At 71.5% G+C, this 113,730-nt stretch carries 101 protein-coding genes, 9 pseudogenes and 1 riboswitch (2 of these 111 running past the window's edge); of the genes and pseudogenes, 43 read left to right on the plus strand and 67 right to left on the minus strand.

The features are described from left to right. The 3 genes from ACQP10_RS20975 to ACQP10_RS20985 form a co-directional block, all read left to right on the plus strand. Positions 1-338, plus strand: the 3' portion of a protein-coding gene (locus ACQP10_RS20975; RefSeq protein ID WP_433539548.1) for a TetR/AcrR family transcriptional regulator. Its footprint begins 262 nt before the window's first position; only the last 338 of its 600 coding nucleotides appear in the window; its start codon lies beyond the left edge, outside the window; the stop codon is at positions 336-338. A gap of 223 nt (positions 339-561) precedes the next feature. Then, a complete protein-coding gene (locus ACQP10_RS20980) occupies positions 562-1,419 on the plus strand; it encodes an aminoglycoside phosphotransferase family protein (protein WP_346021081.1) in 858 nt (285 codons plus the stop codon). A gap of 279 nt (positions 1,420-1,698) precedes the next feature. Then, a complete protein-coding gene (locus ACQP10_RS20985; RefSeq protein ID WP_346021080.1) occupies positions 1,699-1,917 on the plus strand; it encodes a hypothetical protein in 219 nt (72 codons plus the stop codon). 7 nt (positions 1,918-1,924) lie between these two features. On the opposite strand, the gene ACQP10_RS20990 is transcribed toward ACQP10_RS20985, so the two are convergent. Then, a complete protein-coding gene (locus ACQP10_RS20990; RefSeq protein WP_346021079.1) occupies positions 1,925-2,224 on the minus strand; it encodes a hypothetical protein in 300 nt (99 codons plus the stop codon). Positions 2,225-2,297: 73 nt separating this feature from the next. Between ACQP10_RS20990 and ACQP10_RS20995 the strand changes: the two genes are divergently transcribed. The 5 genes and pseudogenes from ACQP10_RS20995 to ACQP10_RS21015 all read left to right on the plus strand — a co-directional run bounded on the left by ACQP10_RS20995 (position 2,298) and on the right by ACQP10_RS21015 (position 6,026). Next, complete coding sequence (locus ACQP10_RS20995) at positions 2,298-2,426, plus strand: hypothetical protein (RefSeq protein ID WP_346021078.1); 129 nt, start codon at positions 2,298-2,300, stop codon at positions 2,424-2,426. Positions 2,427-2,696: 270 nt separating this feature from the next. Next, a complete protein-coding gene (locus ACQP10_RS21000; protein ID WP_433539549.1) occupies positions 2,697-3,482 on the plus strand; it encodes a DUF1963 domain-containing protein in 786 nt (261 codons plus the stop codon). Then, positions 3,483-3,762: pseudogene (locus ACQP10_RS21005) on the plus strand (flavoprotein); the annotation flags it as partial. It lies immediately after the preceding gene. 399 nt (positions 3,763-4,161) lie between these two features. Beyond that, a complete protein-coding gene (locus ACQP10_RS21010; protein WP_433539550.1) occupies positions 4,162-5,340 on the plus strand; it encodes a sensor histidine kinase in 1,179 nt (392 codons plus the stop codon). Next, positions 5,337-6,026 (plus strand): response regulator transcription factor, encoded by a 690-nt coding sequence (locus ACQP10_RS21015; RefSeq protein ID WP_346021075.1) that lies wholly within the window; start codon positions 5,337-5,339, stop codon positions 6,024-6,026. Before ACQP10_RS21010 ends, ACQP10_RS21015 begins: the two co-directional genes overlap by 4 nt. A 35-nt stretch (positions 6,027-6,061) precedes the next feature. On the opposite strand, the gene ACQP10_RS21020 is transcribed toward ACQP10_RS21015, so the two are convergent. Beyond that, positions 6,062-6,892 carry a lysostaphin resistance A-like protein gene (locus ACQP10_RS21020; RefSeq protein WP_433539551.1) on the minus strand — a complete coding sequence of 277 codons (831 nt, stop codon included), beginning with the start codon at positions 6,890-6,892 and terminating at the stop codon, positions 6,062-6,064. Between the two features lie 978 nt (positions 6,893-7,870). Then, positions 7,871-8,734, minus strand: coding sequence for a helix-turn-helix domain-containing protein (locus ACQP10_RS21025; protein ID WP_346021073.1), 864 nt, complete (start codon positions 8,732-8,734; stop codon positions 7,871-7,873). 317 nt (positions 8,735-9,051) lie between these two features. On the opposite strand from ACQP10_RS21025, the gene ACQP10_RS21030 reads away from it, so the two are divergent. Next, positions 9,052-9,651 (plus strand): hypothetical protein, encoded by a 600-nt coding sequence (locus ACQP10_RS21030; protein ID WP_346021072.1) that lies wholly within the window; start codon positions 9,052-9,054, stop codon positions 9,649-9,651. 74 nt (positions 9,652-9,725) lie between these two features. Then, positions 9,726-11,114, plus strand: coding sequence for a tetratricopeptide repeat protein (locus ACQP10_RS21035; protein ID WP_399500962.1), 1,389 nt, complete (start codon positions 9,726-9,728; stop codon positions 11,112-11,114). A gap of 168 nt (positions 11,115-11,282) precedes the next feature. On the opposite strand, the gene ACQP10_RS21040 is transcribed toward ACQP10_RS21035, so the two are convergent. The 4 genes and pseudogenes from ACQP10_RS21040 to ACQP10_RS21055 all read right to left on the minus strand — a co-directional run bounded on the left by ACQP10_RS21040 (position 11,283) and on the right by ACQP10_RS21055 (position 12,788). Then, a complete protein-coding gene (locus ACQP10_RS21040; protein WP_433541932.1) occupies positions 11,283-11,537 on the minus strand; it encodes an integrase core domain-containing protein in 255 nt (84 codons plus the stop codon). 99 nt (positions 11,538-11,636) lie between these two features. Then, positions 11,637-11,771: pseudogene (locus ACQP10_RS21045) on the minus strand (Tn3 family transposase); the annotation flags it as partial. 162 nt (positions 11,772-11,933) lie between these two features. Further along, the gene (locus ACQP10_RS21050) at positions 11,934-12,200 is read right to left on the minus strand and encodes a hypothetical protein (protein WP_433539552.1); all 267 of its coding nucleotides are present in this window, start codon (positions 12,198-12,200) and stop codon (positions 11,934-11,936) included. A 231-nt stretch (positions 12,201-12,431) separates the two neighbouring features. After that, complete coding sequence (locus ACQP10_RS21055; protein WP_433539553.1) at positions 12,432-12,788, minus strand: STAS domain-containing protein; 357 nt, start codon at positions 12,786-12,788, stop codon at positions 12,432-12,434. 230 nt (positions 12,789-13,018) lie between these two features. On the opposite strand from ACQP10_RS21055, the gene ACQP10_RS21060 reads away from it, so the two are divergent. Together ACQP10_RS21060 and ACQP10_RS21065 are read left to right on the plus strand one after the other, a co-directional pair. Beyond that, positions 13,019-13,420, plus strand: a complete 402-nt coding sequence (locus tag ACQP10_RS21060; RefSeq protein WP_433539554.1) for a helix-turn-helix transcriptional regulator — start codon at positions 13,019-13,021, stop codon at positions 13,418-13,420. A 453-nt stretch (positions 13,421-13,873) separates the two neighbouring features. Then, entirely contained in the window at positions 13,874-14,260 is a 387-nt protein-coding gene (locus ACQP10_RS21065) for an AQJ64_40280 family protein (protein WP_386149636.1), read from the plus strand. Positions 14,261-14,409: 149 nt separating this feature from the next. Here ACQP10_RS21065 and ACQP10_RS21070 read toward each other — a convergent pair whose 3' ends face one another. The 8 genes and pseudogenes from ACQP10_RS21070 to ACQP10_RS21105 form a co-directional block, all read right to left on the minus strand. Continuing rightward, positions 14,410-15,282, minus strand: coding sequence for a class I SAM-dependent methyltransferase (locus tag ACQP10_RS21070; protein WP_433539555.1), 873 nt, complete (start codon positions 15,280-15,282; stop codon positions 14,410-14,412). 128 nt (positions 15,283-15,410) lie between these two features. Beyond that, positions 15,411-15,668 (minus strand): annotated as a pseudogene (locus tag ACQP10_RS21075) (cupin domain-containing protein); the annotation flags it as partial. A gap of 563 nt (positions 15,669-16,231) precedes the next feature. Continuing rightward, on the minus strand, positions 16,232-17,047 hold the full coding sequence (locus ACQP10_RS21080) for a pyrroline-5-carboxylate reductase family protein (protein ID WP_433539556.1): 816 nt from the start codon (positions 17,045-17,047) through the stop codon (positions 16,232-16,234). 436 nt (positions 17,048-17,483) lie between these two features. Further along, positions 17,484-17,738 (minus strand): hypothetical protein, encoded by a 255-nt coding sequence (locus ACQP10_RS21085; protein WP_433539557.1) that lies wholly within the window; start codon positions 17,736-17,738, stop codon positions 17,484-17,486. After that, entirely contained in the window at positions 17,739-18,053 is a 315-nt protein-coding gene (locus ACQP10_RS21090; protein ID WP_346021062.1) for a DUF6247 family protein, read from the minus strand. Positions 18,054-18,320: 267 nt separating this feature from the next. After that, positions 18,321-19,418, minus strand: coding sequence for a winged helix DNA-binding domain-containing protein (locus tag ACQP10_RS21095; protein WP_346021061.1), 1,098 nt, complete (start codon positions 19,416-19,418; stop codon positions 18,321-18,323). Positions 19,419-19,422: 4 nt separating this feature from the next. Continuing rightward, a complete protein-coding gene (locus ACQP10_RS21100; RefSeq protein ID WP_346021060.1) occupies positions 19,423-20,451 on the minus strand; it encodes an aldo/keto reductase in 1,029 nt (342 codons plus the stop codon). 77 nt (positions 20,452-20,528) lie between these two features. Further along, entirely contained in the window at positions 20,529-20,951 is a 423-nt protein-coding gene (locus ACQP10_RS21105; protein ID WP_346021059.1) for a VOC family protein, read from the minus strand. Between the two features lie 111 nt (positions 20,952-21,062). On the opposite strand from ACQP10_RS21105, the pseudogene ACQP10_RS21110 reads away from it, so the two are divergent. Continuing rightward, a pseudogene (locus tag ACQP10_RS21110) lies at positions 21,063-21,275 on the plus strand (helix-turn-helix transcriptional regulator); the annotation flags it as partial. Positions 21,276-21,381: 106 nt separating this feature from the next. Here ACQP10_RS21110 and ACQP10_RS21115 read toward each other — a convergent pair. Further along, a complete protein-coding gene (locus tag ACQP10_RS21115) occupies positions 21,382-22,038 on the minus strand; it encodes a TetR/AcrR family transcriptional regulator (RefSeq protein ID WP_346021058.1) in 657 nt (218 codons plus the stop codon). Between the two features lie 59 nt (positions 22,039-22,097). Here ACQP10_RS21115 and ACQP10_RS21120 point away from each other — a divergent pair, with 59 nt between their 5' ends. From ACQP10_RS21120 to ACQP10_RS21135, 4 genes are all read left to right on the plus strand, one after another. After that, the gene (locus ACQP10_RS21120) at positions 22,098-23,066 is read left to right on the plus strand and encodes an NAD(P)-dependent alcohol dehydrogenase (protein ID WP_389998438.1); all 969 of its coding nucleotides are present in this window, start codon (positions 22,098-22,100) and stop codon (positions 23,064-23,066) included. 845 nt (positions 23,067-23,911) lie between these two features. Further along, positions 23,912-24,247: a hypothetical protein gene (locus ACQP10_RS21125; protein WP_346021056.1), complete on the plus strand. Its 336-nt coding sequence runs from the start codon at positions 23,912-23,914 to the stop codon at positions 24,245-24,247. A gap of 526 nt (positions 24,248-24,773) precedes the next feature. Then, positions 24,774-25,112, plus strand: a complete 339-nt coding sequence (locus ACQP10_RS21130; RefSeq protein ID WP_399500950.1) for a response regulator transcription factor — start codon at positions 24,774-24,776, stop codon at positions 25,110-25,112. 87 nt (positions 25,113-25,199) lie between these two features. Further along, positions 25,200-26,219 carry an aminotransferase class V-fold PLP-dependent enzyme gene (locus tag ACQP10_RS21135; protein WP_346021054.1) on the plus strand — a complete coding sequence of 340 codons (1,020 nt, stop codon included), beginning with the start codon at positions 25,200-25,202 and terminating at the stop codon, positions 26,217-26,219. On the opposite strand, the gene ACQP10_RS21140 is transcribed toward ACQP10_RS21135, so the two are convergent. The 7 genes and pseudogenes from ACQP10_RS21140 to ACQP10_RS21170 all read right to left on the minus strand — a co-directional run bounded on the left by ACQP10_RS21140 (position 26,171) and on the right by ACQP10_RS21170 (position 31,186). Then, the gene (locus ACQP10_RS21140; protein ID WP_346021053.1) at positions 26,171-26,452 is read right to left on the minus strand and encodes a hypothetical protein; all 282 of its coding nucleotides are present in this window, start codon (positions 26,450-26,452) and stop codon (positions 26,171-26,173) included. The two genes, ACQP10_RS21135 and ACQP10_RS21140, sit on opposite strands and share 49 nt — an antisense overlap. A gap of 224 nt (positions 26,453-26,676) precedes the next feature. Beyond that, positions 26,677-27,098, minus strand: a pseudogene (locus ACQP10_RS21145) (transposase); the annotation flags it as partial. A 279-nt stretch (positions 27,099-27,377) separates the two neighbouring features. Next, positions 27,378-27,755: pseudogene (locus tag ACQP10_RS21150) on the minus strand (ISKra4 family transposase); the annotation flags it as partial. A 437-nt stretch (positions 27,756-28,192) separates the two neighbouring features. Further along, positions 28,193-28,332 (minus strand): annotated as a pseudogene (locus ACQP10_RS21155) (IS5/IS1182 family transposase); the annotation flags it as partial. A gap of 8 nt (positions 28,333-28,340) precedes the next feature. Further along, the gene (locus ACQP10_RS21160) at positions 28,341-28,826 is read right to left on the minus strand and encodes a hypothetical protein (protein WP_346021052.1); all 486 of its coding nucleotides are present in this window, start codon (positions 28,824-28,826) and stop codon (positions 28,341-28,343) included. A 721-nt stretch (positions 28,827-29,547) separates the two neighbouring features. Then, positions 29,548-29,982, minus strand: a pseudogene (locus ACQP10_RS21165) (transposase family protein); the annotation flags it as partial. A 337-nt stretch (positions 29,983-30,319) separates the two neighbouring features. Further along, the gene (locus ACQP10_RS21170; protein WP_399500947.1) at positions 30,320-31,186 is read right to left on the minus strand and encodes a TetR/AcrR family transcriptional regulator; all 867 of its coding nucleotides are present in this window, start codon (positions 31,184-31,186) and stop codon (positions 30,320-30,322) included. 208 nt (positions 31,187-31,394) lie between these two features. On the opposite strand from ACQP10_RS21170, the gene ACQP10_RS21175 reads away from it, so the two are divergent. Beyond that, complete coding sequence (locus tag ACQP10_RS21175; RefSeq protein WP_433539558.1) at positions 31,395-32,993, plus strand: MFS transporter; 1,599 nt, start codon at positions 31,395-31,397, stop codon at positions 32,991-32,993. 9 nt (positions 32,994-33,002) lie between these two features. Here the strand turns inward: ACQP10_RS21175 and ACQP10_RS21180 are convergent, their stop codons facing one another. The 8 genes from ACQP10_RS21180 to ACQP10_RS21215 all read right to left on the minus strand — a co-directional run bounded on the left by ACQP10_RS21180 (position 33,003) and on the right by ACQP10_RS21215 (position 44,904). Next, a complete protein-coding gene (locus ACQP10_RS21180) occupies positions 33,003-33,266 on the minus strand; it encodes a hypothetical protein (protein WP_433539559.1) in 264 nt (87 codons plus the stop codon). Positions 33,267-33,517: 251 nt separating this feature from the next. After that, complete coding sequence (locus tag ACQP10_RS21185) at positions 33,518-36,022, minus strand: S8 family serine peptidase (protein WP_433539560.1); 2,505 nt, start codon at positions 36,020-36,022, stop codon at positions 33,518-33,520. A 1-nt stretch (position 36,023) separates the two neighbouring features. Next, positions 36,024-37,247 (minus strand): hypothetical protein, encoded by a 1,224-nt coding sequence (locus ACQP10_RS21190; protein WP_433539561.1) that lies wholly within the window; start codon positions 37,245-37,247, stop codon positions 36,024-36,026. Between the two features lie 10 nt (positions 37,248-37,257). After that, complete coding sequence (locus ACQP10_RS21195) at positions 37,258-38,457, minus strand: hypothetical protein (protein WP_346021046.1); 1,200 nt, start codon at positions 38,455-38,457, stop codon at positions 37,258-37,260. 14 nt (positions 38,458-38,471) lie between these two features. Then, the gene (locus tag ACQP10_RS21200) at positions 38,472-40,913 is read right to left on the minus strand and encodes a hypothetical protein (protein WP_433539562.1); all 2,442 of its coding nucleotides are present in this window, start codon (positions 40,911-40,913) and stop codon (positions 38,472-38,474) included. Between the two features lie 58 nt (positions 40,914-40,971). Continuing rightward, entirely contained in the window at positions 40,972-41,106 is a 135-nt protein-coding gene (locus tag ACQP10_RS21205) for a hypothetical protein (protein ID WP_346021044.1), read from the minus strand. Positions 41,107-41,178: 72 nt separating this feature from the next. After that, on the minus strand, positions 41,179-44,082 hold the full coding sequence (locus ACQP10_RS21210; protein WP_389998464.1) for an AAA family ATPase: 2,904 nt from the start codon (positions 44,080-44,082) through the stop codon (positions 41,179-41,181). Between the two features lie 357 nt (positions 44,083-44,439). Beyond that, on the minus strand, positions 44,440-44,904 hold the full coding sequence (locus tag ACQP10_RS21215) for an alpha/beta hydrolase fold domain-containing protein (protein WP_433539563.1): 465 nt from the start codon (positions 44,902-44,904) through the stop codon (positions 44,440-44,442). On the opposite strand from ACQP10_RS21215, the gene ACQP10_RS21220 reads away from it, so the two are divergent. Further along, positions 44,843-45,136: a recombinase family protein gene (locus tag ACQP10_RS21220; RefSeq protein ID WP_433541933.1), complete on the plus strand. Its 294-nt coding sequence runs from the start codon at positions 44,843-44,845 to the stop codon at positions 45,134-45,136. The two genes, ACQP10_RS21215 and ACQP10_RS21220, sit on opposite strands and share 62 nt — an antisense overlap. 141 nt (positions 45,137-45,277) lie before the next feature. Here the strand turns inward: ACQP10_RS21220 and ACQP10_RS21225 are convergent, their stop codons facing one another. Together ACQP10_RS21225 and ACQP10_RS21230 are read right to left on the minus strand one after the other, a co-directional pair. Further along, entirely contained in the window at positions 45,278-46,198 is a 921-nt protein-coding gene (locus ACQP10_RS21225) for a serine protein kinase RIO (RefSeq protein ID WP_346021042.1), read from the minus strand. 266 nt (positions 46,199-46,464) lie between these two features. After that, positions 46,465-46,956, minus strand: a complete 492-nt coding sequence (locus tag ACQP10_RS21230; RefSeq protein WP_139578314.1) for a winged helix-turn-helix transcriptional regulator — start codon at positions 46,954-46,956, stop codon at positions 46,465-46,467. Between the two features lie 94 nt (positions 46,957-47,050). Here ACQP10_RS21230 and ACQP10_RS21235 point away from each other — a divergent pair, with 94 nt between their 5' ends. From ACQP10_RS21235 to ACQP10_RS21245, 3 genes are all read left to right on the plus strand, one after another. Further along, positions 47,051-47,548, plus strand: a complete 498-nt coding sequence (locus tag ACQP10_RS21235) for a tautomerase family protein (protein WP_185071978.1) — start codon at positions 47,051-47,053, stop codon at positions 47,546-47,548. Positions 47,549-47,798: 250 nt separating this feature from the next. Next, the gene (locus ACQP10_RS21240; RefSeq protein ID WP_346021039.1) at positions 47,799-50,867 is read left to right on the plus strand and encodes an AfsR/SARP family transcriptional regulator; all 3,069 of its coding nucleotides are present in this window, start codon (positions 47,799-47,801) and stop codon (positions 50,865-50,867) included. 111 nt (positions 50,868-50,978) lie between these two features. Next, positions 50,979-51,518: a response regulator transcription factor gene (locus ACQP10_RS21245; RefSeq protein ID WP_346021038.1), complete on the plus strand. Its 540-nt coding sequence runs from the start codon at positions 50,979-50,981 to the stop codon at positions 51,516-51,518. A 4-nt stretch (positions 51,519-51,522) separates the two neighbouring features. Here ACQP10_RS21245 and ACQP10_RS21250 read toward each other — a convergent pair whose 3' ends face one another. From ACQP10_RS21250 to ACQP10_RS21270, 5 genes are all read right to left on the minus strand, one after another. Then, the gene (locus ACQP10_RS21250) at positions 51,523-53,112 is read right to left on the minus strand and encodes a thiopeptide-type bacteriocin biosynthesis protein (RefSeq protein ID WP_346021037.1); all 1,590 of its coding nucleotides are present in this window, start codon (positions 53,110-53,112) and stop codon (positions 51,523-51,525) included. A gap of 13 nt (positions 53,113-53,125) precedes the next feature. Next, a complete protein-coding gene (locus ACQP10_RS21255; protein WP_433539564.1) occupies positions 53,126-54,889 on the minus strand; it encodes a TOMM precursor leader peptide-binding protein in 1,764 nt (587 codons plus the stop codon). Between the two features lie 2 nt (positions 54,890-54,891). Continuing rightward, the gene (locus tag ACQP10_RS21260; protein ID WP_433539565.1) at positions 54,892-56,481 is read right to left on the minus strand and encodes a hypothetical protein; all 1,590 of its coding nucleotides are present in this window, start codon (positions 56,479-56,481) and stop codon (positions 54,892-54,894) included. After that, entirely contained in the window at positions 56,478-57,560 is a 1,083-nt protein-coding gene (locus tag ACQP10_RS21265) for a hypothetical protein (RefSeq protein ID WP_346021034.1), read from the minus strand. Before ACQP10_RS21265 ends, ACQP10_RS21260 begins: the two co-directional genes overlap by 4 nt. A gap of 80 nt (positions 57,561-57,640) precedes the next feature. After that, positions 57,641-57,826 (minus strand): thiazolylpeptide-type bacteriocin, encoded by a 186-nt coding sequence (locus ACQP10_RS21270; RefSeq protein WP_189249865.1) that lies wholly within the window; start codon positions 57,824-57,826, stop codon positions 57,641-57,643. A gap of 204 nt (positions 57,827-58,030) precedes the next feature. Here ACQP10_RS21270 and ACQP10_RS21275 point away from each other — a divergent pair, with 204 nt between their 5' ends. The 11 genes and pseudogenes from ACQP10_RS21275 to ACQP10_RS21325 form a co-directional block, all read left to right on the plus strand. Continuing rightward, positions 58,031-58,975: an ABC transporter ATP-binding protein gene (locus tag ACQP10_RS21275; RefSeq protein WP_346021033.1), complete on the plus strand. Its 945-nt coding sequence runs from the start codon at positions 58,031-58,033 to the stop codon at positions 58,973-58,975. Next, the gene (locus tag ACQP10_RS21280) at positions 58,972-59,781 is read left to right on the plus strand and encodes an ABC transporter permease (RefSeq protein ID WP_389998492.1); all 810 of its coding nucleotides are present in this window, start codon (positions 58,972-58,974) and stop codon (positions 59,779-59,781) included. The genes ACQP10_RS21275 and ACQP10_RS21280 overlap by 4 nt, the downstream gene beginning before the upstream one ends. 70 nt (positions 59,782-59,851) lie before the next feature. Further along, on the plus strand, positions 59,852-60,013 hold the full coding sequence (locus ACQP10_RS21285) for a thiazolylpeptide-type bacteriocin (RefSeq protein ID WP_346021031.1): 162 nt from the start codon (positions 59,852-59,854) through the stop codon (positions 60,011-60,013). Positions 60,014-60,023: 10 nt separating this feature from the next. Next, positions 60,024-60,170, plus strand: coding sequence for a thiazolylpeptide-type bacteriocin (locus ACQP10_RS21290; RefSeq protein ID WP_329579955.1), 147 nt, complete (start codon positions 60,024-60,026; stop codon positions 60,168-60,170). A 15-nt stretch (positions 60,171-60,185) separates the two neighbouring features. Continuing rightward, entirely contained in the window at positions 60,186-60,347 is a 162-nt protein-coding gene (locus ACQP10_RS21295) for a thiazolylpeptide-type bacteriocin (protein WP_329579958.1), read from the plus strand. A gap of 63 nt (positions 60,348-60,410) precedes the next feature. After that, complete coding sequence (locus ACQP10_RS21300; protein WP_433539566.1) at positions 60,411-62,978, plus strand: lantibiotic dehydratase; 2,568 nt, start codon at positions 60,411-60,413, stop codon at positions 62,976-62,978. Then, entirely contained in the window at positions 62,975-64,222 is a 1,248-nt protein-coding gene (locus ACQP10_RS21305) for a hypothetical protein (protein ID WP_433539567.1), read from the plus strand. Before ACQP10_RS21300 ends, ACQP10_RS21305 begins: the two co-directional genes overlap by 4 nt. Next, positions 64,219-65,958 carry a hypothetical protein gene (locus tag ACQP10_RS21310; RefSeq protein ID WP_433539568.1) on the plus strand — a complete coding sequence of 580 codons (1,740 nt, stop codon included), beginning with the start codon at positions 64,219-64,221 and terminating at the stop codon, positions 65,956-65,958. The genes ACQP10_RS21305 and ACQP10_RS21310 overlap by 4 nt, the downstream gene beginning before the upstream one ends. Continuing rightward, entirely contained in the window at positions 65,955-67,889 is a 1,935-nt protein-coding gene (locus ACQP10_RS21315) for a TOMM precursor leader peptide-binding protein (RefSeq protein WP_346021027.1), read from the plus strand. The genes ACQP10_RS21310 and ACQP10_RS21315 overlap by 4 nt, the downstream gene beginning before the upstream one ends. Positions 67,890-67,900: 11 nt before the next feature. Continuing rightward, entirely contained in the window at positions 67,901-69,121 is a 1,221-nt protein-coding gene (locus ACQP10_RS21320; RefSeq protein WP_433539569.1) for a hypothetical protein, read from the plus strand. A 149-nt stretch (positions 69,122-69,270) separates the two neighbouring features. After that, positions 69,271-69,774, plus strand: a pseudogene (locus ACQP10_RS21325) (IS701 family transposase); the annotation flags it as partial. A 21-nt stretch (positions 69,775-69,795) separates the two neighbouring features. On the opposite strand, the gene ACQP10_RS21330 reads toward ACQP10_RS21325, so the two are convergent. The 5 genes from ACQP10_RS21330 to ACQP10_RS21350 form a co-directional block, all read right to left on the minus strand. Further along, the gene (locus tag ACQP10_RS21330; protein WP_346021024.1) at positions 69,796-70,152 is read right to left on the minus strand and encodes a YdeI/OmpD-associated family protein; all 357 of its coding nucleotides are present in this window, start codon (positions 70,150-70,152) and stop codon (positions 69,796-69,798) included. A 5-nt stretch (positions 70,153-70,157) separates the two neighbouring features. Then, positions 70,158-70,571, minus strand: coding sequence for a VOC family protein (locus ACQP10_RS21335; RefSeq protein ID WP_346021023.1), 414 nt, complete (start codon positions 70,569-70,571; stop codon positions 70,158-70,160). Positions 70,572-71,149: 578 nt separating this feature from the next. Next, complete coding sequence (locus ACQP10_RS21340) at positions 71,150-71,521, minus strand: DUF4158 domain-containing protein (RefSeq protein ID WP_433539570.1); 372 nt, start codon at positions 71,519-71,521, stop codon at positions 71,150-71,152. 99 nt (positions 71,522-71,620) lie between these two features. Continuing rightward, the gene (locus tag ACQP10_RS21345; protein ID WP_346021021.1) at positions 71,621-71,935 is read right to left on the minus strand and encodes a DMT family transporter; all 315 of its coding nucleotides are present in this window, start codon (positions 71,933-71,935) and stop codon (positions 71,621-71,623) included. Positions 71,936-71,952: 17 nt separating this feature from the next. Then, positions 71,953-72,018, minus strand: a riboswitch (guanidine-III (ykkC-III) riboswitch). A 138-nt stretch (positions 72,019-72,156) separates the two neighbouring features. Then, positions 72,157-73,074 carry a TIGR03619 family F420-dependent LLM class oxidoreductase gene (locus ACQP10_RS21350; RefSeq protein WP_433539571.1) on the minus strand — a complete coding sequence of 306 codons (918 nt, stop codon included), beginning with the start codon at positions 73,072-73,074 and terminating at the stop codon, positions 72,157-72,159. A gap of 387 nt (positions 73,075-73,461) precedes the next feature. Between ACQP10_RS21350 and ACQP10_RS21355 the strand changes: the two genes are divergently transcribed. Then, complete coding sequence (locus ACQP10_RS21355; RefSeq protein ID WP_433539572.1) at positions 73,462-73,908, plus strand: MerR family transcriptional regulator; 447 nt, start codon at positions 73,462-73,464, stop codon at positions 73,906-73,908. 115 nt (positions 73,909-74,023) lie between these two features. Here ACQP10_RS21355 and ACQP10_RS21360 read toward each other — a convergent pair whose 3' ends face one another. Next, a complete protein-coding gene (locus ACQP10_RS21360) occupies positions 74,024-74,782 on the minus strand; it encodes a MerR family transcriptional regulator (RefSeq protein ID WP_392572747.1) in 759 nt (252 codons plus the stop codon). 10 nt (positions 74,783-74,792) lie between these two features. Next, positions 74,793-75,677 (minus strand): DUF2268 domain-containing protein, encoded by an 885-nt coding sequence (locus tag ACQP10_RS21365; protein ID WP_346021017.1) that lies wholly within the window; start codon positions 75,675-75,677, stop codon positions 74,793-74,795. A gap of 254 nt (positions 75,678-75,931) precedes the next feature. Between ACQP10_RS21365 and ACQP10_RS21370 the strand changes: the two genes are divergently transcribed. Further along, the gene (locus ACQP10_RS21370; protein ID WP_433539573.1) at positions 75,932-78,478 is read left to right on the plus strand and encodes a glycosyl hydrolase family 18 protein; all 2,547 of its coding nucleotides are present in this window, start codon (positions 75,932-75,934) and stop codon (positions 78,476-78,478) included. Between the two features lie 219 nt (positions 78,479-78,697). Here the strand turns inward: ACQP10_RS21370 and ACQP10_RS21375 are convergent, their stop codons facing one another. Continuing rightward, complete coding sequence (locus ACQP10_RS21375) at positions 78,698-79,435, minus strand: SDR family oxidoreductase (RefSeq protein ID WP_433539574.1); 738 nt, start codon at positions 79,433-79,435, stop codon at positions 78,698-78,700. 239 nt (positions 79,436-79,674) lie between these two features. Between ACQP10_RS21375 and ACQP10_RS21380 the strand changes: the two genes are divergently transcribed. Further along, the gene (locus tag ACQP10_RS21380; protein ID WP_346021014.1) at positions 79,675-80,820 is read left to right on the plus strand and encodes a mandelate racemase/muconate lactonizing enzyme family protein; all 1,146 of its coding nucleotides are present in this window, start codon (positions 79,675-79,677) and stop codon (positions 80,818-80,820) included. 90 nt (positions 80,821-80,910) lie between these two features. Here the strand turns inward: ACQP10_RS21380 and ACQP10_RS21385 are convergent, their stop codons facing one another. The 11 genes from ACQP10_RS21385 to ACQP10_RS21435 form a co-directional block, all read right to left on the minus strand. Continuing rightward, positions 80,911-81,918: a dihydrodipicolinate synthase family protein gene (locus tag ACQP10_RS21385; protein ID WP_346021013.1), complete on the minus strand. Its 1,008-nt coding sequence runs from the start codon at positions 81,916-81,918 to the stop codon at positions 80,911-80,913. 1 nt (position 81,919) lies between these two features. Then, positions 81,920-82,945: an NAD-dependent epimerase/dehydratase family protein gene (locus ACQP10_RS21390; protein ID WP_346021012.1), complete on the minus strand. Its 1,026-nt coding sequence runs from the start codon at positions 82,943-82,945 to the stop codon at positions 81,920-81,922. 1 nt (position 82,946) lies between these two features. Then, the gene (locus ACQP10_RS21395) at positions 82,947-84,425 is read right to left on the minus strand and encodes a beta-N-acetylhexosaminidase (RefSeq protein WP_433539575.1); all 1,479 of its coding nucleotides are present in this window, start codon (positions 84,423-84,425) and stop codon (positions 82,947-82,949) included. After that, the gene (locus tag ACQP10_RS21400) at positions 84,422-85,192 is read right to left on the minus strand and encodes a sugar phosphate isomerase/epimerase family protein (RefSeq protein WP_433539576.1); all 771 of its coding nucleotides are present in this window, start codon (positions 85,190-85,192) and stop codon (positions 84,422-84,424) included. The genes ACQP10_RS21395 and ACQP10_RS21400 overlap by 4 nt, the downstream gene beginning before the upstream one ends. Further along, positions 85,189-86,196, minus strand: a complete 1,008-nt coding sequence (locus ACQP10_RS21405; protein ID WP_346021009.1) for a Gfo/Idh/MocA family protein — start codon at positions 86,194-86,196, stop codon at positions 85,189-85,191. The genes ACQP10_RS21400 and ACQP10_RS21405 overlap by 4 nt, the downstream gene beginning before the upstream one ends. Positions 86,197-86,225: 29 nt before the next feature. After that, the gene (locus ACQP10_RS21410; RefSeq protein ID WP_346021008.1) at positions 86,226-87,038 is read right to left on the minus strand and encodes a carbohydrate ABC transporter permease; all 813 of its coding nucleotides are present in this window, start codon (positions 87,036-87,038) and stop codon (positions 86,226-86,228) included. Continuing rightward, positions 87,031-87,957: a carbohydrate ABC transporter permease gene (locus tag ACQP10_RS21415; RefSeq protein WP_433539577.1), complete on the minus strand. Its 927-nt coding sequence runs from the start codon at positions 87,955-87,957 to the stop codon at positions 87,031-87,033. The genes ACQP10_RS21410 and ACQP10_RS21415 overlap by 8 nt, the downstream gene beginning before the upstream one ends. Positions 87,958-87,959: 2 nt before the next feature. Next, entirely contained in the window at positions 87,960-89,252 is a 1,293-nt protein-coding gene (locus tag ACQP10_RS21420; RefSeq protein ID WP_346021006.1) for an extracellular solute-binding protein, read from the minus strand. A 49-nt stretch (positions 89,253-89,301) separates the two neighbouring features. Continuing rightward, positions 89,302-90,426 (minus strand): GntR family transcriptional regulator, encoded by a 1,125-nt coding sequence (locus ACQP10_RS21425; protein WP_346021005.1) that lies wholly within the window; start codon positions 90,424-90,426, stop codon positions 89,302-89,304. 160 nt (positions 90,427-90,586) lie between these two features. Continuing rightward, positions 90,587-92,767 (minus strand): hypothetical protein, encoded by a 2,181-nt coding sequence (locus ACQP10_RS21430; RefSeq protein WP_433539578.1) that lies wholly within the window; start codon positions 92,765-92,767, stop codon positions 90,587-90,589. Between the two features lie 431 nt (positions 92,768-93,198). Beyond that, complete coding sequence (locus tag ACQP10_RS21435; RefSeq protein WP_389998546.1) at positions 93,199-93,846, minus strand: winged helix-turn-helix transcriptional regulator; 648 nt, start codon at positions 93,844-93,846, stop codon at positions 93,199-93,201. 111 nt (positions 93,847-93,957) lie between these two features. On the opposite strand from ACQP10_RS21435, the gene ACQP10_RS21440 reads away from it, so the two are divergent. Genes ACQP10_RS21440 through ACQP10_RS21450 form a run of 3 tightly spaced genes read left to right on the plus strand, consistent with a single transcriptional unit; the run spans position 93,958 to position 95,608 of the window. Continuing rightward, positions 93,958-94,500, plus strand: a complete 543-nt coding sequence (locus tag ACQP10_RS21440; RefSeq protein ID WP_433539579.1) for a dihydrofolate reductase family protein — start codon at positions 93,958-93,960, stop codon at positions 94,498-94,500. Between the two features lie 32 nt (positions 94,501-94,532). Continuing rightward, entirely contained in the window at positions 94,533-95,366 is an 834-nt protein-coding gene (locus ACQP10_RS21445; RefSeq protein WP_433539580.1) for an alpha/beta fold hydrolase, read from the plus strand. A 32-nt stretch (positions 95,367-95,398) separates the two neighbouring features. Then, complete coding sequence (locus ACQP10_RS21450; protein WP_346021000.1) at positions 95,399-95,608, plus strand: DUF4287 domain-containing protein; 210 nt, start codon at positions 95,399-95,401, stop codon at positions 95,606-95,608. Positions 95,609-95,744: 136 nt separating this feature from the next. Here ACQP10_RS21450 and ACQP10_RS21455 read toward each other — a convergent pair whose 3' ends face one another. Then, the gene (locus tag ACQP10_RS21455) at positions 95,745-96,671 is read right to left on the minus strand and encodes an RNA polymerase sigma-70 factor (RefSeq protein ID WP_389998556.1); all 927 of its coding nucleotides are present in this window, start codon (positions 96,669-96,671) and stop codon (positions 95,745-95,747) included. A gap of 117 nt (positions 96,672-96,788) precedes the next feature. Next, positions 96,789-99,590, minus strand: coding sequence for a BTAD domain-containing putative transcriptional regulator (locus ACQP10_RS21460; protein ID WP_433539581.1), 2,802 nt, complete (start codon positions 99,588-99,590; stop codon positions 96,789-96,791). Between the two features lie 1,122 nt (positions 99,591-100,712). Here ACQP10_RS21460 and ACQP10_RS21465 point away from each other — a divergent pair. Continuing rightward, positions 100,713-101,186, plus strand: a complete 474-nt coding sequence (locus ACQP10_RS21465; RefSeq protein WP_346020997.1) for a carboxymuconolactone decarboxylase family protein — start codon at positions 100,713-100,715, stop codon at positions 101,184-101,186. Here ACQP10_RS21465 and sigJ read toward each other — a convergent pair. Then, a complete protein-coding gene (sigJ, locus tag ACQP10_RS21470; RefSeq protein ID WP_389998561.1) occupies positions 101,162-102,085 on the minus strand; it encodes an RNA polymerase sigma factor SigJ in 924 nt (307 codons plus the stop codon). The genes ACQP10_RS21465 and sigJ overlap by 25 nt on opposite strands. A 161-nt stretch (positions 102,086-102,246) precedes the next feature. Between sigJ and ACQP10_RS21475 the strand changes: the two genes are divergently transcribed. Then, positions 102,247-102,648, plus strand: coding sequence for a hypothetical protein (locus ACQP10_RS21475; RefSeq protein WP_346020995.1), 402 nt, complete (start codon positions 102,247-102,249; stop codon positions 102,646-102,648). Then, the gene (locus ACQP10_RS21480; RefSeq protein ID WP_389998564.1) at positions 102,645-103,574 is read left to right on the plus strand and encodes an NAD-dependent epimerase/dehydratase family protein; all 930 of its coding nucleotides are present in this window, start codon (positions 102,645-102,647) and stop codon (positions 103,572-103,574) included. Before ACQP10_RS21475 ends, ACQP10_RS21480 begins: the two co-directional genes overlap by 4 nt. A gap of 135 nt (positions 103,575-103,709) precedes the next feature. Here the strand turns inward: ACQP10_RS21480 and ACQP10_RS21485 are convergent, their stop codons facing one another. From ACQP10_RS21485 to ACQP10_RS21500, 4 genes are all read right to left on the minus strand, one after another. Next, positions 103,710-106,016 (minus strand): excinuclease ABC subunit UvrA, encoded by a 2,307-nt coding sequence (locus ACQP10_RS21485; RefSeq protein ID WP_346020993.1) that lies wholly within the window; start codon positions 106,014-106,016, stop codon positions 103,710-103,712. Between the two features lie 138 nt (positions 106,017-106,154). Continuing rightward, positions 106,155-106,565 (minus strand): VOC family protein, encoded by a 411-nt coding sequence (locus tag ACQP10_RS21490; RefSeq protein ID WP_399500924.1) that lies wholly within the window; start codon positions 106,563-106,565, stop codon positions 106,155-106,157. Between the two features lie 5 nt (positions 106,566-106,570). Next, complete coding sequence (locus ACQP10_RS21495; RefSeq protein WP_346020991.1) at positions 106,571-107,020, minus strand: helix-turn-helix transcriptional regulator; 450 nt, start codon at positions 107,018-107,020, stop codon at positions 106,571-106,573. A 238-nt stretch (positions 107,021-107,258) separates the two neighbouring features. Continuing rightward, positions 107,259-108,737: an MFS transporter gene (locus ACQP10_RS21500; protein WP_433539582.1), complete on the minus strand. Its 1,479-nt coding sequence runs from the start codon at positions 108,735-108,737 to the stop codon at positions 107,259-107,261. A gap of 65 nt (positions 108,738-108,802) precedes the next feature. Here ACQP10_RS21500 and ACQP10_RS21505 point away from each other — a divergent pair, with 65 nt between their 5' ends. Beyond that, entirely contained in the window at positions 108,803-109,810 is a 1,008-nt protein-coding gene (locus ACQP10_RS21505) for a helix-turn-helix transcriptional regulator (RefSeq protein ID WP_346020989.1), read from the plus strand. Positions 109,811-109,854: 44 nt separating this feature from the next. Here the strand turns inward: ACQP10_RS21505 and ACQP10_RS21510 are convergent, their stop codons facing one another. The 3 genes in view from ACQP10_RS21510 to ACQP10_RS21520 are tightly spaced (at most 29 nt apart) and all read right to left on the minus strand, a layout consistent with a single transcriptional unit that may run on beyond the window. Beyond that, entirely contained in the window at positions 109,855-112,455 is a 2,601-nt protein-coding gene (locus ACQP10_RS21510) for an NACHT domain-containing protein (RefSeq protein WP_433539583.1), read from the minus strand. Beyond that, the gene (locus ACQP10_RS21515; protein ID WP_389998580.1) at positions 112,455-113,105 is read right to left on the minus strand and encodes a hypothetical protein; all 651 of its coding nucleotides are present in this window, start codon (positions 113,103-113,105) and stop codon (positions 112,455-112,457) included. Before ACQP10_RS21515 ends, ACQP10_RS21510 begins: the two co-directional genes overlap by 1 nt. A gap of 29 nt (positions 113,106-113,134) precedes the next feature. Next, positions 113,135-113,730: the 3' portion of an AAA family ATPase gene (locus tag ACQP10_RS21520; protein WP_433539584.1), read on the minus strand. It continues 2,953 nt past the right edge of the window; only the last 596 of its 3,549 coding nucleotides appear in the window; its start codon lies beyond the right edge, outside the window — the gene reads right to left on this strand; it ends in the stop codon at positions 113,135-113,137.

Here is a 113,730-nt window from a genome sequence, read left to right on the forward strand (position 1 = left end):
GTCCGGCCCTGCTGGCCGCCGGCCCGAGCCCGTACGCGGCGCTGCGGCAGTGGATCGGCTTGTTCGTCGACTTCCTGGTCACCAAGCACGGGCTGGCCGCGGTGCTGCAGCCGGACAACACCGGTTTCCAGGCGCTGCACGCCTACTTCCTCGACCGCCTGGTGCCGGTGTGCGCCCACCTGCTGGAGGCCGCGGCGGCCGCCGGCGAGATCCGTCCCGATCTGGACGCCTTCGAGATCATGCGCGGCGTGGGCAACCTGTGCATCGGGGCCGAGGCCGACCCCCGCTACGACGCCCGCCGCCTGGTCGGGCTCCTCGTCGCGGGCCTGCGCTCGTGAGCCCCCCGAGAAAGGGGTGCCACCGGAATACGGCGGATTCGGGCCGCCGAGCGGCAGGGACTTCTTAGACGTAGGTTTTCGGGCAGCATTCGTACAGGTGAGCCTGTCGTCCGAGAACGTGTACGTTTCTGGACACCGCCGCCAGGGGGCTGGTGACCGGATGCTCGGCCGGGCCAAGGGCCTGCGCCGCACATCAACTCCAGCAGGGAGAGGCACCGAACACGTGAAGGACACCGAGATCCCGCGGGCGGTGGCCGCGGCCGTCGACACGGCCGCCGAGTACGGTCTGGGCGCCGACGACGCCGCTGTGCTGCACACATCGAACCGGATCGCCGTCCGGCTACGGCCCAGCGGCATCCTCGCCCGGGTCGCGCCCCTCGCGTACCGCCCCGACCTCGAGGTCGAGATCGCCCGGCGCCTCACCGGGACCGGCAGCCCGGTGGCGGGTCCCGATCCAAGGACCGAGCCCCGCGTCCATGTCCGCGACGGCTTCGCCGTCACCCTCTGGACCTACTACGAGCCCACCGCCGCACCCGGGAACCACCCACCCGCCGCCTACGCCGACGCCCTGGCCCGGCTGCACGCCGGCCTGCGCCGCATCGACTTCGCCGCACCGCACTTCACCGACCGCGTCGCCGACGCCCTCCGGGTGGTCGAGGACCCCACCGTCAGCCCGGACCTCGGCACCGCAGAACGCGCCCTGCTGACCGACACCCTCCACAAAATCAGCCGCGCGATCCTGGACCGCGGCACACGGCGACAGCTCCTGCACGGCGAACCGCACCCCGACAACCTGCTCGCCACCGCGGACGGACCGCTCTTCATCGACCTGGAGACCGCCTGCCGCGGACCCGTCGAGTTCGACCTCGCGCATGCTCCAAAGGACGTCGCCGCACACTACCCAGGCGCCGACTCCGTACTGCTCGCCGACTGCCGAATCCTCAGCCTCGCCCTCGCGGTCTCCTGGCGCTGGGACCGCGACGACCAACTCCCCGACGGGCGCAGAAGGGGCCGACAGTGGCTCGCCCAGATGCAGGCCGGCCTCGACCGCCGGGAGCACGCCACCGGTGGCGGCCACTGAGCGGCGCCCCCGCCGAACCGGCCACACCACGCCGTCTGCTCGACGACGGCGTCTCGGGCACCGAGGCCGCCCGCACCCTCAAGATCGGCCGCTCCACCGCCTACGAGGCGCCAACCCAGCGCTGACCAGCGCCTCTACCGTCCCGCGGCCCGGTTCCGCCGTATTCCGGTGGCACCCCACCAGGGCATCCAGAGCCCGCCGATCCCATCGGATCCAATGCCGGTTGATGACAGGTGGCATGGCGAGCGGGAGTCGGTCCACCACCTGAAGGGGTCCTTGATGGCGAGCCTGGTCTACAAGCGCGTCTCCACCGACCAGCAGTCCACCGCCCGGCAGAACCTCGTTCTCGCCGAAGCCGAAGGCTGGCTTGGTGAGATCGAAGGCATCGACCTCACCCTCACTTTCTTGCGTCAGAAGCGAGACCAGTCCCGTCGCCTCGCCAGAGTCACCCCGACCCACCTCGGCATGCCGGGCATGCCCGCGCCAAGTGAAACATGATTCATGATCAATGTGGCATGACGACGCCGAGCTCACGGAGCCTGGCGACCGCCGACGACAAGCACAGAGCAGCGCTGGCACCATCAGCACGCATGCCGATCTCCAACGGACCGCCACTCGCCGCGAAGGTCCAGAAGGGTCGTCCCTCCGCCAGCCTCTCGGCATCGACCCTGAGCATCGCGTTGATCCCCTGCTCACCGAGCCACTCCAAAATGAGCAGCGCCGCGTCCTCGATGCCGCCCCCCTGGATCAGTCTTCGGCCATCGGCCTTTCCGCCCGATCGCGAGAGGAACCCTGTCGACGGCATCCAGACCAGAGGACTTCGGAAGATCGCGGAGTGCTTCAACCCTCACACAGACGCGACTTGCGTAGTGCAGAGAATGGACTTGCGGCATAAGGTCGAGATCCACCAGATGACCGGCCGGATCATCGAGTGCCCGATCGACGAGATGAACCGGCCCCGCGGCCGACAGCAGGCCAAACTCCGCGTCCCGCCGACCGCCGAGTAGATCACCCGGTTGTTCACCGGATGGCGAGAGGAGTTGGCGGCCCGCCGAAAGTTCGCGCCGACCGCTCGGAACTACGCAGCCTGCCGCTTGATGGCCGAGGTCGGGCTGCGGGTGGACGCCAGGGGTGAGTGCCGACCACCACGACATGCCCGTACCGGTGACCGGGACGATGGCCGCCTGACCGCCAGCGGTCCGGCGATGACAAGACCGCTGACCACCAGGAGGCCACCGAGTCCTCCGCGAACCGGGTGACGGCCCTAGGCTCCTCCCGTGACCGACACGGAAACCATTGACGAGTCCCCGGCGGCGAGGGCCGCCCGCTTCCGCGCAGAGGCCGCCGCACGGGGGATTCCGGCCGCCGAGGTGGAGGCGTACATACGCACCGCTCGCCCGGCCGTCTACCTCGCACCGGACGGCCCAGGCCCGGTCATGGCGCTGACCGGCGGGAATCCGCCGCTGCCGGAAGGTGCCCCCGTGCCGGCGGCGGCGTTCGTCGCGGCCATCGACTGCGCGGCCCTGCCGCCCGGGGCGACGGATCTGCTGCTGCCCACCGAGGGCTGGCTGCTGTTCTTCGCCGACCCCGATCCGGGCTGCGGGGCGGTGGTCGCCGACGCCGTGCGGTACATGCCGGCCGGAACGCCGCTGGCAGAGCGTCCGGTCGACCCGGACGACGGTCCGGGCACCTACCGCCGGGCGCGGCTGGACTTCTGCTTCCACCAGTGGTCGTGGCCGTGGCGCGAGGAGGACGACGACGAGGAGTCGCAGCGGGCGGCCGAGCTGGAGTCCGCCTGGTCGCAGGTGGTCGGCTGGCGCCCTCACTGGCGCTTCCAGCTTGGCGGCGAGCCGGTCCTGTTCAACTGGGACCCGGTCGAGCTGGTCCGAGACGAAGTGCCGCTGCCCGTCGCGGACGGCGACGAGTGGACGCTGCTGGCCACCTGGCGTGGTGAGGACGACTGCGAGGAGCTGGAGGCGGGCCTGTTCCACTGGGTGATTCGCCGCGCCGACCTGGCCGCTCTCCGCTTCGACCGGGTGTACGTGTACGTCGACGCCTTCTGACGGCTCGACTTAGATCCCATCCTCGGCACCACCCGCCTGCCGGCTCCCCTGATCGACCCCAACGACCACTCCTGCGGCACCGTACGGACCCCACGGCGTGGACGAGCTGACGCACCCCGAGCCCGGCTACCACGCCATCGGGATGAAGAGCTACGGCCGTGCCCCGACCTTCCTGCTGGCCGCCGGCTACGAGCAAGCCCGCTCCGTCATCGCCGCTCTGGCCGGCGACTGGACAGCTGCACGCGACGTCCAGCTCGACCTGCCCGAGACCGGCGTCTGCTCGCTCACCCTGGCCGTGCGCGCCATCACCGACGGCGCCGCCATCGCCGTCGTCCCGGCCGGCGACCGGCGCCACACCCTGCGTCCCGGCCTGATCACCGTCGCGCTCGACGGGATCGAGCCTTGCCAGATCGTCGTAGCCACCCGGGCCGCGGACACCAACCCACTCGTCACAGAGTTCGTACGAACCGCGAAGGATCTCCTGGTCGGGCCCATCACCACCGTTACGACCCCTCCCGCCCCCTGATGGGAGGGTTCCCGGGCGTGGTGCCGCAACGGAAAGGACCGCCGTCTTGGCACGGGATACCCCGGCGAGCGCGGTGATCGTGGAGACCAGCAGTCCGCCGAGTCTGGTTTGCCAGGTCGCCGGCTACAGGCACAGGGCCGTTAGACTACATCGATGAACGTCCCCCTGTCCGTCCGCTCATGGCCGGTCCGGTGGAGAGCCCAGCAAGCCTCGGTCAAGGACGGCGCGCTCGCGGCGACGCTCACTGCGCTGGCATTCGTACCGACGCTGTCCGTCATCGGAGCGCAGCTCAGCGACCTGCCGAGGCGCCCGGCCGACGCCTTGGCGGTGGTGCTGACCGTGGCGCAGTCGGCGCCGCTGGCGCTACGCAGCCGTCTCCCGGCGGCATGCCTCGCCGTCATCGGCGCCGCCTTCGCCGTTCATCAGACTCTCTCCTATCCGCAGACGTTCGCCAGCATCGGCTTCTACCTGGCCCTGTATACGGCCGGAGCCCAACAGTCCCGGCACCGTCGCACGCTCGCGGCGGCGGTGAGCGCCGGCTACGCCGCACTCGCGATCCTCCTGAGCCAGTTGGGATCTCCCAACCGGATCCCGGACTTCCTCGCCTTCTACCTGGTTCTGGTCGTGATCTGGATGGGCGGCACCGGGATGCGCCGATGGCGGGCCGAGGAGGCCGAACGGCGGCGGCTCGGCGCGCTGGCGGCCGGCGCCGCCGAACGCGCCCGCATAGCCCATGAGTTGCACGACGTGGTCACTCATCATGTGACCGCCATAGTGGTGCAGGCCGACGCGGCGCAGTTTCTGCTAGGCACCGCACCGGAACGCGCAGGGCAAGGCCTGGCCGCCATCAGCGACACCGGCCGGCGGGCGCTGACGGAACTCCGGTATCTGCTCGGTGTGCTGGAGGCGACTGGCGACGCCGCGCTCACGGACCATACGCCGGCCTTGGGCAGGGTTGCCGACCTGGTCGAACAGGCCCGCATGTCCGGCCAGCCCGTCGAACTGACCGAGCACGGTGAGCGCCTGCCCCGGCCCATCGACGTCGAGTTGGCCGCGTACCGGGTGGTTCAGGAGGCCCTCACGAACGCCGTCAAGCACGCGACGGGCCGGCCCACCACGGTCACGGTCCACCACCGCTCCGGTCACATCGACATCGAGGTGACCACCGACGGGTCCGCTCTCGCGGAGGGCCCCGCCGTGCCGTCCGGGGGACGGGGGCTGGACGGGCTGCGCCAGCGCGTACACATGCTGAACGGTGAGCTGACCGCCGCGGCGCGGCCCGGAGGCGGGTTCAGCGTCCGGGCCTTCATCCCGTCCAGGAGCACTGCATGACCAGTACGCCGATCCGGGTGCTCATCTGCGAAGACCACGAGCTGGTGCGCACCGGCTACACCACGGTCTTCTCCGCCCAGCCCGACATGGAGGTCGTCGGGGAGGCCGCGGACGGCCGTGCGGCGATCGAGGCCGCCCGGCGGCTGCTGCCGGACGTCGTCGTGATGGACATCCGGATGCCCGTCCTGGACGGCATCGCGGCCACCAGGCGACTGGCCGGGCCCGGCGTCGCCGATCCGGTGAAGGTGCTGGTGGTGACCACGTTCAACGTCGACAAGTACGCCTACGAGGCGCTCAGGGCAGGCGCCAGCGGGTTCCTGCTCAAGGACGCGCGGCCGAAAGAACTGGTGGACGGCGTACGCACCATCGCGCGCGGTGATTCCCTGCTCGCGCCCGCCGTCACCCGTGCCCTCATCGGCCGCTTCGCCGAGCGCCTGCGCCCCACCGACTCCTCCCGGACGGCCCTGCAGGAGATCGTGCGGGCACTGACCCAGCGGGAGCTGGAAGTACTCGAACAGCTCGCTGAGGGCCTGTCCAACGCCGAGATCGCCGGACGATTGTCCATCAGCGCCGAGACCGTCAAGACGTATGTGTCGCGGATCCTGGCCAAACTCGACCTGCGGGACCGTGTACAGGCGGTCGTTCTCGCCTACCGGGTCGGACTGGTGCCCGCCGATCAGGATTGACGCGGCACCGGCTCCTGCGGTCGGCGTCGTTCCGGTCAGGCGGAGAGCCTGGTGCGGTGCGGGCGGGGCCGGATCTGGCCGGTGCGGGCGGCCCGCCGCAGCAGGAGGATCGTGGGCACCATGCAGACCAGCAGTGCGAAAAGGCTGGCCTCCGGGCCGAAGATGCCGCCGGTCAGCGCGGACGGGCCGGACAGCGTGACGTTCAGCAGGCCCTCCGGCGGTACGCCCGATCCGGAGACCGTGACACCGAAGATCCCCGCTTGGGTGAAGTTCCAGGCGAAGTGCAGGCCGATGGACAGCCACAGCGAGCGGGTGGCGACGTAGGCGGCGGCCAGCATGACTCCGCCCGTCAAGGCGATCGCGAACGCGCCCCACAGGGTGGCGTTGGCGTTGACCAGATGCATCGCACCGAACAGCAGCATGGATACGACCAAGGCGATCACAGTGCCGGTACGTTCCTCCATGATGCGGAACACCACCCCGCGGAACAGCAGTTCCTCGGCGACGGCGACGCTCGCCATCATGCCTGCGGTGCCGAGGAAGCCGCCGAGGGAACCCCAGGACACCTCCTGCCAGCCGCCGAACACCGCGATCAGCGCCATCAACCCGGTGAACAGGCCGAACCCGAGCAGCGTCCCGCGCCGCAGCCGGGACCATCGGCCCGTCTTCGCGAGTTCGGGGATGTCCCGGCGGAGCTCGACGGCCCGGCACAACCAGTGGTAACAGGCCACAGCGGTGACGGCCAGGCCGACGCCCACCGGCAGGGCGAGGATAGGGATGGGCGAGACGAGCTGGTTGATCCAGCCCGTCACCACCATCACACCGAACAACGCGACCAGCAGGATGGGGAACCGGAACCTGCGCAACCGGCCGCGGCCCTTGGTAGGGCCGGCTTGCGGGAGGGGGTTTTCCGGGTGCTCTGCGGACGCCACAATCGCGATCCTTTCGATCAAGTTCCACCAGGTTTTCGCGGCATCTTCCGCGGCTTAAAGGCTAGGGATCGGAGCCGGGCGTGCCATCCCCCTGGAACGGACATCGCGGTAGCTCTCACGGGGGATCAGAAACCGTCCAGGCTTCTGTCCCCGCGCGTCGCCGATTCTGCGCATCAGCTGCGATCGGATGAAGGCCGCCGGGCGGCGCCTCGCGGCGTCGGCGGATGTGCCTGAGGCGGCCCAGACCCTGCGCCACCTCCTGTTGGATCCAGAGAACACGGCGGTCGCCCAGGAGACGGCGGAAGCTCTCCTGCAACGAGGAGCAAGCACGTCCGCCGCGAGGTGTGCACGCATTACAACCTGCTCACCGACGACGAGTGGGCGCCGGCCCATGACGGCCCGCTGGCCCGCGAGCGCGCTTACGGCTGTGATCTGCAGCCTGGACATCCCGGTCTGCACGTGGCGCAATGTCAGGAGTCCCCCATGACGGGGCGTGGGGAGCGGCTGCGCTGGCGCCGTACGGCCAGAGGTGAGGTCGTCCGGGAGCTGGTCGAGTTGCCCTTTGCCCTACTGTCCGGTGATGGGGCGTGGCGCGGACCCTCGCGGGCTGGATGATGAGACTTGTGGGCTGCCCGTCGAGCATGCCGATGCGCACGCGGTGAACAACCGGCTTGGCGAAGTCCACCCGGGCAGAAACGCCGTTACCGGCCGGCAACGGCACAGTGCGTTCCTTCTGACCGGCGCCCGTCCCCGAGTTCGGCCCCATGACCTGCGCAAACGTTCAGAACGCGCCAGAGTGTCAGCGGACGAGCGAAAGCATGTCCGCCTTGCCCTGATCGTTGAGGTGGTCATGCAGTCCCGCTTCGTGATCATTCAGGCTGGATCGCCCAGATCACGGCGAGAGGCTTCTCATCAGGGCTGCCAATTCAACGTGGGGCTCTGGGTGCCGGTGTATTGCGGGGACCACTCCGGCGGCAGCGGGTCTGTGCCGGTCTGCGCGCTGGCGGCGGTGTAGTAGTAGCCGGCCGTCGGCGGGGTGAAGGCGTACGCGCAGGTGACGACCTTCTGATCGTCGGTCAGGGAGACCGGGCAGGTGTGCAGGCTCTTGCGGTACTTGTCTTTGGTGTCTCGATGGGTCAGCCACACGTAGGCGGTGACCTTTCCGCTCGTCCCGGAAGGCTTCATGGCTTTGATGTAGACGTTCATCCGCACCTGGCCCTCGCTCGACTCGATGCAGGGCTTAATCGCCACCCCCGCCCGGGCGACCGGTTGATAACCTCCTCGGCACGCCTCCCCAGTGATCGGCGATGCTGGGGATCCCCAAAGCTGCGCAACCCCCCAGACCCCGGCAGCCACCGGCACCACGGCGGCGGCAATGGCGACGCCCAGCCGTAAGCGACGCGGACGCGGATCGATGGGGATCTCGATGGGCTGGGTGTCTCCCGATACGCCCGCCCCTTGGTCGTCGACGGTCCCGTCAGCCGGGGCGGGGGCAGGCCCTTGTGCCGGCCACCCGCTTTCCAGGCGCCCCCGGGTCCGCAGCCACGGCTCGGCTTGCTCCTCACTCAGGCCACAGGCCCGCAGGAAGACCTCCACGGTGCGCTTGGTCGGCAGACGCTCTCCTCGCAGCATCAGCGAAAGCGTGGACTTGGAGACATCAGCCTCCTTGGCCAGCTGCCGCAACGACAGGCCCGCCCGGGACTGGATCGCCCTCAGTGCATGGGCGAATTGCTGCACTGTGACAATCTGCTCGGGGCTCAGATCGCTGACGTCCATGTAGCCCTTTCCAAAGGCACCTCCCAGGGTGCGGAATCGCCCGGACACACCCGCTGGGAGCCTCCCAAGGTCACGTTCAACGGAGTGATCATAGTGATCGCTTGCAGGCGTGTGTAGCTACAGGATCCTGACCGGTGCCACCTCCTGTCCGCACTCTTTCCGGCCTCTCAAGGCCGTCCTAACGTGGGCCGATTCTGTCCGACTTTGTCCATTGACCTGCCTGGACGCCCCATCGGTGCGCTCTGCTGGGAGCACCGCAAGCCGCCGCCTGCCTGAGCCGGGTGGCGGCGGATCCCCAGTAGAAAGTGGAGCAGTCCATGTCCCGAATCACTCCCCCCGCCATCCGGACCGTCCTGCCGTTCGCCGAGGCGGACTCTTCACGCCGAACGCTGACCCGCCACCTGCGCCGTGCCGTCACCGCAGTCGTGGGGCTGGCTCTGGCCGGCGCCCTCGCCCAAGTTCCCGCCTCCGCCGCGCAGGCCTCCACCAACACTCCCGGACGGGTATGCATGTTCTCCGACCCCAACAACGTCTACACCGGGCTGGCCGGGCACGTTGGCTGGGCGTTCAAGACCGGCCCGGACCTGTGGTCCTGGGGCTCTTACTCGCCCCAGGGCAAGACCTGGAAGTCCAGCTGGACCTGGGCCGCCACCCGGGACTACTTCAAGAGAGCCGGGTACTACAGCTTCCGCTGCAAGGACACCCACCAGATGCGGTCCGCGTCGGCGACGCAGGTGTGGAAGAACTACCCGCGCTACAACCCCTACAGCAGTAACTGCCTGACCTCCAGCGTGGCCATCTTCCGCGCCTACACCCCCGAACTGGGCAGCCTCCCCTCTGCGAGCGGCACAGCTCCCCGTTCCTACTTCAAGAACACGCTCCCGCACTACGGTTTCGCCAATGCGTGGCCGTTGTAGCCGATGCGACGTCACAGTCCCCGTGGGGCTCAAAGGACGAGCCCCACGGAGCGGCGTGAGCTTCACATGCGCGCGTGTGGCCGTTGAGCCGGCTCTCCCATGGCTCACAGGCCGTGCGGGCCAGCCTCGCCGTCGGCTACCAAGGACCGCACCCGGAGGCACAGCGGCTCTTCCGCCTCCTCGGCCTGCTGGAGGCACCGGACTTCGCCACCTGGCCGGCCGCTGCCCTGCTGGGCATGCCGTACGCCGAGGCGGAGGATCTGATGGAGGAGCTGGCCGACATCCGTCTCCTCGAGGTCGCCGGCCGCGACCCGACCGGGCAGACCCGCTATCGCCTCCACGACCTGACCCGGGCGTACGCCCGCGAGTGCGGAGAGCAAAGAGACAGCGAGGACGAACGCGCCGCCGCGCTGCGGCGAGTCCTGAGCGCCTGGCTCACGCTGACCCGACAGGCGCACGTGCGGCTGTGCGGCGGTGACTACCGGCTGCCGCGACCCACCAGTCCTTCATGGGCCGCCGCCGTGGACGTCGCGGGACGCCATGTCCTGCCGGACCCTCTGGGCTGGGCGGACGCCGAACGAGCGGGCATCGTCGCCGCGGTCCGTCAGTGCGCGGCGCTGGGGGCTCACGAGATCGGCTGGGAGCTGGCCGCCGCCGGCCTGCACCTGTTCGAGACCCGCGGTCATCACGACGAGTGGCGCATCACCCATGAGATCGCCCTGCCCGCCGCGCGGGCGGCGGGAGACGTCCGCGGTCAGGCGCACATGCTCAACGGGCTCGGGCGGATGTACTTCTCGCAGGGCCGGCTCGAACACGCGATCTCCTATACACGGCGGGCAATGCGACTGGCGCATGACATCGGCGATGTGCGGGCGCGGGAGTTCACCCGCATCGTCCTCGGCGAGATCGAACTCGCACGCGGTGACCTGCCGGCCGCCGAAATGTGCTTCACCCAGGCGATGGACGGCCTCGGCACGCTCGGATTCCCCATGGGGATCGCCTACGCCCGCCTAGGGCTGGCCACCGCCAGGCTCGCCCGACACGACCTGACCGACGCCGACCACCTCCTCGGGCAGGCTCTGGCCGCGTACCGGGACGCCTTCGACACCGTCGGCCAGGCCCGGGTCCTGCTCGCCTCGGCAGAGGTACGGCGCCGGCAGCGGCGGTTCGGCGAGGCGATCGCCATGCTGACCGACGCCGCGGCCACCTACCAGGCCATCGCCTCACCGTACCGGTACGGCGTCGCCCTGCGGGCCTTGGCCGAGGTGCACCGCGAGGCCGGCGACCTTTCCTCGGCCATTGAGACCTGGGAGCGCTGCCTGAAGACCCTGACGGCTCTGAACGCTCCGGAAGCGAATGAAGTCGCCGCCCTCCTGAGACGGCATGCGCCAGGCCGGCACACGGGCGACAGGACGGTCACGGCCGCGGGTTCAGGAAGCGCTGAGGCGTTTCGCGCCAGTTGAGGCCATGCGGTGATTCTGATGACGCAGGGCCGGCATCTCGACGTCCTTGTCCCGATCGACCTCCGGGAGCAACCGCAGGAGATCGACAGGACCGTTACGGTGGGCAACGCACGAAAGGGATTGATCACGATGAGCGAGTGAACCACGCCGGGTTTCGTGGAGGCCGGGTCAGCCGGCTCCGGCGAGGATAGCCAGGCCGTTGTCGGTTCGGTAGAGAGTCTCGAACTCCGCGGGTGGACGGTCGCCGCAGGCGCTGTGCAGCCGCCGGTCGTCGTACCAGTCGACCCACTCCATCGTGGTGATCTCCACGTCGTCCAGGCCCCTCCAGGGACCCCTGCGATGGATCACCCCGGTCGTGTACGACCCGATCGTGGTCTCGGCCGGCGCAGCTGCCGGTGGATCTTCCGGGTGCCGTAGCAGCAGTGGTTGCCGGTGTAGATCCGCTGGATGTCGGTCTTGAGTTGCTCATCGCGAGTGGCGCGGGCTGAGGGCGGCCGGGTGCGGGAGGCGTAGTAGGTCGACGTAGAAGCTGTTCCACAGCGTGACGCAGCTGAGCCCCAGGCCCAGCGCGCCGGGCTGGTCCTCCATGCCTTTGTAGTAGCGCTGGTAGACCTCGCCCTTGCGGCCGTGGAAGATCTTCCCGGCCAGGGCGTGGCGGTGGCCACGGATCCGAGCAGGAACAGCACCAGCAGCTTGCCGCGCCAGCCGGGCAGCAGGCGTTCCAGCATCGACAGCGACCCGAGCCCGTGGGGACCGGAGCGCTGCAGGCCATGCAGCAGCCATTTCTGCAGGCCGGACCTAGCCTGGGGGGCGATGTGCTCACCGGTTCGTACTCCCCCGCCTTCGCGAGGGCTGGTGTTTCTGGCAAAGACCTGTCGTCGGTGACGGTGAATCCGCCTGACAGAGTCGCGCGACCACAACGGTGCCGCCCTGGTGCTCGTCGTTGTCGTGCGGGCCGCCGCCGTCGTCGTTCATCCTCGGCCACAGGGTGCGCCCGTCGGTGTTCCCGTGCTGTTCGAGGTTGGCGTGCGTGCCGACGACGAACGGCTGGCCGTCCTTGCCCCAGCGCCCGAGCAGCTGTCCCACCTGGCCCCTTCTGCGTGGTAGGGGTACAAGGAGCTGCGACGAGTCCGCCGGGGCGATGCCCTTATGAAGGCATACCTTCCTGACCTGCAGAGACGTTACGGTTTGCGGCGGGTGACACATTTCTTAACGGCACCCCGTACTGGGTCGGACCGAGGCGCCCTACGGTGATGGCTCATGGTGAGTTTCCCCGGCCCGAGCCGACCTGGCACCCCAAGATGGCCCAAGGCCGGGTTACGCTTCTGCCGCAAGGCGCTGATCAGTCGCGGTCAGGGCGATGACGGCGTCTTGGATGGTGGGATACACGTGGAGGTAGGCCATCATCCCGGTGAGCTCCAAGAGCCTGGCCGGGCGGGCATCGAGCGCGGTCAGGCGGAGTTCGTGACCGCGCTGTTCGGCGTCTTGGTGCGCCCTCAGCAGCACGGCTAGGCCGCCGCTGTCCAGGAACGTCATCCCGGACAGCTCCACGACGATGGGGTTGCCCAGCCTCAGGGCTCGGCTGAGCTCGGCCTCCAGGTGGGTGCTGGTGGTGGCGTCCACCTCGCCGCTCACACGCAGCACCGTGTAAGTGGCCAGCTGCCAGCAGGTCACCGTCAGGCCGGTCACCGAAGACTCCGCTCAGCGTGTTCATCCACGCCCGCGCGGCGGGCGAGCTGATGGGCCACCGCATCCTCCTGACATCATCAGCAGGTGACTGCTTCGCCCACCATAATGCCGAAGCAGTTTTCATGAAAGACTGTTCACCAGATGTTGTGGGGGCAGGGGAGCATCCCCGGTGGCGGCCCTGGCCACCGGGTGACAGCGAAGATGCGTGAGGTGTGATGAGCATGTCCGGTCAAGGTCCGTCCTGGACGTTTCTGACCCACCACGCCCGGGTGCTACTGAAGATCGCGCGGGATCCCGAGGCCCGGCTGCGTGACGTGGCCCAGAGCATCGGCATCACCGAACGCGCCGTCCAAGGCATCGTGGCCGACCTGCACGAGGCCGGGTACCTGACCCGGCGCCGGGTCGGGCGGCGTAACCACTACCAGCTCAACCTCGATCACAGCTTCCGCTACCCCACCGAAGCCCACGCGCCGGTCCGCACCCTGGTCGACCTCTTCGCCAGCCTCGAGCCAGGGCAAGACCCCCCGGCCGCCGCTGAGGGTGACCAGACAGATCTCCAACCCATGAGCTCGCCGCCGAACAATGCCTCGGCTACGCCGGTGACTTCCTCACCCTGACGTCCTCACTCCAGTGTCGCCGCCGGCGAGCACTCCGTAGACGTCGGTCACCGGCGGATGCCGGCCTTTGTTCGGTCCGCGGGGATGACCGGCTTGCGCGCGGTGCTGGGTAGGGGCGCAGCTCTGGCGACCTCACGCAATCAACTGTCGCCCATTCGGCTGTGGATGAGCTCGTGGTCGTCACGGGGAGTGGTCTCTGCCTGAGATGTAGCAGCTCCAGGGGCCGGCCAGCTTCTTCGAGCCGGCCGGCCATCTGCTTCCACACCGCGTCCGGCGCCGGCAACATGGCGTCCAGATGGGCCTGCGCACGACGACGCCGCCCGCTTCGCCCTCACCCTCTCTACTAGGCCGTGTTTCATGAGGTGTTGAGCCACTCGCTGGCGATGATCGGACGGGAGAAAGGCAGGAATGCGAAGATAACCGTACTTGACGAAGATCGGAGCCGGGATGGACATGCGCGCGGAAGTGGAGTGGGTGGACTCCCGGGAGAGGCTGCCAAGGGACGGAATACCTGTGGCCGCCGCGATCACCGGCCGTTTCCCGTCCGACGATGCGGACGAGCGCGATCCAAACGCGGGGCAAGAATTCTGGCTGGTGAGGCCGATGTACTTCACGACCCGTCACTTCGCTGAGGACGGGCGTGAGTACCATGACTGCTTCGTCGATTCCGACGGCGTCGTCCGTCCGCCCTACGGCCGAAGTGGTGACAACCCGCAGGACGATGACGACCCGATCACCCACTGGGCCTATCTGCCCACTTTGCCGGGTACGACCGTGCACTACCTGACGGGCGAGGAGGCGAAGACCGCCCGCGCGAACGCTCTGGGTGAGAGGGCATGACGGAAACAGGTCGCCGTCACCCTGGCCGCGCTGATGCCGCTATAACACTCTGACGTGCGGCCCTTGACGTACGTCGGCACGGTGGACGTCATCGGTCGGCGCCCGCCGTTGCCCCGCCGGTTGCCCGGCAGGCAACCGGGCATCCCAGATCAGGTCCGGCGGGCGGCCCAGACGGTGCGCTCGGTGCGTACGGCGAGGTCGTCGCGGTGCAGGATGCTGTGCGGGCTGTCGACGTCCAGGAGTTCATCGAGGGCGGCGAGGTCCTCAGGGCTGAGTGCGGGTGCGGCGACGCCGCGGATGCGTTGCAGGCTGCGGTGGGCGTAGCGGCCGATGGCCTCGCTGCGGTCGCCCTCGATGTTGACGGTGATGGCGCGCTCGTCCTCGACGGTGAATCCGGCGGCGGTCAGCATCGGCCCCCAGTCGGCGCCGCGGTGCGGGACGTGTTCAGCGTGGAAGCCGTCGGTCGCTCTGTGGGCGCGCTCCTCGAGTCCCGGGCGGCCTTCAGGGGCGTCGGCGGGCAGGAAGCGGGGGAAGCCGTCCAGCTCGACGACGGCGAACAGCCCGCCCGGCGCGAGAAGGTCGTGGGCGCTACGCAGTGCGCGGTCGGGGTGGGCCATGTGGTGCATCGACGCGGAGGCCCACACCAGGTCCGGTGTGCCGAGGTCGGGCCAGGGGCTGGTGTCGAGGTCGGCCTGCACGGTGCGGACCCGGTCCGAGACACCGCGGGCGCGTGCCTTCTCACGCAGGAGCCGCAGGTGGCCGGCGGAGGCGTCAACCGCGCTGACGTGTGCCTTTGGGAAGCGTTCGAGGAGCGCGAAGGTACCCGCGCCGGTGCCGCAGCCCAGGTCCACGATCTGGCGCGGCTCGGCCTTCAGCGGCAGCCAGGCGGTGATGGATGCGATGTGCTCGGCGAGGACCTCGGCGTCCAGGTCGAGGATCTCCGCCTGGCCGCTGTCGTCATGCTCCGGGTGGTGGCCGTGCGAGCCGCCGTGGTGAGGGGTGTGCTCGTGCGCTGGGGTCATGACATCACCGTAAGCACCCCATGCGCATACCGCATGATTCCTTGCGAAATGCGCAAACAGATGGCTTGATGTGCTGCCCGCCGCGCAAGATCATCCCTCCTGTGGCGGCGGAACTACTCGCGACGTTGCTATTCGCAGGGGCCCTGCGCGCCGTCGCACTCGCCGGTCTCGCTTGCGTCGCGTTGGTGACCGCGGCGGGCGTCGCGGTCGAAGATGCCCATGGTCTCGCACGGACCGCCCTCGGCTCCGATCGCGTGCGGCATCATGGTGGGGAACTCGGCGGCCTGGTTGGTCTCGATGCGGAACCGGCGGTGGCCGAGCATGAGGATCGCGGTACCGGAGAGCACGACGAGCCATTCGCGCCCGCGCTGGGCGCGGGCCGTCGCGCGCGTCCACCTCGGCCCGGCGAACCCGGAGCCGAACCGGGAACAGTGGGCGTTCTCGCAGGTCGAGGCGTTTTCGGCCAGGAGACGGGGGCCCCGCGCAGCCGCTCCCGTTTCTCTCCCCGGAAGTCAAAAACCTTCACTGACTCCTCGAATCGAGGCCGTTTCGGCCTCTCCCCGGCCGCGCTCGGGGAAGGTTGCGCCCGGCCGCGGGCTACTCGCCGGGTGAGAACGGGTCCAGGGCGCCGAGGTCGCCGGCGTCCGGCAGGAAGACCTGAGGCTCATTGGAGTCGAGGTGCTCCAGGGTCGGCGCCGAGGCGGAGCTCATGGCGACGCCGGGAAGCCAGGGCGGGACATGACCTCGCCCGCGCATGTCGGCGCGCAGCTCGCGCAGGGCCTCTGTGCTCTCCGCGGCTTCCTGCTCGCGGCGCAGTGCCCACAGCAGACGTTCTTCGGCTCGTACGGCCAGGCGCTTGGCCTACTTACCGACACCGTCCACAGCTCCCTGAGCGCACGCTGTGCGGCGTGACCGGCACCCCGGCCAAGGTCGTTGTCCGCACGATGAATCACAGTGCGGGCAGGGGCTTGGATCGCTCGTTGTCGGCGGTCGCCCAGAACGCCGCCCGCCACGCCGCAGCGAGACCGTCGCGGCTCGCCTCGACGGCAGCGGCGGTGTTGCCGCCGGGAACCGCGACGCGGTCCACGATCTCGGCCAAGGGCGTCCCGTGATCCAGCAGCCGGCTGACGGCGTCGATGCTCTGCGCGAGGAGTTGTTCGGCCAGACCCGGGGGTAGCGGCGCGCCGCGCTCGATCTGCGCTGCGATCATCGATTGGGCCACACTGGCCAGAAGTGCCGGACCGCACGATGCCAGGTCGGTGGCTGCCCGGCCCTGTCGCTCGCCGATCACGAACGGCCGGGAAAACCCCTGTAGCAACTCCGTCAACTCGGCAACGGCGTCCTCGCTCAGGCCAGGGCCGGGCATGAGCAGCGTCGCGCCCGCACCGATCTCGTTACCGACGCTGGGAATCAGCTTGGCAACGGGACAGGGAACCGAGTCCGCCAGCCTCGACAGGGGCAGTGCGTTGTTGATCGTGACCACGATGTGCTCCGCCGAAAGTCGAGGACGCACAACGGCGAGCACGTCAGGGAGGTCCACGTTGCGCACACACAGAACAACCAGGGTGGCCCGGTCAGCCAAGTCGGCTGGCGGCAGCACCGTGGCGGTAGGTACGGCAGCGCGTACGCGCTCGATGCTGGATACCGACCGACCTGCGACGAACAATCGTGCCGGTTCGACTGCTCTGCTGAAGCCGGCGGCCAGAGTCAGCCCCATTCGGCCCAAGCCCATGATCCCCACAGTCCGTGCTGTCACGAGCACCATCGTCCCGGAATCTCGCTGCCGCCGTGGACCCGCCTGCCGCCTTGGACATCGATTGACCGGCGGACGGCAGTGATGCCTTCAGTCCAGAAGCCCTCGGGTTTCGGGCGCTTCCCAGACCGTCTCCTGATGTGACCTACTTGCCTGACAAACCCCGGATGACCCGTCAGGCAAGTTCCCGGAAGGCCACTTGCCACACCTGCCTGACGGGTCAGCTGGACACTGGATAACGACATCGTCCTGTCCGGCCTCTCCCGGCCGGCCGTCCAACCGGGAGTGTCCGGATCTCGGCTCGTCCGCCGATCGGCGGTCTCCGTCATCACGGCTCAGCCACGAGCCAGGCAGTCTCGGCACCGGCCTGGTCGACGACGGGCTCGACGAGCCCCTGCCCAGCGGGCCCGCGCAACACGAAGACCTCCGAAGACGATGGAGCGGCTTCTCAGCGGCAGCCGATCCGGCCGGCCAGCCATGCCGCATGCCGGCCGATACGGACTCCACGGCGGGTTTCCCGGCTTCCTGCCTCCGGGCGGCAGTGGTCCCAGACGTACATGTCGCCGGTCGTGGTAAGCCGGCGGCCATTGCCCGGCGTCAGCCGAAGGACCTCGTAGATCTCCGGCAGGGTGTCGATCTCCGGGTCGGACAAGGCGTCGAGCTGGGCTTCAGCGGCCGGGCTGCCCATCGTGATGTCGTACACCTACCGGCGGGCTCCCCGGCGGGCGAGGACCTCGGCCAGCGATGGCCCCGCAGGCCGCCGCCCGGATCGGATCCGCTCGGCCTCGGCGTGCATCCGCTGCCGGTCGTCGGGGTCAGCGGCCGCCCGCACCGCGATGCGCCACCAGCCGGTGAGGAAGTCGTCCAAGGCGGCCAGGTCCACCACGTCCGCGTGGGCGATCGCCGCGAGTTCGGCGTCGAACGCGGTCACGTTCGCGGCGGGCAGCGCTGCCCGTACCGCGGTGAAGGTGCGCTCGATCGCCGGGCCGGGGCGGCCCGCATGAGGCTGGGCGGTCATGATGGCGGCTCCTTCTCCGTTCTCACCTGCGAAAGCGGACAGGCCTCGCACCGGGACGTACTTCGGGGCCGGGGACACGCGGCAGACCATGAACGGGATGATCGAGGTGGGGACGGGGCGGAGGTACAGAGTCCTCATCGGCGATCGGGATCCGGCGTTCCCCACGATATTCGACGAAGTTTCCTGGCCCAGGGCATCCGCATCATCAAGTGGACGTCTCGAGCTCCGCGGGCCAACGCGTTCGCGAAGCCTCAAGGGGGCTTGATCTCAGGGAGCGGCGGTGAGCTCTACGCGCTCGCCGTCTCCGCCGGACAGGAACGACGCCAGGGCCTGCCCCTGCTCGGCCACGCTGTCACGCTCGGCTCGCGAGAAGCGGCGCAGCGGACTGACCAGCACCGTGCCGCCCTCGACGTTCCAGGTCGCGGCGACCCGGCCGTCTACCAGCACGACGCGGGCGCCGGTGACCGACAGGCCGCGGTGGGCGTCGTCGATGATGCGGGTGCGGTCGTGGTAGCCGAGGACGGCGTTGTCGAAGGCCGGTAGGAACCGTACCGGGGCGGGGGTGTCAGGGTCGGGGCGCGGCGCGTCGGGGAGGTCCAGCAGGTGCCGGCCCCGCTCGTCGCGGAAACCGACCAGCTCGTCCCGGATCGCGGAGACCGCGGCCGGCAGCCCGGCCAGGCCGCACCAGGCGCGCAGGTCAGCCGTGGCGGCAGGGCCGAACGCGGCCAGATAGCGCCGTACCAGCGCCTGACCGACCGGGTCGGAGCCGTCCGGGGAGGGCGGGTCGATCTCGCGGCCCAGCCAGGCGGAGAGCGGAACGTTGCGCACCCCCGCCTTCTTGCGCCACAGGCCGCGCGGTGGCAGCTGTGTCATCGGGACGAGGGCGGCGACCAGCATCTCGCCCAGCGCCCGCGGTCCTGGCTCCGGCCAGCGCCCGGCCAGCGCCCGCGCCAGCTCGGTCATCGAGCGGGGCTCACCGTCGGCCATCACCGCCCGGCCCGCCTCCGCGAGCTCGTCGAGGTCCACCCCGGCGAACTCACGACGGTAGGTCCCGAGCACGCGCTGGCGCAGCATGGTGTCGTGGCGCGCCCGCCAGGCCAGGACGTCCTCGGCGGTGAGAAGATGAACGGTGCGGCGCATCAGGTGTGTACGCACCACACTCCGCCGGATCAGCAGGTCTGACAGCGCCGCTGGATCGAACCCATGCAACCGTGACCAGAGCCCCACGAACGGTTCCTGTGGCTCCTGCGCCTGCAGGCCGCACAGATGCGCGACAGCGTCGAGGACCGGTATGCCGGCGCGATCGAGCAGCAACTGCCGGGCGAGCGTCGCACGGTTGAGCGTCCGGAGGTCGAGAACGGTCATCGGATCACGCCGCGGCTCGCTCGCCGCCCGGCCGCCGGCGCAGCCCGGCCCGGGTGACGGCCGGCGGGTCGTAGGACACGTCGAGCAGGCCGACGTCACTGCCCGCAGGCACGATCTCGTCGATCCTGTCGAGGATGTCATCGCCGAGGACGGTTCCGGCACCGGCCAGCAGATCGTCGAGCTGCTCCATGGTGCGCGGGCCGATGATCGCGGCGGTGACGCCCGGGTGGGCGACCGCGAACGCCATCGCCATGTGGGTCAACGGGATCCCGGCCTCCTCGGCCAGCAGGGCGAGCCGCTCGACGGTGTCGTGCGTACGCTCGTCGGTCATATGCCTGGGCACCCAGGCCATCCGGTTCGCAGGGGCCTTGCGGTCCTCGCGGTAGCGGCCGGTGAGCAGGCCCATCCCCAGCGGGCTCCACACGAGCGTGCCCATGCCGTAGCGTTCGCAGACGGGCAGCACCTCGCGTTCGATGCCGCGGTTGAGCAGGGAGTACGGCGGCTGCTCGGTGCGAAAGCGCGCCAGAGCGCGCCGCTCGGCCACCCACTGGGCCTCGACGATGTCCGAGGCGGGGAAGTTGGAGGTGCCTATGGCGCGCACCTTGCCATCGCGCATCAGGTCGGTCAGCGCGGCAAGGGTCTCCTCGATGTCGGTCCGCGGGTCAGGGTGGTGGATCTGGTACAGGTCGATGTGGTCGGTCTGGAGGCGTCGCAGCGAGTGCTCGACCTCGGTGACGATCCAGCGCCGGGAGTTGCCGGCACGGTTGGGGTCCTCCCCCATCGGGCCGTTCACCTTGGTGGCGAGTATGACGTCGTCGCGGCGGCCCTTCAGCGCCTTGCCGACGATCTCTTCGGTCTCGCTGCAGGAGTACACGTCGGCGGTGTCGATGACGTTGATTCCCGCTTCGAGGGACCGGTGGATGATGCGGACGCATTCGTCGTGGTCGGGGTTGCCGACCCGGCCGAACATCATGGTGCCCAGACAGTAGGGGCTGACCTGTATTCCGGTCCGCCCCAGGGGACGCATCCTCATTCCGGTTGTCTCCTTCGGTCTCTTCGATGGCCCTGGGGTGTGGTGCGGAAGGCGCGCTTCCGCACCACGTGCGATGTTCAGCCGTTGTACTCGCTCACGACGTCCACGACCCAGACGACGCCGAAACGGTCCCTGAGCATGCCGTAGAGCGGGGCCCACTGCGCGGGCCCCAGCGGCTGCACGACGGTGGCGCCCTCGGAGAGCTTGTCCCAGTACGCGGTGACCTCCTGCGCGCTCTCGCCGCGCAGGGAGAGGAAGAAGGAGTTCTCGCCCTGGTTCCAGGGCATCCGCGAGGGCACGTCGTAGGCCATCACGTGGAAGCCGTTGTCGGCGAGCACCTGGCCCCACATCACCTGGTCCGCCTCGGCGGGGTCCTGCACGCTCCCGGCGTCCTTGTAGGTGACGGCGGCGAGGTCACCACCGAAAACGGACCGGTAGAACTCGAGCGCCGCACGGGCGTCGCCACGGAAGTTCAGATGAGTCACGGACTTGACGGCCATATTCGGCTCCTGACCACTGATTGTTGTTTCTGAACGCCGTTGTCCGGCGCGAGACAACAGTCACAGAGGAAGAGGTCAGGTTGTGGCCGCTTCTCAGGGCGGTATCAGGTCATGCCGAAGGCCTCCGCACGACTGCCGGCGTTGCTCTCGCTGCTCCAGGCGCGCAGGGACTGGCCGGGGGCGCTGCTGGCCGAACGGCTGGACATCAGTCCGCGTACCGTGCGCCGGGACGTCGACCGCCTACGCGAGCTCGGCTACCCCATCGTGGCGGCCAAGGGTCCCGACGGCGGTTACAGACTCGAAGCGGGCGCTGACCTGCCCCCGGGCCCAGCACCCAGACGATCCCCACCACCAATGCCACACCGACCGCGGCCACCACCGCCGAAACAGGTTTCACGGTCTACACCGTGACCCGAATCACCGCCTGCGGCTAGGAGCTGTTCAGAGTTCGGATCATGTGGCCGAGCGTGAGCGGCGGCGGTGGCGGCAGCGGTTCGGCGTGCCCGGCGCCGAAGGACTGCAGCAGGTACGCCACCAACCGCCGCGACGCCGCCTCCACCCCCTCCCCCGCACCGGCGATGAGGCCGCAGTTGGCCCTGAACAGCAGCACCAGGTCCGCGACGTCGAAGTCGGCCCGCAGCCGGCCCGTGGCCTTGGCCCGCCGTACCATCTCGGCGAGGCCCCGCTCGGCCCGCAACCGCGTGCGCTCGTAGTCGATCGCGTCCGGGAACGCGGTGAGGAAGGCGTCGGTGAACCCCCGGTCGGCGACCTGCATCGCGCACACCTTCTCGATCGCCCCGCGGAACCCCCGCCACGGATCCGGGTCGGCCAGAGCGTCGTCCACGACCGACGCGCACGCCGCCAGCTCGTCCCTGAACACCTCCGTGATCAGGGACTCGCGGGACGGGAACCGCCGGTAGAGGGTGGCCACCCCGACCCCGGCGCGCCGGGCGATGGCCACCATCGGCGCGTCCAGACCGCGCGCGGCGAACGTCTCCCGCGCTGCGTCGAGGATGCGCACCCGGTTGTGCCGCGCGTCCGCCCGCAGTTCCTTGGCCGACGCCAACTGAGAGGGATGATCAGCCATGTTTCTCACATTAGCGTAAGTGGACTAGCCCGTCCGGTTAGCGAGCTAGCGTCTCCCGTATGGAGACGAATCAGATGCGCGCGGCCCTGTTCGACCGGTACGGACCGCCGGAGGAGCTGTACGTGGGCACGGTGCCGAAGCCGGTCCCCGCCCCCGGACAGGTGCTGGTGCGGGTGCACGCCGTCAGCGTGAACGGCGGCGAGGTGCACGGCCGGACGGGCCGGCTGCGCCTGGTGACCGGGCTGATGCAGCGGGGCTTCCCGAAACGGGTCGGGATCGACCTCACCGGCGAGATCGTCGCCCTCGGCCCCGGGGTGACCGGCCCGAAGGCAGGCGACCGGGTGTGGGGCGTGCTGGGACGCACGTTCGGGAGCGCCGCCGAGTACGTGGCGATCCGCCCCCGCCGTCTGTCCCCGGCCCCGGCGGGACTCGACCTGGTGACGGCCGCGGCGCTCCCGGTGGGCACGACGGCCATCACGGCGCTGCGCGACCTGGCCGCGCTCAGGCCGGGCGAACGCCTGCTCGTCCGGGGTGGCAGCGGCGGCGTGGGCGTCGTCGCGGTACAGCTCGGCCGGGCGCTCGGCGCCCACGTCACCGCCCTCGCCGGGGCGCGCAGCCTCGACCTCGTCCGCGACCTCGGCGCGCACGAGGCGTACGACTACGCCGCCGTCGCCCCGGCGGACCTGGGCAGGTTCGACGTGATCCTGGACACCGCCGGCACCGAGCACGCCGCCTTCCGCCGCCTGCTGACGCCGTCCGGCCGGATGGTGGCGATCGCCTTCGACCAGCGCAGGATCGCGGCGTCCCTGGCGTACATCGCCGCCTCGGCCGTTCACGGGCGGCGGCGGGTGCGCTTCTTCAGCGGCAACCCCACCACCCGGCTCTTCACCGACCTCACCCGGTACGTGGACAGCGGCGCCATCCGCCCGGTCGTGGACACGGTCTTCCCCTTCGAAGACATCGCCCAGGCACACCGGACACTGGAGAAGGGCGGCGTACGCGGCAAGGTCGTCGTACGGATCGCCTGAGAACGGTACGGCGCGCGTCGCCGGACACGCCGAACGTCCACCGCGGCGCCGCCGTCGGGAACGAGGACGGCTAGAGCTTGTACGGAGTGCGGATCTCTAGGCCGGCCGGAGGCTTCGGATCCATAAGATGGCCCCGCGTGGGTACAGGCCAGCCAGATAGCTGTCGGGCGTTTTGTCGAACCGGAAAGCCGGCGGTTGAGCCCTCCCGTTCCAGGGCCTCGTTTCGTAGCATGGTGAACAGCGGTAGGACAAGGGGCAGCGAGCCTCCTGCGAAGCCGCCGCCGGGCCCTCCCCGATGAGGGACTGCCTCCCGGCACGGGGTGACCCGAGGGCAGTGGAGAGGAAAGGGATTCCATGCGTACACCCCGAGCCCTGGTGGTGTACGGCCAACCGGCCTGACAACGGCAACAGGAGCCGGGGCAGCGGCCTGGGCGCACCAATCCGTCGTTGCGATCATCCTGGCCTGCCTGACGGCATGCATGTGCATGATCCACATGGGCCTTGTCGCGTGTGCCGCCTTGACCGCTCTGCGAACGGACAAGGCACCTCGGCGCAAGGTAGCCGTCACCGTTCTGCGGGTTCTCCTGGAGCAGCCGCCTGACGATACGACCCCCGACCGGCAGGGCGGGGGGCAGTGATGACATCGGGCACCCCGCGCGGCCCGCCTCACACCGGCCTCCTCGACCGGGGCCCGGCTTAAGGTCTTGTTTTCGAAGGCACGTGGGCCGACCGCGGACAGCGGCGATTCCGGTGTCCACCAGGAGCGGCCTGGCCGGCCCAGCTGACCTTGAGTGTCAATGCATCAGTCTGATTCTGGGACGACGCGGATGGAGGCGTGGACGCAGATGACAGAGACCGACCCGCATGTCCACGTCGAACGGAAGGTGCTGCAGGCCGGGGCCGCCTTCCGCAATGTGATCGTGTCGTCGCTAGGGCTTGTGCCCGACACGCCGCGTGTCGTCACCACCGGTTGCGGACTGCAGGTGCCCTATGTGATGACCTCGTCTCGTCCGGAGAGCGTCACCTGCCTCGCCTGCCGGGAACACGCCCACCGGGAACACCTGGGTTTCGCCGAGCAGGTGGAGCGCCTGAGCCGGATGCCCGGCGCGCCCATCACCGGCGACCAGGCGGCCAAGGTCGCACAGTGGGCCCGGGATCTCGCGAAGAGGTTCTCCGGCTAGGCCCAGGTCGTAAGCACGATGCCGAGCACGCCGAACACCCGCGACACGACGATTGACACCCACGTGGCGAACCATCGGGCGTTGCCATCGTCTGAATCCGCGCCCGCTCCCCGGCGCGCTCCTCCGCCGCCGCCTGAATGCCCGTCCAACCGCTCCGACACCAGCCTGTGGTTGCCGGCCACCATGCCGGCCGGCACGGTGTGCTGCCCCCCGGTGCGCCACCTGCCGCACGATCAGCGCAAGCTGCCCGCGCACCTCGGCCACCTGCCCAGCCGGCATCGCCGCCTGCTCCGTCGCCCCCTCAGCCGCCCCGCGCCCCACACCTTCGGTCGGCTTGTCCGCAATGTGGGGGCGGCACGGTGTGGCCGGTGGAGTACCATGATCATCCCGCCGTGATGGCGGCTCCCGGTCTTTCCGTGCCGCAGTCCACACCCCATCGGCTGCGCCCGGAAAAGGCGCGGGGAAGGGGCCGGCAGGAGTGGCGCCGGGTAGCCGCCCTGCCGGCCCTCACCGTGCGTGACAGGCTGTGGCGCTCCGGCATTCCTCGACCGCGGCCGAGGCCTTGCGCACGCAGCAGGCCAACCGCCCAGGCGGCGAGAGTTTCGGGACGGTCGCCATAATCGAGACATTCGCCGGTCGTCCCGCCCCCGCGCCGCAGGAACCGGAGGGCATCACGGAACGCGAACGCGAGGTCCTCACCCTGATCGCGCGAGGTTTGACCAGTACGGAAATGGCTTCCGAAATGGTCATCAGCGTCGCCGCCGTCAAGGCGTACGTGGGGCTGCTGACCAAGCTCGACGCAGGCGACCGGGTCCAACTCGTCATCCTCGCCTACGACGCGGGCCCGGTGTCACCGTCGAGGTGAACGAGTTCCGGTCATCGCCCCGTACACCGCGACGCCATGACCTGGCCGGTGTTCTCCGGGCGCCGTCCGAGCCCTAGGCTCACCAGAATGAATCTTGACGAGGCGGTACGCCTATGGCATCCGGAGCCGGGATGGCTGAACACCGCGAGCTACGGCATACCTCCGGAGCCGGCGTTCGAGGCGCTGCAGAGCGCGCTGGCCGAGTGGCGCCGTGGAGCAAACGGCTGGGACAAGTGGGACCGGTCCACCGATCGCGCGCGCGGCGCGTTCGCACGTCTGGTCGGCGTCGCGGCCGACGACGTGGCCGTGGGCGCCTCCGCCTCGCAGGTGCTGGCCCCGGTCGCGGCTTCACTGCCGCCCGGCTCGCGCGTCGTCGTCCCCGACATTGAGCAGACGTCGAACCTGTTCCCCTGGCTCGTGCACGATCTCGATGTGCGCACGGTGCCGCCCGCGGACCTGCCCGGCGCGATCGACGAGCGCACTGACGCGGTCGCCTTCAGCCTGGTCCAGTCCGCGACGGGTGAGGTCGCCGCCGTGGACGAGGTCGTCACGGCGGCGCGGGCGCACGGCGCGCTCGTCATCGCCGACGCAACCCAGGCGGTCGGCTGGATACCGGTCGACGCGACGCCCTTCGACGTCCTCGCCGTCTCGGCGTACAAGTGGCTGATGTGCCCGCGCGGCACCGCCTTCTGCTACGTGAGCCCGGCCGTGCGCGACCGCATCCGGCCGATCGCCGCCAACTGGTACGCCGGTGACGGCGACGCCTCGTACGGCCCGCCGCTGCGGCTGGCGAAGGACGCCCGGCGATTCGACATCGCCGCCCCCTGGTTCTCCTATGTCGCAGCCGCCCCCACGCTGGAGCTGCTCCTGGAGATCGGCATCGGTCCGATCCACGACCATGACGTACGGCTGGCCAACCGGTTTCGGGCCGGCCTCGGCATGCCGCCCGGCGACAGCGCGATCGTCAGCGTCACGCGTCCGGGCGCGGCCGAGCGGCTCGCGGCGGCCGGCATCCGCGCATCCGTCCGCAACGGCGCGGCACGTCTCGCCTTTCATCTCTACACGACGGAAGCCGACGTGGACACCGCCGTCGCGGCGCTGATCTGAGCCTCGCGATCCAGTGCGCCCTGGCCATCGAAATGCGTGGACGGGGTACCACCGGAACACGGCAGAAACGGGCCGCGAGGTGAGGCGTTCTCGCGCTCCTCCGTCGTCGGCGCGTCCGGCCACCAGGCCGTGAAGCAGCCGCCGGTGACGGTCGCGGTCACGCCGCCTTTCGCCTCCGTGGAGAGCTCCAGACCCACCACGCCGGCACCGACCCTGCCGGTCACGATACGCACGCTCTCCTCACCCGAGCTCACGACCGAGCCGAGGGCGGCCCGCGCCGACCCCGCGGGAACCGGCGGAAGCGGTCGTGCGCCGGGCCCCGGCGTGGAGCCACCCGCCGCAGCGATGTCGCCAACGCGGAACAGGCACCTGATCTCGGCCAGATGGCTGCTGTCGTCGTTGACGCAGGCGAGCGTCCATGGCCCCCGGCCCTCGGGCCTGTATGGAGTTCGGATCTTCAGGCCGGTCGTAGGCTGCGGACCCACAGGACGGCTCCCCGGCGATGAAGACCAGCCGGGTAACTGCCGGGGGTCTTGTCGAACCGGAAGGACGGCCCACGCCACTCCTTGACCCGGTTGACGCACCGTTCCACCGCATTGCGCTCCTTGTAGAGATCCGGATCATGGCGGACCGGGCGGCCGCCGCGTGAGCCGCGCTTCCTGTGGTGGGCCGCCCGGTCGGCCTTCTCCGGGATGACTGCCTCGATCCCGCGCTTGCGCAGATGGGCACGGTTGCCGCGGGAGGAGTACGCCTTATCGGCGGCCACCGCGCCCGGCCTGGTACGCGGACGGCCGATGGGCAGGCGGATCCCGATGCGCTCCGGCACCGCGCGAACTGCGGGCCGTCTCCAGCTTGACCGGGGGTGAGCACGAAGGACACCGTTCACCGCCCACGAGCGGAACCGGTCATGGACGGTGGACCAGGACCCGTACTCGGCGGCGGGCAGGTCCCGTTCCGCAGCCCAGCCGCATCGGCTCCCGTCCGGGGAACCCGGCAGGATGCAGCACCGTCGGCTCTGGCTCTCGGAACACTGCAGGTAGCAGGGCATGAGCTGATTTCCGCACCCATCCCCCTCGAAAGCCGAAGGGTGCGGCTCCTCCTGAGTGACTGAAGCGATCAAGCCGTAAGGGCGTATCCGTCCTGGTAGTCGGTCTGATGGATGCGGCGCCGGGCGGCTTCGGCGGTGACCAGGTCGAGCTGGTGGCGGGCCCCGTCGACGAGCACGACCCAGGGACGGGCATGCGCGGGATCGCGGGCCCCGGCATGGTCGAACACCTTGGCGATCACAGGGCCGGGGCCGGTGATGACCGAGCCGCACAGCCACTTGCGCGTCGCGTTCGGCCGGGCCCGTGGCAGGCGCCGGCCGGATCGCCCGCCGCCGGGGACGGCGATCACATCGTGCGGCCGCCGCGGCGCCGGTTCGGCGTCGTAGACCACCCCCAGCGTCGCCATCCGTTTGCGCGCCGGTTTCTCCCCGGCCGCCAGCCGCGTTCCACCAGCCGCTTCAGCTTGGAGCGCAGCCCTTCCCGCTTGGCGGCCTCATCCGGCATTCCCATCGCCACCGCGATCTGCCCGGCCCGTATCGCCCGCCCGGCATCGGCCATGATCTCCGCCGCGTCCCGGTACGCGCGCGGCAGCACCGCCGCCTTCATGCCGGGTCGCCAGTGCGGCACCGCGTTCTCGCCCTGCTCATATCAGTTAAGGAACTTGGTCCCTGTTTGTCTCACTTGAGCTTGGCACAGAGGGAACCTTCACGAGGCGAGCTGATCACCCTTCACATGTCCGGCAGAGCAGAAAAAAGTTGATCGGGGCATGCTGTCGATTGCTTCCCCATTCAGGAAGGCCCTGCGCCCTTACGGCGGACAAAGCGGTGACGACGCGAGCTGGATCTGAGCGCCAACAAGAACGGGCAGGACTCCCTCGAGACTGGAGGCCTGCCCGTTCCTATACATCCTCGCGGCCTGAGCTATGTGGTGGTTCCGAAGGACGGCGATGGCCTTGCCCAGGCGACCGGCCTTGCTGGGGCAGCAGCGGAGTTTGCGCAGGATGCGCCAGCTTTGAGCTGGGCGTTCGCGCGTTCACCAGGGCCGCGGAGCTTGGCCTGGGGGCGGTCGTCCGGGGTCACGAGCCCGTCCAGGCCCCACAGGTGCCGACGTAACCCGTCGGACCCTTGTTGCAGGCTCGGAAGTGCAGGTCGGAGTACAGGCCGTCCGGAAGATCGTCCGTGGTGACCCCGATCGTGGCGTCGCCGGGCTCATAGCTTACGAAGGTGGTCGCGGAGTGGTTGGTCCACGTACCTCCGGAGTACCTGTACCCCTTGAACTGGAGCGCGCCGCCGTAGCCGCCGTAGTAGCAGTCGCTGTTATAACCGGTCAGCTGCCCACTCAGATACACCTTGTAGGCCTTCCGGCCGTTGTAGGTGTTGATATAGGTATAGGTGTAATCGAATGACGCCTGCACGCACTCGTTGCCGCTCCTGACCGTGAAGTACGTCAGAGCGGAGCGGTTGGCGGACGCTGAGGCGGGGGCGGCGAGCGCGCCAGCGAGGGTCAGCGCGGCGGCCAGCGAGGCGACGCTGCGGGCGAGGCGAGTGCGGCGGATTTGCATGCGAGACTCCTACGTGGATAGCGAGGTCCGAACGAGGTGTCGCTTCTTGGAGCAAAGCAAGTCTAGATCGCCGCGATCTATGCCGTATGTCACGAGTCCATCACCATCCAGCGCATCACACGCGCTCTCGTGCTGATCGTGACCGCCTACGAGCGTTCACCACCAGGGCGATGGGGATCTACTGACGCGCGCCAGGATCGACGCAGCCGAGGAAGCACCACTGGCTGGGGACCGGCTCGATCATGGTCCACAACTGGCCCACAACCTGCGAGCGTCAACGAGAACGGGCGGGACTCCGTGAGACTGGAGGCCCGCCCGTATCTACAATGTTCACCCTGGTCAGCAGCCAAAACTGCTGGTCAAGATCGTGTGCCCCCTGCAAGATTCGAACTTGCGCTCCCGGCTCCGGAGAGGGTTGCACCTTTCACAGGATAAGCCTCCCAACCTGGGCATACGTCGATTACCCTCCCCCGAGAGATGTACTTGGCCCACGACTGGCCCACGATCAGCGCTGAGGCACGGCCTGCCTGGGAGATTCGGCCTGGATGACGGGTTCGGGGTTCGGGCCTGGGCAGGCTGAGCCGACGGCTTTACAGAGCCCTGGCTATCGAGCGATTACACGCGTCACCATCTGAAATGCCATGGAGGTGACTGCCTGAGCACCCGCGGCGACGCGTATACGACGCAGGCCCCTTCGCCAAGTTGCAACACTGACCCTTTTTCATCCTCGTGCGGCCTGTGCGGCGCGGTGATTTTGGAGGACGGCGATGGCCTTGCACAGGTGGCCGGCCTTGCTGGGGCTGCTGCGTAGCTTTCGCAGGATGCGCCAGCTCTTGAGCTGGGCGTTCGCACGCTCGCCGGGTGCGCGTAGGCGGGCGTGTGAGCGGTTGGCCTGCTTTTGGGACTGGGGTTTGTTCTTGCCTTTGTACGGAGTGACGACCGGGCCCTCGGCCCCCTGATACGCCTTGTCGGCCAGGGTGATGATGCCGGCCTTCTCCAACGCGCGCAGGATGCCCCAGATCCGGGCGGCGGTGAGGTCATGGGTTCTGCCGGACAGCGCGCCCGAGGTCCACAGGATCGTCCCGTCCGGTGTGGCGATGACCGGGACGTTCATCCCGTGCACGCGGTGCTTACCGGAGAAGTAGGGCCGATCGGCTGTCGCAGCCCCTCGATCCGACGCCGAGCCGCAGCCTCCCGCCGCGCCAGCTCCTCCAGCAACGAGCCCATCGCCATCACCGCCTTGCCTCAGACGGTAGGACGGTGATCGCTCACCCAACCAGGCCCCAACCACGAACCCCCAGCTCAGCCACTCCCTCAGAAGGAGCCGCACCCAAAGCCGAATAGGCCCTCCGCCCGCGATACACGCAATGCCCGGCATGCCCGGCATGCCCGGCATGCCCGGCATGCCCGGCATGCCCGGCACCAAGGAACCGGCGCATCCGCCGAGAGACATCGGAACGAGAGGTCACGTTAAGCAGCCCAGTGGACTCGGCTCAGCGTGACTTCTCGTTCCGATGTTCGTCAGGCCTCGAATCGATGCCTCGTCTCGCCAGATCGGCCGCGATGCCGTCCAAGACACCGGCGAGACCTGAGGCGAACAAGGCGTCGAGGTCCCAGGGGGTGGCGCCTGCGCGCATTGCGCGGGCGAGCCGGGGATACGCTCCGGGTACGAAAAGCGGATTCTGCGCCTCGCTCGAGGCTTTCGTCCCCCGGGTTAGGGCGATTCCCGATTGCCGTTCCGCCTCCACATCGCTGACGTAGGTCAGCGCCACGCCTTGCACGTACGAGGCGAACATGAACATGTACCGGAAAGCCTCGGCAGGTTCGAGGTCGAGCTCGTCGAACGCGGAGAAGGCGCTTTCGCTGTCCGCGGCGAGAGCCGGGCTGAAGTGCGCGCGGGTTGTCACCATGACCCTCGGCAGGATCCACGGATGGCGGTGGTACAGGTCCCAGTCACGGTATGCGGCGCGTTCGAGGCCGTGACGCCAGTCCCGCGGCGCCGAGTCGGGCAGGGGCACGTCGGTCATCGCGGCCTCCACCATCAGGGTCACCAGGTCGTCCTTGGACGCCACATGCCGGTACAAGGACATGGCGCCGGTGCCGAGGTCCATGGCGACCCGCCGCATCGACAGCGCGTCGAGCCCCTCCGCGTCCGCGATGGCGATCCCGGCTCGCACGATGCGCTCAACGGTGAGATGCGGCGCGCCGTCATCGTTCTCCGGGGCGTCGGCCGGCGCTTCCGCTCTGCGCGCCCGGTACACCTTCGCCTGGCACGCGCGGGAGCAGTAGAGCCTCGGCCGTCCCCGATCGGCGGGCTCCAGCGACTTGCCGCATGACGCGCATGCCGGTTGCACCGACATCACCACGCTCCTTTTCGTCACACTTTCAAGGTTGTGTCGAAATCCTAGCCCATTGAGGATGCAGGTGCACAGTACGAGCAAATCAGCAGCTCAAAAAGCCGTTGTACGGGATCGGCGTGCATGCGTATTGTGTACGCTCCAGTGCGTACAAAGTACGCATCGGGACGATCGGTCCCGACCTGGCCAACACGACTCAGGAACCGAGGAAATGACTGAAGTAGACAGAACAGCTGGAACCAGGGAGTGGGTCGGGCTCGCGGTCCTGGTGCTGCCCTGCGTGCTGGCATCCATGGATATGTCCGTCATGTTCGTTGCACTCCCGTCCCTGACGGCCGACCTCAAACCGGGCAGCTCCGAACTACTGTGGATCATGGACGCCTACGGCTTCCTCCTCGCCGGCCTGCTCATCACGATGGGCACACTCGGCGACCGGATCGGACGGCGGCGGGTGCTGCTCGCAGGCGCCGCAGCCTTCGGCGCCGCCTCCGTTCTGGCGGCCTACTCGACCAGCTCCGGGATGCTCATCGCGGCCCGCGCGCTCCTGGGCATCGCCGGATCCACGCTGGCGCCGTCCACGCTTTCCCTGATCCGCAACATGTTCCACGACGCCAAACAGCGGGCCACCGCGGTCGGTGTCTGGACGGCGGGCTTCGCGGGCGGCGCCGTACTCGGCCCGATCATCGGCGGACTGCTGCTGGAGCGTTTCTGGTGGGGATCGGTCTTCCTGATCAACGTGCCGGTGATGGTCCTGCTCCTGGTCCTCGGCCCGCTGCTACTCCCCGAATACCGCGACCCCAGGCCGGGCCGTTTCGACCTGCTCGGCGCCGCGCTGTCCCTCCTGGCCGTGCTCGGCGTCATCTACGGCGTCAAACTGCTGGCGGAGCATGGCTTCGGGTGGGTCCCTCTGCTGTACTGCGCCGCCGGACTCGCCATGGGGGCGGCCTTCATCCACCGCCAGCGTGTGACCGCGAACCCGATGATCGACCTTGCGCTGTTCCGCACACGCCGGTTCAACGTGCCCTTGCTCATCGACGCGCTGGCGACGTTCGGACTGGTCGGCTTCTCCCTGTTCAACTGGCAGTTCATGCAACTCGTTCTGGGCATGGGACCGTTCGAGTCGGCCCTGTGGTCCCTGCCCACCTTCCTCGTGATGCCCCTGGGCATCGCACTGGCCACCGCGATCGCGCCCCGCATCGGTAAACCCAACGTGATCGCCGCCGGGCTGCTCGTGGCAGCCGCCGGCTACGCCGTGCTGACCCTGATCCAAGCCGATTCGGGAATCGTCTACCTCGTCAGCGGCATGACGGTCGTCGCGATCGGTATCGGCGGAGTCTCCGCCGTGGTCACCGAGGTGCTCGTGTCCGCCGCACCACCGGAGCGGGCCGGGGCGGCCTCCGCCATGGCCGAGACCTCTGCCGAGTTCGGCGGGGCGCTGGGCATCGCGATCCTGGGCAGCATCGGCACCGCTGTCTACCGTTCGGAACTGGCGGCCAAGGCCCCTGACGCCCTCACGCCCAACGAACTGGAGGCCGCGCGGGACACCCTCGGCGGCGCCGTCGACACAGCCGCGACCCTTCCGGAGGGCACCGCCGGAATGCTGCGCAGCGTGGCATTCGACGCCTTCGCCCAAGAGATGCGGATCGCCTCGGTGGCCTGCGTCGTTCTGATGACGGGCGCGGCCATCCTCATCGCCCTCCTGCTCCGCACCGCGTACACCCGGCCCGGATCCGAAGCCCCGGAATCCGCGACAGGACACAACGGCCGGGGCCAAGCGGATGACCTGGACTTCACGGCGACCTCATCGTGAGCAAAGATCTCATGGGCCGGACCGGCGCCCGCGCTCGACGCCGCCCGGCGCGAAGAGGCGCGGGCGGCGTTCCAGGACCGGGGCGCGTCGATCGTCGCCCTCGCACGCGTCCACGGGGTCGGCCGGGCCGCCGTGCGAACCGCGCTCGCCGACCTGCCACCTGACCAGGCTCAGCCGGACCGGTGACCAGGCCGCCCGCATCGGAACGGCCGGTGGCGACAGCGCGCTCCCCGCGGGCTCGTTGACGCCACCGGTCGTTCGGTTGCCGCTCAAGCCCCGTCCCACATCCGCGACGGCGACATGCTGACCGTCCAGGAGGTCGGCCGCCTCGGCCGCAACCTCCTCGAAGGGTTGAGCGTCCGGTCGCCGAACCGGCGGATCGCGCGGCCGAGCTCGCGGAAGGCCCGGCCGTATTCCGGCCGTTCCCCCGGATGACGCCCTGTCCGCCACATGACCCGCGGAAAGGCGTGCACACACAGGGCGACCCCCGGGCGGGGCCGGGGGTCGCGCTGAGCGGCGGAGGGTCAGGTCGCCGCGGGCCGGCAGGCGCGGTCGCCGACGAACAGGTCGTCGACGGCCCACCAACCGGACAACTGCCCCCGGTAGTGGAGACGGACCTTGACGTCGGCCTGCCCGTTGGCGGCGGCCAGCGGGACGACGTGGACGGCCGGGCCGGGGGCGCCGGGGAAGCCCTTGGCCGACCAGACGGTCTTCCAGGTGCGGCCCCCGTCCACGCTGAGGTCCACGCCGGTCGTGGAGTTGACCGCCGGCTTCAGGTCGTGGGCGAACTCGAGGGTGGCCGTGGTCCGGCCGGTCAGGTTGTAGGAGGGGCTGGTCAGGTAGGTGTCCTGGAGATGGCCCTTGCCGGAGTGCAGGGAGTCGACGATGGCGAAGCCGCCCTTGCCGCCGGTGTGGTTGCCCCGCTTGCCTGCGTCGGTGAAGACCCAGCCGGGCTGGTAGGCGTAGTTGGGGATGCGGGGATCGACGTCGGTGACGGTCCAGCCCTTGGGCTTGGCGGTGCCGTCGAACGGCTGGGTGCTGCCGTCGCGGACCACCTCGTAGCCTCGGGCGACGCAGGCCAGGGAGACGGTCAGGCCGACGTCGAGCCGCCCGCCCGTCTCGCCCATGGTGACCTGGCGGACGGCCGGGTCGTAGCCGGGTTCGGTGGAGCGGATGGTGACGGTGTAGGCCAGCGACGGGAGCAGGGGCAGCCTGTAGGCGCCGGTGCCGGGGTCGGACTCGGCGCTCCAGGTGTGGCCTCTGCCGTCGTCGGCGGTGATCTCCGCGGCGAGTCCGCGGCCGAGGCCGGAGCCGTCGGCGACGGTGCCGGTCAGGTCGATCCGGGCGGTCGGCGGTAGCGCGATGTCCCGGGTGGCGGAGTCGTCTTTGCTCAGCGTGACGGTCGCGGTCGTGGTCTGGTAGCCGAACGCCTCGGCTTTGACCTGGTACTCGCCCGCGATGAGCGCGTAGTTGTAGGCGCCTTCGGCGCCGAGGGCGGAGGTGCGGGTCAGCGGGCCGGTGACGGTGACGGTGGCGCCCTGGACCGGCTTGCCGGTGGCGGCGTCGGTGACGGTGCCCGCCAGCGTGGCGGTGCCGTTCATGCCGGCGTCGACCAGGGCCAGGGCGTCCAGGCGGCCCTCACCGTAGACGGCGTTGTCGGCCGCCGTGCCGCCGCAGGTGGTGTCGTCGGTGTCGATGGCCGACAGGTCCAGCAGCAGGCGGGTGCCTTCGATGTCGCGGGCGTACTCGGGGCGGGCCGACCACAGCAGCGCGACCGCTCCGGCGACGTGCGGCGCCGCCATCGAGGTGCCGTTGTAGAAGGCGTAGCCGCCGCCGGGGATCGACGAGCGGACGTCCACGCCGGGGGCGGAGATGTTCGGCTTGATCTCGCCGTCCTGGCCGGGGCCGCGGCTGGAGAAGCTCGCGATCTTGTTGTCGACGTCGTACGCGCCGACCGCATAGTTGATGATGCGGCCTCCGGGCGTCCCGGAGGTCTGGCAGCCGGGGCCGTCGTTGCCGTTGGACCAGACGCCCATGATGCCGGAGGCCGCCCAGGCGAGCTGGATGTCCTCCATGAACGGCTGGGTGGTCAGCGGCGAACCCCAGGAGTTGTTGACGATGTGCGGTCGCTTGGACACATCCGGGTGGGCGCCGGACAGGTCGGTGGGTGCGAGCATCCACTGCGAGGTCGCGACGAGGGCCCGCTCCGAACAGGTGTCGCTGGAGCAGCCCTTGCCGGCCATCCAGCGCACACCCGGGGCGACGCCGATCCGGTTGCCCTGGCCGTCGTCGCCCGCCATGGTGCCCATGGTGTGGGTGCCGTGGGAGTTCAGGTCGCACGGCGCGTCGCTCCCGCACTCGCTGAGCGGGTCGAACCAGTTGTAGTCGTGGGTGAAGGTGCCGTCGCCGTTGTTGCCCCGGTAGCTCCCGACCAGCGCGGGGTGGTCGTACTGCACGCCGGAGTCGATGTTGGCGATGACGATGTCCTCGCCGCGGCGGCCGGTCCGCTCCCACACGTCATCGGCGTTGATGTTGGACACGCCCCAGGTGAGTCCCGTCGCGGCGGCGGCCCCGGAGGGCTCGCTCCGGACCGGCTCGGGGATGGTGTACGTCGCGGGCGCGCGGATCTCCTCGACGCCGGGCAGCTTCGCGATCTTCTTGGCGAGCGCCTCGGAGGCGTTCTCCACGTAGACGGCGTTGGTGACCCAGAACGCGTCGGACTTCACGCCCTCGGCCTTCAGCAGCCTGCGCAGCGGCTCCTGGGCGCGGTCGGCGTTGGCGTGCAGCCGGTCGACGACGTCCTGACCGCGGGCGGTACGGCTCTTGGCCTTCGCCGCGGGCGCGAGGTCGGCCTTGCCCGACATGCGCACCCAGAAGTCCGTGGTGGCGTGCTCGGCGAAGCTCGCCAGCACGGCCGGGGCGATCACCGGCTCGTCGCCGGCGGCCCGCGCCGGGGTGGCGCCGGTCAGGGCGACGCCCAGCATGCTCAGGGCGCACGCCAGCGCGGGCGCCGTACGGGGGAATCTCACGTCACTTGCTCCCGCAGCTCAGGTGGGCGATCAGGCGGCGGGACAGCACCTGCGGGTAGCCGATGTCGGAGGGTTCCGTCCGGTAGGAGGAGCCCGTCAGCCACACGTCGTCGGGGCCGCTGCCGTCCACGTCGAAGAAGAAGAATCCGTACGCCTCCGGCTGCTCGCCCTGAGGCTTGGCCTCCTGCCAGGCGGCGCCGTCCCAATGTTGCAGGTGGAACACGCCCATGCTGCTGTCGTTGGTGATGGCCCACAGTTTGCCGGGAGCGGGCGCGTACAGGTTGCGGATCTCGCTGCCGTAGGGGCCCGTCGGCGGTGGGGTCATCGTGGTCCAGCTCCGCCCGTCCCAGTGGAGCAGGAGCGGCTTCGGGTTGCTCTGGCTGCCGGAGATGCCCGCCGCCCAGACGTTGTCGGGGCCGGACGCGGCGACCGCGTACAGCATCCCTTCCGGGCCGGTGTCCGGCAGCGCGGTGTCGGTCCAGGCCGTGCCGTCGTAGTGCAGGACCAGCGGCTGGTACTTGCCGGTCTGCTCGTTTCTGCGGTACCCGGCGGACCAGACGTCGGTGGCCGACACCGCCTTCACCGACCGCAGGCTCGCCCAGGCGTTGCGCGCGGCGGGGTGGTCGGCCACCGTCCACTCCGTGCCGTCCCAGCGCTGGATGAGCGCGCCGCCCTCCGCCCCCTCGGTGCGGCCCACCGCCCACGCCCGGGCGGAGTCCACCGTGGCGACGTCCGACAGCCACGACGGGCCGGTCTCGGGGTTGTGCGACACCGCGGCGGGGGTGAGCGTCCAGCGCCCGCCGTCGAGACGGGCCAGCACACCGGTGCCGTCCGGCTGGTAGGGGCCGTGCAGATTGACGAGTGTCCAGCCGCCGGTGGCGTCGAACGAGCCGCTGCCCACCTGGAAGCGGTTCGCGGTCCGCGCGGGCACGGGGATCTGCGGGCCGTTCTCGACCAGGGAGCGGCCGTTCCAGCGCAGCGACCGGACGCCCCCGCTGAGTTGCTCGGAGAAGCGCACGTCGCCGCGGGCGACCACGTCGACGTCGACGACGCCCTCGCTCGCGGGAGCGGCGAGCATCTTCCAGGTGGGCGCGCAGTCCGCCGGCGTCCCGGCACCGGCCGGGGTGGTGGTGATCGCGGTGAGGGCCGTGCCGAGCAGGGCGGTCAGGCCGGCCGCGACGGTGGCGCGCCGCAACCGCCGGCGCGGGGATCGTGGTGTTCGCATCAGGGGTCTCCTAGAAGGCGCCGGTGCCGTTGGGGGTGCCCATGCCGCTGGGCCCGTCGTAACCGCGCACCGCGGTGCAGATGTCGCCGCCGCCGCAGGCGCCGTTGCTTCCCGCGGTGATGTCGTTCAGGTACCGGGAGGCGGCGTAGAGCCGCTTGCCGGCCGGGGTGGCCGAGTCCGTGCCGGCCAGGCCGTACACGCCGGCGATGAACGCCGCCGCGACGGGGGTGCCCGCGGCGGTGCCCCACCCGCCCAGGCGGGAGCTGTAGACCTGGACCGGGGTGTCGGCGGAGGCCACCGCCGAGACGTCGGCCACGGTGCGCCGGGTCCCGCAGGCTCCGCGCGGCTGCCAGGCCGGGCGGAGCTCGTACATCGAGCAGCCGGAGGCGGTGTCGCGCCAGACGGACTCGTTCCACCCGCGAGCGGTGGCCGGGTCCCGGTGGAGCTGGGTGCCGCCGACGGCGATCACCGACGGGTAGGCCGCCGGGACGGTCTGGCGTCCACCGCTGTTGAAGCCCATGCCCGAGGGGGCGACGACGGCGGTGCGGGTGTGGTCGAAGTGGGCGGCCTGCGCGCCCTGGCCCTCGTGCTCGGCCACGCCCCACATGGGCACGACCGCGGTGGCGCCCTGGGCGGCGGCCTGGTCCACGGCCGCCGCCATGCTGGCCAGGGACTCGTCGTCGGCCTGCACCAGCAGGAGCTTGCAGTTGGGGCAGGCGGCAGCGGCGAGTTCCAACCCGATGGTGCCGTGCAGCGACCAGGCGGGGCTCGGGGCCGGCGGGGTGTCACCACCGCGCTGGTTGACCTTCCTGAAGCAGGGGAAGTCGGCGTCGCACGGGGGCATGCCATTGACCTTGCGGTACTCGGCCAGTTCGTCCTCGGCCGTGACGTTGTCGTACGGGGACACGATGGCCACGGTCTGGCCGCCGCCCAGCCAGTCTGCGGGCAGCCGGTAGGCCTCCTGCAGGTCCTTGGCGGTCAGCGGCCCGCCGCCGGTGGTGGCGGCGCCGTTCGGCAGCGGGCGGTCGCCGCCGCCGGTGGCGGCGCGCAGCAGGCACGTCGCCTGCCCGGTGTCCTCGGGGCAGGCGGCGTTCGCGGCCGGCGGCGCGGCGGCGGCCGAGGCGGCCGGGGCGAGCGAGGTCAGCGGGGTCAGTGTGGTGAGCAGCATCGCCACCACGCCGCCGAGCGTCGTCATCCGATGGATGCGCATGTCATGTCTCCCGGTCAGCCGGCGAGCCGGTAGGCGCGGATGTTGGTCTGGGTGACGGTGCCGCCGTCGGCGGCCTGCGCCGTGACCCGCAGCGACACCCAGCGGACCGGCTCGGAGTAGTCCGGGTGTGTGATCGGCGCGGTGAACGTGCCGCCGGGCCCGGCGGTGGCGGCCTTCGGCTCCGACCAGGTCCTGCCGTCGTCGTAGGACACCTCGACCGTGGCCGTCACGCGGGTGGGCGGGGCCTGGTGCTCCTGGTGCGAGACCCGGAAGCCGACGTCGAACGCCTGCCCGGCCTCGGCCCGGGAGTCGAAGTCGAGCGCCAGGTTCCAGTGCACGAACAACAGCGGCAGGAAGGAGCAGCCCCGCGTGGGGTCGGCGCACTGGACGGTGTCGGGCAGCGCGGCGGCCGCGTCGCCGGGGCCGGCGCGGAACGTCCACTCGGTCCGGCTCTGCGACTGGGCGTTCGCCTGGCTGGCGAAGTTCCACACCAGGCGGTAGTCCGCCGGGCGGGGCAGCAGCGGCAGCGTCACCGGTGCGGGCAGGTAGGGCGAGTAGCCGCCGGCGCCCAGGTCGAAGGCGGGCTTGCCGTCCCGGTAGAACGTCAGCCGCGACGCGGCGTACTGCTCCTCCGCCGAGTGCAGCGGCTCGGAGTCGGCGAAGCCCGTCAGGTAGACCGTGCCGAGGGAGCCCTGCCGGCAGGCCAGGCAGACCTGCAGCAGCGGTTCGTCCACCAGCGTGTCCGGGGTTCCGCCCATCCCGGGGCGGGCCTCCTGCACGTAGGTGGCGCCCGCCGACGGCGTCCTGGGGCCGAGGTTCCACACCTCGCGGACCTCCTGGCCCGGACGCAGCTTGCGGCGCACGCCGTAAACGCGCTCCTGGGTGTCGGTGCCCATGGCGTGCTGCCAGTAGACCTGGTCGGGCTTGGTGCTGTAGACGTAGTCGACGCGCTCTCCGGTGGCCGGCAGGCTGCCGTGGCCGGCGTCGGACCACCCCCACGGCAGGAACACGTACGACAGCCGGTTGAGCGGGCCCGGCGAGGCGTGGTCGGATGCGGTGTTGTACAGCGTCGACCGCACCGCGGCCAGCTCCGACTTCTTGACGGCCTGCGTCATCGTGGCCGGGACGGCGCCGCCGTAGGGGAAGACCAGTTTGTAGGTCGCGCCCATCTGCGGGCCGGAGTCGGCGTTCTCGGCCAGCATGGTGAAGCCCGCGAAGTTGAAGTGTCCCCGCTTGACCGGCTTGGTCGGGGTGATGTACAGGTCGGGGCTGCCGGTGACCGGGTCGGAGATGGTCTGCCACAGGAAGCCCGCCACCATCCCGGACGGGCTGACGCCTGTCTGGTCGCCCGCGACGCTGGTGCGCAGGAACGCCAGCGAGTCGGACCGGATCAGCGGCGCCTGCGGCGGCGTGGCCAGAACCGGCCGGTACGGCACCGCGTCCCGGGCGTCCAGCACCACGCTGGTGTCGGAGGTGACCCGCACCTCGGGCTTGATCACCAGTGCGGTCTTCGCCGTGAGGTCGGTCCCCGGGGCGGTGAGCACGGTGGCCATGATGCTGTAGGTGCCTTCGGGCACCATGAACGACTTCTTGTCCTCGCCGGGGAAGGCGAAGCCGAAGGTGGCCAGGGCCCCGTCGTCGACGTTCTGCACCGCGCCGATCATCGTGCCGGGAGTGCCGTCGCGGTCGATCGAGTCGACGGTCAGCATGTGGTAGCGCAGGCCCCCGGCGGCGGCCCTGGCGGCGGGCGCGTCGGCGGCCAGCGGCGAGGGCGGAGGTTCGGGCGCGCCCTCGGGGACGGCGAGCTCGATCCGCTCGACGCCGGGCAGCGTGCCGACGGCGGCGCCCTTCGCGTCGCGCCAGGTCTCGGCCAGCAGCCTGCCCAGCGCGGCGGCGTCCTTCTTGGTGACCGTCGCGGTGGCCGCGCCGTCGGCGGCGGCGGTGACGCTGGTGGCGGGCAGGGCCTCGGCCCGGGCGCGGCCGGCCCGCACGGTGACGGGGAGGGTCGCGCTGCGTTCGTCGTCCAGCTTGGCCCGCACCAGGTAACCGATGTTGAACAGGCGCATGTCGATGGTCCTGCCGAGGTACGGCACCGCCTCGGACGGCACGACGTAGGTGTCGCCGCCGAGGGTGAACCGCGAGAACGTGCCGCCGGCCGGGGAGCCGCCGGGGAGCCGGCTGACCTGCTGGCCGCCGTACTCGTCGACGTCGACCCGGAAGCGGTCGCCGGTCAGCAGCGTCACCGTGGAGGTGCTCGCCTTGCCGGGTCGGGTCGTGGAACCTGTGGGGCTCACAGGGTTCACAGGGTTCGTGGGGTTCACGGGGTTCGTGGTGATCGCGGCGGGGTCGCGCGGCGGGGCGGCCGCGGCGGGCCCGGCGAGGCCCGCCCCCGCCAGCGCCAGCACCAGGCCGGTCGTGGCCAGGCGCGGGAGGCGCGCGAAGCCCAACCTGTGCATTTTCATCTCTGTTCCGCTTTCTGCCCGCGCCGGTACGGCAGGCGGACGACGTGGTGGTTCACAGCGGCTCGTGCGCGCCGTCGGGCGGGGGCTCGTCGGGGAGGTGCTGCTGCTCCCCGACGGTGTCCGGCTCGGTATCGGGTGTCGTGCCCGACGCTGTGTCCGGCTCGGTGTCCGGCTGATCGTTGCGCATGAAGATCAGGATCGAGCTGGCCCACCTACGTCGCGAGTCGGTAAATCACCCAATTAATGCGGAAGAGGCGTTCTATGTCGGTGTCTGGTCCAGCAGTCCCTCGGCGGCGGCCGCGGTGACCAGTGCGGTGCGCGTGGTGACCGACAGCTTGCGCATGGCGGCGCTGAGGTGGCGTTCCACCGTGCGCGGCGACAGCGTCAGGATCTCGGCGATGCGCTTGTTGGTCCACCCGCGCGCCACCAGGGCGACGATCTCCACCTCGCGCGGGGAGAGGCGGTCGCCGTAGCCCCTGCGCCCGCCGCGCCACGGGCGGGCCACCTCGACTCCCTGCTCGCGCAGCAGGTGGGCCACCCGGTCCGCGTCCCAGCGCGCGCCCAGCTCCGTCAGCAGCCGCTGGCTCTGCTCCAGCACGGTCAAGCCCCGCTCGCGCTCTCCCGCCTGGAGCAGGCGGCGCCCCTGGCGTTCGGTGGCGAGCAGCCGGTCATAGGGGCGCGGCAGCGCCGCCCACGCCGCCGCGGCCCGGCCGAACAGGCCGGCCGCCGCTCGCGGGTCGGCGGTGACCATGGCACGGCAGGTCAGGACGGCCGCGGCGGCGGCGGGGGCGTTACGGCCGGACATCCCGGCGGCGAAGGCCGCCACCAGGCCGCCACGCTCCCCCGCCCGCCCGGCGGCCAGCAGAGTGTCCAGATGGACCGGCAGGACCTCCGTGGCCCACAGCCACACGTCCTTCCTGACGATCATGTCCAGGACCGGCTCGGTGATCTCCAGCGCGGCCTCCGGCTCGCCGCGCGAGAGCAGGATCCGCGCCAGCGCGACGTCGGGGAAGATGAACGGATCGGCGTGCCCGCGTGGGAGGCTGGCGGCCAGGACCTCGCGCAGCCGACGCTCGGCCCGCTGCGGGGCGCCGCGCGCCAGGTCCAGCAAGCCCTGGATCATGCGCGCCTCCAGGCGGGTCGCCTCGTCGGCCGCCTCCGAGCCGGCCAGTTCGGCGGCCACGTCGTCCAGGCCCTCCCACCGCCCGTCGTGCCAGGCCAAGTGCGCCCGCGCCAGCCTCAGGACGTCCTCGATCCGGCGATACCCCACTCGCTCCACCAGTGCCGCCGCCGAGTCCAGGTAGGCGCGGGCGTCGTCGTGCCTGCCCCACAGCGTGCAGAACTGGCCCGCCATCAGGCGCCCGCGGGCGATCTCCTGGCGTTCCAGCCTCCCCGCCCCGTCGGCGGGGAGGCTGCGCGCCACCCGCCAGCCGTCCTCCTCGCCGAGGCCGAGCAGCGCAGCGACCTGGTTGCTGAGGAAGGCGGCCCGCTCGACCGGCCCGCTGACCAGTGGGAAGAGCTCCTCCGCCCGGCCGGCCCAGGCCAGGTGCCGCGTGCGGGGCCAGGCGCGGATCATCGGGTTGGCCAGCAACAGCATGGCCTGGACGGCGAGCTCGGGCCGGTCCTCCAGGTCCGGCATGGCGGCCTCCAGGCCCACCATCGCGGCCTCGAACTCGCCCAGGTGGAAGCGGAGGCGGCCCAGCCGCAACCCGATCTCTCCCCTGGCCTGGGCCGGCAGGCCGGGGTGGGCGAGGGTCTCCTCCAGCGCGGAGCGGACCCGCTCCCCCAACCCCAGCAGGGGCTCGGCGGTGACGGAGACGGCCATGCCGAGCCGCCGCGCCAGGCGGACCCGGCGCTCCACCGGATGGTCGGCGGTGGTCAGCAGGTCCAGCATCATGGCGACCGTGGTGTGGCCGTCACCCGCCTCCAGGGCGAGCTCGGCCGCCGCCTCGGCGTAGCGGCACCACTCCTCGACGTCGCCGGACTCGCGGAAGTGGCGGCACAGCCGTACCACGGGCGGATGCTCGCCCTCACGCAGGGCCAGGGCCGCGCGGTGGTGCAGCCTGCGGCGGGAGGGGATCGGGGTGGCCTCGGCGACCGCGCGCGAGGCCAGCACGTGGCGGAAGGCGAACGTGCCGCGCCCGGCCTCGCGCAGCAGGCCCGAGGCGAGCGCGCCGGTCAGGCCGTCGCGGGCGGTGGGTTCGCCGAGGCCGGCGACCGCCGCGATGAGCGCCTCGTCGGCGGGCGCCTCCAGCACCGCGGCGGCCTCCAGCACGGCGCGGGTGCCCGGGTCGAGGCGGGCGACGCGTTCCAGGACGGAGTCGCGCATCGTGGGCGGGACGCGCAGTTCCTCGGTGATGCGGCGGCGCCAGCCGCTCTCGGACCGGAAGATGTCACGCCGGGCGCGCAACAGGCGCACGGTCTCCTCCAGCGCCAGCGGGATGCCGCCGGTGTGCTCGTGCAGGAAGGCCGCGAAGCGGTCGGACACGTCGGCGGTGGCGAACATCGACTCCACCAGGGCGCGGGTCTGCGGCACGTCCAGCGGCTCCAGCGAGATGCGCTCCCAGGCCATGTTCCTGGGCGGCCGCGAGGTCAGGCGCAGCAGCGGCGAGCCCTCGCCGACGTCCAGTGGCCGGTAGGTGACCACGATGGAGCGCTTGGCGTCCCGGGAGGCGGCCAGGGTGAGCAGCCAGTCGAGCGTGGCCGCGTCCGCCCAGTGCGCGTCCTCGACCACCAGCACGTCCACGCCGAGCGCGTCGATCAGCTCGCTGAGCGCGCGAAAGAGCCGGTGTCGGGTCTCCTGCGGGTCGGGCAGCGCCTCCAGCGCCGGCGGCAGCCACGACGCCCACTCCGGGAACAGCGGGCGCAGCGCGCCGGCCAGTGGGCTCAGTGCCAGATCACCCAGGCGGTCGTGGAAGACGCGCAGCCCGTCGACGACCGCGCCGAGCGGGAAGGGTTCCTCCAGGGGAGGGCAGGCGGCCATGAGCACCACGCGCCCGCGTAGGGCGGGGGCGGCCAGGCACTCGTCCAGCAGGCGGGATTTGCCGATGCCCGCCTCGCCTTCGACGAGCACGAGGGCGGGCCGCGACAGCGCGGCGACCATCGTGGCCATGGCGTCGTCGCGGCCGATGAGCGCCGGTGTGAGCGCGTCCGGTTGTGCCACTTGCGACACATCAGTCTCGTTCATTCTATAAGGGGGTGTATATCACGCTCCTGTTTCACCGGCGGGTGGAGACGGGGGCGAGCTTCGGGCCCGGCCCCCGGCGGAGGTCGATGATCGGGTGGTCCGTGGTCCTTCGTGCACGCGCCGCGCTCACCTTGGCCTCCCGCGCCCAGGCGCTGATCGTGGACCTTCACGACAACCGGGGCGGCGACCCGGACACCGTCGCCTTCGTCGGCGGCAGCGGCTCGATGACCGCCCGCAGCTCGTCACCGACCTCCCACGGCCTCGGCCGCGCCACCTGCCGCTCCTCTCACCGCTGCCACGGCGAGAGATCAAAGCACAACAGAGATCATTCCGTTAGGGGCTCCAAGGAATCAGCCGCCGGCCAGAGCCATGAGGAACCGGGTCTGTGCGCCGTCCCGTCCCGCGCGCCTCCTGGGGACCGCGACGAGGGCGGGACGATACCGGCGGGCGGTCTGCCAACCGGCGCGTTCCTCGTCGCGGGGCGCGAGCACCGGCCCCGGCGCGTCCGGCCGGCCGTACGGCGTCGTCCTGCAGGAGCTCGCTCGAGCCGGCCTGGATCAGCAGGGGCGGCAGTCCGGTGAGATCGGCGAAGACCGGGCTCAGCTCGGGCGCCGACCTGTCGCTGCCGGCGGCGTACCGGTCGAAGAGCCACTCGATGCCGGCCGGAGCGAAGTACGGGTCCACCCCGCGGTAGGCGTGCCGGCACGGCGCCGGGTGTACGGGTGGATCGATCGAACTGCACGTGGTCGAGCAGGGCATCGACACCTCCACCATGGAGGGCCGCGCCATGTTCGGCATGCTGAGCGTGCTTGCCGAACCGCAACGTGAACTCGTCGTCGCCGACACCAACGACGGCCTGGCCGCCGCCCGTGCCCGCGTCGGTGGCCGCCGCCCCGGGCTCACCCGGCGGCGGCTCGACCAGGCCCGGAAGACGTACGACGGCGGCACCCACATCGCCGAAGCGATCGCACGGAACTCGCGGCGAACTCCGCGGATTCCTCCTCCTGCAGCCCGCCCGGCGGCGCGATGAGGCCCAGCAGCGGCATCACCGCAGGTCACAGCCATATCCGACCGAAACCTCGTGAGTGCTACCGGGACCCCACTTCGCCACACCGCCGTAGGTTCCGGATGGACCTGTCGGTGTCCGAGCGCGTCGCCGTGCAGAAGGCGATCAGAACACCATCGTGAGCAGGTCGGCGAACAGCTCCTGTTCGTCGATCTCAAGCCCGCGGTTCGTGAACCACGTGGCCATGTTGTGGCAGTCGCGCATCAGGAAGTCCATGCCCTTCGGGTTGCCGACGATGTCGACGACCTGGGGCAGGTCGATCATCACGATCCGCTCGGCCTGCGCGAGGACGTTGTACGGCGAAAGGTCGCCGTGCGCGAGCCCCGCGCGGGCCAGTTCGCGCATGCCGTTGCGGAGCTGCTCGAAGTACACACCGAGCAGCTCCTTCGACGGCCGGACCTGGGCGAGCCGGGGCGCGGCACCGCCCTCGCCGTCGTCGATGAACTCCATCAGCAGCTCGGTGCCGTCCACCTGCACGGGGTACGGCACCGGGACGCCGGCCTTCCACAACCGGTTGAGGGCGTCCCATTCGGCGTATGCCCACTGACCGGCCGCGACACTGCGGCCGTGCGAGGTCTTCTTCGCCATCGCCCGGCCGTCGCGGCTGTTGCGGGTACGGCGGCCTTCGACGTACGACGTACTGCGGTGGAAGGACCGGTGCTCTTCGGTGCGATACCGTTTCGCGGCCAGCAGCGAGGACTTCGCCGGGTTGTCGCCGATGGCTTCGACGGCCCGTTCGAGCAGGAAGACGTCGGCTTCCTTGCCGGTTTTGAGGACGCCGAGCTCGGTGTCGATCGCGGCCTGTTCCGTCACGACCCACGAGGGACGTGGTTCCGGGCCGCGAGAACCGCGCTCGACCTCCAGCCAGGTGGACCACCGCTGACCTGGGCCCAGCTCCTCGTCGACCGAATGGAACTCGAAGACGAAGGCTGCGGTCGGATCTGGCCGGGACTCCTCACCGGTGAATTCGGACCGGCGGGAGTCGAGGTCGGAGTAGGTGTCAGAGAGTTCGTACTCGGAAGACAACGGGTGTGCTCCTGAACAGAGAGGTGGGGCTGATACGGACGTGCCGCAGCGCAGTGATGGCCATTCGTCAGCCCTCCTTGGTTCAGGCAGCGCTCTCCGCCGCTCGATCGACCCAGCATGCCCCACCCGTTTCGGACCCCGCAACGTATTTACCGGAGCCGGCACCGTGCGGCCGGGCTCAGCCGGAGCTCCCGCGCGGCCCCCACCGCCCCGCTGTTCGGATCATGCTTCTCGCGATATGAGCTGCTCAGTACGATCCCGGGATCTCAGGAGCTTTCCACGAAGCGCGCGCCCGGCCCGGGCGTGCGGCAGACGTCTTCCGGGGCGAGGTGGCTGTGCCCCGCAGCGCACTCGAGGACGACCTTGACCGGCTCGTCGCAGGAGCTCGCATCGTCGACGGGCCGGTGCCGGACGATGACCGACGGGCCCTGCGGGTCGGCGAGGTACGTGTCGCCCCATTCCAGGAGCGCCACGAGCGTGGGCCGCAACGCCCGGCCCTGCTCGGTGAGCTCGTAGGCGAAGCGCTGCCGATCCCCGGGCTCCTGATAGGGCACGCGGCGCATCACTCCCGCGGTCACCAAGGTCTCGAGCCGAGTCGCCAGGAGATTTCTGGCGATCCCGAGGCGGGAGTGGAACTCGCCGAACCGGCGCGCGCCGTCCAGCGCTTCACGAACGATCAGCAGCGACCAGCGCTCCCCCACCACCGAGAGGGCGCGCGCCACCGAGCAGTTCACCGGGTCGATTCGCCGCGTCTCCATGGGACGAGTATACCCATCTGAGTTTACAAGCTGTACTTAGCCCTCGTAGACTCCGGCCTGAGTTGAAGAACTAAACTCATAAAGGAGATCGACTATGCCCATGCTCGACGTGTACATTCCCGACGGCGCGCTCCAGCCGGACGCCGAGGCGGCCCTGCTGAACCGCATCACCGAGATCCTCGTCCGCAACGAGGGATTCGACCCCGCCGACCCGGTGAGCCGTTCCGTCTCCTGGCTTTGGCTGCACCGGCCGGCCGGCATCTACGTCGGCGGAGAACCCGCGGACGCACCCCGCTACAAGGTCGTCCCGTCCGTCCCCGAGGGCCAGCTCGACGAGCAGAAGCGTGCGAGCGTCATCGCCGAGGTCACCGAGGCGATCCTCGACGCGGAGAACGGCGCCTGGCCGCGTGACGCCAGCCGGATCTGGGTATTCCCCACCGAGATCCCTGAAGGTCACTGGGGCGGCTGGGGCCAGATCAGGCCGCTCGCAACGATCCTCGCCCGACTCACCGGCGACGACACCAAGCGGGCCCGTACGCTCGCGCGTGAGCGGATCGCTGCCACCCGAGCCGAACACGCCCGCCTGCCCTGATGAGCGGCGAACGAAGTGGGGATCGATGCGGCAGGTGTTCCTGGCGGGGCCTTCCGATGCCTCACCGTGAAGCGTGTTCCCCAAGGGACCGCACATAGAACGGCTCTGCCAAGATTCCGGACTCGGGGACCCCGTCGAGCAGTGCCCCGACGGCGATGGCGGCTCCGCTCCCCTGCTCCTGGCTGTCACCGGGCACCCCACGCCCGTGGGGCCCTGGATCTTGGTCGCGATTGCCTCCATACTGCCGTGGGTGACGTTGCGGATAGAGATCCTCGGCTCCCTCCGTGCTCATCGCGGGCAGGCGGAACTCGACCTCGGGCCGGCCCAGCAGCGAAGCGTCCTGGCCGTGCTGGCCCTGGCCGAGGGACGCTGCGCGCCGATGTCAGAGCTGATCGACGTCCTGTGGGGCGAGAGATCGCCCGCCACGGCCGTCAATGTCCTGCACACCTACGTCAAACGGCTGCGGCGCATCCTCGAACCCGATCGCCCCAGCCGCGTGGCCAGCCGCCTGCTCCCGCGCGTCGGCGACGGCTACCTGCTCAGCACCGACGAGGTCGAGGTGGACCTCTGGGAGTTTCGCGCCCTGGCCAGGCAGGGTGGCGGTCACGATCCGGTGCGGCGGGCGGTGGCGCTCTGGCGCGGCCAGCCGCTGGCCGAGCTGCGCCCCCTGGCGGGGCATCCGCTGCTGGCGGGACTGGCCCAGGAGCTGATCGTCGCCCTGGAGACCTTTGCCGAATCGGCCGTCCTGAACGGGCACGCGGTCGACGTGCTGCCCCTGGCCGAGGAGATAGGCCGCATGGCGCCGCTGGACGAGCGCGTTCACAGCGTCCTCATTGAGCTCTACCTGGCCACCGGCAGGCGGGCCGAGGCGCTGATGCACTACCGCGACATCAGCCGCAGGCTCGACGAGGAACTCGGCGTGCGGCCGGGTGCGCAGCTCGATGCCGCCCACGAGCTCGCCCTGCACGCCGACACGCTCCAGCCGGGCAAGCAGCAGGCCGCCAAGCCGCAGGCGGGCCGGCAGCCGGTCACGCCGGGGTGGGGAAGATTACCCGTCCCCGCCCAGCTCCCTCCCGACATCAGCGACTTCTCGGGCCGGCTCGGCCAGCTCTCGGCGCTGTCGCGCATCATCGGCTCCCCGGCCGACGGTCGTACGGCGATGCCGACGGCGGTGGTCAGCGGGCTGGGCGGCGTCGGCAAGACCACCCTGGCCGTGCATCTGGGGCATCTGGTGCGGGAGAACTTCCCCGACGGCCAGCTCTTCGTCGACCTGCACGGCACCGACCGGCCCGCCGCCGATCCCGCGGCGGTGCTGCACCGGCTGCTGATGTCCATGGGCGTGAACGGGTCTGTCATCCCCAAGGAGCTCGACGACCGGGTGGCGCTGTACCGCAGCAGGATGGCGGGCCGCCGGGTGCTGCTGGTGCTGGACAACGCCGTGGAGGAGAGCCAGGTGCGCCCGTTGCTGCCCGGCGCCGCCACCTGCGCCACGGTGGTCACCAGCCGGTCGCGGCTCATGGGAATGAGCGGCGCGCACCGGATCGACCTCGACGTCTTCACCGCCGACGAGGCGATGGACGTGCTCGTGCACCTGATCGGCGAGCAGCGGGTGAGGGGTGAGGGCGACGCCGCCCGCGCGATCCTGGAGGCGTGCGGCCACATCCCGCTGGCCGTCCGCGTGGCGGGCGCCCGCCTGGCCGCCCAGCCCTACCTGAGCCTGGAACGTTTTCGCAGGCAGCTGAGCAACGAGCGCCGCAGGCTGGACCACCTGTCGGCCGGTGACCTGGCGGTGCGAGCGACCTTCGGGCTGAGCTACGACGCGCTGCCGCCGGCCGTACGGCGGGCCTTCCGCGTCCTGGGGCTGCTGGACGTCGCCGACTTCGCCGACTGGACCCTGGCGGCCCTCCTGGACGAGCCGCAGGAGCAGGCGGAGCGCCTTCTCGACCAGCTCATCGACGTGCAGCTGGTGTCGGTCGCCGACGAGGACGAGACGGGCGAGCCGCGTTACCGCATGCACGACCTGATCAAACTGTACGCGGCAGAGCGGGCGGCGCTGGAGGACGACGAGGCCGCGCGGGAGGAGGCCAGGGTCAGGGCCTACGCGACCTGGCTCTCGCTCGCCGAGCAGGCGGACACGGAACTGGCCTACCGGACCCTGCCCGCGCTGCGCGGTCCGGCGCCCCGCAGGAGGCTGCCGGCGGAGCACACCGGCCTGCTGCTGGACGATCCGGTGAAATGGTTCCAGAGCGAGCGGGCGAACCTGGCGGTCGTGATCACGCAGAGCGCTCGCGAGGGACGAGCTGACCTGGCGTGGAACCTGGCCGAGGCGTGCGTGGGCTTCCACGAGATGCGCGATCTGCTGGAGGAGAGCCAGGCGGTGCACGCGGTCGCGATGGCGGCGTGTGGCGAGGACGTTCCGCGTGGGCGGGCGGTGATGGCCCGCAACCTCGCCTACCTGTTCAGCGTGCCGATGATCCAGCCGCTCGCGATGCACGAGCACGCCCAGATCGCGCTCGACCTGTTCCGCTCGGTGGGAGACGTCCGCGGCGAGATCCATGCGCTTGCGATGCTGGGCACCGCGGTGCTCGCCGAGGGGCACAGCGAGGGGCACGGCGAGGAGGGTCTGGAGCTGATGCACCTGGCGCAACGGCTGACCAGGGAGCACGGCCACGATGCGGGCTTCGACTTCGTCCACGCGGGCCTGGGTTTCTCCTACCGCGAGCGCGGCGAGCTGGAACTCGCCTCGGCGCACCTCGAGCAGGTGGTCGAGCGGGCCAGGGATCGCAAGGTGAACCGGCTGCACCTGACGGCGCTCCGCTCGCTCGGCATGGTCCGCCACTACCAGGGCCGCTACGACGAGAGCCGCGAGGCGCTGCTGCAGGGCCTGCGGCTCAGCAGGAGCCTCGGAGTGCGGCTGAAGGAGCTGCTGGCGCTGGTCGTGCTCGGCGAGAGCGGGGTGCTCACCGGGCAGCCGGACGCCGACTCCTTCCTCGACACGGCCGAGGAGCTCAGCGAGGAGATGGCCGGCGAGATCACCCGCGCCATCGTCTCGCGGAGCCTGGCCACCAGGGACCTGGTGAACGGCCACTTCGAGCAGGCGCGCGAGCGTCTGCTGTTCTCCCTGCGGGTCTTCCGCGAGCTGGGGGTGCTGCACCTTCAGGCCATGGTGCTGAAGGCCCTCGGCATCGCCCACGTCATGCTGGGCGAGAACGCGCAGGCCCTGGCGGCGTGGGAGGAGGCCAGGGGACTGTACGGGAGGATCGGCAACCGGCATGAGATGGGAGAGATCGAGACGCTCGTCGCCGGAGCCACCGGCTGACGGTGATCCATTCGGCGTCCAGTCGTGATCCATTCGGGTGGTCTAGCCTCCGTGGCGGATCCACCGCCGGATCCGCCACCGGGACCGCACCCCTCCCCGCCTGGAGCGCCCATGATCTCCGTGTCCCTGATCATCGACAATCCCGATCTGCTGGTCATCGCCATCGCCTCGCTGGCGGCCGACCCCGGCTGCAGGCTTCTGGCCAGGGCCGGCAGCCTCCCCGAGCTGACCGAGCGGCAGGGGGACCGGGCGGACGTGATCGTCGTGGACGCCGCCCTGGCCGGGCCGCCCGACGGCGCCGAGACCCTCCGGCTCCTGCGCGCCGCGGGCCACCGCGCCTTCGCGCTCGGCGAGGACGCCACCCTCGTGGAGGCGCCCGCGCAGTCCGCTCTCGCGCCCGGCCGGCTCGCGCCCGCCATCCGCACCTTGCTGGGGGTCGGCCCGCAGCTGTCGGGCCAGGAACGGGCGGTGCTGCTCGGCTACGCCTCCGGGCTCACGCTGGAGACCGCCGCGCGCCGGGCGGGCATCCAGCCGTCCACGGCCAAGAAGTACCTGGAACGTATCAAACGCAAGTACGCCGACTGCGGGCGCAGCGCCTACACCAAGGTGGACCTGGCTCGCTGCGCCCGTGAGGACGGCCTGCTCGGCTGACGGCTCAGCCGGGAAGGCCGACCGGCAGCAGGTACAGCGCGCTCTCGGCGACCCCGTCCAGCCCGAACAGCTCGTGCACCAGGTCGTCGTAGAAACCGCCGAGGGTGATCGTGCCCAGCCCCAGCGCGGTCGCCGCCAGGGTCAGGTTCTGCGCGACGTGGCCTGCCTCCAGCAGGGCGAAGCGCAGGGCCCGCGTGCCGTACCTGGGCCGGTGGATGTCGAGGTTGGCGGTCAGCAGCAGGACGGCGGGCACGCGGGTGACGTCGATCAGGCCGAGCCGCTCGTCCACCTGCGCCGAGGTCAGCCACATCGAGGTGGCCGCCAGTTCGTCGTCCGCCGGCGGCGCTCCGAGCCGTCGCAGGGCGCGGCCGTCCTCGCCGACGTGGTAGGTGCCCGGGTCCAGCCCTTCGACCTCGCGCACGACCAGACGCAGGCGCGTGCCGTACCTGGCTCCTGCGCCGGGGAACGGGCGGCGCCGGTAGGCATGGGCGGGGCCGTCGCCGAAGCGCAGCGTGCGGTCGGCCCTGGCGCCGAACGCCAGGCCCAGCAGCGAGCCCAGCTCCGCGGCGCCCACCGGGCCGGTGAAGGTACGGCAGGAGGCCCGGCGGTTCAGGGCCTCGCCCAGCGGCAGGCTGAGCGGCGGGCCCTCCGGCAGGCGCACCTCGGGCAGTCCGGGCATCGGCGGCCGGTCCTGGGACGGCTCGCCGTGGGAGTCGTCGGGCAGCGACGGCAGGATCCCCGGCGGGTACTTCGACTCCTCCAGGTAGCGCTGGTCGGCTCCCGCGTCGGCGGCCAACAGCGCGGCGACCAGCCAGCACACCGCGCGCTCCTCGTCGGGCTGGACGCCCAGGCGGTTGCAGAGCATGTGCAGCTGCGACGCCCAGATCCACAGCCGGCGCACCTCGTCGAGCCCGCGCGCGGCCAGCTCGCCGTCCGCCTCGGCCACCGTACGGCTCCAGCGGACGCACAGATCGTCGTCCTCGGCGGCGGCCAGCAGGTGGCGCAGCGCCTCGCCCTGGCCGGCCACGAGCCTGGCGGTGCGCGCCAGGGGCACGGCGGGCGGCAGGAGCTCGACCTCGCCGGTGTACCGCCAGCTCGCCGCGTGCCTGCGCAGCCAGGCCGCCGCGGCCCGCTCGTCCAGGCCGAGTCCCAGTGTGGTGGCGCGGACGAGGTGGATGGCGGCGCTCATCCGTCCTTGCGGGAAGCGCCCTGACAACGCCTCCACGGCGGTCTCGGTGGAGCGGCAGAAGACCCGCTCGGCCACGCCGATGCCCTCGGCTCCGCCGTACCTGCCGGTCTCCGGCTCGTAGGCGATCGACTTCACGATCCCGTGCGGCGTCCAGCCGGCGTCGGCGGGCAGGTCGGCGGGCGGGGCGTCCGCCAGCGCGTCCGCCACCGCCCGCTCCAGCTCCGCCGGGTCGCCGACGCCGAGGGCGCGCACGCGCAGGTGCGGCCCGCCCTCCCAGTACCTGATGAAGAACCAACCGGACGTGCGGCGGGCGGCCATGAGCGGGCCCAGGACGCCGGTGAGGAAGTCGTCGGTCCGCTCCACGGACCAGTGCACGAAGCAATGCAGGCTCGTCCAGGTGTCCACGGCAGTCCTCACGTCAGGGGAAGGGGTGGGGGTGGAAGGGCAGGTCGTCGTAGCGCGGCGGTGCGGGCAGGCGGCCCAGCCTCGCGGGCACCTCCAGCAGCCGGGGCAGGCCGCGGGTGCGGCGGTAGACGTGGCCGAAGGTCATCGGCAGCGACCCCGGCACGATCACCTTGGCGGCGTGCAGCCCGAGCCGCTCGCGGGTGACCGGCTCGCTCTGGTCGACCGCCATCACCTCCAGGCCCCGCGCCGCCAGCTGCGCCACCCACTCCGACAGGTACTCGCCCAGGTCGGGTACGGCGGGGCGGCGGGGCCACACCTCGCGCCAGGACACGGGGGTCTCCTCGCCGCTCAGGAAGGAGTGCCAGGGGGCGGCCTCGGCCAGAGCGTTGACGAAGACGTGGTCGTCGACCGTGCGGACCAGCGTGGGATCCTCCAGCATGGGCTGCAGCCGGTCGGGGTCGAAGGAGACGATGCGCGGATCCGCGGCGTTCCTGGCGTTGATGTAGACCTCGACGACGGCCGACCTGACGGCGGTGAGCGGGTCATGGTGGGCCCCGGCCGCGAACAGGGCGTTCGGCCGCCGCGGATCCGGCACGCGTCGGCGGATCATGCTGAGGACGGCCGGCACGCCGAAGTCGTTGGTGGCGTCGAACAGCAGCAGATCGTGCCCGAGCGAGCCGAGCCGGTCGGCCAGGCGGCAGATCTGCGGGTCCTCCATCGGGGTGGCGATCCGCCGCAGCGGGGTGCGGGCGTACCAGGCCATCAGGAAGGCGTCGCGCTCGGCGACCTCGAACAGTCCGTACAGAATCGCCTCGGCCAGGCTGGAGCCGAGCCCGCAGCCGTTGGAGGAGTCGTAGATCGAGCGCCTGCCGCGCAGCCGCCAGTACACCAGCTCCTCGGGCACCAGCCGGTCGCGCCCGTGGGTCAGCGACCAGCCGTGGACCCAGGCGAGCGGCAGGCCGGGAGCGTAGGGCGTCAGGCGGAAGGCCGGATGGTCCGTCAACTCCGGCTCGTGCAGGCCGAGGGCGGCCGGATCGACCGCGACGTGCGGGTCGAGCTCGGCGTGGGCGGCGCGCACGACGGTACGGCTGCCGCGCGGCGTCATGCCGGTCAGCCGCTCCAGCGCCTCGAACAACGCCACCCGCTCGGCGTCGGCGAAGTCCTCCGCCCTGCCGTACCCCGCCTCGGAGGAGTCGGCGGCGCCCGGCAACTCGGCGCTGGCCAGGGGCAGGCTGCGCGAGCCCCAGCGGAACAGCCGCAGCACCGGGCCGACCCGCCAGTCCAGCAGGACCTCACGCAGCCCGCCCGCGCCGGCCGTGCGGGGGTTGGCCTCGCGCAGGCCGGTGCCGGTGACCGGGTGCGAGGCGATCGTGATCGGGCGCGGGGAGTCGTCGGGCAGCGGTGCGCAGACCCGGCAGCCGCCGAAGGGCCGCACCCGGTGGGTGGAGACCTCCAGACTCTCGCCCCTGATCGCCCACATGACGCCGTCCTGCGGTCGCTCCGCCAGGCGCTCGACCAGGGCGGCGACCGTCGGCGGGACCGAGCCGCCCATGACCTGGCCGGTGTGCGGGGTATGGCCGGGCAGGGCGTGGATCCTGGCGTGCTCGGCGCAGGCCACGCACGCGCTCGTTCCCGGTCCGGTGAGCGGGCCGACCAGTACCAGGCCGCCGTCGCAGCGCACCGGAAGGACGGCGGGCCCGCCGTCCACGGCGCGGGCGGCCAGCTCGGTGATCGATTCCAGGGTCCAGGTGTCGAGGACGACGACGTCGAAGTCCATGCTCAGCTCCGCCAGATCTGGAAGCCCGCGGCGCTCACCGCGCAGGGCCGTTCGTCGCGGTGAGGCAGGCAGCCGGTCAGCTCGCGCAGGCGGGCCTGCAGCTCCTCCTCGTGCGCGGAGAGCGCGGCGGGCCACAACCACCGGCCCAGATCGCCGTCGCGCTCCTCCGGGGTGAGATCGGGGCAGGGTACGGCTCCGCAGACCGGCGTGACCGGCCCCGGTGCCAGAAGCGTGCCGACTGCGGCCATGGCGGCCATGGCCGCCGCCTCGTCACGGTCGCGCTCGACCGCCCAGCCCAGGCGGGAGCCGCCGCTGTCGAGGATCTCGGCGTGCCAGGCGCCGTCCAGGTCGCGCAGGCACAGCCGCACGGCGCGGCCCAGACGGCGGGTCAGGACGCGCCACCAGTGGCTGCCGGGGACCGGACCGCGCCACGGGGCGAACCCGGCGGCCAGGCGGTCGGCCAGGCGGCGCAGGAGGACGCCGCAGGCGTGCAGCTCGTCCGCGCCCACGGCCGCGCGCGCCGGGTCCTCGCCGGTGAGCGCCTGGGCGGCGGCCTGAACGGCCGCCAGATGGGCGGTGTCGGTCGTGGGACCGGCTCCGGTGACCTCGCGGCCGGGCAGCGGGCAGACGACCAGGCCGAGGGGGAGCTGGGGGTGGCCGTCCGGGACGGCGGGGGGCAGCGCTCCGAGGTCGGGGTCGGTGAGCAGCGCGGCCCGCCGGAGCGCCTCCTCCAGCGTGACACGGCGGGCGGGCGAGACCGGGGCGACCGGAGGCCAGAGGCGGTAGGAGGCCTCCAGCGGGTCGGTCTTGGCGAGCAGGACCTCGCCGGACCTGGCGGGCCATCCGGCGATCGCCCTCACCATCCGGTCGGCCGCCGCGGCTCCCAGCAGCTCGGCCAGCATCGCATCGGGCACGAGCCCGTGGCCCGCGCCGGGCAGGTGAGGGGTGGCCGGGGGGCCCGCGAGGCGGGTGGCCGGGGCGTCGGGCAGGTGAGGGGTGGCCGGGGGGCCCGCGAGGCGGGTGGTCAGGGCGTCGGCCAGGGCGGCGGCCTGGGCGGGGGGCAGGGCGGGCGTGACGAACCCCGTCGGGCCCAGGCCGGCGGCGCGGACCACCAGTACGCCCGCGATGAGCGTGAGGCCGTCCGGGGCGGGTGCCGTGCGGACGCCGATATGGCAGCGGGCCAGCGCGTCACGCGCCGCCTCCGCCAGCCGCCCCTCGCCCCGCACCGTCACGGTGGCCGCGCCCAGCGAGCGCCACGCCGCGTCCGGGTCGGGCGCCGCCGATTCCAGCCATCCCCGTACGGCCGGCGGCATGCCGTCGCCGGGCCGTACCGCCACCACCAGGTCGTGCTCCCGCAGCCGATCGAGCAGCATCCGCACGGCCTCCCGCAGAGCGGGCTCCGGGCACAGCGCGTCGAGATCGCGCTCGCTCACCCCCTCTGCGAGCAACGGCGCCAGCCGCTGCCACAGCGGCCACAGCCCGGCCGCCCCCTCCAGGCTGACCGCGCCGCTCCACGACCGCAGGTGCACACCCGTGGGCAGGCGACCGGCCCGCACCACAGGGCGCAGCCTCAGGACCGCCTCCGCGCTCACGCCGGAACTCCGCCCAGCCGCTCGCGCCACGTCCGCCCGGTGATGCGCTCGACCGCCTCGCTGAACAGGTAGGCGGCCAGGTAACGCTCCACAGGCCGCAGGTCGCACAGCGCCAGCAGGCGGTAGAGCACGTTGGTGCCGAAACGGTAGAGCCCGAAGGGCTTGCTCAACGCCACCTTCTCGAACCCGGACCGGTTGAGCAGCTGGTGGTACTCGCTGTAGTGGCGGCGGGTGAAGTCCCACCGGATCTCGGTGTCGCCGCCGAAACGGGCGGCGACGGCGGCGTGCCCGTTACGGTCGCCGACCAGGGCGGCGGTGTCGAGAGCGGCGTCGGCGTGCGCGGACGCGTCACGTGACCAGGCGCGCCAGGCCGCCGCGACGCCCTCCAGCCGGCCGGGCAGCACCCCGCCTTCCGCGACGGTGCGGACCAGCTCGGTCACCCCCGCGCCGCGCTCGGCCCACTGGCGCTTGAAGGCCGCCTCCAGGCTGCCGTCGGGATCCTCGTAGGCCAGATGGTCGGCCACGTGCGACAGGAAGGACTGGTAGCCCGCTCCCAGCCCGGTCGGATAGCCGGCGGCATGGGCGGTTATCGCGACCAGGGCGAGGGTGACACGGGAGCCGGGGTCGCCGGCCAGCTCGAGTGACCGCTCCACCGCGCCCAGGCCGAGGGCCAGCAGCTCGCACCGTTCGAGCACGGCGGCCCGCGAGCCCAGCAGGTCGATCAGGGGAGCCAGGTCGGCAGGGCGCACCAGCACCGAGTTGTCAGGGTGGAGGGGTGCGTACGGCCCGGGCACGAGCTCGGCGCGCCCGGCCAGTTCCGCCTGCCGTACCAGCTCGGCCGGATCCACCACGGCGGTGGAGGGGAAGGCCGCCAGGTGGCGTCGGCAGGCGTCGGCGGCCTCCTCCGCGGCCCGGGCGTGATCGCCGGGACCGTGGAAGCGGAGCAGGACGTGCGGCCCGCGCAACCAGTGCCGATCGAGGTGGACGCTGCCGGGAAAAGACCGCGCGAGCGGAATGAGGAATTGCCGCAACAACGGCGCCTTGAAGTCCTCGTAATAATGGCAGACAACATCGATCATACGTACCCGTCCAAGCGCGCAAAAGGGTTCTTGGATGGCCGGGACGCAGTTCCGGCGGAAGCGGCGTCCCGGCCGGTAAATCATTCGATCTCGGTGCCGCCGCAGCAGGACGACGAGCCGCAGGTGGAGCAACCGCCGCAGCTCGACGATCCTGACGAGGCGCCGGTCTCGGGCAGGGCGACGGCGTCACGCATGGCCGTCACCTGCAGACTGGACAGATCCAGGTCGGCGAGGCCGAAGTCGGCGGTAATGATCGCAGGGGACATGATTCACCTCCCAGGTGCTGGAGTTCGACTCCCGGAGTATGGGCCGCGTCCCGCCGCGATCACCTGACAGGTTTTCTGCTGTCTTGACCATGCTGCCGGAAAGGTGTACTGGCAGCGGTCGGCCAATTTTCGGACCTTGACTGTCGGGAGCCCACGTGAATACGCTTCGCCCGTTTCCACGACGCGATCGGTATCGGTGAAGAAATGAACGCTGTCGAGGTCGAGAATCTCACCAAGAATTACCGGGGAAATCCCCGTGCCGCGGTCGACGGGATCAGCTTCGAGGTACGCCACGGAGAGGTCTTCGGCATGCTCGGCCCGAACGGGGCCGGCAAGACCACCACGGTCGGCGTGCTGACCACGCGGGTGCGTCCCAGCGGCGGCCGGGTGGTCGTCGAGGGCCTCGACGTGCTGCGGGAACCGACGCGGGCCAGGCAGGTGCTGGCCGTGGTGCCGCAGCGGACCAACCTGGACCGCTCGCTGAGCATCCGGCAGGTCCTGCAGTGCCACGCCGCCTACCACGCGGTGCCCCGCGCCGAGCGGCGCAGGAGGGCCGACGAGCTGCTGGAGCGCATGGGCCTGGCCGACCGCGCGGGCGACCGCACCGACCGGCTCTCCGGCGGTCAGGCGCAGCGCGTGATGATCGCCAGGGCGCTCATGCACGAGCCGCGCGTGCTGTTCCTGGACGAGCCGTCCGGCGGGCTGGACCCGCAGTCACGGCTGTTCGTGCACGAGCGCATCGCCGAGCTGCGCGAGCGCGGCGTGACCGTGGTGCTGACGACGCACCAGATGGACGAGGCGGCCAAGCTCTGCGACCGGGTCGCCATCCTGGACCACGGCAAGGTGCTGGCGCTGGACACCCCCGGCGCCCTGGTCAGGGAGCTGCCGAGCAGCAACACCCTCACACTCGCGCTGGACTCGGCCGAGGGCGCGGCGGCCGCGGCGCTCGCCGCCGTCGAGACCGTCGAACGCGTGGAGGAGCTGCCGGGCGGGCGCGTACGCCTGTACACCTCGCACGATCCCGGTGAGGTGCTGCCCACCGTGGTCAAGGCGCTGGCCGGCCACGACCTCACGCTCGCCGGGGTGGAGTTCGCCCGCCTCGGCCTGGAGGACGTCTTCCTCCGCCTCACCGGACGGGAGCTGCGATGACCACCATCGACGAGGCCAGGGCCGCGACCCCTCGGCCGCCCGTGGCGCGCTCCTTCGCCGCCATCCTCACGCGCGACCTCGTCGTCACCTGGCGCGAGCTGCCCGCCTTCCTGACCCAGGTGGTGCTGCAGCCGCTGTTCATCCTGTTCGTCTTCGGCACGGTCCTGGGCGACCTGGGCTACGTCGGCGGCGACTTCGGAGCGGTGCTGCTGCCTGGGGTCATCGCGCTCAACGCCTTCGTCGGAGGGCTGCAGAACACCGCGCTGCCGCTGACGCTGGACTTCTCCTACAGCAGGGAGATCGAGGACCGGCTGCTGGCGCCGCTGCCGATCTGGCTGGTGGCCGTCGAGAAGATTCTCTTCGGCACGGTTCGCGGCCTGCTCGCCGGAGCGGTCATGATCCCGCTGGGCCTGCTCGTCCTGCCGGGCACCGAGATCGCCCTCGCCTCCGTGCCGCCCGCCCTGCTCGTCATGGCCCTGGGGGCCTTCGTGGGCTCGGCGATCGGGATGACCCTGGGCACCGCGGTTTCGCCCCGGGGCATCAACACCGTCTTCGCGGCGGTGCTGACGCCACTGATGTTCACCGGGGCCACCCAGTTCCCCTGGCCGCAGCTGGAGCGGCTGCCGTGGTTTCAGGTCGTCTGCGCGCTCAACCCGCTCACCTATGTCAGCGAGGCCATGCGCGCGGTCATGGTCCCCCAGATCCCGCACCTCGCGTTCTGGCTCTGCCTGCTGGTCATGGCGGTGGCCGGCGCGGGGTTCGCGGTCGCAGGCGCGCTCGGTTTCGGCCGCCGCGCCCTGGACTGAAGGAGGTGCCCGCCGCTTCCCTTCCACCCGTCAGCCGCACTCGCACATGTACGGAAAGGAATGAAACCCCATGCCGAACCTGACCTTCAACCTGGAGGACCTGGCTCTGGAGGAGCTGTCGGTCACCACGATGCGCGACGGCGTCGCGCTTCCCGAGACCGGCGCCTCCGCCTGCAGCGCGTTCACCTCGATCGCCACATCCTCGTCCTGCTGCTGCGTCGTCATCGAGTAGGGAGCGTGCGATGACCGCTTTCCCCTTCGAGGTGACGGATCTGAACCTGGAGGAGCTGTCGGTGACGGCGATGCGCGACAGCGTCGCCCTCCCCGAGACCGCCGCCTCCGGGTGCCTGACCACCTCCTCGTGCTGCTCGTGCATCCAACCCACCTGAGTGAGAGAAGGTGCCATGCCCAGTTTCGCCTTCCAGGTCGACGAGCTGGCTCTGGAGGAGCTGTCGGTGACGGCGATGCGTGACAGCGTCGCGCTTCCCGAGACCGGCGCCTCCGGCATCAGCTGCTCCAACCTGTCGATGTCGTGCAGCTCCTGCTGCTCCATCGACCCGATCTAGGAAGCCGCTCACACCCCCCGGCCGCTCACGGGTGGCCGGGGGACCACCCACGGAGGATGCGTGATGACCAGCACATTGGACAGGCCGGCAGGCAGCGGTACGGCGAGCGCTGAACTGGCGCCCTTCGCGGTGGTCAGGCGCGCGGCCCTGCCGTACCCCGAACGTCCCCAGCAGGCCGAGCCGTGGCGTGCGGCCCTGCGTGAGCTGACCGGACTGCTGCGCACCATGGAGGCGGCCGCGCCCGGCCTGGCCGACGCGCTCGCGGCCAGTGCCGCCCACCACTCCCTCGACTTCCACCGCGCCGTGGTGCTGCCGCTGCGGCGCGACGTCCACAACGGCCGGGTGCCGCGCGAATCCCTCACGGCCCGGCTCGGCGACCTGCCCGAAAGGGTGCCCGGACTGGCCGGGTGGCTGGCCGCCGCCCGCGCACGCGCCCGGCTGGAGCAGGAGCTCGCGGCCGGATGGGGCGACGCGCTGACGGCGGAACGCGAGGTCCTGGCCGGCACCTGTACGGCGGAGCCGCTACGCCAGGCCGTCACCCTCACCGGGCGCGACCTGCTGTACGGCGTGGACCGTACGGCCGCGTGCGCCGGGCGCCCCGACAAGCGCGCCCGCCAGGCCGAGCCCACCGTGCTGCGCTACGCGCTGCGCGCCACCTCCAAGACCAGCCCGCTGTCCTGGTACACCTCGGTCGGCCTCGGCTGGTGGGACGGGCGCCCTGGCTGCGACCCCCAGCCGCGCGCCTGCTCGCAGGTCAACCACGTCCTGGTCACACGGCTGCTGAACGCCCTCCTCGGAGACCCGGGCAGACGCGTGAACCTGCCGCACCGGCTCGCACCCGCCCTGCGGGAGCGCGACGGGCGGGTGGTGTACCAGCGCGACATCCCCCAGGCCGACGCCACCCACGTGCACGCGGCCCGAGAGGAACGGGTCGAACTCGCCCTCACCGGGCCGATCGCCTTCCTCCTCCGGCACCTGCGCCAGGGGGAACGCACCCCTCGGGAACTGGCCGAACTGCTGGCGCGCAACATCGCCAGCCCGGCGGCCGCGCAGGCGGCGGGCGCGTACGTGGGACAGATGATCGACGTCGGGCTCATCGTGCCGGTGTGGCCGGTCGACCCGCAGGACCCGGACGTGCTGGGCTCCCTGGCACGCTGGCTGGAGACCGCCCCGGCCACCGGCGGCGTGGTTTCGGACGGCGTGGTCGCTGATCTTCTGGTGGCGGACGGCTCGCTGGCCGGGCGGCTGGCGAGCCTGCGAGAGCGCACCGCGGCCTTCTCCAGCCTGCCCGCCGCCGCCCGCCCGGCCGCGCTCGCCGCGCTGGCCGACGACTGGCGGGAGACGGGCGGGCTCGTGGGCGCCGACCTGGCCGGGGTGCCGGTTCTCATGGAGGACGTCGTCCTCCCCCCCCCCCAGCCCCTGGGCGCCGGGCACGGCCGCGCCGACCTGCCCGCGCTGGCCCGGCTCACCCCCCTGACCATGCTCTTCGACCACCACCTGTTCGTCCGCCGCCTGGTCACCGAGCGGTTCGTCGACCTGTACGGCAGCGGCGCCCGCGTGCCCCTGTCCGCCTGCACGGAGCTGATGTCGCAGGTCTGGAGCCAGGTGCTCGGCAACAGGCAGCGCGACCCCGGCATCGAGGCCGCCCGCGAGCAGGTGCGCGAGCTGATCTCCGCCGCCGGCGACCCGCACTCGCTCGACCGCGAGATCCCCAGGGAGGCCGTCAACGCCGCCGCGGACCTGCTGCCCGCCTGGGTGCACGCCCGGCCGGTCTCCTACTCCTACTTCGTCCAGCCCGTCCCCGGCGGCGGGCTCGCGGTCAACCACGTCTACGCCGGGTTCGCCAGGTTCACCAGCCGCTTCCTGCCCCAGCTCGACCCCTCGGCCACGGCGGCCGTGACGGAATGGCTGCACCGCGTCCTGGGCCCCGACACCGTGCAATACCGCCCGGTGCTGGGCTTCAACGCCAATCTGCACCCCATGGTCACCGCCCGCGAGGTGGGCGAGGACCCGCGCTGGGCCGACCTCCCGCCCGAGGAGCTCGACCTCCTCCACGACGAGGACACCGAGCTCGTCCGGGTCGTCGACCGCGCCACCGGACGCCCCCTGAGCGTGCTCTACCTCGGCTTCCTCGTGCCCTACTCGCTACCGGACCGCACCGCGCCCCTCACCGCGGACCTGGTGTGCGGGCATCCGGCACTGTCCGGCCTCGCGGGCAGGCGCGAGACGGGCGGGGTGACGGAGCTGGGACGGCTGACCCACGACGGGATCGTGCTGCAGCGCCGCAAGTGGAAGTTCGCCGACGACGCGGCCACCGCGCTGCGCGAAGCCTTCAGGAGCGAGCATCCCGCCGTCGCCGCCGCCCGCCTCCGGGCCCGCCACGGGCTGCCCGAGCACCTGTTCGCCGAGGCGTCCACGGCCGTGGACTCACTGGCCGGGTTCCTGCGCAAGCTGCGGGCGGCCAAGCCGCAGTACGTCGATCTGGGCAACGCGCTGCACCTGCGCTGCCTGCCCGCCCACCTGGAGCGGTACCCCGAGGACATCGCCCTGGTGGAGGCCCTGCCCGTACCGGGGACCGTGGACGAACCGGTGACCGAGCTCATCGTCGAATCCTGCTGGAGAGCCTCATGAGCGAGTTGGACGTCGTCTGCTGCTACTACGAGCCCGTCAAGGCGGGGCTGCTCAGGCAGGCCGTCTTTCCCGCGCTGGAGGAGGCGGTCGCGGCGGGCGTACGCGGGCACGTCGAGCGCCACTGGCTCCACGGCCCCCACCTGCGCGTCCGCCTCCGACTTGGCCCAGGCACGATGAGCGCCGCGAACCCGGCGGACGGCATGGCCGCCTCGACGGACGGCCGGGATGCCTCGGTGGACGGCATGGCCGCCGAGGCGCCGGACCGGGTCTCCGCGCTCGGAGCGGCCGCCCCGGCGGAGCTGGCCGCTGCCGCAGAGCTGGTCGCCGATCGGTTGCGCGGCCACCTGAGCCGCCACCCCTCGACCAGCCGGCAGACCCCCGCCGAACTACTCGCCCATTCGCGCGAGGCCGGGCGCCTGGAGCTGGTCGCCGGGCCGTACGAGCCCATTTTTCCCGACAACACCGTCACCATCACCCCCGCCGACCACGCCCCGACCGCCGGGCTGCTGGGCTCGGCCGAGCTGGTACGGCTGCGCTCGCGCGTGCTCGAACGGGGCATGCCGCCGTGCCGTACCGCCCTGGACCAGCTCGCATCGGACGGCGACAGCGCGCCCGGCCGAATCGCCCTGGCGATCACCGCGATGACCGTGCACGCCGACGAGTACCCGCACGGCCTGCAGCACGGCTACCACTCCTTCCTGTCGCACGTGGAGGATTTCCTCACCTGGCACGACCCGGACGGCCGGGTTCGGCATGGTCTCGACACCGCCTGGGAACGCAACCGCGAGGCGACCGTCGACCTCGTGGCACGCATCGCCGAAGGACACCGGCCCTCCGCCGCCGTGTCGGCCTGGCGGGCCTGGAGCGCGGCGGCCCGCGCCGAGGCCGGGCAGGCCTACGACGACGGCGTCCTGGTGATGGAGCTCGGACCCGGCTACGCCGCACGCGCCGCCCTGCTCGACGATCCGCGCACCGCCCGGCGCTGGGACCCGGGCGCCCCGCGCGAGGTCAGTGAATACCACCGGGCGCTGCGCTCGGTGGACTTCACCCGGCCTCCGCTCGGCCGCAGCTTCACCGTTTACCGGTTCGGCACGAACATGCTCTACCAGCTCCTGGCCGTCTGCGACGTCACCCCCATGGAGCGGTACCTGGCCGCCTCGATGATGGCCCGCGCGGTCCAGCAGGTGACGGGCACCAGCTGGCGCGAACAGCTCGGGGCGCCCCTCGGGTCGGTGGCGCGATGACGGAGGTGCTCCGGCTGCGCCCGGTCGTCCACGCCGCCCCCACCGCCGACGGGGTGCACGTACGCGGGTGGACGTCGAGCTTCACCGTCAAGGGCGGAGCCGGGCTGTGGCGGCTGTGGGAGCAGCTCGCCGCGGCCCTGGCGGGCGGCGTGCCCGCCCCCGCGCTGGCCGCCCCACCCGGCACCCCGGAACCGGTCGCCCGCGCCATCGAGCTGATCATCGGCCAGCTGCGCGAGCACGACATGCTCGTGGCCGTGCCGCAGGGGTGGGGAGAACCGGGCCCCGACCTGCCGCCGATCGCGGTGGCCGCCTGGCTTGAGTCCTCGGCGGTCGACCCCGCCGCCGCGTGGCACCGGCTCGCCGGGACGGTGTTCACGGTCTGCGGCGCAGGCGCACCGGCCGCCGCCGCCGAGCGCGCCCTGGCCGCAGCGGGGATGCGCTACCGCCGCGTACCGGGGCCGGCCTCCACGCTGACGCTGGAGGCGTCAGACCAGCTCGCCGTGGTGGCCGGGTGCCTGGGAGAGGTCGGCTACGCCGTACCCCCGGGCTCCGCCGACACGGCGGCAGCGCAGGCCGCCGCCGTGGCCCGCCGCCTGCCGGGCGGGTCCACCGAGACATCGGCGAAGGAGGCATCCGCCGACGCGACCCCCCGCCTGTCGCACGGGCCCGCCGCGGAGCCGCCCGAGGTCCTTTGCGCACTGGTGGCCGGGGCTGCGGTGCACCGGTTGCTGTGCGCGGCGGCCGGGCTGCCCGACCCCTCCCGGGAAGGGCGCGAGACCCCCACACCGCACCACGCGGTCCTGGTCGCCCGCCTCGACCCGCTCAGGATGGCCTATCACCCCTGGCCCGACGCCGAGCCACCCCGCGAGGCGCTCTCCTGGGAGGAGGCCATGGCGGCACTCGACGTCCTCGGCGATCCTGAGCTGGGCCTGGTGCCCGCCCCACAGGCGCAGGATCTGCCCCAGCTCCCCGTCAACCTGGCCGCCTGTGGCGAGATGGTGGGCTACGGCACCACACTGGACGCCGCCCGCCTGCACGCCGCCCTGTCCGCGGTCGCCCGGCCCTCCGACGTGGCCATCGGCATGGATCACCTGCACGCCCGCGGCCTGGCCCTGCGCCTGGCCACCCATCGCGACCGGCTGGAACCGGTGGAGGCCGTGGAGCTCGTGGAGGAGGCGGAGTGGGCCGGCGATCCCGCGGCGCGCCGCTGGTGGAAAGCGCTGACCCTACGCCTGGCCGTACCGGCGAGCATCGAGGTGGTACGGCTCGCGGCCGGCGTGGTGCATGCCCAGGTGAGTGCACGCGGGTGCGTCCTCGGCTGGGCGGTGGAAGCCGAAGCGGGCGAGGCGGCAGCCTTCGCCCTGCTCGCGGCGACGGCGAGGGAACAGGCGCGCCGAGCGGGCCGGTCGATCGCCGAAGGTCCACCGGTCTGCGGCGCGACCCCGGCATGGCAGCCCTCGCCCCAGCCGCTTCCCTGGGGGTACCGGGACCATGCTTGGCCGTCTGGTTCCCGCGAAGGCGAGGCCCGCTTTCAGCAGGCCCTCGCAGCCCTGGCCGGCGAGCATGAGACCCCTGGAGCTGAGGCCACCGAAATCGGGGCCACCGCGCTCAGGCCGGCCGCACTCGTAGCAGACGAAGCCGGGGTCGGCGGGCCGTGGGCGATTTCGGGTCTGGTCGCGGTCCGGGTACCCCCTGCCCGCGCGGCGCGGCCGCTCGTCCTCGGACGCGCCCAATGAAGATCCGCTCCTGCGCGACAGAGCTACGCGACACGGACGCCGAGGTGCTCTTCCTGACCCGGTACCGCCTGGCCGAGCTGGAGGAGCTCGCCGCCCGCACCAAGAGCAGACGGCATCCGTTGCTGCCGATCTGCCACGAGGGCGCACTGGTCCTGATCGGCCCGGTCCAGGGCCCCCAAGGCGGCGTCTGCCCGGCCTGCGCCGAGACCCAGCGGCTGGCCGCGTTCGGGACCGCCGTCCCGGTGGGCGACCCGCGGCTCACCCTGCGAGGTGTGGCATCGCCCGCCTTCCAGCCCGCTCTGCTGGAGCTGGCGGCCACGATGCTCGCCGACGCCGAGCAGCACGCGGACGTCGTCTACGCCCTGCGGACCGACCACGGCTCCATGACCCACCACACCGTCATGCCCCGCACCGAGGGATGCCCGACATGCGCACCGCGGCCGACGGAGGAGCCCATCGCCCAGCCATCGCCCCCAGCTGCGACGGCCGTCGCACAGACGTCGTCCCCCACCGCAGAATCCGCTGCCCGAGCACCGCTGCCAGCCGTCGCGGGCACCTTGCGGACCCACAACCCAAGGACCGAGGGCTCACGCCTGCACGACACGCTCATCGACTCGCGTTACGGCCCAGTGGCAGGTCTCAGACGCAGTGGCTCCCTGGCCCTACCCACGGTGGCCGCGATGCTGGCCGGTGACCCGGACGGGCAGGTGGCCGGGTTCGGCCGGACGGGGGACTTCGCGCAGTCGGAGCGGGTGGCCCTGTTCGAGGCGGTCGAGCGACTCAGCGGCATGCGCCCGCACGGCGGCCTGGCCGGCGCGGCCGGCACGGGTGGCGCGGGCAGGGTGGCGCGGGCGGGTGGCGCAGGCGGTGCGGTGTGGGCGGCCTTCGCCGACCTGGGCCCGGACCGCGCGGTCGATCCCGCCACGCTGGGCCTGCACGAGCCCGACCGGTACCGGACCGACCCCCACCGCACCCTGGTCCCCTACACCCCCGACGTGCCGACCACCTGGGCTCAAGGTTGGTCCTTCACCCGCTCCACGCCCCTCCTCGTCCCCGAGCACGTCGCCTACTGGGGGCTGCCACGAAGCGACGCGGCCAGGTTCGTGGCTGAGACCTCCAGCGGTTGCGGGCTGGGCAACAGCCTGGCCGAGGCGGTGCTGCACGGCTTCTTCGAGGTCGCGGAGCGCGACGCGTTCCTGATGGCCTGGTACGCGGGCACCCCGCTGCCCCGCCTCGCCGTACCGGACGATCATCCCCTGCTGCCCCACCTGGTCGATCGCCTCGACCACCGTGGGTACGTCCTGGAATTCCTCGACGCCACGAACGATCTCGGCGTCCCCGTCGCCCTGGCGATGGCCCGGCAAAGGGACGGCAGGCAGCCCGCGGCCTTCTTCGCCGCAGGAGCGCATCCCGATCCGGTGGCCGCGATGGTCTCGGCCGCCGCGGAGATCGCCGTGGACGTCGAATCCGCCGCCGACCGGGCCAGGCGGGCGCCGGGCGACTACACGAGGGAGCGGCTGCTGCGCCTGCTCGACGACCCGGACCGGATCCGCACCATGGAGGACCACGTCGCCGTGTACGGCTTGCCGGAGGCGGCAGGGAAGTACGCGTTCCTCCTGGAGGACGCTCCGGAACCGGTGCCCGCCCCCGCTCCACCCGGCGGCGACCTGTGGGCGGTTCTCGACCACTACGTCGGCCATCTGCGTGGGCTCGGCCTGGAGCTCGCCGCCGTGGACCAGAGCCATCCCGTCATCCGCGACCGTTTGGGCCTGCATGCGGCGAAGGTGATCGTGCCGGGCACGCTGCCGATGACCTTCGGCCACGCCAACCGGCGCCTGCGCGGCCTGGACCGGCTCTGGAGCGTCCCCGCCCTCCTGGGCCGCCGCCCCACACGTGGACCCGACCGCCTGCCACCCCACCCATTCCCGTGACGGAGCCTCTCGTGGCGGAGTCCCCTGCCCCGTCGGCCGACGGCATCGACTTACCAGCCGACAGCATCGCCGCCGTCCTGTCCACCGTCTACGAGCACGGACCGGGCAAGGGCCCGCACTCCGAGGGCCCGGTACGGCCCGAGCCGCCCGCCGTTCCAGGCACCCCGCTGAGCTCGCTCGCGGCCTGGGGTGACTTCGGCGCCGCCCTGGCCAGGCTCCTGACGGACGTGCTCACCCCGACCCGCTGGGAGCCGCACAACCCGTTCAACGACCACCGCGCCTACCCCTCGCCGCGCGCCGCCTACCTGATCGAGCCCTGGCTGCGGATCGGCATCAGTGCCTGGCGCGTCGACCTGGTCCGGCGCACCCTGGCCGGTCCCGGCTCGCCGCGCCCCGCCCGGAGGGTCAGGCTGGATCTGCGGCGCCGTCCGGACCGGCTGCCCGCCGGCTACGGCTCGCTCGCCGAGGCCCTGGCCGAGCTGGAAGCCGGGCACCTCATGGGAGCCCTGGCCGAACGCGCGCCCGGCTATGGGCTCACCCTCGTCCCGGATCCCGCGGGCGTCACGATCACCCCCGGCGCCTCGGCCGCCGTCGCCTTGCCGCTCCTGCCCTCCTGGCGCAGCGCTGGTCTGGGGCCGCGCGGCGTGTCGGCCGACCCCAGGCCCTTGCCGGAGTCGGCTGTCCGGGCGGTCGCCGAGGCGCTCACGGATCCGCCGCCGGGCTCACCTGCCGCGACCTCGCGCCTGAGAGTACGGCTGGCGCTCAGGAACGTGACCGGCTTGCCGGACGGCTGGTACGCGCTGTCTCCCTTGGAGCCGCGAAGGTGCGACGACCGCCACCCGCCGTCCCCCCTGGAAGTACGACAACCGGGCGCCGCGATGGCGGCGGTCCAGGCCGCCTTCACCTACCCGCCCGAGCAGATCCACGTAGGCGGCATGAACCTAGCCGTTCTCATCACCGCCGACGTCGGGCGCGTGGTGCGGGAGGAGGGACCCCAGGCCTACCCCGCTCTCCTGCGGGCCGCCGGAGCGCTGGCGCAGCACGCCTGTACGGCTGCGGCCGTACAGGGCCTGTTCTGCCGCCCAGTGCGCAGCGTCAGGGAAGCGTCCCTGGAGGCCGCCGCCGGCGCACCCGCCGCTCATGACCTGCTCTACCTGGCCCTGGTCGGACGCCCACGGTTCGCCTCGCTCTCCTACGACCTGACGCCGCTGGCCCGTGACGCTACTTCGTGATCACGCTCTCGAGGCTCGTCGAAGTGCTCACCGATCTGGACCTGCTCCACGACGGCTCCGTTCCGGAGATCCGATCCTGGATCGAACGCGTCACATGCGACCTCGCACCAGGCTTCATCGAGCTGATGGCCCGGATCGCCGGCCGGTTCGGCGCCAAGGGGCCACGCTGGTACGCCTGGGCCTGGGCCCGCATCGACGAGAACGCGACGGACGGATATCGGTGGCTGCTGATCCGCCGCAACCTGACCACCGGCGAGCTGGCGTTCTACCGCTGCTACGCTCCCGACCGGCAGCCGCTGATGGCGCTGGTCAAGATCGCAGGGATTCGCTGGGCGGTGGAGGAGTCCTTCCAAGCGGCCAAGGGCCAGGTCGGCCTGGACCACTACCAGGTGCGGGGCTGGACGGCCTGGCACCGGCACGTGACCCTGGCCCTGCTCGCCCTGGCCGTGCTGGCGGTCATCGCCGCCGCCCAGCCGTCCAGTACCACCAACGACCGCATCCCGCTGACACTCCCCGAGATCCGCCGGCCGCTCGCCGCCCTCGTACTGATCCGGCACCGCTCCCTCACCGACGTTTCGCACTGGTCACATTGGCGCCGACGCCACCAAGCCACGGCCCGGCACTGCCACTACCAGCGTAGACCCGACCCATGATCGCGAAATGTCACTGGAGTACTAGGCGGGCCAGCGGCCCGCGGTTCTGGCGGTCTCGATCGCGGCGCGGCCTGCCGGGCGCATCCGGCCGGCGGCCGTCAGCGCCTCGGCCTTCGCGACATTGATGCTGGACCAAGGGCTCCGCCGGGTACGCGGCGAGTAGCGCTGCAGGTAGTAGTCGCCGTCGAACGCCCTGCGGTGGCTGTCGATCCAGCCGTGGCACAACGCCTCGTCCAAGGCCTCGTCGAGGGTGACGGTCGTCGCGTTGCCGTTCTTCTTGGCGATCAACAGCCAGACGTCGCGGGCGGTCTCGTGGTGCTCGGCGAGCCATGCCCTCCAGGCGGCGGCGTCGTCCAGGAGCAGGGCGTTGTCGGTCATCGTGGTCAGCCCTTCCGGCCCGCGAGGACGTCCATGTAGTGGTGGTTGACCATGACACCGAGGATGTTGCCGAACGGGTCGCGCACCGAGGCGGTGACGAATCCGGGGCCGCGCTCGGTCGGCTTCTCGAACGGGGTGGCCCCCATCTCCAGCAGTCGTTCCCAGGTCGCCTCCAGGTCGTCGACGGCCCAGTAGACGATCGCTCCGCCGTCCTCGGTGCTCCAGCCGTCCGGAGCGAACCGCGCGTCGATGATGCCGAGCTCGTGCTGGTAGTCGCCGACGCGGAACTCCACGTAGGCCGGGTCGCCCTGCTCGGGCCGCTGGAAGTAGGCCCGCACGCCGAGGAACTCGGCGTACCAGTCACGGGCGGCGGCGACGTCATGGGCGTAGAAGCTGATGGTGGTGAGTCCGCGGAGCATGTCCTTCTGCCTTCCGTTCGGTGGCTTGTGAGAACGATCCTTCCAGGCAAAGTGCTCATCAAATGAGCACTTTCCTGGCATCGTCGAAGAGTGAGAGCGGATCGCCTGGTGGCCGTCCTGCCGCTGATGCGGGCCACGTTGTCGGCGCCGACGACCGGCCGCAGCGCGGCGTGCTTCACACCGCCACCGTCGCCCATATAGACGACCTCAGGCGCGAGCACGTCGAGCAGGCCCTGCAGGTCCCCGTCCTCCAGCGCCCGCACGAACGACTCCGGAGCAGCCCGCGTCTCGCTCTGGGAAACCACCTCGCGCGGGCGTCGGGCGTCCACCGCAGCCAGGCCTCTCCTGTGACATCGTGTGAGTCAGATCACTTCGCAGGGGTGGCCGACTGGACGGATTCCGGCCCGACCGCCGGGACGCCACCGGCGCCATCATCTGCTTGGCCGGTGCCGCCGTCGCGAAGCCGGTGAGGACCGATGGCCGGCCGGGAACAGAGGCGAGGCCCCGGCGGCTTCGCTCAGCCGGTACCTGCACCGCAGCGTCAGGATCGCCCTGATCCCGGCCCAGTCATCGCCCGTTCAGTCCTCGCGGCCGTCGTCACCGTCGTCCGACTCGACCGCGTCCGGGTCGCGCGGCGGCCGCGGCCCCTCGCGCGGGACGGAGGCGGTGAAGCTACAGCGGCCCAGTACGTTGAGGTTGCGATGCTTGAGCGGGGACAGCCGGACGATGTCCTCGACCCGGATCTCCTGGCCCTCGGCGTGCGCCGTCCACGCCCGGCCGTGCGGGAACGCCCGGAACCTCCGGCCCTGAGCGTGGTCCTCGAACGGGTGGTAGCCGTACGCGTCGCAGATCTCCCACGCGTGCTCGTACGCCGTCTTCAGCCGCTCGGTGTACTCCTTGACGCGGGAGACGTCCTCGATCTTCAGCTGCGCGGCCAGGTTCTCCGCCACCGGCCACGGCACCGCCGGAGGGCCCTCCAAAACAGCCCGATGTAGCGGATCGTGCACATCTGGAGGGCTGATCCGTCTTCGAGCGAACGCCGGGTCCCGTCAGTGGAACAGCTTGAGACCGACGACCCCGGCGAGCACGAGGAGCAGGGACAGCAGGCGCATCACGTTCGCCGGCTCGCCGAGGTAGAGCATCCCGAAGATCGCCGTACCCGCGGCGCCGATACCAACCCAGATCGCGTAGCCGGTGCCGACCGGAATGGTGCGCAGTGCGTAGCCCAGGCCGATCATGCTGAGGACCAGGCCGACGGCGAAGATCGATGAGGGGAGCAGACGGGTGAAGCCGGCGGACTTGCTGAGCGCCACGGCCCACACCGACTCCAGCAGACCGGAGACGATCAGAACCAACCACGACATGATGACCGAGCCTTTCGACACGGTCGTCTTTGCAGGCCGGGTACGACACGCCCTCGTCCGGGACGCCGCTGATGCGACATCGGCTCTCAGTCTACCCTGCACCGCCGGCCACGCCGGAGCACGGCGCGGAAACCGGCCACCACTACGGAAACGGATGCGCCGACGGTGCCATGGCAGGGCGCCGGCGGTGCCATGGGGCCGACGTGGGCTGGGCGCGGGTCTCAGCCGGCGTGCAGCCTGGTGATGAGCTCATGCGCGACGTCCAGGAACCGATCGCGCGAGGACGTCGTCGTCTGCAGGTCGATGAACGCCTCGTGGGCACCGGCCTGGGCGAGGGTCAGCAGGTAGTCGCCGATCTGCTGCACGGTTCCGGCGTGCGGCACCTGGTCGGCGGGCGCGGGAGAATCGGTGATCTCCGGATTGACGCGTACCACCATTCGCAGGGCCGACGGGTCCCGGTCGACGCGTGCCGCGGTCTGCAGCGCCACATCCCACAGGGCGGTCAGATAGGGCATGGGCATCGCCGCGCACAGCCAGCCGTCGGCTCGCCGGCCGATCCTCTCCAGGGCCGGAGGCGTGTAACCGGCGAGCAGGATCGGGGGGCGCGGCCACTGGAAGGGCTTGAGGTCGATGTGCGACGGCGGCACGGTCCAGAGCGCGCCCTTGTGCTCGACCACCTCACTGCTCCAGACGGCCTCCATCAGGTCGAGCGTCTCTTCGAGCCGGGCTCCCCTCCCCTGCCAGGGCACCCCGGTCGCGGTGTATTCGTCACGCAGCCATCCGAGACCGATGCCGACGTCCAGCCGTCCGCGGCTGAGCAGGTCGAGCGAGGTCAGCATGCGGGCGAGCAGGACCGGCGGTTGCCACAGCGCGTTGAGCGTGCTGGTTCCCAGCCGGACCTCCCGCGTGCTGACGGCTGCCAGCGTCAACGCGGTCAGTGGGTCGAAGAACGTCGCGAAGGCCGGGGGGATCTCGCCGTCTCCTCCCGGGTAGGGATCGCTGGGTGCGAGCGGCAGCATGATCCGATCACCCGCCCACAGGCTGCCATAGCCCATGGTCTCCAGATCCGTGCTGGCCTGCCGGATGAAATCCGGGTCGGTGAAGGCACCGTACTGCGGGACTGCGTATCCGAGCTGCATGAGAGATTCCTTGGTACTTCGCCGTGGAAAGCCGGGCAGGACTGAGGTGCGCATCGCGTCCGGTCTCAATCCCTGAACGATCTTGGTCGAGCGTCCAGGGAGAAGTTAGGCGGCGCCCCTTGGATGGGACTTGGAGCGGGCTGGGATCCCGGGGCCGAGGAACCCGGGATCCCAGCCCTCCGGCAGGAAGGCCACATGATCCGATCTCGTTCGCGGCCGGTGGCATATCCGTCGACGGCACCCGGCCCGGGAGAGCGGCTGCTGCTCCTTCTTCACCTTCACCCTCAGCATCGCCGGCGGCAGCCTGGCGCTGGAGGTGACGGTGCCGGCGGAGCACACCGAGGTGCTGGACGCGCTGCAGGCCCGCGCCGGCACCGGACGGCCGACGTGAGACAGGACACCGGCGGGCCGTACCTGCGCAGCGGACAGGTGGCCGAGCAGGCCGGGGTCAACCGGCAGACCCTGCGCTACTACGAACGCCGCGGGCTGATCGCCGAACCACGGCGCAGCCCGGGCGGGCACCGCGCCTACCCGCCCGAGACCGTCACCCTGCTGACCGTGATCAAAGCCGCCCGGCGGCTCGGCTTCACCCTGGAGGAGGTGGCCGAACTGATCGACACCGGCCGGCGCGGCCACCCCACCCCGGACCTGCGCGAGCGCGCCCAGGCCAAGATCGCCGAGGTGGACGCGCGGATCGCCGACCTGACCACCATCCGGCACGCGCTGAGCACGGTGGTGAGCGCCGGCTGCGACAGCCTGACCCACTGCACCTGTCCCGACTGCCCGCTGCCCTTCGCCGACCTCGCCACGAACCACACCCCCGAGGAGGGCTGACCGCCCCCGAGCACCCACCACGACCACCGGGCACCCGTCGGCTTCACGTTGACGCCGGAGTTCCTCCACCGGGCTCCGGTCCCGCGGAGCCGGTCGTCTCCGCGAACCACACGAGCTACATCCGGGTCCGCGCGTACGCTCGCAGCGCGTCGCGGACGAACCTCGCCCCCGCGGCGTCGCGGTACATGCCCGCGAAGCGGGGGTCGTCGGCGTACATGTCCCCCAGGCATTCCACCATCTCGATCGAGCGCTCCCGGTCGCCCTCGGCCGTGGGGGTACCCGGGATCCGGCTCAGCCACCGGACGTGCCGGGCGGCCAGTGACTGGGCGTGTTCCGATGTCGGGGAAACCCCGGTCTTCGCCGCGGCGACCCATGCGGCGACGAGGTCCTCGGTGTCCTTCTTCCAGGCCCGCTGCTGGTCAAGGCTCTTGCCGTGCCACCAGTCATTACCCGCTTGGAACGCGCGCTCGCCCCAGCGTGAGATCACCTCGTCCTTGTAGCCGTCGTTGAACCCCGCCAACATGACGTCCATCCGCGGTTCCGCCCCCGACTGCAGAGCCTCCAGCGTGTGCCGCACAGACCGGATCCGCCGTTCGATGCGGTCCCGTTCCTCTTCCAGCGCGGCGATGTGGGCACGGAGCCCGTCGCACGTGTCCACCTCGTCGGCCAGGACCTCGGCGATGGCCGGCAGGCCCATGCCGAGCCGGCGCATGAGCAGGATCCGCTGTAGCCGGGCGACCGCGGTGAAGTCGTAGTAGCGGTACCCGTTCGGGCCGACCCGGGACGGGGCCAGGAGCCCGACGTGGTCGTAGTGACGCAGGGTGCGGCTGGTGATGCCGGCCCTCGCCGCGAGTTCCTGGATCGTCCACTCCATCGTTCCAGTGTCACCCGCGGCGGAGCGTGGCGGCGATGACCTCCGAGCTGTCGGCGTGCAGGGCCTGCGCCGCCGTCTGCCCGGTCGCCGCCAGGTAGGTGTCGACCAGCCGGTTGCCCGCGGCGTACCCGGCGCCCATCGGCAGCCCCACCGGCGTGACACCGAGGTGCTCGGCGCCGGGGTCGCCGTGCACCCAGGCGGTGAAGTCCTGCATGCCTGTCACGTCGAGCCCGGTGAGCACCTTGGCGAAGACCTCGTCGTCGTGCAGGTGCGGCACGCCGATGCGGGCGGGGCCGAGCTCGTCGCCGTAGAGCTGGCGGGCGAAGGCGTCGGCCAGGCCCTCGCCGACGATGTGCTCGCCGACCGTGACGGTCATCGGGTCCCACACGACTCCACCTGGGCTCCATCGCAGGTTGTGGTGGAGTTCGTGCGCGGCGGTGGCCTCCAGCCGCTCCACGTTCTCGGGGAAGGGCCAGAACGTGATGGCGATGTTGCCCGAGATGCCGCCGAACCCCGTCATTCCCAGGCAGGGACCCATGAAGTGCTTGTCAGCCGGATCGCCGAGGACGAACAGCACGGTGATGTCCGGGGCCTCCAGCCCCGGCGTCGCCTCCAGCAGCACGGCGAGAGCGTCGTCGAGCGCGCGTTGCATCCGCTCCCAGGCTCCGGCCGCCGCCAGGGTTTCGAGCGCGTCGAGGCAACGCTCCTCGTCGCGGTCGATGGGGAACCCGGACGTTGCGAGGTGTACGGCCACCAGGTCGACCTCGCCGGGGTGGTAGCGGTACATGCCGCTGTTGGGCTCCAGCATCGAACGCAGCAGGTCGGCGCGGTCCGCGACCGGGGCCAGCAGGATCCGCCGCATGGCGGAGTAGGTGTCAAGGACAGTGATCGACATGGCCCCGATGCTAGAAGTTGACGCAGCGTCAAGGTCAAACCAGCGGCGCTCCGCGTCGAGGTACGGCCGGCATGCCGCCACCCGGTTCCCTCATGACCGGCGGTCCGCCCCATCGAGGCCGCCGGTCCCGCGCTCCGCGAGCGGCTCACCGCTGTTTTGGGCCTTGTAGGAGTACCGAAGCGGAGTTAGCATCCGCCTAACTGTTAGTAAACTTTACTAAAAGAAAGGGCCTCTACATGCGCCGATGTGTCTCCGTGCTGTTAGCCGCCGTCCTGGCGGTTGCTTTCGCGGCTCTCGCCGTACCCGCTGAGGCCGCCGCCCGCCTCACCGCGGCCTTCACCCTGACCGGGACCCAGGGCAAGTTCGTGGTGAGCAACCCCGGCTCGACCCCGGTCACCGGCTGGTCGATCACCTTCGACCTGCCCGCCGGGGTCACCGTCAGCGGCGCCCAGAACGCCACCACCTCCCAGACGGGGACACGGGTCAAGCTGACCCCCGCCTTCTACATCAACACGGTGCGCGCCGGCGGCAACACCGAGCCCTACAGTCCCACGTTCACGCTCAGCGCCGCGGCCCAGCCCACGAGCTGCACGATCAACGGCGCCAACTGCGACGGCAGTGGTGACCCGCCTGCGCCTGACGCGCCCGTCACCGCGACCTACTCGGCCAGCGGGACGCAGGGCAAGTTCGTGGTCAACAACAACACCGACGCCGCGCTCAACGGCTGGTCGATCACCTTCGACCTGCCCGCCGGGGTCACCGCGGGCAACGCCCAGAACGGCTCGCTCAGCCAGAGCGGGCGCCAGGTCACGCTGAGCCCGGCCCACTACAACACGTCGGTGGCCGCGCACGGGTCCAGCGAGCCGTACAGCCCCACGTTCACACTCAGCGCGTCCGCCGAACCGGCGAACTGCCGGATCAACGACGTGAGATGTGACGGCTCGGCCGACACCCCGCCCTCCGCGCCGGGAAACCTGCGCTCACCGGTCAAGACCACCAAGACCGTGTCACTGGAGTGGGACGCCGCGACCCCGGGCAGCCTGCCCATCGTCGGCTACCAGGTCTACAACGGCGCCACCCTCGCCACGACGGTCACCGGGACTACGGCGACCCTCACCGGCCTGACCCCGAACACCGAGTACACCTTCACCGTCAAGGCCAAGGACCGCAAGGGGACCCTCTCCCCCGCCGGCACCGCGTTGAAGGTGACGACCAACAACGCCGGTGACGACACCCAGCCGCCCACCGTGCCCACCGGCCTGCGCAGCACCGGCAAGAGCTCGTCGAGCGTCTCCCTCGCGTGGAACGCCTCCACCGACAACAAGGGCATCGCCGGATACGAGGTCTACACCGGGACGACCCTGGCCGCGACGGTGACCGGCACCTCGGCCACCGTGACCGGGCTGTCGCCGTCCACCGAGTACACCTTCACCGTCAGGGCCCGTGACCTGTACGACAACGTCTCGGCCGCCAGTGAGGCGCTGAAGGTGAGCACCGACGACATCGTCGGCAGCGGCTACGCCAGGGTCGGCTACTTCGTGCAGTGGGGCATCTACGGCCGCCAGTACTTCGTGCGCAACCTCGACACGACCGGCGTCGCGGGCAAGCTGACCCACCTCAACTACGCCTTCGGCAACATCGACCCGGTGAACCTGACCTGCCTGCACGGCGTCACCAAGGGCACCACGGCCGACCCCCAGGACCCGAGCCAGGGCGACGGCGCCGGTGACGCGGAAGCCGACTACGGCAGGCCGATGAGCGCGGCCCAGTCGGTGGACGGCGTGGCCGACACCGGCTGGGAGAAGCTGCGCGGCAACTACAACCAGCTGCGCAAACTCAAGGCGAAGTACCCGAACCTCAAGGTGCTGATCTCGCTCGGCGGCTGGACCTACTCCAAGTACTTCTCCGACGTGGCCGCCACCGACGCCTCGCGTAAGAAGTTCGTGAGCTCCTGCATCGACATGTACATCAAGGGGAACCTGCCGGTCTACAACGCCGCGGGCGGCCCGGGAAGCGCCGCCGGGATCTTCGACGGCATCGACTTGGACTGGGAGTGGCCGGGCGCGGAGGGCCACGCCGGCAACCACATCGGCGCCAACGACAAGGCGAACAACACGCTGCTGATCGCCGAGTTCCGCAGGCAGCTCGACGCCCTGACCCAGGAGACCGGCAAGCGTTACCAGCTGACCGCGTTCACCCCGGCCGACCCGGCGAAGATAGCCGCCGGCTGGGACCTGCCCGAGGTCGCCAAGTCCCTGGACATCTTCAACGTGCAGGGCTACGACTTCCACGGCGCGGGGAGTGACAACTCCTGGGAGCCCAACCGCACCGGCCACCAGGGCAACCTGTACGCCGACACCGACGACCCCTACTCATTCCACTTCAGCGTCGAGAACGCGGTCGACGTCTACCTCAAGGCCGGGGTGAACCCCCGCAAGATCACCGTCGGCCTCGCCTACTACGGGCGCGGCTGGCAGGGTGTCGCCGACGGCGGGAAATCCGGCGAGTGGCAGTCGGCCACCGGTGCCGCTCCCGGGCAGTTCCAGGAGGAGGCGGGCACCCGAGGCTACTCCAACCTGCTGGCGAGTGTGCCGGGGTGCACCGTCAAGCACGACGAGCAGGCGGTCGCGACCTACTGCTACACCGGCAACGGCGGGCAGTGGTGGACCTTCGACGACGCGTGGTCGATCGGCAAGAAGACCGCCTGGCTGCGGAGCAAGGGCCTGCTCGGCGTGATGATCTGGGAGATGTCCGGCGACCCCGGGACCCTGACGACCGCGGTGGACGCGGGCCTGAGGTGAACCGGAGGCGGGAACCCGCGACCCCGGAGGAAGGGACGGCCGGAAGAAGCCGTGACACACGCGTGAAGTGAACCGTAGACGACCTCTAGGACGGGCCGCCCCCGCTTGTACCGCCGGGGCGGCCCGTAGGCGGGGCCTGGACGTTCACGGTGCCACGCGGCAGGGACCCGGCGCAGGTGAGCGGCTCATCCGGGCCGCAGAGCGAGGGGTCCGGGAGTGTCAACGCTTGCTGAGACCGCCATCGACGGCGTACTGGCTCGCGGTGACATAGGTGGAATCGTCGGAGAGCAGGAACAGCGCCACGGCTGCCGCCTCCTCCGGCTTGCCGACCCGGGCAAGCGGCACGCGGCCGATGACATCGGCTTCGAAGGTCTGACGAACCTCCTCGCTCATGAAGCTTCGAAAGCCGGTGTCGATCGCCCCCGGGACGAGTACGTTCACGCGTATGCCGCGCGGTGCCAGCGCGCCCGCCCAGCCACGGGCCACCGCTACGAGCGCGCCCTTGGTGGCGGCGTAAACGCTGGCCACGGCGGCACCCTCATAGGTCGCGGTGGAGGAGGTGACCACAACCGACGCACCCGGATTGAGGTGCTCGGACAGCCGCGCCAGTTGCAGCACAGGGCCGCGGACGTTGGCGTTCATCATCCGGTCGAAGAAATCGGCGTCGACCTCTTCCGCCGGGGACGTCCTGGCGTAGCCGGCGTTCAGCCACAATCCGTCGAGGCCCCCTTCCTTCGCCACCGTGGCCGCGAGTTCTTCGGCGCCGTCGGGCGCGCCCGCGTCGTTGCCCAGGACCAGCGCCGTCGGCAGCGTCTCCCGCGCGTCGGCGATCCGCTGTGGAGTGGTGCCGGTGAGGATGAGCCGGCCACCCTCCTCTGCGATCCGCCGGGCACCCGCAAGGCCGATACCACTGGTGCCGCCGGTGATGAGGATGCGCTTGCCGGTGAACCTTGCCATGACTTCCTCCAGTACTCCCATCGCTCTCAGCAGTGGGCGCTACCCAATACCGGCCTTGAAACCCGTTCGGAGACCGCCTGATCCATGCCGGGTCGGCGGCCTTTCACCGCGCGGACGGTGGCGTTCGTCGCAGCGGTCGCCATGAATTCATTCCGTTAATTCGTCGGCCATTTGCGGCGTGCTAGATTCGGAGCGCATAAACGCATAAAAGAGCATGAATTCCTCCCCATTGGAGAAACATGGAGTCGCTGGTCGTAGAACGGGTGGACGTATTCGTCGTGGAATTGCCGTCCATCCGGTCGTTCAGCATTTCCGGAGGAAGCGTCACCACGGCGGGGAAGCCCGCCGAGCGGGTCCTCGTCAAGGTGACGGCCGACGGGCGGACCGGCTGGGGGGAGGCGACGCCGACACCCGCCTGGACCTACGAGACCGTGGAGTCGATCTCGACGACGATCGCCCGCTATCTCGCTCCCGCGCTGGTCGGGCGACCCGCGTGGGATCTGGACGGCGCCTGCGCGGCCTACGAGAAGGTGATCAACCGCGGTCTGACGATCGGCTCCCCCATCGCCAAGTCCGCGCTCGACATCGCGCTGCACGACCTGCTCGGCCGGGCCCTCGGGGTCCCCGTCGGCGTGCTGTGGGGCCAGCGCCGCCTCGACCGGATCACGCTCGGCTGGATCGTGGCCGGCCAGACCCCCGACGAGGTACGGCAGGCGGTCGAGGAGGGGCGGGCACAGGGCTACAACGCCTACAAGGTCAAGGTGGGCCTGCACGACGAGGCGACGGACGTCTCCGTCGTGGCGGCGGTCAGGGAGGCGGCCCCGGACGCGCCCATCTGGGTGGACGCGAACCAGGCGTACACCGTGGACGGCGCGCTGCGCATGGCGCGCAGGCTCGCCGACCTGGACGTGTCGGCGTTCGAGCAGCCGCTGCCGGCCAACGACCTCACCGGGCTGCGCAGGCTGCGCGACCACAGCCCCCTTCCGGTGGCGCTGGACGAGAGCCTGCGCCACCCCTCCGACCTGGCCACGTTCGTGAAGCTCGACGCGGTCGACATCGCCATCGCGAAGGTCCAGCGGTCGGGCGGTCTCACGCTCTCCCGCAGGCTGTGCCAGCTCGCCGAGGACGCGGGGTTGCGCATCATGGGGTCGGGGCTGACCGACACCGATCTCGGGTTCGCCGCCTCGCTGCACCTGTTCGCCGCGTTCGGCGTGGACACCCCGGTCGATCTCAACGGACGGCAGTTCGTCCACTCGTCGTACGTCGGGGGGAGCACGGTGGAGGTCGTCGACGGCACGGCCCTGGTGCCCACCGGGCCGGGCCTCGGCGTCGAGGTGGACGAGGACGCGGTCCGCGCCCTCTCCACGGCGCACTGGAGCGTCTGACCGGCGGCACACCGCGCCACGCCGCACCACGGTCGCGGCCCGGGGCCGGGGGAAGCGCTCCCCCGGCCCCGGGCCGCCGTTCGAACGCGCTCAGCGCAGCCAGTCGTCCAGGTGGGCGGCGACGAAGTCGTCGTCCGACAGCCAGGGGTAGGCGGCGCGCACCCGGGCGATCTCCTCGGCCTGCCCCGGGGACAGCCCCTCCAGCGGGTCGAGGCACCAGGTGCCGGCCAGGAGGCCCTGCCCGCGCAGCACCTCGTGGACCCCGGCGATGCAGCCGCGGAAGCCGCCCGCCACGTCGAAGACGGCTCCGTTGGCGTCGGTGAGGTCGGCGGCACGGCCCAGCAGGGAACGGAGGACCTCGTCGTCCCCGGCCCAGGCCCGCCGTACCTCCTCGAACATGAGCACCGCCGCGCGGGTCCACACCGCCCACTGGCCGAGCAGCCCGCCGACGACGCGGCGCCCGGCGACGGGGGTGAGCAGGTCGGCCAGGATGTTGTCGTCGTTGCCGGTGTAGAGCGCGATGTCGTCGCCGCGCCCCGACGCCGCCACGGCCCGGACCACGTCGACCGTACGGTAACGGTCGAAGGGCGCCATCTTGATCGCCACCAGGGACTCCTGCTCGCTCAGCGAGCTCCAGAAGGACGGGCTGAGCCTGCGGCCGCCCACCGCCTCCTGGAGGTAGAAGCCGATGACGGGCAGCACCTCGCCCACGGCCCTGGCCCGCTCCAGCAGCTCCGGCTCGCCGGCGCCGGGCACCTTGGGCGACAGCAGCACGGCGTGGTAGCCCAGCGAGGCCGCGAGCTCCGCCTCGGCGACGGCCTGGGCGGTGTCGCCGCACGCGCCGGCGACCATGACGAAGGGCCGGTCCGCCTCCTTCGCCACCACCTCGGCGGAGATCTCCAGCACCGGCCGGAGCAGCCCCGCCTGGCGGATCTCGAACTGCGTCGTGTGCACCGCCACGGCCGCGCCGCCCGCTCCCGAGGCGAGGTAGTAGCGGGTGAGCGCGCGCTGACGGCGCTCGTCGAGGGTGCGCCCCCCGGTCAGCGCCAGCGGGTGGGCGGGGATGACCGTCCCCGCCCTGAGCAGGTCGATCGACATCTCAGAACCTCCCGTCGCGCACCGCGAACTTGGTCGGCTTCCCGGACAGGGGCAGCCCGCGCGACAGCCAGTCGGCCTGCCACGCGATCAGCGTGTCCAGCGGCACGTCCGGATAGCCGAACAGGCCGTGGCAGCGGGAGGCGTCGTTCAGCAGGGCGGTGCCGCTCTCCTCGCCGCCGAAGGTCGCCTCGACGCCGAGCGCGGCGGCGACCCGGGCCGCCGTGCGCCGCACCGAGGCGGTCTCCGGACCGGTCAGGTTGAGCGTGAACGCCTCCGGGGCACGCGCGTGCCGCAGCGAGCGCAGCGCGACCTCGTTGGCGTACCCCTGCCACACGACGTTGACGTGCCCGGTGGTGACGTCGACCGGCTCGCCCGCGGCCACCGTGGCCGCGATGTCCGCGATCACGCCGTAGCGCAGGTCCACCGCGTAGTTGAGGCGCAGGATCGCGACCCGGGTGCCGTACACGGCGGCGGCGTGCTCGAAGATGCGTTCCCGGCCGAGGCAGCTCATCGCGTACTCGCCGACCGGTTCCGGCCGGTCGCCCTCCGCGCTCCCCCCGGAGGCCACGTCCACCAGCGGGTACACGTTGCCGGTGGAGAACGCCGCGATCGCCGAGTCGCGGTAGCGCCGGGCGACGGCGGCCGGCAGCGCCGCGTTGACCGCCCACGCCTGGTACGGCGCGGCCGACGTGCCGAACTTGGCCCCGACCATGAAGACGACGTTCGCCGCGTCGGGCAGCGCGGCGAGGTCGCCGTCGCCCATCAGGTCGTGGCGGACCACGTCGACGCCCTCGTCCTCCAGGGCCCGCGCCGCGTCGCCGTCCGACCAGCGCGACACGGCGTACACGCGGGCGGAGCCCCGTCCCGCGGCGTCCAGCGCGCGCCGGGCCAGCCGGACCAGGCTCGGCCCCATCTTGCCGCCGGCGCCCAGCACGACGAGGTCGCCGTCCAGTTCGCCGGCATCGGCGACCAGCGCGGCCGAGGGGGTGGCCAGCCGGTCCTCGAGCTCCCGCTCGGATGTGAACATGTCACGCTCCTTCGTCGTGTGGCCGCCGGTAGCGCACACCCAGCCGGTCGAGGAGCGGCAGGTGGGCGGTCAGCCGCCGGGTGAAGTCGCCGAGGTCCCGGCCGGAGGACCAGGCGGCTTCGGCGACGGCGCAGAGGCGGGGGAAGGCGTTGTAGTCGAGGCGTTCCCTCGTGGGGAGGTACTCGCCCCAGAGCTGCGCCTGCGTGCCGAGGACGGCCTCGCCGGCGTCGAATCCGTAGACGGTCTCCAGTGGAAGCGGCCCGGCGATGCTGACCGGCTCGCCGGGGGCGTCCGACTCGGCGTAGTCGAGGTAGGTGTGCGTGTGGGGTGCGGCGACCACCTCGTGTCCCGCCCGCAGCGCCGCCTCGATCCGGTCCACGCCCCGCCAGGCCATGATCACCATGTCCTCGGGCGGGTCGTGGTCGAGCATGTCGTCCCAGGCCACCGCGCGGCGGCCGAGCCCGCGCAGGTGGTCGGCGAGGAGCCGGCCCCACCAGCCGTGCAGGGCCGCAGGGCCGGCGAGCCCGGCGTCCGCCACCCTCCGCGCGGCCTCGGGGCTGGTGGCCCACTCGCCGCCGCGGACCTCGTCTCCGCCGATGTGGACGAACCGGGACGGGAAGACGTCGCTCAGCTCGTCGAGCACATCGCGGGCGAACCCGGCGGCGCGGTCGCTCACGTTGAGCACGTGCGAGGAGATCCCCCACGAGGTCCGCACCTCGACGGGCGTCGCGGACGGGTGGCCGAGCCAGGGACAGGCGGCGATCGCGGCCTGGGAGTGCCCGGGGAACTCGATCTCGGGGAGCACGGTCACGCCGCGCGCCGCCGCGTAGTCCACCAGGTCGCGCAGCTCCCGCTGGGTGTAGAAGCCGCCGTGCGGGGTCCCGTCGAACCGGCCCTCCCGCGCGTGCCCGGCCGGGGACTCGGCGCGGTGGGCGCCGATCTCGGTGAGCCGCGGGTGCCCGCGCACCTCGAACCGCCAGCCCTGGTCGTCGGTGAGGTGCAGGTGCAGGACGTTGAACTTGTGCAGCGACAGCAGGTCGACGTACGCGCGCAGGAAGGAGACCGGGCGCCACCAGCGGGCCACGTCGATCATGACGCCGCGCCACGCGTACCTGGGCACGTCGCGGACGGTGCCGCAGGGCACGCCGCCGGGGCCGTGGAGCTGGCGCAGCGTCTGGACGCCCCAGCGCAGCCCGGCGGCACCCGCCGCGGCGATCACGGCCTCCTCCGGGGTGACGGTGAGGACGTACCCCTCCTCCCCGAGGGACGGATCGGTCACGAGGCGGAGGACTATCTCCCCTGGGCCGTCACCGTCCGCGTCCAGGCCGAGCAGGTCCCGCGCCGTCTCGGCGTGCGGGCCGCGCACCCGCGCGCCCCGGTCGAGTGGGAACCGCCCCTCCGCCGGATTCGACGAGCCGACCCGCGGGATCACCTGCGGGCTCGCGGGCGGGCTCGCCGGGGAGGTCACCGGGGAGGTCATCGCCCGAGCACCTCACGGAAGGCGGCGAGGGCCTCGCCGATGGGCGGCGCGTCGGGGTACCAGGCGCGTTCCCATTCGAGCGCGAGGTAGCCGGAGTATCCGATGCGGTCGAGTTCGGCGAGCACGCCGGGCACCCCCACCGCGCCCCGGCCGGGCAGCACCGGCGCCAGTTCGGTGGGCGTCGCCGCGTCCTTGATCTGCACGTGCCTGAGGTACGGCGCCAGCGTGTCCGCGGTGGCGGCGGCGGACTCCCCCGCGCGCCACGGGTTGACCACGTCCCACAGCGCCCCGACCCGTGGCGAGCCGACCCCGGCGAGGACCCCGGCGATCGCCTCGCCGGTGAGGAAGACGTCGTGGGTCTCCAGCAGCACGTCGACACCGTTGTCCGGCAGCCGGTCCGCCACCTCCGCGAGCCTGCGGGTCGCGGCGGCGGCCGGGTCGTCCTGCCCTTCGACCCCGCCGAAGACCCGCACGTACGGCGAGCCGAGCGCCTCGGCGATCTCGACGTGGCGCAGCACCTCGGCCACCGGGTCGCCGTCCGGCCGGGCCACCCGCGTGTAGGAGCAGACGGCGACGATCTCGACCCCGGCGGCGGCGAACATGCGGGCGACCGCGCGCAGGTCGCCGAGGGACGTCTCCGGTGAGACGATCTCACCGTCGGCGCAGCGCAGCTCCACGGCGGCGCAGCCGTACCGGGAGGCGGTGGCGATCACCTCGTCGGCGGAGGCGCCCGGCATGCCGAGCGTGCTGAACGCGAGCGGGTTCACATCTGTCCCTTCACTGTGACGGTGGAGCCATGACGGGCGGACTCGTAGACGGCGAGGGCGACGTCCAGGACGGAGAGCGCGTACTCCGGCGTGACCTCGGGTGTGGTCCCCGTCGCGCAGGCCCGCGCGAAGTCGGCGAGCTGCGCGGCGAACGCCTTGGCCATCTCGCCGGGTTCGGGTGCGGCGACCTGGGTGGCGACGCCGCCGCGGAAGGACCAGACGCCCTCGCCGCGGCTGATCCGTACCGCGCCCTCGCCGCACACGATCTCGGCCTCGTCGGTGAACGGCAGGCCGGTGCCGGTGACGGAGATCGTCGAGCGGGTGCCGTCGGCGTGCCGGGCCAGGGCCACCGCCTCCGTTTCCACCGATCCGCCGGCGGACCCGGCGATGTGGCCGGTGACCTCGACGATCGGCGAGCCGACGAGCATCTGGAGCTTGTCGATGCTGTGGGTGCCGACGTTGAGCACGATCCCGCCGCCGGCCATGTCCGCGTCGAGGAACCAGCGGGGCCGGGACGGGTCGGCGTAGTCGGCGGTGCGCCGTTCCGAGGCCACCACGACGTGGCCGAGCTCGCCCGAGGCGAGGAAGGCCGTGGCGGCGCGCAGCATCGGGACGAAGCGCAGGACGTGTCCGACCGCGCACACGACGCCGGCCGCGCGGCAGGCGTCGATCATGCGGACCGCGTCCTCGCGCGTGGTGGCGATCGGCTTCTCCACGAGCACGTGCAGCCCGGCCGCGGCGGCGTCCAGGGTGATCGGAGCGTGCAGGGCGTGCGGGACGGTGATCACGACCGCGTCGAGGCCGCCCGCGTCGATCATCGCCCGGTGGTCGGTGAAGACGCGGGCGCCGGCCTCCGCGGCCAGCTTCTCCGCCGCCTCGGCCCGCACGTCGCACACCGCGGCGATCTTCACCTGCCCGGCCGTCTGGCGGGCGGCGGCCACGTGGAACTCCGCGATGGTGCCCGCACCGATGACGCCCAGGCGCAGCCCGGATGTTGTGGTCACGATTTCCTTTCTGGAACGGATGAGGGTTTTCAGCCCTTGAGTCCCGCGGACATGGTTCCGCGGACGAAGTAACGCTGGGCCAGGACGAACACGACCAGCATCGGCAGCAGGCTCATCATCGCCGCGGCCGTGACGAGCTGGTCGTTCCCGACGAACTGTCCCTTGAGGCTCAGTACGCCGACCGGCAGCGTGTAGTTCTCCGGTGAGGTGAGATAGATGGTGGGTTCCAGCACGGCCTTCCACGACGTGGTGAAGGTGAAGACCGCGAGCGTGGCCAGGGCGGGCTTGGCCAGCGGGAGGTGGATCCGCCAGAACACCTGCCAGGGGTTGGCCCCGTCGAGGCCCGCCGCCTCCTCGAAGTCCCGGGGGATGCCGAGGAACGTCTGCCGCATCAGGAAGATCCCGATGGGTGTGGCCAGCCAGTACGGCACGATGAGCGGCAGCAGGGTGTCCAGCCAGCCCAGCGAGCGGAACAGCAGGAAGTTCGGGACGATCGTGATGACGGTCGGCAGCATCATGGTCCCGAGGGCCATGGTGAGCAGCGTCTGCTTGCCCGGCAGGCGCATCCTGGCCAGGGCGTGCCCGACCATGGCGCTGGTGAGCACGTTGCCGGCGACGGCGAGGACCGCGATCACGAGGCTGTTGACGAGGTAGAGCCCGAACGGGGTGCGCCGCCACACCTCCGCGTAGTTGTCCCACTGGACCGGGTCGGGGATCCATACCGGCGGGACCTGGATGTACTGCGCGAAGCTCTTGAGCGAGTTCCCGAGGGCCGCTGCGAACGGCAGCAGCATGACCACGGCGCCCGCGAGGACCAGCACGTAGGAAACGGTCTTACGCATAGTGCACCCATCTGCGCTGGAGCCGGAACTGCACCATGGTGAGCGCGAGCACCAGCACGAACAGCACCCACGCGATGGCCGAGGCGTAGCCCATCTGGAAGAACTGGAAGCCCTGCCGGTAGAGGTAGAGCACGGTCAGCTCGCTCGCGCCGTGCGGGCCGCCGTCGGTCATCACGAAGACCTGCTCGAACGACTGCAGCGTCTCGATGGAGGTGAGCACCAGCACCAGGAACGTGGTGCCGGAGATGCCCGGCAGGGTGATGTACCGGAACCGGTTCCAGGCCGACGCGCCGTCGATCTTCGCCGCCTCGTAGCGGTCCTCGGGGATGGCCTGGAGGCCCGCGAGGAAGAGCACCGTCATGTAGCCGACGCCCTTCCACACCGCGACCGCCGCGAGCGTGGGGATCACCAGCGCGGGATCCTGCAGCCAGTTCTCGGCGGGCAGGCCGAACAGGCCGAGCACCTGGTTGGCGATGCCCGTCTGCGGGTTGAAGACCGCGTCGGCGACGTACGCGACGACGACCCACGAGGAGACGACCGGGACGAAGTAGGCCGCGCGGAACAGGGCCATGCCGCGCAGCCGCTGGTTGAGCGCGATCGCCAGGGCCAGGGCCAGGACCGTCTGGGTCGGCACGAACAGCACGGCGAAGTACGCGGTGTTGCCGAGCGTCCGCCAGAAGACCGGGTCGCCGAAGAGCCGGGTGAAGTTGTCGAACCCGACGAACTTCGGCGAGGACATCAGGTCGTAGTCGGTCATGCTGAAGAACAGCGAGGCCAGCAGCGGCCAGGCGGCCAGCGCGACCAGGTGGAGGATGTAGGGCGAGGCGAAGGCGAACGCCCAGATCCGCTCGCCCGCGTGCCGTTTCCGGGCGGGTGGCCGCTGTTCGGCGGCCACCTTCCCGGTCTCTTCGGTGAGCACCGTCACTGCGTCTGCCCCGCGTAGAAGCGGTCGATGACCTCCTGGGCCTCCTTCTGCCCGGTCTGAAGCGCGGTGGCGACCGGCGTGGCGCCGGACAGCGCCTCGTTCATCCGCTTGGCCAGGGCCTCGGTGTACTCCGACCACACGGCGTTGGTGCCGAGGTCGGTGGCCTCGTCGAGCGATTCGAGGAACGCCTTGCCGCGGTCGGCGGGCAGGGCCGTGGTGGCGACCTTCTTGTTGATCGGGATCGCCTCGCCGAGCTCGGCCCACTTGCGCTGCGGCCCCTCGCCCGAGAAGAAGGTGATCCACTTCCACGCCGCGTCGGCCTGCGCCTGCGAGGCGGTCTTGCTGACCACCCACGAGTTGACGATCGCGACGTTGCCGCGGCCGGCCGGGCCCTTCGGCAGCGGCGCCACCCCGAAGTCGACGCCCGCGCTCACCGCGGGCAGGGTACGGGCGTAGATCCCGTACGACATGGCGACCCGGCCGGTGGCGAACAGCGTGTGGACGACGCCCTTGCCCATGGCCTCGGTGGTCACGTAGTCGGGGGCGAAGCCGTCCTTGCCCATCGCGCCGAGCATCCAGTCGAGCGCGGCCGTGGACTGCGGGCTGTCGACGACCACCTTGCGGTTGCCGTCGGTGACGATGTCACCGCCGAACGCCTTGATGATGGGCCACCAGCTCTCGGTGAAGCCCGGCGAGTACGCGCGGAAGCCGTACGTGTCGGGCTTGCCGTCGCCGTTGGTGTCCCTGGTGAGCTTCTTGGCCGCCGCGGCGAGGTCGTCGTAGGTCCAGTCGGCCGTCGGCTCGGCGACCTTGGCCTCGGCGAACATCTTCTTGTTGTAGAAGAGCACCGGGGTCTGGGCGCCCTGCGGGAAGCCGTAGACCCGGCCCTTGGCGTCCTTGTTCAGCTCGATGCCGGAGTAGTCGGCGGCGTTGACGGTCTTGACCCGGTCGGTCAGGTCGGCGAGGGCGCCCCGCGCGGCGAACTCCTGCACGAGCACGCCGTCGGACAGCCACACCTGCGGCGCCTGGCCGCCGGCGATCTGGGTCCTGAGCCGCTCGAAGAACTTGACGTACGGCGCGACCTCCAGCTGCACCTTGATCGACGGGTTGGCGGCCGTGAACTCCTTGACGAGTTCCCGCATGGTCGTGTCGGCCTTGTCTCCGGCGGCGGCGTAGAAGCCGAGCTTCAGGGTGACCGCCCCGGAGTCGTCGGCCGAGCCGCCACATGATGCCGTGCCTGCCATGGTGAGGACGGCCACCGCGGCGGCGGCGAGCATGCGCACTCTCATTGGGTCCTCCAGAACAAAGGGGGAAGGGGGGTGAGGATGACGGCCGGCGTCACATCGGGACGCGGACCTCGACGAGGCTGCCGGAGGCGGCTCCGCAGGAGGCCCGTACGGCCAGGCGGGGCTGTAGCACGACCCGGCAGACCGGGGCGACGGGGCCGAGTTCGATCCGGCGGAGCAGCAGCTCGGTCGCCATGCGGCCCACCTCGGCCTTGGGCGGCGACACCGCGGTGAGCGGCACCTCGGACAGATCGGCGACCTCGTCGTCGTAGGCGACCACGGCGATGTCGTCGGGCACGGTGAGGCCGACCCGGCGCAGGTAGGGCAGGAGGGTGGTCGCCTCGCGGTCGCCGAGGCACACCACCGCGCGCACCTTCTCCGTGACCAGCGAGTTGGCGTACGCGAGCATGTCGGTCCCGGTCCAGACGGGCTGCCTGGCCACGGCCTCCGGGATCTCCGGAAGCCCCAGGTCGGCGATGGCCTGGCGGTATCCCGCGAAGACCTGCTCCGAGCTGGCGGTGCCGAGCCGGCCGAGGTAGCCGATCCGGCTCCGGCCGAGCCGGCTGAGGTGCTGGACAGCGGCGTAGCCGCCGCCGTGCACGTCGGTGCAGACGTACGAGGTCGGGTCGGCCGGGCGGGGGTCGGCCGGCCGCCGCTCCACCAGCACGTACGGCACCGGCAGCTCGCGCAGACGGGCCAGGTGCGCGTCGGGGTCGGCGGCGAGGTGCAGGTTGGGCACCAGCAGCAGACCGGAGACTCCGACGTCGACGAGCTGCTGGATCTGCGCCGGCTCGACGTCGGGGTCGTAGTTGGAGCACGCGAGCACGAGCTGCACTCCGGCGGCGGTGGCCGCCCGCTCGATGCCCTGGACGACCTGGGGGAAGTAGTAGGTGTTCGACGGGACGAGCACGCCGATGAGGCGTGGCCTGGCCCCGGTGGCGCCGGTGGCGACGGAGGCGGTCACGAACGTGCCCGACCCCTGGCGGCGCCGGACGAGTCCCTCCTCGACCAGGAGGTCGACCGCGCGGCGCACGGTGTTCACCCCGACCGTGTAGGTCTGCGCCAGCTCGGCCTCGGTCGGCAGCCTGCCGCCGACCGGCCAGCGGCCCTGCACGATCTCCTGCCGCAGGCGTGCCGCGAGGGTCCGGAACCGTCTCCCCCTTGGGAGGGAATTCATTCCATCAGGTGGCTCCATAACGGGATTCTTCTCGTCAAACAGGAGCAATGTCAATGCTAAATTCATCCCTTCTTTACCTCTCAAAAGGAATGAATTCCCTCCTTCAGGCATGACGAAAGGGCCGCCTCCGGCGGGAGGCGGCCCTTCGACGGGGCCGGCGTCACCAGCGGACGGTGACGTCCCTGCCCCGGTCGTAGGCGCCGGCCCAGTAGTGACCGGCGGCGGTCAGCCGGTGGCCGGCGAAGCCGACCTCTCCGGTCGGCTGCTTCAGCGCCTCCGACGTCGCGGTGGCCCAGCCGTCGGCGTTCGCGGTCACCGTCACGTAGCGCCCGGCGGAGAAGGTGAACCGCCCGCGCACCGTGGCGGCCACCGGCCGCCCGGTCTCCTCGTCCACGACCCGCAGCCGCACCCGCGCCGCGCCGCCCTCCAGGGTGACGGTCATCGACTCCACGACCATCGGACGCAGGCCGGTGGCGCCGGTCGTCACGGCGACCGGATCGGACGCGGGACCGCGGTGCCCGGCCACGTCCACGGGCACGATCCGGTAGTGGTAGGCGGTGCCGGGCAGCAGCCCGGCGTCGGTGTAGGTGAGGCCGCGCGCCCTGCCGGCGAGCGTGCCGGGGCCGGGTGTGAAGCCCGGCTCCGCCGACCGGTGCACCTCGTAGAAGTCGACCTCGGTGTCGTCGTGCGCCCGCCCGTAGGTCAGGTCGACCGTGGCGTGGTCGAACGCGACGGCCTTCGGCGGCGACCCGACGCCCGTGGGCGGCCCGGAGTCGGCGGGCGGCGCGGGCCATCGCGCCGAGGGACCCCAGATCGTGGGCAGCTCCCGGTAGGAGTCGTAGTGGTGCAGCGCCACCCCGGCGAAGGCGGATTCGCCGGAGAACGCCCGGTAGACCTTGGCCAGCTCCGCCTCCAGCGCGTCCCTGCCCTCCTCGCGGAAGGTGATGCTGGACGGATCGCCGCTGGTCGCGATGTCCAGCGTCTCCACCCCCACCACCACGGAGAGCGGCTTGCCGATCCGCTCGGCGTAGGCGATCTCACCGGCCGCCTGCGCGATGATGCCGACGCCGCCGTCCGCCTGGTCGCGGTAGTCCATGATCGCGATGTAGTCGCTGATGTCCTGGACGTGCTCGGACATGGCGCGGGTGGTCCCGCCGTACGGGATGTCCGTGCAGCAGGCGGAGGTGTCCAGCCAGCGGGGTACGGCGGGGCCGAACAGCAGGGGCTGCCCGGACGCGTCCCGCCGCGCGATCATCGCGCGGAGGGTGTCCAGCCACTGGATCTGCACGTCGGGCTTGGCGCTGTTGAACCAGGGCAGGCTGTACGGCTCGATGTCGACGTTGATCCCGTCGAACCGCTCGGCCGGCTTCGAGGAGAGGTTGTAGTCGAGGACCCGCTCCATCTCCCCGACGGCGCGGTCGCGATACCGGGAGAGCGCGCCGAGGTAGGGCGGGCGCGTCCCGCCGGCCACCGTGGCGTGCACCTTCATCCCCCGGCGGTGCGCCCAGGCCACGAGGTCGCGCAACCCGGGACGCGCGTCCTCGATCATGTCGCGCCCCGCGTACGTGTCCACGCCCAGGTACATGGTCGAGCCGGGCGGGAGAACGGTCTCCAGCAGGCGGCGCGACCCGGGGTTGAGCACCAGGTTGTAGGACGCCTTCTCCCAGATCCACATCGCCCGGTCCTGCCGGTGCGGCACCGGGCGCTCCTTCTTCGCCGCGCCGAACGCCACGTACCTGCTGGCCGACCTGGAGACGTGGCCGCGCGCGTCGACCGCCTCCGCCTCCAGGCTCGCCATGACGTCGCCGTACTCCGCCGGTTTCACCAGCGTGACGTACCGCCCCCCGGCGCCGGCGGCACGCCGCCAGGGGCCGCCGTTGACCCGGACCCGCACCGAGCGCACGTCCGCTCCGGCGACGTCGACCCGGACCGGCGTGGGCCGGGTGAGCCGCGCACCGTCGGCGGGCTCGGCGATCGACACCTCGGGCGCCCTGGCCCGCGGGTTGTCCACCCGCAGGGTGAGCGGCTCCGACCACGTGCCGTACCGCGTCTCCGCGGCCGTCGCCTTGGCGTAGACCTCGATCTCGCCGTCCATCGCGCCGGTGTCCAGGTCGTACGACCACGTCCCGCTGTCGTCGGCGTCCGGGTCGCTCACCCTGGCGCGCTCGATCCGCTCGCCGTTCACCACGACGGACACGTCGTACGCCCCGGTGAAACGCCCGGCGAGCCGTACGACGCCGGGGGCGGCCTCGGAGGAGTCGATCACCACCGACGGCGGGTCCGCCGCGCGGGCGGCGGCCGGGGCCGCCGTGACGACCGGCACGGCCGCCACGGTGAGCATGAGCGCGCCGGCGATCCTCGACAGCCCCGCACGCCTGCCTCCTCCACTCCTCGGAGGGAGCGGCCTCCCGCCTCCCCCGGCAGAGGTGGGCGGCGGACAGCCCCTGCCCGTCCCGGGCACGGGAACCGATCCGGGGAAGCGTTTTCCCTGCCGGGTGGAACCGGCGGTCCTCTTGCTGGCTCTGATGGAAGCCACCTCCATAGGAATGAATTAACCCCGGATTACGAAATATCCGGACAGTGGATCCGTGAGATGGCGAAACAATAGCCCCGAAGCAAGGGGATAAAAATGGCATGAATTCCCGCCCCGGGCCGCCAGGCCCGAAGCGGGGCGCGAGGGCCGACGCCGGCGGGCTCGGCGCCGAGGGCGAGCAGCCGCTCCGGTTCGGCGTCCCGCCCCCGGCCGGCCTCGGCGCCCCGCCGGGTGGCGGGTCAGAAGCGGAACGTCTCGACGAACCGGTGGAGCAGCGCGGGATCGCCCTCCACCCGCACGCTGCCGTCGGCGAGCGCTTCGCCCGGGGTCCTTGCGCCCGTCATCAGAGCGTGGATCCCCTGGTCGTTCAGCCTCTCGACGACGAGGTCCGGGGCGGGGTGCGGGCCGATGCCGACCGTGAGCGCCCCGGCGGTGATCTGTATGCGGAGGGTGAACTCACCCATGCGGACCTCGTAGCCGACCGTGGCGTCCTGGGCCGCCTCCGGCCGGTAGGTGGTTCGGAAGGCCATGGCCACCGACTCGGCGGTGATGACCTCGCCGGCGCGGGGCTCGGTCATGGTCCGGGAGCCCCAGCGGCCGAGCGCGACCAGGGCCGGTTCGAGGTCGCGCCCGTAGTCGGTGAGCTCGTAGACGACCGAGCGCTCGGGATGGGGCAGCGCGCGGCGGAGGACCAGCCCGGCCTCTTCGAGCTGTTTGAGGCGGGCCGACAGGATGTTGGTCGGGATGGAGGACAGGCCCCTGCGCAGGTCGGTGTAGCGCTGGGGCCCGGACAACAGGTTGCGGACGATCAGCAGGGTCCAGCGTTCGCCGACCATCTCCAACGCGCGGGCCAGGCCGCAGAACTGTCCGTACTCACGAGCCGTCATGTGCACATCTTACAGCGAACTTCAGTTGACAAACCATGCTTGTAAAAGACAAGCTTGCTGCTCGTCCGGCCATATGACCGGTCCATCCGGTGACCTGTGAGGAGTGATCGCATGACGGCGCGGAAGATCGCGGCCGGGCTGTTCGTCTCGCTGGACGGCGTGGTGGAGGCGCCCGAGACGTGGCACTTCCCTTATCTGAGCGAGGAGATGGGGGCGGCGGTCGGCCAGATGTACGCCGAGGCCGACACCCTGCTGCTGGGGAGGGTGACCTACGAGGCGTTCGCCGCCGTCTGGCCGCACCAGACCGGCGAGATGGCCGATGCGATCAACGGCATCCGCAAACTGGTCGCCTCCACCACGCTCGCCGAGGTCGGCTGGACCAACGCGGCCCTCATCGAGGGTGACGTCGCCGCCGCGGTGAAAGAACTCAAGGGGCGGCCCGGCGGCACGATTTCGGTGGCGGGCAGCATCAGCCTGGTCCGCGCCCTGCTCGGGGCCGGGCTGCTGGACGAGCTGCGCCTGCTGGTTCACCCCCTGGTGGTCGGCGCCGGGCAGCGCCTGTTCCCCGACGGCGCCGCGCCCGTGGCCCTCAAGCTCGCCCGGTCGGTCACCTTCGCCACCGGTGTGCTCGACCTGACCTACCAGCCCGCCTGACCGCTCCGCCATACGAAATGGAAGACATCACGATGAACGACGTTCAGACCAGGACACTCCAGGTCCCCGGCGCCCGTCTGCACTACGAGATCCGGGGAACCGGGCCGCTGCTGCTGATGATCCCCGGCGCGCCCGCCGACGCCGGAGCACTGGCCGGCCTGGCGGCGTGCCTGGCCGACCGCTACACCGTCGTCACCTACGACCAGCGCGGCCTGTCCCGCAGCGTCCTGACCGAACCGCCCGCCGACCAGGACGTCGCGGTCTTCAGCGACGACGCTCACCGCCTGCTGGCCGCCCTGGGTGACGAGCCGGCCTACGTGCTGGGCAACAGCGGCGGCGCGCTCACCGCCCTCGACCTGACCGCGCGCCACCCCGGACGGGTGCGCGCCCTGGTCGTGCACGAGCCGCCGATCCCCGAACTGCTGCCCGACCGCGAGCGCTGGCGGGCGGTGTTCCAGGACGTGTACGACACCTACCGCGACCAGGGCGCGGGCATGGCGATGGGCAGGTTCATCGCCACCGTCGAAGGGGACGGCGCCGCGCCTCCCGCGATGCCCGACCCCTCGCAGATGCCGCCCGAGGCGCTGGAGATGATGGGCCGCATCCAGGGCAACCTCGACCACTTCCTGGCCCACGTGCTGCTGCCCGTGCTGCGCTTCGAGCCCGACATCGCCGCGCTGCGCTCCGGTCCCGTACCGGTCGCCGTCGGCGTCGGAGCGGCCTCGGGGGACGGCGTTCCCGCGCTGTCGGCCCGGGTGCTGGCCGAACGGCTCGGCGTCGAACCGCTGGCCTTCCCCGGTGACCACCAGGGCCTGGCCACCGACGCCGCCGCCGGCGCCGAGATCATCCACAAGGCCCTCGCCTGACCCCCACCACCGGCAGAACGGAGTTCCGCGACATGACCGCACCGGCCAAGGGCGATCCCTCCAGCTACTTCCCCGCCATCGAGAAGAAGTACGGGCGCCCGGTCCAGGAATGGATCGACCTCATCGACTCCTCACCGCTGACCAGGCACATGGAAATCGTCGGCTGGCTCAAGAGCGAGCACGGCCTCGGGCACGGCCACGCCAACGCACTGGTCGCCCACACCCTCGCCGGCAGGAAATGAGCCGGCCGCGTGGGACCGGGCACCGTCCCGTGCGGGCCTGATCCGGGAGTCCCGTCTCGGCCGGGCCGGGTCCGCACGGGTGGTTCGCCGACGCGGTGAACCACCCGTGCGGACCCGGCCCGGCAGGGCTCCGGGTTCAGCGGCTCACCGCGGTCTCCCGCTCCACGCGCGACAGCTTCTCGGGATTGCGCACGTAGTACAGCCCGGTGACCAGGCCGTCCTCGACCCGCACCACCATGACGCCGTCGATCTCCCCGTCAAGCCGGACGAGCAGCGCCGGGCCGCCGTTGACCTGCACCGCTTCGAGCGACATCGCGGCGCCGACCCTTCTCAGGCCGGCGGCCACCACGCGGGCCACCCTGTCGGCCCCCACGACGGGCCGCAGCAGAGCCTGCCTGACCCCGCCGCCGTCGCTCAGGGCGACGACGTCGGGGGCGAGGACGTCGAGCAGGCTCTGCAGGTCGCCGGTTTCGACCGCCCGCTGGAACGCCTGGAGCGCGCCTTGCGCCTCGGCCGGGGAGACGGCTCCGCGCGGCCGGCGCGCGGCGACGTGCCCCCGGGCCCGGTGCGCGATCTGCCGTACGGTGGCCGGGTTCCTGCCGACGGCCTCGGCGATCTCGTCGTAGTCCAGGCCGAACACCTCGCGCAGCACGAACACCGCCCGCTCGGTCGGCTGCAGCGTCTCCAGCACCAGCAGCATCGCCATCGAGACGCTCTCGGCCAGCTCGACGTCCTCGGCCACGTCGGGCGCGGTCAGCAACGGTTCGGGCAGCCACGGCCCGACGTAGGACTCCCTGCGCCGCCCCAGCGCGCGCAGCCGCATGAGCGCCTGCCGGGTGGTGACCTTGACCAGGTAGGCGCGGCGGTCCCGCACCGCGTCCAGGTCGACGTCCGCCCACCGCAGCCAGGTCTCCTGCAGGACGTCCTCGGCGTCGGCGGCCGAGCCGAGCATCTCGTAGGCGACCGTGAACAGCAGGTCGCGGTGTGCGACGAACGTCTCCGTGGCGGGAGCCAGGCCGCCGTCCTCGCTCATGCCTCCGACGCGGTCCGCGGCGCCGACCATGGGTGACCCCTCCCGTTCGCTTCCGACCTTCTCCCCCATGAGATGCCGGCCCCCGTCGTTCCGTGACAGCGCGTCCCGTGTGACGTGCACCACCTCCACCCGCCTGCGGATCGGCGCTCAGACGGCCGATGACCGGCACCGAACGCGGTCGGCGTCCTCGGCGCGGTTCTGGGCCTGGTAGAGCCGTAGCGCCCGGCGCCACGCGCTGCGGGCCTGCTGCCGGTCACCGATCGCGGCGTGGACGTCTCCGAGGTGTTCCAGGGTGCTGGCTTCGTCGAAGGCGTTGCCGATCTCCTGAAGCAGTCTGAGAGCTTCGTTGTAGTGACTCAGGGCCTGGTCGTACCGGCCCGTGTGGTGGGCGATGTATCCCAGGCTGTCGAGCGTGTTGGCCTCCCCGTCGCGGTGCCGGTGGCGGCGGAACAGGGCCAGGGCGGCTTCGCAGTGGGCGAGACCCTCGGCGTGCAGTCCGAGCCTGCTCGCGTACCAGCCCATGTCGTTGAGCGCGTCGGCCGTCCGCACGTGGTCGTCGAGGGCCCGGTAGTGGTGCAGGGCCTGGGTGGTGTGCTCCAGAGCCTGCCGGAAATCCTCCCGCTGCGCCCAGGACACCGCCAGACCTTGATGGATCTGGGCCTGGGCGGCGAGGTCCCCGGTGCTCCGGGTGAGGGCGAGAGCCTGCTGGAAGTGCTCCATGGCCGGGCCGTGCCGGCCCAGCCTGGCGCAGGCGTTGCCGAGGATCCGGTGAGCCAGCGCCTGGGCCTCGGGATCGCCGAGACGGCGAGCGGCCTCCAGTCCCACCAGCCAGCCGTCGAACTGGTCCTGTATGGTGCCGCGCCGGAAGTGGAAGGTGTCCAGGCTCCAGGCGAGCCGCCACACCGCCTCGTGCCGGTTCTGCTTCGCGGCGAGGTCCCGGGTGGCCAGCAGGCAGGCGTGCTCCTCGGCCAACCACGACCAGGCGGCGGCGTGGTCGGCCGGCGGCCCCTGCCACCATCCGGGAGCGGGTTCGTCGAGCGTGATCGGTGCGCGATGCGGCGCGAGAAGCCGTTCGGCGGCGTAGGCGGTGTGCAGGTGGAAGTCGACCAACCGCCGAAGCGCGGCCTGCCGGGCGCTCTCGGGCCGGTCCTCGCGGACCTGTTCGGCGGCGTAGAGACGGACCAGGTCGTGCATGCGCCACCGGTTCGGAGTGTGCTGACGGATCAGCGACATCCCCTCCAGTTCTCGCAGCGGTCCCCGTACCCGGGTGGGCGGCAGGCCGGCCAGGGCGGCGACGGCGCCGAGGCCGATGTCCGGGCCCGGTGCCAGGCCCAGCAGTCCGAAGACCTCGGAGGCTCGCGCGGAGAGACCACGGTAGGAGGCGGTGAACACGGCGCGCAGGTTGGTCCGCAGGTCCCCGGTGTCCCACGCGTCCAGCCGGCCGGTGGTGTCCCGTAGTTCGGTGGCGAGTGCTGCCAGCGGCAACTGCGGGCTGAGCACGGCGCGGGCGGCGAGGACGGCCAGCGCCAGCGGCAGACCCGCGCAACAGTCCAGCAGGTAGGCCACGGCTTCCGGTTCCGCCGCCAGCCGGTCGGCGCCGAGCCGGTTGAAGAGCAGCCGGTGGGCCTCGGCGTCGTCGAGGACGTCCAGGGACACCGGCCGGGTGTCGTTGGCCGCGGTCATTCCGGCCAGTTGGTGGCGGCTGGTCACCACGACCGTACAGGTGGGGCTGCCGGGTAACAGCGGGGTGGCCTGGCCTGCGTCGCGGACGTCGTCCAGCACGATCAGCATCCGCCGTCCGGCCACCAGACTGCGGTAGAGGCCCACCTGCGCGTCCGGGTCCGTCGGTATCCCCCCGGGATCGACGCCGAGTGCCTCCAGGAAGCCGCGTACGGCGGTGGCCGGGGACAGCGGCGGCTCGATCGGATCGAAGCCCCGCAGATCGGCGAACAACTGTCCGTCGGGGAAGCGGTCGATGTTCTCGTGCGCCCAGCGCAGGGCGAGCCACGTCTTCCCGATGCCCGCGATCCCGCCGATGGAGGAGATCACCACCGTGCCCCCTGGCCGGCCGGATTCGTCCAATGCTCTGCTGAGCTGCCCGAGTTCGGCTCTTCGGCCGGTGAACCGGGCGGGCGGGGCCGGCAACTGACGCGGCACGACGCCGGGCGGCCCGGACGGCCCGGCCGGTGTGACCGGCGTGGAGGCGGGCGGTGTCGTCGTGGGGTCGGCGGCCAGGATGCGGCGGTGCAGGTCCTGCAGTGACGGGCCGGGCTCGGCGCCGAGTTCCTCGACCAGGTGCAGCCGGATCCGCCGGTAGTGCTGCAGGGCGTCGGCCGGCCGGCCGCTGCGGTACAGGGCGAGCATGAGCTGACCGGCCAGTCGCTCGTCCAGCGGATGGCGTGCCGCCCGTGTCGTCAACGCGGGCACCAGTTCGGCATGCCGCCCCGCGCGGAGGTGGACGTCGGTGAGGTCCAGTTCGGCGGCGTGCCGCTGCTGGACCAGCCCTTCGCGCAGCGCGTTCAGCCAGGGGGTGTCCAGGCCGGCGAGGGCGTCCCCGCGCCACAGGGCGAGCGCCTGCTCCAGCAGACGCCGGGCGTTGGCGTCGTCGGCGGTTCGGGCTTCTCCGACCCAGCGCTGGAACCTGTGCAGGTCGACCGTCATGGGATCGACGCTGATCACATAGCCGCCGTTCCGCGGTGCGATCCGCGCGCCGTCGACCGCCGCCAGTATCCGCCGCAGGCGGGACAGGTAGCTGTAGAGCGTGTCGCGGCCGTGCCGAGGCGGGTGGTGGCCCCACACCCGGTCCAGGAGCTGGTCGATCGACACGCGCCTGCCGGCCTCGGCCAGCAGCACCGCGAGTACGCATCGCTGGCGGTGATGCCCGAGTTCGACGCGCCGGCCGTCCGCGCGAACCTCCAGGTCACCCAGAAGTCGGAATTCCGCCGGCACGCCACACCCCCACCTCTCGATCACCCGTGTGTAACCGACTGCGATCTGCCGATTCAAGGTTGTTCGCAAGGATTATTCAGGGTCGGCCGCGCATCGTCGTCTACGAACCCGGATGCGGCCGTCGCCGGATCCACTTCCCGGACCGAGGCGGCCGACTGCTGCCAGCGAAGGAGACCCCATGAAACACACGCTGCTACGCCTGGCGGCCGCCGTGCTGCTCGCCGCCTCCGCCACGGCCGGTGGGGTGGCCCTCGCGTCGTCCGCGTCGGCCGACCCGATCTACTGCTGCTGACGAAGGAGATCCCATGAAACGCACGCTGCTACGCCTGGCGGCCGCCGTGCTGCTCGCCACCTCCGCCGCGGCCGGCGGGGTGGCCGTGGCGTCGTCCGCGTCGGCCGACATGGCCCACTGCTGCTGACGGGCACACGGTGAGGAAAAGCGCCTTCGACAAGGAGATCCCATGAAACACACCCTGCTACGCCTGGCGGCCGCCCTGCTGCTCACTGTCTCCGCCACGGCCGGCGGGGTGGCCCTCGCATCGGTCGCGTCGGCCGACGACCAGCACTGCTGCTGACGAACACACGGTGAGGAAAAGCGCCTTCGACAGGGAGACCCCATGAAACACACGCTGCTACGCCTGGTGGCCGCCGTGCTGCTCGCCGCCTCCGCCACGGCCGGCGGGGTGGCCGTCGCGTCGTCCGCTTCGGCCGACATGGTCCACTGCTGCTGACGAACACACGGCGTGAGCAGCACTGCTGCTGATGAACCACGGTGAGGAGAAGCGCCTTCGACGGGGAGGCACAGCGGACGCCGAAGGTCCTGTCAACACCCGTCGAAGGCGCTTCTCACGTTCGGGAGCGGGGGCCGGCGGCCGCGGGATCACGGATGCCGCCGGCCGCCGTAATCGGGGACGTGCGCGTCAAGCCGGGGACGGACGCGCCGGGGACCGTGCCCGTGCGGGGCCCGTTCAGGGCCCCGCACGGGCATCTCCTGTGACCGCGTTCTCCCGTCCCACCCGCGACGGATCTCCGGCTATGGCGCACGTCACACGAGCGCGGTGTCACAGGGATCGGGCCGTCGGCATCTCATGGTCGAACGGCTACGACCACAGGGAGTGCGCGATGAACGCTCGTCTGAACCTCATGGAGAACCCGACCGCGGGCAAGATCATGAAGCATCTCTTCTCGGCCGGCAAGGTGATCCTCGACTCGCCGCTGCCGGCCGCGACGCAACATCTGGTGATGCTCCGCGCCAGCCAGATCAACGGCTGCGCCGTCTGCGTCGACATGCACACCAAGGAGGCCGCGCACGCCGGGGAGACCCCGGCCCGCCTCAACCTGGTCGCGGCCTGGCGGGAGGCCCCGGTGTTCAGCGACGCCGAGCGCGCCGCCCTGGAGCTGACCGAGCAGGGCACCCGCGTCGCCGACGCGGCCGGCGGCGTCACCGACGAGGCATGGGCGAACGCCGCCGAGCACTACGACGAGGACCAGCTCGCCGCCCTGGTGTCCCTGATCGCCTTCATCAACGCCGCCAACCGCCTCAACGTCATCGTCCGGCAACCCGTCGGCGACTACCAGCCCGGCCGGCTCGGCTGATCAGATGCCATCTCCTCCCCCGTCCGCCAGGACGGGGGAGGCATGTCCGACAGGTGGCGGAGTTTGCCGGGGTTGACGATGCCGTAGACGTGGCGGATCCGATCGGCGTCCAGGTCGAACACGAGCACCACCACGGGCATGCCGTCCGCGGTGAGCAGCACGGCGGGCTGGGCGCCCGGGATCCACCGCGCGTGCAGGCGGGCATAACGGGGGCCGACCGCCGACATCAAGCGGGCGACCTTGCGGGCGCCGCGCACCGGACGCAAAGCGGCCCGTACCTCGCCGCCGCCGTCGTTCCACAGCGTGACATCGGGGGAAAGCACCTCCATCAGCGTGGCCATGTCACCGCCGAGCGCCGCCGACAGGAAACGCTCGGCCGCGCGGCGGGCACGGCGGGGATCGGAGGGGAAGCGAGGACGCCGCGCCTGGACGTGCTCGCGTGCGCGGTGGGTGAGCTGGCGCACGGCGTCGGGCGATCGGCCGAGGATGCCGGCGATCTCACCGTGCCCGTAGCCGAACGCCTCGCGGAGCACGAAAGCGGCCCGTTCCAGCGGGGAAAGCGTCTCCAGCACGACCATCAGGCCGAAGGTGAGATCTTCGGTCCGGCCGGCGTCCTCGGCCGGATCGCCGCCCGTGGCCAGGGGTTCGGGCAGCCACGGCCCGACGTAGTCCTCCCTGGCGGCGCGCAGCCGGCGCAGCCGGGCCAGCGCCTGCCGCGCGGTGATGCGCACCAGGTACGCCCTGGGATGCTCCAGGCGTTCGGCATCGACCTTCGACCAGGCGAGCCACGTCTCCTGCACCACGTCCTCGGCGTCCTGGACGCTTCCCGTCATGTCGTAGGCGATGGTGAACAGAAGGTTGCGATGCTGTTCGAAAGCGGCACTCGTCGCCGTCGTCACGCTGAACTCCTCTCCGCCGCGGTCGTTGCCGTCCCCCATAGGAGGGGACTCGCCATCACAAACGTGACATGTGGGTTAAACCACATTCGCTCATGTCACATCGGCGGTCACTGCATCTCTCTCATGGGCGACAGGCACGACAGGAACGGAAGCAGATATCGATGAACACGTTGGTCAAAGCCGCCGTGGTCCTGGCGGCGGCGTCCATGCTCCTCTCCGGAGGATGGGCCTGGCTCGATCCCGCCGGCTTCGCCCACTTCACCCGCTGGCCCGATCACGTGCATTTCCTGCACGACGCGGGCGTCTTCCAGATCGGCATCGGCGTGATGCTCCTGTGCGCCCTGCGCTGGCGGGACGCGCCGGCCCTGGTGCTGGCGGGGTTCGTGGTCACCAACACCTTCCACGCCTTCAACCACGCCATCGATCTCTCCCTGGGCGGCAGGTCCTCCGACCCCTGGATGTTGCTGACGCTGTCGGCGGTGGGCCTGGCCGGGTGGCTGGCCAGGATCCGGCGGTTGCGGGTCGCGGCGGGCGCACGGCCCGAGGGGGGACGACACCGATGAAGGTACTGCTGGCCGGCGCCTCCGGCACGCTCGGCACCGCGCTGGTGCCCATGCTTCTGGCCTCGGGACATCAGGTCCTGGGGCTGACCAGGTCCGAACGCGGCGCGGCACGGCTGAAGGCGATGGGCGTGCCCTCGCTACCGGCCGATCTGATGGACGCCGACGGCCTGCTGGCCGCGCTGAAGGGCCATCAGGCCGACGCGGTGATCCACCAGGCGACCGCCATCGCCGGGGCGCCGATGTTCCACCGCGACCTGTACGCCACCGACGCGCTGCGCGAGCGCGGCACCGCCAACCTGCTGCGCGCGGCGGCCGAGATCGGCGCCCGCCGCTTCCTCACCCAGTCGTTCTTCCTCGGCTACGGCTATCGCGACCACGGCCCCGAGCCCTTGGAGGAGGAGCGGCCCTTCGCGATGCCGACCGGGCACCGCGCCTTCGACCGGCACATGCGCTCGATGCGGGCGAACGAGGACCAGGTGCTCGGCGCGCCGGGGATCGACGGCATCGCGCTGCGCTACGGCATGTTCTACGGTCCCGAGCCCACCACCCGGCGGCTCATGAGCATGCTCCGGCGGCGCATGCTGCCCGTGCCCCGCCCCAGCGGCACCACCGCGCCGATCCACATCCACGACGCCGCCTCCGCCACGGTGGCCGCGCTCGAACGCGGGCACGCGGAGCAGGCGTACAACATCGTCGACGACCGGCCGGTCCTCTTCGCCGACTACGTGCGGGCCCTGGCGGCCGCCGCCGGCGCTCCCGAGCCCGTCACGGTGCCCGGTCCGGTGTTCAGAGCGCTGCCGTACCTGCACGCCCTCATGGTCGACACCGGTATTCGCGTGTCCAACGCCAAGGCCAAGCGCCGGCTGGGGTGGCGGCCGGCCTTCCCGACCTACCGGGAGGGCCTCGAAACGCTCGCCGACGGGTGACGCACCCCGCGGCCATCGCGCCCCACCCGTGCACGGCCCTGCGGCGGAGCGGCCGGAGGCACCGGTGACGATCACCGTCGAGCCGGGTCGCACCGTCGCGGAGGCCCGGCTTGCGAGCCTCCGCGGCGGCCCCGGTCAGGCGCCGATGTAGGCCGCGAGGTGCTCGCCGGTGAGGGTGGAACGGGCGGCGACGAGGTCGGCCGGGGTGCCCTCGAAGACGATCCGGCCGCCGTCGTGACCGGCGCCGGGACCGAGGTCGATGATCCAGTCGGCGTGCGCCATGACCGCCTGGTGGTGCTCGATGACGATGACCGACTTGCCGGAGTCGACGAGCCGGTCCAGCAGGCCGAGCAGCTGCTCGACGTCGGCGAGGTGCAGGCCGGTGGTCGGCTCGTCGAGGACGTAGACGCCGCCCTTCTCGGCCATGTGGGTGGCCAGCTTCAGCCGCTGCCGCTCGCCGCCGGACAGCGTGGTGAGCGGCTGGCCGAGGCTGAGGTAGCCGAGCCCGACGTCGGCGAGCCGGGCGAGGATGGCGTGCGCGGCCGGCGTGCGCGCCTCACCGGCGCGGAAGAACTCCTCGGCCTCGGTCACCGACATCGCGAGCACCTCGCTGATGTCACGGCCGCCGAAGCGGTACTCCAGCACCGACGCCTGGAACCGCTTGCCCCCGCACTCCTCGCAGACGGTGGCGACGCCGGCCATCATCGCCAGGTCGGTGTAGATGACGCCGGCGCCGTTGCAGTTGGGGCAGGCGCCCTCGGAGTTGGCGCTGAACAGCGCCGGCTTCACGCCGTTGGCCTTCGCGAACGCCTTGCGGATCGGGTCGAGCAGCCCGGTGTAGGTCGCCGGGTTGCTCCGCCGCGACCCGCGGATCGCGCCCTGGTCGACCGACACCACGCCCGCGCCGGCCGGGATCGACCCGTGCACGAGCGAGCTCTTGCCGGAGCCGGCGACGCCGGTGACGACGACGAGCACCCCGAGCGGGATGTCGACGTCGACGTCGCGCAGGTTGTGCGCCGTCGCGCCGCGGATCTCCAGCTTCCCGGTGGGCGTCCGCACCGTCTCCTTGAGGGCGGCCCGGTCGTCGAGGTGGCGGCCGGTGAGGGTGCCGCCGGCCCGCAGCCCCTCGACGGTGCCCTCGAAGCAGACGGCGCCGCCCGCCGTACCGGCGCCGGGGCCGAGGTCGACGACGTGGTCGGCGATCGCGATCATCTCCGGCTTGTGCTCCACGACGAGCACCGTGTTGCCCTTGTCGCGCAGCCGCAGCAGCAGGTCGTTCATCCGCTGGATGTCGTGGGGGTGCAGGCCCGTGGTGGGCTCGTCGAAGACGTAGGTGACGTCGGTGAGGGAGGAGCCGAGGTGGCGGATCATCTTGGTGCGCTGCGCCTCGCCGCCCGACAGGGTGCCCGAGGGCCGGTCGAGCGAGAGGTAGCCCAGCCCGATCTCCACGAACGAGTCGAGGGTCTGCTGCAGCGTGGCAAGCAGCGGCGCCACCGACGGCGCGTCGAGGCCGCGGACCCATCCGGCCAGGTCGCTGATCTGCATCGCGCAGGCTTCGGCGATGTTGACGCCCTTGATCCGCGAGGCGCGGGCGGCCTCGTTGAGCCGGCTGCCACCGCACTCGGGGCAGGCGGTGAAGGTGACCGCACGGTCCACGAACGCCCGGATGTGCGGCTGCAGCGCCTCCCGGTCCTTGGACAGGAACGACTTCCTGATCCGCGGGATCAGCCCCTCGTAGGTCAGGTTGATGCCCTCGACCTTGATCTTGGTCGGTTCCCTGTGGAGCAGGTCGTGGAGCTCGCCCTCGGTGAACTCGCGGATCGGCTTGTCGGGGTCGAAGAAGCCGCAACCGGCGAAGATGCGGCCGTACCAGCCGTCCATGCTGTAGCCGGGGATGGTGAGCGCGCCCTCGTTGAGCGACTTGCCGTCGTCGTAGAGCTGGGACAGGTCGATGTCGGTCACCCTGCCCATGCCCTCGCAGCGCTGGCAGGCGCCGGCGGGCTCGTTGAAGCTGTAGTGGAACGACGGTCCGGCGCTCGGCTCGCCGAGCCGGCTGAAGAGGATTCGCAGCATCGCGTTGGCGTCGGTGGCCGTGCCGACGGTGGAACGGGAGTTGGCGCCCATCCGCTCCTGGTCGACGATGATCGCCGTGGTCAGCCCCTCCAGCACGTCGACCTCCGGCCGCGCCAGCGTCGGCATGAAGCCCTGCACGAAGGCGCTGTAGGTCTCGTTGATCAGCCGCTGCGACTCCGCGGCGATCGTGCCGAACACCAGCGAGCTCTTGCCCGAGCCGGAGACACCGGTGAACACCGTCAGCCGGCGCTTGGGGATCTCGATGCTGACGTCCTTGAGGTTGTTCTCCCGGGCGCCCTGCACGCGGATCAGGTCGTGGCTGTCGGCGAGGTGCGGCGAGGGCGACTGCGGGTCCGTCCTCGGGGCCATGCTGGGTCTCCATTCGTTGCAGGGGATGGGAGGGCCCGCCTTCGGTCTCCGCCGGCGTCGCCCCGCATGATCTAACCAGGTACAGGCGACATTTCCGGTTTTCTTCTGGGAGGAGGGCCCGGCTCCCGGCCGGACGGCTCAGCGCAGTTCGTTGATGCGGACCAGGTTGCCCGCGGGGTCGCGGAAGGCGCAGTCGCGGACCCCGTACGGCTGCTCGGCCGGCTCCTGGACGATCTCGGCGTCGCCGGCCCGGAGCCGCTCGAAGACGCCGTCGAGGTCCTCGGTGGCGAAGACGATGGCGGCGTAGGTGCCCTTGGCCATCATCTCGGCGATGACGCGGCGCTCGTCGTCGGTGACGCCGGGGTCGGCGGCCGGCGGGTACAGGACGATGGACGTGCCGGGCCGGCCGGGGGGACCGACCGTGATCCAGCGCATCCCGCCGTAGCCGACGTCGTCGCGGACCTCGAAGCCGAGGGCGTCGCGGTAGAAGGCCAGGGAGGCGTCCGGGTCGTCGTGCGGCAGGAAGACCGAATGGATGGCGATGTCCATGGAGGTCACGCTACCCGCGGCTCCGCGACCCGGGCTTCTCGATTCCTGACCGGCCTGGTCACCTGTTTGGCCACGCACGACGGCATCCCCTCCGTCGCGCCCGCCGCGTGGCGCCGGTAGGCGCTGGGCGGAATGCCCACCAGTTCGGTGAAGCGGGTGCTGAAGGTGCCGAGCGACGAGCAGCCGACCGCGAAGCAGACATCGGTGACGCTGAGGTCGCCCCGGCGCAGCAGCGCCATGGCGCGCTCGATGCGCCGCGTCATCAGGTAGCTGTACGGAGACTCGCCGTAGGCGAGCTTGAACTCGCGGCTGAGGTGCCCGGCCGACATGTTCGCGCCGCGGGCGAGCGCCTCGACGTCCAGCGGCTGCGCGTACTCCCGGTCGATCCGGTCGCGGACGCGGCGCAGCCGCGCGAGGTCGCGCAGGCGCTGCGCCGAGGGGGATCTTCCGGTCACACCGGAATCGTACGGCCCGGCCGGAGCCGGTGCGGCGCGGCTCCCGGCCGTCCTCTCCCCCGCGGGCGCCCTCGCCGCGCCCGGCGGGCGAGGTGTACGACGCCGGCGGGGCGGCTGTCCTTGAAGTAGAGGCGCACCTCGTCGACCGTGCGGGCGGCGCCGAAGTCCACCTCGTACCGGTCCTGGCCGCCCTACGGACGTGCTCGCCGACCGGTCGGCCGCGCGTGGCATGGGTTCTCTACCCGGCGTGCTCGACCGCGGCTTTCGGGAGTGCGAGCATCACGAGTGCCGTGATCAGGTAGAGCGCGGCGGAGGCGATCAGGACGATGCCGAGCGCGTGACTGTAGTCGGGCAGCATCGGTGCTCCGGTGGCTGAACCGGTGACGGCGGTGAAGAAGATCGTGCCGAGCACGGCGATGCCGGCGGCGCCGCCGATCTGGTTGACGGTGGAGAGCACCCCGCCCGCGGCGCCTGCGTTGCGTCCAGGGACGCCTGCGAGGACGACGTTGACGAGAATGGGTGCGGCGAGACCGAGCCCGAGGCCGCCGATGAAGAGTGCGAGGGCGAGGAGCCAGTATCCGGGATCGTCGCCGTCCTTGACGATGGACCACAGGACGAGCTGAGATGCCGCGATGGTGAGCGAGCCGATGATCAGGAGCGTTCTGCCCGCCTTGGCGGCGAGAGCGACGCCGAGGCCGGAGGTGATGATCGAGCCGAGCGCGTACGGGAGGATCACCAGGCCGGTCTCCCATGCGGTCCGGCCTGTCCCGTTCTGGAGGTAGATCGAGAGAGTGAGGAAGTACGACCCGATGCCGCCGAAGAAGAGCACCGAAGCGCTCAGGCCGACTGCGAAGGCGCGGATTCTCAGCAGGGCTGGGTCGAAGACAGGTTCGTTTCCGCGTCCGGTGAGGCGGCGCTCGTGGGCGAGGAAGATCGCGAGCACGATGATTCCGGCTGCGAGGAGGGCATAGCCGGCCCAGGTCCATCCCCATGTCTCGGTCTGGATGATGGGCAGCAGCAGGAGAAGGATGCCCGTGGCCGCGAGGAGCGCGCCCGGGAGGTCCAGTCGCGCGGTCGAGGCGGAGCGGGACTCCGGAAGGACCTTCGCGCCAAGGATGAGTGCCAGGATCGAGACGGGCACGTTGATCCAGAAGACCGTGCGCCAGCCCAGGTCGAACAGGTTGATGTCGACGAGTAGTCCGCCCAGCAGCGGGCCGGCGACCGAGGCGAGGCCCTGGACCGCTCCGTAGGCGCCGAACGCCTTGGCACGCTCGCCCGGAGGGAAGGAGGCCCGGATGATCCCGAACACCTGCGGGACCATGATCCCGGCGGTCAGTCCCTGCCCGATCCGCGTGCCGATGAGCATCCCCGGATCAACGGCCAGCGCGCACAGCGCCGAGGTGACCATGAACCCGGCCAGCCCGATCATGAACAGCCGCTTGCGGCCGTACTGGTCACCGAGCCGTCCGCCGGTGATCAGGCCCGCGCCCAGGGCGAGGGTGTAGGCGGCGACCGTCCACTGGACCTGAGCGTCGCCGGCACCCAGATCCTGGGCTATCGCCGGGGCCGCGACGGTGACGATCGTCGCGTCGAGGAGGTCCATGAAGGACCCGAAGAGCACCACCAGCAGCGCCATGGTCGCGCCGGCGCCGGCGCTGAGTGTCGGAGATGCCCCGATGGTGCGGGTGCCCTCTCCGGGGCTTGGTGAATCGGTCATGTCGGCCACCATCGTCGGCATAGTTGCCGTGGAGTGACCGCTTTCGGTGAGAGGATCGGAGAATCATGGCTGCCACTTCCGCGCGGGCGCTCAAACTGCTGTCGATCTTCGGGATCGGCGCGACCCTGACCGCCGAGGAGCTCGCCACCCGGCTCGGAGCGTCGGCGAGAACCGTGCGTCGCGATATCGATACGCTCCGGGATCTCGGGTACGAGATCGAGGCGGTCCGCGGAGCGGGTGGCGGATATCGACTTGGTCGCGCCAGCCGCTTGCCGCCGGTCGTATTCGATGAGGACCAGGCCGTCGCCACGGCCGTCGCGCTCCAGACGGTGCCGACGGTTCTTTCCGGCATCCGCGAGAACGCGGCCCGTGCTCTCGCCACGCTGCACCAGGCGATGCCCGCGCGCAGCCGCCTGCACGCCGAAGCGTTCACCGTCTCCTCGGCTCGCAACTACTGGGAGTTCCCCGCGCCACCGATCGACGCCGAGATCGTCCGCGCCGTTGGCAGTGCGATCAGTCGGCGGCACCTCGTTCGCGTGGACTACACCGGTGACGGTGAACCCGCCACGCTCACGCTGGAACCGCACGACCTCGTGGTCTGGGCCGCCCGCTGGTACCTGGTCGCCTTCGACCCGAACGCGAACCGATGGCGCGCGATGCGCGTGGACCGCTTCAAACCGCACATGCCCACACACACCCCCTTCGACCGACGTGACATCCCGCACGGTGATCCTGTCGCCTTCGTCATGACCGCACACGACCGCGGAGACGCCGCCGCCGAATGGCCCTGCCGCGGCTCAGCCATCCTCGCCCTGCCCGCCTCCACCGTCGCCCGGTTCGCCCCCGGCGGATCAACAGTCGAGTACGACACCGAAACCACGTGCCGACTCACACTTGGCGCATGGTCATGGCCGGGATTGGCAGGACTGATCCTCACTTTCGACGCCGACATCACCGACATCGAACCGGCCGAGCTCAGGCAAGCCCTGCACTCCCTGCGCACCCGGATCAGCAGGGGACTCGAACCCGCTATGCCGCCTCGGCCAGGGCTTATGCGGGCCGATCCCCTATGAAAAGGGCGGACCCCGGCGCCGGCACCAGCTCCACCGTTCGGCGTTCAGCCGTCGCTGTCAGGTGAGGTCAGGAAGTCCTGCAGCTCACGGTGCCGGAACTGGTACGTGGCGCCGCTGACGCGCAGCAGCCGGGCCTCGCACGCCCAGTCGAGGAAGGTCCACAACCGCAACGGCAGCAGCCCGCGCGTGGCCGCGACGGTCAGGCCGATCACGGTACGGGTCCACGCGACGGCGCCGAAGGACAGGCCGAAGGTCACGCCGCCGATCAGCGCGCACACCAGCGACTCGACGACGCCCTGGCTCATGATGAACACCAGGAAGGCGGCGACCCCGCCGGTGAGACCGAAGGCCAGGCCGATCGTCGGGTTGCGGTGCAGGGCCTCGCGTGGATGGGCCAGCTCGGCGTCCATGCTCCACCCCCCGGTGGTGATCTTGAAGACGACCCCGAGCGCGAACGCCAGCACGAAGGCCCCGCTCACCCCCGCGACCAGCGCCGCGGGGCCGGCGTGGGCCAGCCGCAGCGGTGCCAGCCCGGTGATCGCGCCGCACAGCCCGAAGCCCGTCAGCGTGACGGGTTCCGCGAGGATCGCCTCGGAGACGGTCATGCGTTCGGCCCCGATCCGGCCGGCGGCGGTCAGGCCGATGACCGTGCCGAGCGTCAGCCCTCCGGTGCCGCCCGCGACGACGGCGAACGCCGGGCCGAAGATCTTCCCGTCGGTCAGGAGGAGCCCCGTCAGCCCGCCGAGCACGCCGACGGGCAGGCCCGCGAGCGCTCCGACCAGGGCGCCGGTCACGCGCCGCCTGCGCGGGACGTCGCTCCGCCCGCCGGCCGCCGCCGGCCACGACGACAGCGACAGGCCGGTCACGATGCCCACCCAGGACGTCATGAGCACCAGGGTGAGCACCTGCTCCGCGCCGGGGCCGGCGCTGAGGTCGCCGGCCGCCGAACCCGTCCAGAAGGCGAGCATGGCGACGACCGCCAGCAGCACGGCGCACAGGCAGTGCAGCGCCCGCACCAGGCGCCAGCCGCCGATCGGCCACAGCAGGTGGGGAACGAGGTCGATCGCCGTCAGGCCGGGCGGCGGCCGATCCGCGCCGATGGTGCGCGCGGCCTGCCACCGCAGGTGGGCCGCCAGTTGCACGAGCCACGCCCGCACCTGGTCCGGCTGGTACGCGGTGCCGTGAGCGGAACGGGCGGCGCGGGCGGCACGACCCGCGCGGGGCGCCAGGCGCGTCGCCGCCGGGACGTACGCCTCCAGCAGCCGCCGCGCGATCAGCTCCGCACCCTCACGGGGATCGGCGTGCGGGTCCACACGCAGCAGCTCGCGCGGGTCGGCGCCGGACTCCACGGCGGTGACGGTCAGCAGCAACCGCCACGGTGTGGCGAGAGCGGAGTGCACGGCCCGGCCCGCCGGCCCGGACAGCGCCTTCCGGATGCCGTCGCGCCGCCCCGCGCAGGGGTGGCCGTCCGGCCAGCGGGCCGTGAGGTACACGGCGATCTGCTCGACGGTCAGGTCGTGGAGCCGGATCAGGACGGCGTTGTCCAGCCAGACCCCGGCCGCGCGCAGCTCGTCGTGGCGGTCGGCCCGGCAGGTCACGACGACCGCGCCGGGCCGCCGCCCGGACAGGTCGCTGTAGCGGTTGAGCTCGGCCAGCAGGCCGATCGCCCGGCGTGGCGAGCCGGCCGACGGCTCCGGGTCCAGCTCGTCCAGGCCGTCCACCACCGGCAGCACCCTGCGGTCGCGTACCAGCCGCAGCGCGTCGTCGGTCCCGAGGCCGAAGTCGCGCACCAGTTGTTCGGCCAGCCAGGCTTCGAACGGCCTGCTCAGGGTCCAGCGGGCCGCGTTCAGGCGGACCGGCACCATCCGGTGGCGGGGTCCGGCGGTCAGCAGGGGTTCCAGCAGTTGCAGCACCAGCTCGATGGCGAGGACCGTCTTGCCCGCTCCCGACTCGCCCACGACCAGCAGGCGCTGGGGGCTCAGGGCGGAGAAGAAGCGGCCGATCGTGTGCAGGTCGTCCGGTTCCTCGCCGGAGGTGTCGCGGCCGGAGTGCGAGCTGAACGAGACGGGGGCGATGTCGTAACCGCCGAGCAGCCCTTTGCGCGCCCTGTCCTCCTCCCGGACGACGCGCCTGACCAGCAGTTCCACCGCATCGTCCGGCCCGGCGCCGCCCTCCGCCGGGGCCACGACGACCTCCTCGGCAGGCGGAGCGGGCGACGCGGAGGAAGCGGCGTCGGCGGGTGGCGGCGCCGGAAGAGTCGCGCCGGTGGGCGGGAGCGCGGAAGGAGCGGTGCCGGTGGGTGGGGGCGTGGCGGCCAGGGCCGCTCTGGCCGCCCGCCAGCGTTCGAGCTCCGCCGGGATCAACTCGGCCGGATGGTCGCAGGAGAGGAAGCACGCGGTGACGAACGCCCGCACGAACTCCCACCGCGGCAAGCGGCCGCTCTGCCGCAACACGTGTGAGGTCGTGCTCTTCGGCAGCGTGTCCACCATGGCCCCGTCCGAGGCCGCCGTCCGGCCGCCGAGCGAGCGCAGCCGGCTCAGGGACGGCTCACCCGCCCACTGCCTGAGCCGGACCAGCGACCCGACGAACTCCTCCACGGTGGCGGCCCGCGCCGGGTCGGGCGGCAGAGGACGATCCGCACTCATCAGGACCCCGTCCTCACCAGCGCCCACACGAACGTCGCCCGGCCGCGCCGGGGCCACCGGCCGGGCACGCACACGCCCTCCAGCGTCTGGACGTGGCGGGACTCCATCAGGAAGTTGCGCGCCTCGTCGGCCTCGACCAGGTCCCGGCCGACCGCGATGGGCACGAACCCGTGCCGGGGGATGTAGACCCAGCGCCCACGATCCCAGTCGTAGGGGTCGAACCAGCTGTGACGGACCGTTCCCGACACCCGCACCTCCCGCCCGTCCCTGGTCAGGACGAACGAGCCCTGCGAGCGCAGCAGGCTCATCCTGCTGACGTAGAACAACTCGGTGCCGATGAAGGCGTTGATCCGCACGTCCCAGTGGTCGTGCAGCCAGGACGAGCCGTGCTCCTCCAGCAGCCCGGCCTGCCGGAGGAGCTGCCGCTCGAACCGGCGCTGGTTCCTGCGCTCGGCCTTCTTGATCACCTTGAACGAGCGCAGCCAGCGAAGTGACATCGTCCTGGAGGCGCCCGCGCCGTCCATGAAGTGTTGCAGGAAGTCGGAGGCGATCGGGTGGAAGTCGCGGCCCCCGTCGATGATCGAGCGGAACAGGCCGACCAGCTCGGGGACCGGCCTGCCCGTCCGCCGCCGCAGCCCTCGCAGGAACATGCCGGCTCTCTCCGCGAGACGATCGAGGGTCACGAACACGTCGGGTGGTACTCCTCCTGCGAGATGAGCGTCTCCCATTCGCCGCGCTCGAGTGCGCGGCCCGCGTTGGCGCAGGCCGCGGACACCAGGTCGGCGGGCGTCGCGACGTTCCACAGCCGCGCGGTGCCGTCGCCCGCCACCGTGGCCACGGCCGTACCGCCCCGGTCGTAGACGAGCGCGACCACGCCACGGGAGTGGCCGGTCATCGGGGTGCCGAGCGGCCGGTAGGTCCGCAGGTCCCACAGCTGCACGGCGCCGCTCCGCAGGCCGGTGGCCAGCACCTCGCCGTCCGGGCTGAACGCCAGCGAGTACGGCACGTCGTCCTCGGGGATCAGCGCCACGCCGGCCGTGCGGCGGCGCGGGAGGTCCCACAGCCGCACGGCGTCGTCGTCCGCCGTGTACGCCAGCGTCCGCCCGTCGGGGCTGAAGGCCAGGTCGTTGACCAGCCCACCGGCGACCGCGGGCGGTGTGCCCTCCAGCTGGCGGCGGGTGGCCACGTCGAAGAGCCGCACCCGCGAGTCGAAGCCCGCGCTCGCCAGGGTCCTGCCGTCGGGGCTGATGGCCATCCCCGTGATGACGTCGGTGT

Origin of the sequence: Streptosporangium sandarakinum, from assembly GCF_050942225.1 — a bacterium.
In the GTDB taxonomy this organism is placed as follows: domain Bacteria; phylum Actinomycetota; class Actinomycetes; order Streptosporangiales; family Streptosporangiaceae; genus Streptosporangium; species Streptosporangium nondiastaticum.

Bases quoted from the DNA above. Each gene is read 5' to 3' on its own strand.
- ACQP10_RS21175 (WP_433539558.1), top strand. From the start codon at position 31,395: ATGACTGAAGTAGACAGAACAGCTGGAACCAGGGAGTGGGTCGGGCTC.
- ACQP10_RS21230 (WP_139578314.1), bottom strand. From the start codon at position 46,956: ATGGAGACGCGGCGAATCGACCCGGTGAACTGCTCGGTGGCGCGCGCC.
- ACQP10_RS21255 (WP_433539564.1), bottom strand. From the start codon at position 54,889: ATGGACTTCGACGTCGTCGTCCTCGACACCTGGACCCTGGAATCGATC.
- ACQP10_RS21490 (WP_399500924.1), bottom strand. From the start codon at position 106,565: ATGGACATCGCCATCCATTCGGTCTTCCTGCCGCACGACGACCCGGAC.
- ACQP10_RS20990 (WP_346021079.1), bottom strand. From the start codon at position 2,224: ATGCCGTCGACAGGGTTCCTCTCGCGATCGGGCGGAAAGGCCGATGGC.
- ACQP10_RS21280 (WP_389998492.1), top strand. From the start codon at position 58,972: ATGACCACCATCGACGAGGCCAGGGCCGCGACCCCTCGGCCGCCCGTG.
- ACQP10_RS21510 (WP_433539583.1), bottom strand. From the start codon at position 112,455: ATGAGTGCGGATCGTCCTCTGCCGCCCGACCCGGCGCGGGCCGCCACC.
- ACQP10_RS21270 (WP_189249865.1), bottom strand. From the start codon at position 57,826: ATGTCCCCTGCGATCATTACCGCCGACTTCGGCCTCGCCGACCTGGAT.
- ACQP10_RS21125 (WP_346021056.1), top strand. From the start codon at position 23,912: ATGACAGAGACCGACCCGCATGTCCACGTCGAACGGAAGGTGCTGCAG.
- ACQP10_RS21095 (WP_346021061.1), bottom strand. From the start codon at position 19,418: ATGACCGTTCTCGACCTCCGGACGCTCAACCGTGCGACGCTCGCCCGG.
- ACQP10_RS21195 (WP_346021046.1), bottom strand. From the start codon at position 38,457: ATGCGCATCCATCGGATGACGACGCTCGGCGGCGTGGTGGCGATGCTG.
- ACQP10_RS21015 (WP_346021075.1), top strand. From the start codon at position 5,337: ATGACCAGTACGCCGATCCGGGTGCTCATCTGCGAAGACCACGAGCTG.
- ACQP10_RS21100 (WP_346021060.1), bottom strand. From the start codon at position 20,451: ATGAGGATGCGTCCCCTGGGGCGGACCGGAATACAGGTCAGCCCCTAC.
- ACQP10_RS21515 (WP_389998580.1), bottom strand. From the start codon at position 113,105: ATGTTCCTGCGAGGGCTGCGGCGGCGGACGGGCAGGCCGGTCCCCGAG.
- ACQP10_RS21135 (WP_346021054.1), top strand. From the start codon at position 25,200: ATGAATCTTGACGAGGCGGTACGCCTATGGCATCCGGAGCCGGGATGG.
- ACQP10_RS21200 (WP_433539562.1), bottom strand. From the start codon at position 40,913: ATGCACAGGTTGGGCTTCGCGCGCCTCCCGCGCCTGGCCACGACCGGC.
- ACQP10_RS21205 (WP_346021044.1), bottom strand. From the start codon at position 41,106: ATGCGCAACGATCAGCCGGACACCGAGCCGGACACAGCGTCGGGCACG.
- ACQP10_RS21475 (WP_346020995.1), top strand. From the start codon at position 102,247: ATGAACACGTTGGTCAAAGCCGCCGTGGTCCTGGCGGCGGCGTCCATG.
- ACQP10_RS21410 (WP_346021008.1), bottom strand. From the start codon at position 87,038: ATGCGTAAGACCGTTTCCTACGTGCTGGTCCTCGCGGGCGCCGTGGTC.
- ACQP10_RS21245 (WP_346021038.1), top strand. From the start codon at position 50,979: ATGATCTCCGTGTCCCTGATCATCGACAATCCCGATCTGCTGGTCATC.
- ACQP10_RS21215 (WP_433539563.1), bottom strand. From the start codon at position 44,904: ATGCCGAACATGGCGCGGCCCTCCATGGTGGAGGTGTCGATGCCCTGC.
- ACQP10_RS21455 (WP_389998556.1), bottom strand. From the start codon at position 96,671: ATGGTCGGCGCCGCGGACCGCGTCGGAGGCATGAGCGAGGACGGCGGC.
- ACQP10_RS21265 (WP_346021034.1), bottom strand. From the start codon at position 57,560: ATGATCGATGTTGTCTGCCATTATTACGAGGACTTCAAGGCGCCGTTG.
- ACQP10_RS21275 (WP_346021033.1), top strand. From the start codon at position 58,031: ATGAACGCTGTCGAGGTCGAGAATCTCACCAAGAATTACCGGGGAAAT.
- ACQP10_RS21385 (WP_346021013.1), bottom strand. From the start codon at position 81,918: ATGTCGATCGACCTGCTCAGGGCGGGGACGGTCATCCCCGCCCACCCG.
- ACQP10_RS21345 (WP_346021021.1), bottom strand. From the start codon at position 71,935: ATGTCGTGGTTGGTTCTGATCGTCTCCGGTCTGCTGGAGTCGGTGTGG.
- ACQP10_RS21070 (WP_433539555.1), bottom strand. From the start codon at position 15,282: ATGACCCCAGCGCACGAGCACACCCCTCACCACGGCGGCTCGCACGGC.
- ACQP10_RS21160 (WP_346021052.1), bottom strand. From the start codon at position 28,826: ATGCAAATCCGCCGCACTCGCCTCGCCCGCAGCGTCGCCTCGCTGGCC.
- ACQP10_RS21420 (WP_346021006.1), bottom strand. From the start codon at position 89,252: ATGAGAGTGCGCATGCTCGCCGCCGCCGCGGTGGCCGTCCTCACCATG.
- ACQP10_RS21330 (WP_346021024.1), bottom strand. From the start codon at position 70,152: ATGACCGACAACGCCCTGCTCCTGGACGACGCCGCCGCCTGGAGGGCA.
- ACQP10_RS21300 (WP_433539566.1), top strand. From the start codon at position 60,411: ATGACCAGCACATTGGACAGGCCGGCAGGCAGCGGTACGGCGAGCGCT.
- ACQP10_RS21375 (WP_433539574.1), bottom strand. From the start codon at position 79,435: ATGGCAAGGTTCACCGGCAAGCGCATCCTCATCACCGGCGGCACCAGT.
- ACQP10_RS21390 (WP_346021012.1), bottom strand. From the start codon at position 82,945: ATGTTCACATCCGAGCGGGAGCTCGAGGACCGGCTGGCCACCCCCTCG.
- ACQP10_RS21105 (WP_346021059.1), bottom strand. From the start codon at position 20,951: ATGGCCGTCAAGTCCGTGACTCATCTGAACTTCCGTGGCGACGCCCGT.
- ACQP10_RS21480 (WP_389998564.1), top strand. From the start codon at position 102,645: ATGAAGGTACTGCTGGCCGGCGCCTCCGGCACGCTCGGCACCGCGCTG.
- ACQP10_RS21065 (WP_386149636.1), top strand. From the start codon at position 13,874: ATGCGCGCGGAAGTGGAGTGGGTGGACTCCCGGGAGAGGCTGCCAAGG.
- ACQP10_RS21435 (WP_389998546.1), bottom strand. From the start codon at position 93,846: ATGACGGCTCGTGAGTACGGACAGTTCTGCGGCCTGGCCCGCGCGTTG.
- ACQP10_RS21350 (WP_433539571.1), bottom strand. From the start codon at position 73,074: ATGCAGCTCGGATACGCAGTCCCGCAGTACGGTGCCTTCACCGACCCG.
- ACQP10_RS21030 (WP_346021072.1), top strand. From the start codon at position 9,052: ATGTCCCGAATCACTCCCCCCGCCATCCGGACCGTCCTGCCGTTCGCC.
- ACQP10_RS21425 (WP_346021005.1), bottom strand. From the start codon at position 90,426: ATGAATTCCCTCCCAAGGGGGAGACGGTTCCGGACCCTCGCGGCACGC.
- ACQP10_RS21080 (WP_433539556.1), bottom strand. From the start codon at position 17,047: ATGGTGCTCGTGACAGCACGGACTGTGGGGATCATGGGCTTGGGCCGA.
- ACQP10_RS21465 (WP_346020997.1), top strand. From the start codon at position 100,713: ATGAACGCTCGTCTGAACCTCATGGAGAACCCGACCGCGGGCAAGATC.
- ACQP10_RS21310 (WP_433539568.1), top strand. From the start codon at position 64,219: ATGACGGAGGTGCTCCGGCTGCGCCCGGTCGTCCACGCCGCCCCCACC.
- ACQP10_RS21285 (WP_346021031.1), top strand. From the start codon at position 59,852: ATGCCGAACCTGACCTTCAACCTGGAGGACCTGGCTCTGGAGGAGCTG.
- ACQP10_RS21440 (WP_433539579.1), top strand. From the start codon at position 93,958: ATGACGGCGCGGAAGATCGCGGCCGGGCTGTTCGTCTCGCTGGACGGC.
- ACQP10_RS21115 (WP_346021058.1), bottom strand. From the start codon at position 22,038: ATGGCTGATCATCCCTCTCAGTTGGCGTCGGCCAAGGAACTGCGGGCG.
- ACQP10_RS21290 (WP_329579955.1), top strand. From the start codon at position 60,024: ATGACCGCTTTCCCCTTCGAGGTGACGGATCTGAACCTGGAGGAGCTG.
- ACQP10_RS21335 (WP_346021023.1), bottom strand. From the start codon at position 70,571: ATGCTCCGCGGACTCACCACCATCAGCTTCTACGCCCATGACGTCGCC.
- ACQP10_RS21305 (WP_433539567.1), top strand. From the start codon at position 62,975: ATGAGCGAGTTGGACGTCGTCTGCTGCTACTACGAGCCCGTCAAGGCG.
- ACQP10_RS21235 (WP_185071978.1), top strand. From the start codon at position 47,051: ATGCCCATGCTCGACGTGTACATTCCCGACGGCGCGCTCCAGCCGGAC.
- ACQP10_RS21445 (WP_433539580.1), top strand. From the start codon at position 94,533: ATGAACGACGTTCAGACCAGGACACTCCAGGTCCCCGGCGCCCGTCTG.
- ACQP10_RS21395 (WP_433539575.1), bottom strand. From the start codon at position 84,425: ATGACCTCCCCGGTGACCTCCCCGGCGAGCCCGCCCGCGAGCCCGCAG.
- ACQP10_RS20995 (WP_346021078.1), top strand. From the start codon at position 2,298: ATGGACTTGCGGCATAAGGTCGAGATCCACCAGATGACCGGCCGGATC.
- ACQP10_RS21170 (WP_399500947.1), bottom strand. From the start codon at position 31,186: ATGTCGGTGCAACCGGCATGCGCGTCATGCGGCAAGTCGCTGGAGCCC.
- ACQP10_RS21010 (WP_433539550.1), top strand. From the start codon at position 4,162: ATGAACGTCCCCCTGTCCGTCCGCTCATGGCCGGTCCGGTGGAGAGCC.
- ACQP10_RS21120 (WP_389998438.1), top strand. From the start codon at position 22,098: ATGGAGACGAATCAGATGCGCGCGGCCCTGTTCGACCGGTACGGACCG.
- ACQP10_RS20985 (WP_346021080.1), top strand. From the start codon at position 1,699: ATGGCGAGCCTGGTCTACAAGCGCGTCTCCACCGACCAGCAGTCCACC.
- ACQP10_RS21505 (WP_346020989.1), top strand. From the start codon at position 108,803: ATGGCTGCCACTTCCGCGCGGGCGCTCAAACTGCTGTCGATCTTCGGG.
- ACQP10_RS21060 (WP_433539554.1), top strand. From the start codon at position 13,019: ATGAGCATGTCCGGTCAAGGTCCGTCCTGGACGTTTCTGACCCACCAC.
- ACQP10_RS21360 (WP_392572747.1), bottom strand. From the start codon at position 74,782: ATGGAGTGGACGATCCAGGAACTCGCGGCGAGGGCCGGCATCACCAGC.
- ACQP10_RS21025 (WP_346021073.1), bottom strand. From the start codon at position 8,734: ATGGACGTCAGCGATCTGAGCCCCGAGCAGATTGTCACAGTGCAGCAA.
- ACQP10_RS21430 (WP_433539578.1), bottom strand. From the start codon at position 92,767: ATGCTCACCGTGGCGGCCGTGCCGGTCGTCACGGCGGCCCCGGCCGCC.
- ACQP10_RS21190 (WP_433539561.1), bottom strand. From the start codon at position 37,247: ATGCGAACACCACGATCCCCGCGCCGGCGGTTGCGGCGCGCCACCGTC.
- ACQP10_RS21315 (WP_346021027.1), top strand. From the start codon at position 65,955: ATGAAGATCCGCTCCTGCGCGACAGAGCTACGCGACACGGACGCCGAG.
- ACQP10_RS21450 (WP_346021000.1), top strand. From the start codon at position 95,399: ATGACCGCACCGGCCAAGGGCGATCCCTCCAGCTACTTCCCCGCCATC.
- ACQP10_RS21090 (WP_346021062.1), bottom strand. From the start codon at position 18,053: ATGACCGCCCAGCCTCATGCGGGCCGCCCCGGCCCGGCGATCGAGCGC.
- ACQP10_RS21295 (WP_329579958.1), top strand. From the start codon at position 60,186: ATGCCCAGTTTCGCCTTCCAGGTCGACGAGCTGGCTCTGGAGGAGCTG.
- ACQP10_RS21365 (WP_346021017.1), bottom strand. From the start codon at position 75,677: ATGTCGATCACTGTCCTTGACACCTACTCCGCCATGCGGCGGATCCTG.
- ACQP10_RS21500 (WP_433539582.1), bottom strand. From the start codon at position 108,737: ATGACCGATTCACCAAGCCCCGGAGAGGGCACCCGCACCATCGGGGCA.
- ACQP10_RS21380 (WP_346021014.1), top strand. From the start codon at position 79,675: ATGGAGTCGCTGGTCGTAGAACGGGTGGACGTATTCGTCGTGGAATTG.
- ACQP10_RS21485 (WP_346020993.1), bottom strand. From the start codon at position 106,016: ATGGCCCCGAGGACGGACCCGCAGTCGCCCTCGCCGCACCTCGCCGAC.